96 protein-coding genes, 3 pseudogenes and 1 riboswitch (2 of these 100 only partly in view) are annotated in these 114,702 nt (G+C 72.4%); of the genes and pseudogenes, 34 read left to right on the top strand and 65 right to left on the bottom strand.

Translation table 11 applies throughout. From position 1 onward, the window contains the following. The 5 genes from ACFSL4_RS20450 to ACFSL4_RS20430 all read right to left on the bottom strand — a co-directional run. A protein-coding gene (locus ACFSL4_RS20450; RefSeq protein ID WP_381084691.1) for an APC family permease crosses the window boundary here: on the bottom strand, positions 1-1,400 show its 5' portion. 100 nt of this gene lie to the left of the window's left edge; the window shows 1,400 of its 1,500 coding nt (coding positions 1-1,400); the start codon lies at positions 1,398-1,400; its stop codon lies off the left edge, out of view. A 193-nt stretch (positions 1,401-1,593) separates the two neighbouring features. Next, positions 1,594-2,850, bottom strand: a complete 1,257-nt coding sequence (locus ACFSL4_RS20445; protein WP_381084688.1) for an NAD(P)/FAD-dependent oxidoreductase — start codon at positions 2,848-2,850, stop codon at positions 1,594-1,596. Between the two features lie 173 nt (positions 2,851-3,023). Then, positions 3,024-5,723: an undecylprodigiosin ligase RedH gene (gene redH, locus ACFSL4_RS20440; protein ID WP_381084685.1), complete on the bottom strand. Its 2,700-nt coding sequence runs from the start codon at positions 5,721-5,723 to the stop codon at positions 3,024-3,026. Positions 5,724-6,029: 306 nt separating this feature from the next. Further along, positions 6,030-6,641: a hypothetical protein gene (locus ACFSL4_RS20435; RefSeq protein ID WP_381084682.1), complete on the bottom strand. Its 612-nt coding sequence runs from the start codon at positions 6,639-6,641 to the stop codon at positions 6,030-6,032. After that, positions 6,638-7,294 carry a TetR/AcrR family transcriptional regulator gene (locus ACFSL4_RS20430; protein ID WP_381084679.1) on the bottom strand — a complete coding sequence of 219 codons (657 nt, stop codon included), beginning with the start codon at positions 7,292-7,294 and terminating at the stop codon, positions 6,638-6,640. The genes ACFSL4_RS20435 and ACFSL4_RS20430 overlap by 4 nt, the downstream gene beginning before the upstream one ends. A 241-nt stretch (positions 7,295-7,535) precedes the next feature. Between ACFSL4_RS20430 and ACFSL4_RS20425 the strand changes: the two genes are divergently transcribed. Beyond that, positions 7,536-9,791: an MMPL family transporter gene (locus ACFSL4_RS20425; RefSeq protein ID WP_381084677.1), complete on the top strand. Its 2,256-nt coding sequence runs from the start codon at positions 7,536-7,538 to the stop codon at positions 9,789-9,791. Between the two features lie 221 nt (positions 9,792-10,012). On the opposite strand, the pseudogene ACFSL4_RS20420 reads toward ACFSL4_RS20425, so the two are convergent. From ACFSL4_RS20420 to ACFSL4_RS20350, 15 genes and pseudogenes are all read right to left on the bottom strand, one after another. After that, a pseudogene (locus ACFSL4_RS20420) lies at positions 10,013-10,178 on the bottom strand (methionine adenosyltransferase); the annotation flags it as partial. A gap of 58 nt (positions 10,179-10,236) precedes the next feature. After that, positions 10,237-11,424 carry a RedV protein gene (locus ACFSL4_RS20415; protein WP_381084674.1) on the bottom strand — a complete coding sequence of 396 codons (1,188 nt, stop codon included), beginning with the start codon at positions 11,422-11,424 and terminating at the stop codon, positions 10,237-10,239. Further along, entirely contained in the window at positions 11,421-12,206 is a 786-nt protein-coding gene (locus ACFSL4_RS20410; RefSeq protein ID WP_381084672.1) for a 4'-phosphopantetheinyl transferase family protein, read from the bottom strand. Before ACFSL4_RS20410 ends, ACFSL4_RS20415 begins: the two co-directional genes overlap by 4 nt. Positions 12,207-12,255: 49 nt before the next feature. Continuing rightward, positions 12,256-13,341: an SAM-dependent methyltransferase gene (locus ACFSL4_RS20405; RefSeq protein WP_381084669.1), complete on the bottom strand. Its 1,086-nt coding sequence runs from the start codon at positions 13,339-13,341 to the stop codon at positions 12,256-12,258. Continuing rightward, positions 13,338-14,153: a thioesterase II family protein gene (locus ACFSL4_RS20400; protein WP_381084666.1), complete on the bottom strand. Its 816-nt coding sequence runs from the start codon at positions 14,151-14,153 to the stop codon at positions 13,338-13,340. Before ACFSL4_RS20400 ends, ACFSL4_RS20405 begins: the two co-directional genes overlap by 4 nt. A 357-nt stretch (positions 14,154-14,510) precedes the next feature. Next, positions 14,511-16,154 (bottom strand): amino acid adenylation domain-containing protein, encoded by a 1,644-nt coding sequence (locus ACFSL4_RS20395; protein WP_381084663.1) that lies wholly within the window; start codon positions 16,152-16,154, stop codon positions 14,511-14,513. A 14-nt stretch (positions 16,155-16,168) separates the two neighbouring features. After that, entirely contained in the window at positions 16,169-17,749 is a 1,581-nt protein-coding gene (locus tag ACFSL4_RS20390) for an aminotransferase class I/II-fold pyridoxal phosphate-dependent enzyme (protein WP_381084660.1), read from the bottom strand. Next, positions 17,746-18,009 (bottom strand): acyl carrier protein, encoded by a 264-nt coding sequence (locus tag ACFSL4_RS20385; protein ID WP_381084658.1) that lies wholly within the window; start codon positions 18,007-18,009, stop codon positions 17,746-17,748. Before ACFSL4_RS20385 ends, ACFSL4_RS20390 begins: the two co-directional genes overlap by 4 nt. 422 nt (positions 18,010-18,431) lie before the next feature. After that, positions 18,432-19,667 (bottom strand): beta-ketoacyl-[acyl-carrier-protein] synthase family protein, encoded by a 1,236-nt coding sequence (locus ACFSL4_RS20380; protein ID WP_381084655.1) that lies wholly within the window; start codon positions 19,665-19,667, stop codon positions 18,432-18,434. Next, positions 19,667-19,903, bottom strand: coding sequence for an acyl carrier protein (locus ACFSL4_RS20375; RefSeq protein WP_381084652.1), 237 nt, complete (start codon positions 19,901-19,903; stop codon positions 19,667-19,669). The genes ACFSL4_RS20380 and ACFSL4_RS20375 overlap by 1 nt, the downstream gene beginning before the upstream one ends. A 166-nt stretch (positions 19,904-20,069) precedes the next feature. Continuing rightward, positions 20,070-21,098: a beta-ketoacyl-ACP synthase III gene (locus ACFSL4_RS20370; RefSeq protein ID WP_381084756.1), complete on the bottom strand. Its 1,029-nt coding sequence runs from the start codon at positions 21,096-21,098 to the stop codon at positions 20,070-20,072. Between the two features lie 226 nt (positions 21,099-21,324). Next, the gene (locus tag ACFSL4_RS20365) at positions 21,325-21,795 is read right to left on the bottom strand and encodes a type II toxin-antitoxin system RatA family toxin (RefSeq protein WP_381084649.1); all 471 of its coding nucleotides are present in this window, start codon (positions 21,793-21,795) and stop codon (positions 21,325-21,327) included. Continuing rightward, positions 21,788-23,092, bottom strand: coding sequence for an aspartate aminotransferase family protein (locus ACFSL4_RS20360; protein ID WP_381084646.1), 1,305 nt, complete (start codon positions 23,090-23,092; stop codon positions 21,788-21,790). Before ACFSL4_RS20360 ends, ACFSL4_RS20365 begins: the two co-directional genes overlap by 8 nt. 37 nt (positions 23,093-23,129) lie before the next feature. Continuing rightward, on the bottom strand, positions 23,130-24,722 hold the full coding sequence (locus ACFSL4_RS20355; RefSeq protein WP_381084643.1) for an aldehyde dehydrogenase family protein: 1,593 nt from the start codon (positions 24,720-24,722) through the stop codon (positions 23,130-23,132). A 1,050-nt stretch (positions 24,723-25,772) separates the two neighbouring features. Then, a complete protein-coding gene (locus tag ACFSL4_RS20350; RefSeq protein WP_381084641.1) occupies positions 25,773-26,537 on the bottom strand; it encodes an AfsR/SARP family transcriptional regulator in 765 nt (254 codons plus the stop codon). A gap of 493 nt (positions 26,538-27,030) precedes the next feature. Here ACFSL4_RS20350 and ACFSL4_RS20345 point away from each other — a divergent pair, with 493 nt between their 5' ends. After that, positions 27,031-27,660, top strand: a complete 630-nt coding sequence (locus ACFSL4_RS20345; RefSeq protein ID WP_381084639.1) for a response regulator transcription factor — start codon at positions 27,031-27,033, stop codon at positions 27,658-27,660. Positions 27,661-27,695: 35 nt separating this feature from the next. Here ACFSL4_RS20345 and ACFSL4_RS20340 read toward each other — a convergent pair whose 3' ends face one another. The 6 genes and pseudogenes from ACFSL4_RS20340 to ACFSL4_RS20315 all read right to left on the bottom strand — a co-directional run bounded on the left by ACFSL4_RS20340 (position 27,696) and on the right by ACFSL4_RS20315 (position 35,690). Beyond that, a complete protein-coding gene (locus tag ACFSL4_RS20340; protein ID WP_381084636.1) occupies positions 27,696-28,010 on the bottom strand; it encodes a RedY protein in 315 nt (104 codons plus the stop codon). A gap of 17 nt (positions 28,011-28,027) precedes the next feature. After that, on the bottom strand, positions 28,028-29,191 hold the full coding sequence (gene redW, locus ACFSL4_RS20335) for an L-prolyl-[peptidyl-carrier protein] dehydrogenase (protein WP_381084633.1): 1,164 nt from the start codon (positions 29,189-29,191) through the stop codon (positions 28,028-28,030). Further along, positions 29,188-32,208 carry a beta-ketoacyl [acyl carrier protein] synthase domain-containing protein gene (locus ACFSL4_RS20330; RefSeq protein ID WP_381084631.1) on the bottom strand — a complete coding sequence of 1,007 codons (3,021 nt, stop codon included), beginning with the start codon at positions 32,206-32,208 and terminating at the stop codon, positions 29,188-29,190. The genes redW and ACFSL4_RS20330 overlap by 4 nt, the downstream gene beginning before the upstream one ends. Before the next feature lie 249 nt (positions 32,209-32,457). Continuing rightward, the gene (locus tag ACFSL4_RS20325) at positions 32,458-33,267 is read right to left on the bottom strand and encodes an AfsR/SARP family transcriptional regulator (protein WP_381084628.1); all 810 of its coding nucleotides are present in this window, start codon (positions 33,265-33,267) and stop codon (positions 32,458-32,460) included. 565 nt (positions 33,268-33,832) lie between these two features. Continuing rightward, a pseudogene (locus tag ACFSL4_RS20320) lies at positions 33,833-34,468 on the bottom strand (integrase core domain-containing protein); the annotation flags it as partial. A gap of 235 nt (positions 34,469-34,703) precedes the next feature. After that, the gene (locus tag ACFSL4_RS20315; RefSeq protein WP_381084625.1) at positions 34,704-35,690 is read right to left on the bottom strand and encodes a WD40 repeat domain-containing protein; all 987 of its coding nucleotides are present in this window, start codon (positions 35,688-35,690) and stop codon (positions 34,704-34,706) included. 139 nt (positions 35,691-35,829) lie between these two features. Here ACFSL4_RS20315 and ACFSL4_RS20310 point away from each other — a divergent pair, with 139 nt between their 5' ends. The 3 genes and pseudogenes from ACFSL4_RS20310 to ACFSL4_RS20300 all read left to right on the top strand — a co-directional run bounded on the left by ACFSL4_RS20310 (position 35,830) and on the right by ACFSL4_RS20300 (position 38,126). Next, positions 35,830-36,513 carry an SGNH/GDSL hydrolase family protein gene (locus ACFSL4_RS20310; protein ID WP_381084622.1) on the top strand — a complete coding sequence of 228 codons (684 nt, stop codon included), beginning with the start codon at positions 35,830-35,832 and terminating at the stop codon, positions 36,511-36,513. Between the two features lie 114 nt (positions 36,514-36,627). Further along, positions 36,628-37,076: pseudogene (locus ACFSL4_RS20305) on the top strand (Uma2 family endonuclease). Positions 37,077-37,136: 60 nt separating this feature from the next. Then, positions 37,137-38,126, top strand: a complete 990-nt coding sequence (locus tag ACFSL4_RS20300) for an aldo/keto reductase (protein WP_381084619.1) — start codon at positions 37,137-37,139, stop codon at positions 38,124-38,126. A 135-nt stretch (positions 38,127-38,261) separates the two neighbouring features. Here ACFSL4_RS20300 and thpR read toward each other — a convergent pair whose 3' ends face one another. The 4 genes from thpR to ACFSL4_RS20280 form a co-directional block, all read right to left on the bottom strand. Continuing rightward, the gene (gene thpR, locus ACFSL4_RS20295) at positions 38,262-38,834 is read right to left on the bottom strand and encodes an RNA 2',3'-cyclic phosphodiesterase (protein ID WP_381084617.1); all 573 of its coding nucleotides are present in this window, start codon (positions 38,832-38,834) and stop codon (positions 38,262-38,264) included. A gap of 86 nt (positions 38,835-38,920) precedes the next feature. Continuing rightward, the gene (locus tag ACFSL4_RS20290; protein ID WP_381084614.1) at positions 38,921-40,372 is read right to left on the bottom strand and encodes an MFS transporter; all 1,452 of its coding nucleotides are present in this window, start codon (positions 40,370-40,372) and stop codon (positions 38,921-38,923) included. A gap of 73 nt (positions 40,373-40,445) precedes the next feature. Beyond that, entirely contained in the window at positions 40,446-40,883 is a 438-nt protein-coding gene (locus ACFSL4_RS20285) for a MarR family winged helix-turn-helix transcriptional regulator (RefSeq protein ID WP_381084611.1), read from the bottom strand. Between the two features lie 360 nt (positions 40,884-41,243). Then, positions 41,244-42,695 carry an NCS2 family permease gene (locus ACFSL4_RS20280; protein ID WP_381084608.1) on the bottom strand — a complete coding sequence of 484 codons (1,452 nt, stop codon included), beginning with the start codon at positions 42,693-42,695 and terminating at the stop codon, positions 41,244-41,246. 264 nt (positions 42,696-42,959) lie between these two features. Between ACFSL4_RS20280 and ACFSL4_RS20275 the strand changes: the two genes are divergently transcribed. After that, entirely contained in the window at positions 42,960-43,244 is a 285-nt protein-coding gene (locus tag ACFSL4_RS20275) for a DUF2530 domain-containing protein (protein WP_381084605.1), read from the top strand. A gap of 117 nt (positions 43,245-43,361) precedes the next feature. Continuing rightward, positions 43,362-45,755: a cation-translocating P-type ATPase gene (locus tag ACFSL4_RS20270; RefSeq protein ID WP_381084602.1), complete on the top strand. Its 2,394-nt coding sequence runs from the start codon at positions 43,362-43,364 to the stop codon at positions 45,753-45,755. Positions 45,756-45,824: 69 nt separating this feature from the next. Here ACFSL4_RS20270 and ACFSL4_RS20265 read toward each other — a convergent pair whose 3' ends face one another. From ACFSL4_RS20265 to ACFSL4_RS20255, 3 genes are all read right to left on the bottom strand, one after another. After that, on the bottom strand, positions 45,825-46,340 hold the full coding sequence (locus tag ACFSL4_RS20265) for a hypothetical protein (RefSeq protein ID WP_381084600.1): 516 nt from the start codon (positions 46,338-46,340) through the stop codon (positions 45,825-45,827). Between the two features lie 166 nt (positions 46,341-46,506). Then, complete coding sequence (locus ACFSL4_RS20260; RefSeq protein WP_381084598.1) at positions 46,507-49,695, bottom strand: sacsin N-terminal ATP-binding-like domain-containing protein; 3,189 nt, start codon at positions 49,693-49,695, stop codon at positions 46,507-46,509. A gap of 113 nt (positions 49,696-49,808) precedes the next feature. Further along, a complete protein-coding gene (locus ACFSL4_RS20255) occupies positions 49,809-50,735 on the bottom strand; it encodes a DUF3027 domain-containing protein (protein WP_381084596.1) in 927 nt (308 codons plus the stop codon). Between the two features lie 401 nt (positions 50,736-51,136). Here ACFSL4_RS20255 and ACFSL4_RS20250 point away from each other — a divergent pair, with 401 nt between their 5' ends. From ACFSL4_RS20250 to ACFSL4_RS20235, 4 genes are all read left to right on the top strand, one after another. Continuing rightward, positions 51,137-52,567, top strand: coding sequence for an MFS transporter (locus tag ACFSL4_RS20250; protein WP_381084594.1), 1,431 nt, complete (start codon positions 51,137-51,139; stop codon positions 52,565-52,567). A gap of 541 nt (positions 52,568-53,108) precedes the next feature. Then, positions 53,109-53,570 (top strand): DUF2771 domain-containing protein, encoded by a 462-nt coding sequence (locus ACFSL4_RS20245; RefSeq protein WP_381084592.1) that lies wholly within the window; start codon positions 53,109-53,111, stop codon positions 53,568-53,570. 32 nt (positions 53,571-53,602) lie between these two features. Next, complete coding sequence (locus ACFSL4_RS20240; protein ID WP_381084590.1) at positions 53,603-54,289, top strand: futalosine hydrolase; 687 nt, start codon at positions 53,603-53,605, stop codon at positions 54,287-54,289. Continuing rightward, positions 54,286-55,140, top strand: a complete 855-nt coding sequence (locus ACFSL4_RS20235) for a 1,4-dihydroxy-6-naphthoate synthase (RefSeq protein WP_381084588.1) — start codon at positions 54,286-54,288, stop codon at positions 55,138-55,140. The genes ACFSL4_RS20240 and ACFSL4_RS20235 overlap by 4 nt, the downstream gene beginning before the upstream one ends. A 9-nt stretch (positions 55,141-55,149) precedes the next feature. On the opposite strand, the gene ACFSL4_RS20230 is transcribed toward ACFSL4_RS20235, so the two are convergent. Beyond that, positions 55,150-55,533 (bottom strand): cold-shock protein, encoded by a 384-nt coding sequence (locus tag ACFSL4_RS20230; protein ID WP_181868159.1) that lies wholly within the window; start codon positions 55,531-55,533, stop codon positions 55,150-55,152. A 173-nt stretch (positions 55,534-55,706) separates the two neighbouring features. Here ACFSL4_RS20230 and ACFSL4_RS20225 point away from each other — a divergent pair, with 173 nt between their 5' ends. Then, positions 55,707-55,973, top strand: a complete 267-nt coding sequence (locus ACFSL4_RS20225) for a hypothetical protein (RefSeq protein ID WP_381084586.1) — start codon at positions 55,707-55,709, stop codon at positions 55,971-55,973. A 79-nt stretch (positions 55,974-56,052) separates the two neighbouring features. Here the strand turns inward: ACFSL4_RS20225 and ACFSL4_RS20220 are convergent, their stop codons facing one another. Together ACFSL4_RS20220 and ACFSL4_RS20215 are read right to left on the bottom strand one after the other, a co-directional pair. Further along, on the bottom strand, positions 56,053-56,679 hold the full coding sequence (locus tag ACFSL4_RS20220) for an HAD family hydrolase (protein ID WP_381084753.1): 627 nt from the start codon (positions 56,677-56,679) through the stop codon (positions 56,053-56,055). Positions 56,680-56,727: 48 nt separating this feature from the next. Continuing rightward, entirely contained in the window at positions 56,728-57,726 is a 999-nt protein-coding gene (locus tag ACFSL4_RS20215) for a hypothetical protein (RefSeq protein ID WP_381084584.1), read from the bottom strand. A 209-nt stretch (positions 57,727-57,935) separates the two neighbouring features. Here ACFSL4_RS20215 and ACFSL4_RS20210 point away from each other — a divergent pair, with 209 nt between their 5' ends. Continuing rightward, entirely contained in the window at positions 57,936-60,734 is a 2,799-nt protein-coding gene (locus ACFSL4_RS20210; protein WP_381084582.1) for a helicase-associated domain-containing protein, read from the top strand. 66 nt (positions 60,735-60,800) lie between these two features. After that, positions 60,801-62,444 (top strand): DNA repair helicase XPB, encoded by a 1,644-nt coding sequence (locus ACFSL4_RS20205; RefSeq protein ID WP_381084580.1) that lies wholly within the window; start codon positions 60,801-60,803, stop codon positions 62,442-62,444. 20 nt (positions 62,445-62,464) lie between these two features. Here ACFSL4_RS20205 and ACFSL4_RS20200 read toward each other — a convergent pair whose 3' ends face one another. Next, positions 62,465-62,665 (bottom strand): hypothetical protein, encoded by a 201-nt coding sequence (locus tag ACFSL4_RS20200; protein WP_381084578.1) that lies wholly within the window; start codon positions 62,663-62,665, stop codon positions 62,465-62,467. 518 nt (positions 62,666-63,183) lie between these two features. Between ACFSL4_RS20200 and ACFSL4_RS20195 the strand changes: the two genes are divergently transcribed. Next, a complete protein-coding gene (locus ACFSL4_RS20195; RefSeq protein ID WP_381084751.1) occupies positions 63,184-65,148 on the top strand; it encodes a HelD family protein in 1,965 nt (654 codons plus the stop codon). 76 nt (positions 65,149-65,224) lie between these two features. On the opposite strand, the gene ACFSL4_RS20190 is transcribed toward ACFSL4_RS20195, so the two are convergent. Continuing rightward, positions 65,225-65,932, bottom strand: a complete 708-nt coding sequence (locus ACFSL4_RS20190) for a copper homeostasis protein CutC (RefSeq protein WP_381084576.1) — start codon at positions 65,930-65,932, stop codon at positions 65,225-65,227. Positions 65,933-66,171: 239 nt separating this feature from the next. Here ACFSL4_RS20190 and ACFSL4_RS20185 point away from each other — a divergent pair, with 239 nt between their 5' ends. Beyond that, entirely contained in the window at positions 66,172-66,816 is a 645-nt protein-coding gene (locus ACFSL4_RS20185) for an HD domain-containing protein (RefSeq protein WP_381084574.1), read from the top strand. Positions 66,817-66,843: 27 nt separating this feature from the next. Next, the gene (locus tag ACFSL4_RS20180; RefSeq protein WP_381084572.1) at positions 66,844-67,953 is read left to right on the top strand and encodes a GNAT family N-acetyltransferase; all 1,110 of its coding nucleotides are present in this window, start codon (positions 66,844-66,846) and stop codon (positions 67,951-67,953) included. Positions 67,954-68,040: 87 nt separating this feature from the next. Here the strand turns inward: ACFSL4_RS20180 and ACFSL4_RS20175 are convergent, their stop codons facing one another. Beyond that, on the bottom strand, positions 68,041-68,424 hold the full coding sequence (locus ACFSL4_RS20175; RefSeq protein WP_381084570.1) for a hypothetical protein: 384 nt from the start codon (positions 68,422-68,424) through the stop codon (positions 68,041-68,043). 56 nt (positions 68,425-68,480) lie between these two features. On the opposite strand from ACFSL4_RS20175, the gene ACFSL4_RS20170 reads away from it, so the two are divergent. From ACFSL4_RS20170 to ACFSL4_RS20160, 3 genes are all read left to right on the top strand, one after another. Continuing rightward, entirely contained in the window at positions 68,481-69,416 is a 936-nt protein-coding gene (locus ACFSL4_RS20170) for a MurR/RpiR family transcriptional regulator (protein WP_381084568.1), read from the top strand. A gap of 52 nt (positions 69,417-69,468) precedes the next feature. Beyond that, positions 69,469-70,404 (top strand): N-acetylmuramic acid 6-phosphate etherase, encoded by a 936-nt coding sequence (gene murQ, locus ACFSL4_RS20165; protein WP_381084566.1) that lies wholly within the window; start codon positions 69,469-69,471, stop codon positions 70,402-70,404. 224 nt (positions 70,405-70,628) lie between these two features. Further along, entirely contained in the window at positions 70,629-72,116 is a 1,488-nt protein-coding gene (locus ACFSL4_RS20160) for a PTS transporter subunit EIIC (protein WP_381084564.1), read from the top strand. A gap of 396 nt (positions 72,117-72,512) precedes the next feature. On the opposite strand, the gene ACFSL4_RS20155 is transcribed toward ACFSL4_RS20160, so the two are convergent. From ACFSL4_RS20155 to thrC, 6 genes are all read right to left on the bottom strand, one after another. Continuing rightward, positions 72,513-74,000 (bottom strand): MFS transporter, encoded by a 1,488-nt coding sequence (locus tag ACFSL4_RS20155; RefSeq protein WP_381084562.1) that lies wholly within the window; start codon positions 73,998-74,000, stop codon positions 72,513-72,515. Between the two features lie 255 nt (positions 74,001-74,255). Continuing rightward, entirely contained in the window at positions 74,256-75,419 is a 1,164-nt protein-coding gene (locus ACFSL4_RS20150) for an NADH:flavin oxidoreductase (protein WP_381084560.1), read from the bottom strand. A 161-nt stretch (positions 75,420-75,580) separates the two neighbouring features. After that, on the bottom strand, positions 75,581-77,203 hold the full coding sequence (gene groL, locus ACFSL4_RS20145; RefSeq protein ID WP_381084558.1) for a chaperonin GroEL: 1,623 nt from the start codon (positions 77,201-77,203) through the stop codon (positions 75,581-75,583). Between the two features lie 462 nt (positions 77,204-77,665). Further along, entirely contained in the window at positions 77,666-77,869 is a 204-nt protein-coding gene (locus tag ACFSL4_RS20140) for a cold-shock protein (protein ID WP_003986833.1), read from the bottom strand. A gap of 449 nt (positions 77,870-78,318) precedes the next feature. Then, the gene (locus ACFSL4_RS20135) at positions 78,319-78,594 is read right to left on the bottom strand and encodes a MoaD/ThiS family protein (RefSeq protein ID WP_381084555.1); all 276 of its coding nucleotides are present in this window, start codon (positions 78,592-78,594) and stop codon (positions 78,319-78,321) included. A gap of 54 nt (positions 78,595-78,648) precedes the next feature. Next, positions 78,649-79,929 (bottom strand): threonine synthase, encoded by a 1,281-nt coding sequence (gene thrC / locus ACFSL4_RS20130; RefSeq protein ID WP_381084553.1) that lies wholly within the window; start codon positions 79,927-79,929, stop codon positions 78,649-78,651. 18 nt (positions 79,930-79,947) lie between these two features. Beyond that, positions 79,948-80,090, bottom strand: a riboswitch (SAM riboswitch). Between the two features lie 220 nt (positions 80,091-80,310). Here thrC and ACFSL4_RS20125 point away from each other — a divergent pair. Both ACFSL4_RS20125 and ACFSL4_RS20120 read left to right on the top strand, forming a co-directional pair. After that, complete coding sequence (locus ACFSL4_RS20125) at positions 80,311-81,282, top strand: glucosyl-3-phosphoglycerate synthase (RefSeq protein WP_381084551.1); 972 nt, start codon at positions 80,311-80,313, stop codon at positions 81,280-81,282. A gap of 124 nt (positions 81,283-81,406) precedes the next feature. Beyond that, positions 81,407-82,849: an alpha,alpha-trehalose-phosphate synthase (UDP-forming) gene (locus ACFSL4_RS20120; protein WP_381084549.1), complete on the top strand. Its 1,443-nt coding sequence runs from the start codon at positions 81,407-81,409 to the stop codon at positions 82,847-82,849. Positions 82,850-82,981: 132 nt separating this feature from the next. Here the strand turns inward: ACFSL4_RS20120 and otsB are convergent, their stop codons facing one another. Beyond that, positions 82,982-83,839 (bottom strand): trehalose-phosphatase, encoded by an 858-nt coding sequence (otsB, locus tag ACFSL4_RS20115; RefSeq protein ID WP_381084547.1) that lies wholly within the window; start codon positions 83,837-83,839, stop codon positions 82,982-82,984. 66 nt (positions 83,840-83,905) lie between these two features. Next, positions 83,906-84,133, bottom strand: coding sequence for a DUF3263 domain-containing protein (locus ACFSL4_RS20110; protein ID WP_381084545.1), 228 nt, complete (start codon positions 84,131-84,133; stop codon positions 83,906-83,908). A 129-nt stretch (positions 84,134-84,262) separates the two neighbouring features. Here ACFSL4_RS20110 and ACFSL4_RS20105 point away from each other — a divergent pair, with 129 nt between their 5' ends. From ACFSL4_RS20105 to ACFSL4_RS20095, 3 genes are all read left to right on the top strand, one after another. After that, complete coding sequence (locus ACFSL4_RS20105) at positions 84,263-85,273, top strand: ROK family protein (protein ID WP_381084543.1); 1,011 nt, start codon at positions 84,263-84,265, stop codon at positions 85,271-85,273. Further along, positions 85,273-86,415: an N-acetylglucosamine-6-phosphate deacetylase gene (nagA, locus tag ACFSL4_RS20100; RefSeq protein ID WP_381084541.1), complete on the top strand. Its 1,143-nt coding sequence runs from the start codon at positions 85,273-85,275 to the stop codon at positions 86,413-86,415. The genes ACFSL4_RS20105 and nagA overlap by 1 nt, the downstream gene beginning before the upstream one ends. A gap of 175 nt (positions 86,416-86,590) precedes the next feature. Further along, entirely contained in the window at positions 86,591-87,520 is a 930-nt protein-coding gene (locus ACFSL4_RS20095) for a 1-phosphofructokinase family hexose kinase (RefSeq protein ID WP_381084539.1), read from the top strand. Positions 87,521-87,539: 19 nt separating this feature from the next. Here ACFSL4_RS20095 and ACFSL4_RS20090 read toward each other — a convergent pair whose 3' ends face one another. Beyond that, positions 87,540-88,544 (bottom strand): carbohydrate-binding protein, encoded by a 1,005-nt coding sequence (locus tag ACFSL4_RS20090; RefSeq protein ID WP_381084537.1) that lies wholly within the window; start codon positions 88,542-88,544, stop codon positions 87,540-87,542. A gap of 118 nt (positions 88,545-88,662) precedes the next feature. Continuing rightward, positions 88,663-90,336 carry a diguanylate cyclase CdgB gene (gene cdgB / locus ACFSL4_RS20085; RefSeq protein WP_381084535.1) on the bottom strand — a complete coding sequence of 558 codons (1,674 nt, stop codon included), beginning with the start codon at positions 90,334-90,336 and terminating at the stop codon, positions 88,663-88,665. 437 nt (positions 90,337-90,773) lie between these two features. On the opposite strand from cdgB, the gene ACFSL4_RS20080 reads away from it, so the two are divergent. Beyond that, positions 90,774-91,400: a flavin reductase family protein gene (locus ACFSL4_RS20080; RefSeq protein ID WP_381084533.1), complete on the top strand. Its 627-nt coding sequence runs from the start codon at positions 90,774-90,776 to the stop codon at positions 91,398-91,400. 646 nt (positions 91,401-92,046) lie between these two features. Here the strand turns inward: ACFSL4_RS20080 and arfB are convergent. Then, positions 92,047-92,475, bottom strand: coding sequence for an alternative ribosome rescue aminoacyl-tRNA hydrolase ArfB (gene arfB / locus ACFSL4_RS20075; RefSeq protein WP_381084531.1), 429 nt, complete (start codon positions 92,473-92,475; stop codon positions 92,047-92,049). Between the two features lie 197 nt (positions 92,476-92,672). Here arfB and ACFSL4_RS20070 point away from each other — a divergent pair, with 197 nt between their 5' ends. The 4 genes from ACFSL4_RS20070 to ACFSL4_RS20055 all read left to right on the top strand — a co-directional run bounded on the left by ACFSL4_RS20070 (position 92,673) and on the right by ACFSL4_RS20055 (position 95,436). Further along, positions 92,673-93,248 carry a TerD family protein gene (locus ACFSL4_RS20070; protein ID WP_381084529.1) on the top strand — a complete coding sequence of 192 codons (576 nt, stop codon included), beginning with the start codon at positions 92,673-92,675 and terminating at the stop codon, positions 93,246-93,248. 133 nt (positions 93,249-93,381) lie between these two features. Then, positions 93,382-93,930, top strand: a complete 549-nt coding sequence (locus ACFSL4_RS20065; protein ID WP_381084527.1) for a GNAT family N-acetyltransferase — start codon at positions 93,382-93,384, stop codon at positions 93,928-93,930. Between the two features lie 12 nt (positions 93,931-93,942). Beyond that, positions 93,943-94,440: a hypothetical protein gene (locus ACFSL4_RS20060; protein WP_381084525.1), complete on the top strand. Its 498-nt coding sequence runs from the start codon at positions 93,943-93,945 to the stop codon at positions 94,438-94,440. Positions 94,441-94,761: 321 nt separating this feature from the next. Continuing rightward, positions 94,762-95,436, top strand: coding sequence for a pentapeptide repeat-containing protein (locus tag ACFSL4_RS20055; protein ID WP_381084523.1), 675 nt, complete (start codon positions 94,762-94,764; stop codon positions 95,434-95,436). Positions 95,437-95,494: 58 nt separating this feature from the next. On the opposite strand, the gene ACFSL4_RS20050 is transcribed toward ACFSL4_RS20055, so the two are convergent. Next, positions 95,495-96,301, bottom strand: a complete 807-nt coding sequence (locus ACFSL4_RS20050; RefSeq protein WP_381084521.1) for a gamma-glutamyl-gamma-aminobutyrate hydrolase family protein — start codon at positions 96,299-96,301, stop codon at positions 95,495-95,497. Between ACFSL4_RS20050 and ACFSL4_RS20045 the strand changes: the two genes are divergently transcribed. Continuing rightward, complete coding sequence (locus ACFSL4_RS20045) at positions 96,288-96,743, top strand: hypothetical protein (RefSeq protein WP_381084519.1); 456 nt, start codon at positions 96,288-96,290, stop codon at positions 96,741-96,743. The two genes, ACFSL4_RS20050 and ACFSL4_RS20045, sit on opposite strands and share 14 nt — an antisense overlap. A gap of 587 nt (positions 96,744-97,330) precedes the next feature. On the opposite strand, the gene ACFSL4_RS20040 is transcribed toward ACFSL4_RS20045, so the two are convergent. Genes ACFSL4_RS20040 through ACFSL4_RS20030 form a run of 3 tightly spaced genes read right to left on the bottom strand, consistent with a single transcriptional unit; the run spans position 97,331 to position 100,135 of the window. After that, positions 97,331-98,521: an acyl-CoA dehydrogenase family protein gene (locus tag ACFSL4_RS20040; protein WP_381084517.1), complete on the bottom strand. Its 1,191-nt coding sequence runs from the start codon at positions 98,519-98,521 to the stop codon at positions 97,331-97,333. Beyond that, on the bottom strand, positions 98,518-99,699 hold the full coding sequence (locus ACFSL4_RS20035) for a CaiB/BaiF CoA transferase family protein (RefSeq protein WP_381084515.1): 1,182 nt from the start codon (positions 99,697-99,699) through the stop codon (positions 98,518-98,520). Before ACFSL4_RS20035 ends, ACFSL4_RS20040 begins: the two co-directional genes overlap by 4 nt. 40 nt (positions 99,700-99,739) lie before the next feature. Then, positions 99,740-100,135: a hypothetical protein gene (locus ACFSL4_RS20030; RefSeq protein WP_381084513.1), complete on the bottom strand. Its 396-nt coding sequence runs from the start codon at positions 100,133-100,135 to the stop codon at positions 99,740-99,742. A gap of 341 nt (positions 100,136-100,476) precedes the next feature. Between ACFSL4_RS20030 and ACFSL4_RS20025 the strand changes: the two genes are divergently transcribed. Further along, complete coding sequence (locus ACFSL4_RS20025) at positions 100,477-101,955, top strand: PucR family transcriptional regulator ligand-binding domain-containing protein (RefSeq protein WP_381084511.1); 1,479 nt, start codon at positions 100,477-100,479, stop codon at positions 101,953-101,955. A 43-nt stretch (positions 101,956-101,998) separates the two neighbouring features. Here ACFSL4_RS20025 and ACFSL4_RS20020 read toward each other — a convergent pair whose 3' ends face one another. The 4 genes from ACFSL4_RS20020 to ACFSL4_RS20005 form a co-directional block, all read right to left on the bottom strand. Continuing rightward, the gene (locus tag ACFSL4_RS20020) at positions 101,999-102,475 is read right to left on the bottom strand and encodes a GNAT family N-acetyltransferase (RefSeq protein WP_381084509.1); all 477 of its coding nucleotides are present in this window, start codon (positions 102,473-102,475) and stop codon (positions 101,999-102,001) included. A gap of 67 nt (positions 102,476-102,542) precedes the next feature. After that, positions 102,543-105,194: a beta propeller repeat protein gene (locus ACFSL4_RS20015; RefSeq protein WP_381084507.1), complete on the bottom strand. Its 2,652-nt coding sequence runs from the start codon at positions 105,192-105,194 to the stop codon at positions 102,543-102,545. A gap of 117 nt (positions 105,195-105,311) precedes the next feature. Then, entirely contained in the window at positions 105,312-106,718 is a 1,407-nt protein-coding gene (locus tag ACFSL4_RS20010) for an NAD(P)/FAD-dependent oxidoreductase (RefSeq protein WP_381084505.1), read from the bottom strand. A gap of 9 nt (positions 106,719-106,727) precedes the next feature. Next, positions 106,728-107,354: a rhomboid-like protein gene (locus tag ACFSL4_RS20005; protein ID WP_381084503.1), complete on the bottom strand. Its 627-nt coding sequence runs from the start codon at positions 107,352-107,354 to the stop codon at positions 106,728-106,730. Positions 107,355-107,502: 148 nt separating this feature from the next. On the opposite strand from ACFSL4_RS20005, the gene ACFSL4_RS20000 reads away from it, so the two are divergent. Next, entirely contained in the window at positions 107,503-108,564 is a 1,062-nt protein-coding gene (locus ACFSL4_RS20000) for a right-handed parallel beta-helix repeat-containing protein (RefSeq protein WP_381084501.1), read from the top strand. Positions 108,565-108,610: 46 nt separating this feature from the next. Continuing rightward, the gene (locus ACFSL4_RS19995) at positions 108,611-109,639 is read left to right on the top strand and encodes a methyltransferase (RefSeq protein ID WP_381084499.1); all 1,029 of its coding nucleotides are present in this window, start codon (positions 108,611-108,613) and stop codon (positions 109,637-109,639) included. Positions 109,640-109,705: 66 nt separating this feature from the next. Here the strand turns inward: ACFSL4_RS19995 and ACFSL4_RS19990 are convergent, their stop codons facing one another. The 7 genes from ACFSL4_RS19990 to ACFSL4_RS19960 form a co-directional block, all read right to left on the bottom strand. Continuing rightward, on the bottom strand, positions 109,706-110,038 hold the full coding sequence (locus ACFSL4_RS19990) for a TcmI family type II polyketide cyclase (RefSeq protein WP_381084497.1): 333 nt from the start codon (positions 110,036-110,038) through the stop codon (positions 109,706-109,708). Positions 110,039-110,058: 20 nt separating this feature from the next. Next, a complete protein-coding gene (locus ACFSL4_RS19985; RefSeq protein ID WP_381084495.1) occupies positions 110,059-110,538 on the bottom strand; it encodes an SRPBCC family protein in 480 nt (159 codons plus the stop codon). Between the two features lie 2 nt (positions 110,539-110,540). Continuing rightward, positions 110,541-110,798 carry an acyl carrier protein gene (locus ACFSL4_RS19980; RefSeq protein ID WP_381084493.1) on the bottom strand — a complete coding sequence of 86 codons (258 nt, stop codon included), beginning with the start codon at positions 110,796-110,798 and terminating at the stop codon, positions 110,541-110,543. A gap of 154 nt (positions 110,799-110,952) precedes the next feature. Continuing rightward, positions 110,953-112,194: a ketosynthase chain-length factor gene (locus tag ACFSL4_RS19975; RefSeq protein WP_381084491.1), complete on the bottom strand. Its 1,242-nt coding sequence runs from the start codon at positions 112,192-112,194 to the stop codon at positions 110,953-110,955. Beyond that, entirely contained in the window at positions 112,191-113,459 is a 1,269-nt protein-coding gene (locus tag ACFSL4_RS19970; protein WP_381084490.1) for a beta-ketoacyl-[acyl-carrier-protein] synthase family protein, read from the bottom strand. The genes ACFSL4_RS19975 and ACFSL4_RS19970 overlap by 4 nt, the downstream gene beginning before the upstream one ends. After that, on the bottom strand, positions 113,456-113,917 hold the full coding sequence (locus ACFSL4_RS19965; protein WP_381084488.1) for a cupin domain-containing protein: 462 nt from the start codon (positions 113,915-113,917) through the stop codon (positions 113,456-113,458). The genes ACFSL4_RS19970 and ACFSL4_RS19965 overlap by 4 nt, the downstream gene beginning before the upstream one ends. 103 nt (positions 113,918-114,020) lie before the next feature. After that, positions 114,021-114,702: the 3' portion of a SchA/CurD-like domain-containing protein gene (locus ACFSL4_RS19960; protein WP_381084486.1), read on the bottom strand. 476 nt of this gene lie beyond the right edge of the window; 682 of the gene's 1,158 nt are visible here — the last part of the coding sequence; its start codon lies off the right edge, out of view; its stop codon occupies positions 114,021-114,023.

The raw sequence follows: 114,702 nt of genomic DNA, 5'->3' as shown, positions 1-114,702 counted from the left end.
GCGGTGACCGCGCGCGACCGCATCCACGCGGCCCGCCAGGCTCCGGCGGCCACGGCGACCAGGAGCAACCAGGGCAGGGCATGCACGACCGCGGAACTCGTGCCGCTGAGCGTGGTGAAGTTGCGCAGGACCAGCACCAGGGCGGCCAGCAGCCCGGCCGCGCCGAGCAGCGGCGCCACCAGCCCTGTCCACCAATGGCCGATCGCCCGGTGCCGCCGGAAGTACACGACGATCGACAGCGCGGCCGCGGCCTGCAGGGCGATGATGCCGACGGTGCCCAGGCCCAGCATGCTCGTGGCCAGGTTGAGGTAGGGGTGCAGGCCGGCGGCGGCGAAGGCGGCGACCACCACCGCGTCGAGGAGCACCTGCAGCAGGCTGGCCGCGGAGGGCGCCGCCGTCCTGCGATGCGGCGTGCCGAGTGCGACGGGCAGCACGCGGTCGCGGCCCAGAGCGTACATGTAGCGGCTGCACGCGTTGTGCACGGACAGGGTCGACGCGAACAGGCTGGTGCACATCGCGACTTCCATCACCTTGGTGACCCACTGGGCGACGTACTGGGTGTTCAGGCTGAAAAAGAGGCTGCCCAGTTCGGTACCCGACCGCTCCCGCAGGTGGTCCGGCCCGATGCCACCGACCGCGATCCAGCTGGTGAGGCCGTAGAAGACGGCGATGAGCACCACCGAGGCGTACACCGCGCGCGGCACCGAGCGTTTCGGGTCCCGCGCCTCCTCACCGTACAGGGCGGCGGACTCGAAACCGAGGAAGGAGATGAAGGCGAACATCAGGGTGACGCCGAGCGCGCCGTGGGTGGCGGTGTGCGGGGAGAACGACGTGGCAGGGAAGGCACTCGCGCCCTTGTGGGCGGTGATGGCGACGTCGAGCACGGCCAGGACGGCCATCTCGGCGCCCAGCAGCAGGGCGAGCATCCGCGCGGACAGGTCGATCTGCCGGCGGCCCAGGAGCGCGACGAGCAGCAGGACGACGGCGGCCAGCAGGGGCCAGGGCACCGTGATGTGTGCCAGGTCCTGCAGAGCAAGCCGAGTGAAGTACGCGCAGGCGCCGATGAGCCCGCAGGTGAACGCGTTGTAGGCCAGGGCCGCGACGAAGGCGCCGCAGACTGCCGGGACGCGGCCCAGGCCGTGCCGGAGGTAGGCGTAGAAACCGCCGGTGCTGACGATGTGGCGACCCATCGCCGCGTATCCGGCGGCAAAGCACAGCAGGACGACACCGGCCAGCGCGTACGCGGCGGGGACGCCGGAGCCGGTGCCGAGGGCGAACGCCAACGGGACCGTGCCGACGACGGCGGCCATGGGCGCGACCGCGGCGACCACGAGAAAGACGATCTTCGCCGTGGTCAGGGTGGGTGCGGGGCCGGGGGCCGGCCCGGGTCTGTCCTTCATGGTCTGCTCCGTGGGAGGCTGCAGGGGTCCCCGGGCCGGGCGGCGCGCGCCTGACCGGTCGCGGGATCGGATGGCACACGGGTTGGCGGGGGCGGGCGCGGGGGACACCCGCCCCTGCCGGGGTGACCGGAGCGCCGGCCGGGCATCGACGTCGGCGCTCCGGGGCGAGGGCGGCGGGGCGGCAGGTGAGCCGTCAGGAGGTGGCGGCCGCCGACCTGCTGCGGGCCGAGTCCGGCGCGGACTCGTCGTACTCCATGACTGTCAGGCCGCCGGCCAGGCCGGAGATGAGGCGGATGAAGTCCGCGCGCTGCTCCAGTTCCTTGACCGGGTCGATCAGGTCCTGCGCGCGGCTCCAGTACTCGGTGCGCTGCCTGCGCGCGTCGTAGAAGTAGCGGACGAAGGAGATCACGGTGTCGAAGAAGTCCCGGTAGCTCTTCTCGAACTGGGCCATGAGGGTGTCCTCGCGGTCCGGTTCGCGCAGCATCGCGTCAATGGCCCGGGCGGCGGCCGAGGCGCTCTTCATGGCGAGCATCACGCCGGTGGAGAACAGCGGGTCGACGAACGCGGCCGCGTCGCCGACGACGAGGTAGCCGGGGCCGCTGAACCGGTCGGCGGTGCACGACCAGTCCTTGATGACGCGGTAGTCCGCGATCCGCTCGGCGCCCTTCAGCAGCCGCTTGGCCTCTGCGGAGACCGCGAGTTTCTGCGTGAAGTACTCCTCGGGGCTCAGCCCGGACGCGGTGTACATGTCGTTCGGGCCGACGAAGCCGACGCTGCGGGTGCCGTCGTGGAAGGGGATGACCCACACCCAGCCGTCCTCGTGGTACTCGGTGAGGATGTTGCCGCGGTTGGGGCCGATGAGCTGCGTGCCGCCCTGGTAGTACGTCCAGACAGCGATGTTGCGCAGGTCCTCGTGCCAGTCGAGGTTGCCGGCCTGACGGGAGACGACACGGCCCTGCCCGGAGGCGTCGATGACGTACGGGGCGCGGGCCTCGACCTTGCTGCCGCGCTTGCCGATCGCGTACTGGACGCCGACGCAGCGGCCGTCCTCGAAGATCGCCTCGGAGACGTGCGCCTCCTCCATGACCAGGGCGCCGAGTTCGCGGGCGTGCTGCAGCAGGACGTTGTCGAACTCGGCCCGCTTGACCTCGAAGGCGTAGTCCCAGGGGCCCGCCTCGCCGAAGTGGATGGTCCACGGCTCGCGTTCGGCGCCCCAGCGCAGGGTGGTGCCGTACTTGCGCAGGAACGGGCCGCTCTCGATCTTCGCGCGGGCGCCCAGTTCCTCCAGGACCGGCATCACACCGGGCACCAGGGACTCTCCGACGTGGTAGCGGGGAAACTTCTCCCGCTCCAGCACCAGGACCCGCCGGCCGGACCGGGCCAGCAGGCCGGCGGCCGTCGCGCCAGCGGGGCCGCCGCCGATCACGATGACGTCGTATTCGTTGGTCACACTTGTCTCCTATCGGGACGCCAGGACGTGGCGTGGATGCGTGCGGCGGGTTCGGGCGGCCGGCGTCGTACGACTGGCGAGGGGCGGGGCGGCTGACCGCGGGGCTGCGGTACGCCGGCGCCGTCCGCACCGGCTGCGAGGCCGTGCGGCGCGCCGGCGCCCGTTCCGGACGGTCAGGCGGAGGTCTCGAGGATCTCGACGACTCCGGTGTCGCCGTCCACGCGGATCAGGTCACCGGTGACGATCCGCTGGGTGGCGTTCTTGGTGTTGACCACCGACGGGACCCCGAACTCCCGAGCCACGATCGAGCTGTGCGAGAGCATCGAGCCGATGTCGGTGACGACGCCGCCGGCCATCGCGAACAGCGGGGTCCATGAGGCGTCGGTGTAGCGCGTCACGAGGATCTCGCCGACCTGGAACTCGTCGGCCTGCCACACCAGGTCCTCGATGATCCGCGCGCGGCCGACGATCTGGCCCGGGCTGGTGCCGAGCCCGTTCAGGCCGCTGTCGTCCGCGGTGACCTTCAGGTCGCGGGTGATGTCGTACTCACCGACGAAGGTCATGGGCGGCTCCGGAACCCGCTTGCGGTACTCGTGGACGCGCTGGGCCTCGTCGATCCGCTCGCGGCTGAACGCCTCGCGGGCGGACGCGTCGCCGCGCAGGTAGCGGCGGATGTCCTGGAACTCCAGGTAGGCGACCTCGTCGACGGAGTGCAGCAGGCCCTGCTCCTGGAGCCGGCGGCCGGTCTCATAGATGATCTTGCGCATCTGCCACAGCGACGTGGTCATCGCCATGCGGGCGACCTCGCGCAGCTCACTGCACGTGACGTAGAGGCGGATGACGCGCTCCAGCACGGCGCGCTTGGAGCGGGGCAGCCCGGACAGCAGCCGCGTGGTCTCCTCGCTGGTGTGCTTGCGGTCGACGAACTGCAGGATGCCGTCCGTGGCGACGTCGTCGGCCAAGTAGCGGCGGATCATCTGGAAGATGTACGACTGGTCGTCGGCCCAGCGCGGCCGGGTCAGTTCCATCTCCTGGCTGCCGCGGACGCCGTTGATGAGCAGGAACGGCTCCATGCTCTGATTCCAGAAGCGGCGGCCCTCCGGGTCGGCCCGCAGGACCTCGGATACCTCGGCCAGCGGGGTCTCCTCGATGATCCGGCGGGCCTGCGGCAGGCGCTTGGCGGCCTGGGCGAGCCCGTGGATCTCCTGCGCGGACATCACGGTCCGCAGTCCCGACATATCCATCTTCAGCCGGTTCTGCAGGTTGGTGCCGTCCTCGCCAAGCCACTTGGCGCACAGTTCGGTCATCAGCTCGTACGCGCCGAAGGCGTTCATGTAGTACGGCAGGTAACCGACGTGCATCTCGTGGTAGTTGACGATGTACCGCTCCAGTTCGAAGCCGAGTTCGCGCAGGGTGAGCCGGGTCACGTCGAGATCCCGGGTGCGCTCGAACTCGCGCAGCCGCGCGTCGGTCATCACCTCCGCACGCCGTTTCATGGTGCGCAGTTCGCGGATGGTGGTGCGGATCCAGAAGAGCGCGGAGCGCAAGGACTGCAGGCCGCCGGGGTAGTCGCCGAACGGGTTGACGTAGCCGGTGGTGTCGGCGTCCTCGCTGACGAAGCGGTTGGTGAAGTCGTCCTGGTTCTTGGTGGGCGGGTTCTGCGCGAGCAGGTGCGCGGTGTAGGAGACGTTGAGGTAGACGTGGCCCTGCAGGTAGCCCATGTACCGGGTCCAGTCGCCCAGGTCGCGGACACCGCACGCCTGCATGCAGGCTCCGTGGGTGAACTCCTGGTGGTGGCGGGCGAAACTCAAACCGAGCGGGGTCATCAGGCCGACGAAGATCTCGCCGATATCCATGCGCGACCACAGGGTGCCCTGCCGGACATCATCGGGCTGCTCGGTGGTGTAGGGGCTCGCCGGCGCGGTGCCCGTGGGATTGGTGGTGATCGGCCGGGTCTGCAGCAGGTACAGCTCGCCGTCCCGGATGGCCCATTCGATGTCCTGCTCGGATTCGTAGTGCTTGCGCACTCGCAGTGCGGTGTCGGCCAGTTCGCGCAACTGGTCGCTGGTCAGGCTCGGGAGGTTGCGCAGATCCGTGGGGACCTTGACCAGGTCGACGCGGCCCGGTCCGGCGGCCTGGTATCGAGTGACCTTGAAGTTGACGAGTTGTTCGACCACGTCCAGTGTCGAGGCGTCCACGACGAAGAAGTCGCTGGTGACACGACCGGACACCAGGCCCTCGCCGAGTCCGTAGCAGGACTCGACGACCAGCCGGTTGGGCCGGCCGCCGACCGGGTCGACGGTGAACAGCACGCCGCTGACGTCGGGCTGCACCATCTCCTGGACCACCACGGCCATCAACCCGGGCAGCGCGGTGTCCCCCTCACCGCCGTCCCGGTAGTAGCCGGCCCGGTCCGACCACAGCGACGCCCAGCAGGCGCGTACGGCCTCCAGCACGGCTTGCTCACCAGTCAGGTTCAGCAGGGTGTCGTGCTGGCCGGCAAACGACTGCGCGGCCGAGTCCTCGCTGCTCGCCGACGACCGGACCGCGACACAGGGGCTGCCCAGGTCGCGGTAGGCGCCGCGGATCGCCTCGGCGATCGCGTCGGGTACGGGGGTGGACGTGATGAGTTCGCGGACGATGCGGCGCTCGGCGCCGGCGATCCTGGCCGACAGGCCCGTCTCCTCCAGGAAGCGGCGGAACAGGTCGGTCGTCACGCAGAACGCCGGCGGCACGGGGAGGCCCGCGTCGATCATCTCGCCGAGCCGCAAGGCCTTGCCGCCGAGCAGGTCGGCCTGTCCGGCGCTCGTCTCGCCGAGCCGCACGATAGCGTCGCGGTGCGGCATTTCGGCTGTCGGGGACTGCGATTCCAAGGTGGTCCTCCTGACCCCTGATGCCCGGTTGGACGGCAGACCGTGCGTCTCGAACGCGTCCGGCGCACGGCACAGGCGGCGCCGGCCGGGGAGCCCGACGGCGAGTACACGACCGAGTCTCACGAGGCGGGCTGACCGACCGCTGACCGCTGGCTGGTCGGACGCTGAAAGCCCGCTGACACAGCGATCAGGAGACGTGAACGCCGCAGAGCGCCGGGTGCGGAACGCGGGAGGACCAGCGGCGTGGCGGTGTCGGGCGGTGCGGGGCGCCGGGCCGCCCGCGCGGATGCGGGAGCGGGCGGTGTCTCATGCGGAGATCAGCGCGCGGTCCGGCACCCCGTGCGCGAGGACCAGCTTGAGCAGCATGATCGCGGGGAACCAGGACATGCCCTGCGGGGAGTGCGTCATCGGGGCAATCATCACCCCGCAGGCCACCACGGTCAGCGCCACCGGGAGCTGTATCCGCGGGGACAGGTACTCCACGCAGGCCACCCCGCCCAGGCACCACAGGTACCACAGCGGCCCCCACCACCAGGGCGAGCCGGTGAAGACCAGGGCAACCACGATCGGATGGATGTGCCCGGCGGCGAAGCCCACAGGGTGGTGCAGGAAGCGCCGTACCCAGCCCACGCTGAAGGTCAGCGGGGAGTGGTAGAAGCGCTTGACCGGGTCGAGGCCGTTGGCGACGACACCGCCCACCACGTCCCAGACCAGCAACAACCCGAACAGCCACTGCCCCCAGCCCCAGTCTCGGCTCCGGTTGGCGACCGCGAATGCGGTGCACCCGACGACCGAGGCGGTGTAGACCAATACCTTCTCGGCGGTGGTGGCACCACTGCCGAACAGCCAGCTCGGCTTCTCGTCGGCCTTGCCGGCGCAGGCATCGCGGCGGTCCCGGGCGTCCTCGTGGGCGCTCACGACGGATTCCCGTCGGGTCGCGGTCCGTCGCCACCGTCGGCGGCCGTCTCGCCGTCCGGAGCGGCGGCCGAGCCGGACAGGTGGGCGGTGAAGCCTGCGAGTGCGGCCACCGCTTCGTCCGTGTTGAGCTCGGGGTCGAGCATGCGGTGCATCAGCAGCCCGTCGAAGAGCGCCATGAGCAGGGTCGCCGTGCCGGGAGACGCGCCGGGCGCGTGCTCGGCGAGCCAGTGCCCCAGCTCGCCACGGGCCTGAGCGAGACTCTGGCGCAGCACGTCGCCGAGGGCCGGTTCACGGACGGCTCCCGCGATCAGCTCGACGGTCAGCCGGGCGGTGGTGCCGTCCGTGGGCTGTGCCAGGACCTCGGGCAGCATGGCCACCACGTCCTCCAGGCACTCGGCAGCCATGAGGCGCTCCGTGGGCGGGCCGAAGATCAGTTCCCCGACCCGGGCAGCGATGGCCCCCTTCAGGTTCTGGATGCTGCCCCAGTAGTAGTGGATGAGTCCCAGGTTGGCCCCGGCACGCTCCGCGACGGACCGGGTGGTGACCGCCGGCCAGCCTCCTTCGGCAAGAAGTTCGAGCCCGGCGTCGATGAACTGCTGCCGCCTCTGGTTTCCCCGTAGCGAAGGGCTTGGTCGATCGTCTAAGTTAGTCATACGACCAAGTTAGCCCGGCGCCGCGCGAAAGTCATCCCGACATGACGAACCCGCGGTCACGCCACGAATTCCCGCGTGCCCGCGGGCGACCACGTCGGAACGGCAACCCGCGGCCTCATGTGTCATGCCCGGACACCCGCCGCCGACGCGACGGGCCAGAGTCCGGGGCCCGACGGTCGTGTCCGATCCGTTTCCCGGGGAGGCCCACACGCTGCCCCGGACTGCCGCACTGGGGGTTCCCATGCTCTCCCGTCTGGCGTCGCTCGCGTTCAACCGGCGACGTCTTGTCCTCGTCCTCTCCGTGGTGGCCCTCGCGCTCCTGACCGCCATCGCCGCTCCGGTGACCAAGTCGCTCTCCCCGGGCGGCTTCGACGACCCGCACTCGCAGTCGTCGGCCGCTGACGCCGCCTTACGCGACCAGTTCCACACCGGCGACCCGAACTTCATCCTCCTCGCCACTCCCCCTGGATCGGTCGACGACCCACAGGCCGTCTCCGCCGGAAAGGAACTGACCCGCAAACTGGCGGCCGAGAAGGGCGTCGCCTCGGTCACCTCCTACTGGTCCGACGAGCGCCCCAAGGCCCTGCGCGCCCAGGACGGCAAATCGGCGCTGATCACCGCCTGGCTCACCGGCGGCGACGACACCGCGGCCGAGACCGCCAAGCGGATCGTCCCCGACCTCACCGGCACCCAGGGCATCCTGCACGTCAGGTCCGGCGGCCTGCTGGAAGCGAACCGGCAGGCGTCGGCGACGCTGGAGAAGGACCTCGACACCTCCGAGGGCATCGTCGTGCCGATCACCCTCATCCTGCTGATCCTGGTCTTCGGCTCGGGCATGGCCGCGCTGCTGCCGCTCGCCGTGGCCGGCGTGTCCATCATGGGCTCCCTGGCCCTGCTGGAGGTGATCGCGCAGTTCACCCCCGTGTCGATCTTCGCCACCGACCTCACGACCGCGCTCGGTCTCGGCTTGGCCATCGACTACTCGCTGTTCATCGTCAGCCGTTACCGCGAGGAACGCGCAGCCGGGCACGAGAATTCCGCGGCCCTGCGGATCGCCATGGTCACCTCCGGCCGCACCGTGCTGTTCTCCTCGATGACGGTGCTGCTCTCGCTGTGCTCGCTGCTGGTCTTCCGGCTGTACTACCTGCGCTCGTTCGCCTACGCCGGCATGGGCGTGGTGATCTTCGCCCTCCTGGGCGCCCTGGTGGTCCTGCCGATGCTGCTCGCACTGCTCGGTGACCGGATCGACAAGTTCAGCCTGTCGCGCAGGTTCCGCCGCCGCGCCGGAGACTCCGCCGCCCCGGTGGAGCACACCTTCTGGCACCGGCTGGCCAGCGGTGTGATGCGCCGCCCCTGGCCGGTGCTGATCGTCGTGGTGGCGGCCCTGGCCGTGCTGGTGGCACCGTTCTTCCATGGCTCCTACGGCCTGCCGGACGACCGCGCGATGTCGAAGAAGGCCGACGCGGCGGTGGTCGGTCAGACCATCCGCACGCAGTACCCCTCGCTTGCCGGACAGGACCTGAGCGTCGTGCTGCAGGGCCGCACGCCGAGCACGCAGGACCTGGGGGCGTACGCGCAGAAGCTGTCCAAGGTCACGGGAATCGACGCGGTGAACACCTCGACGGGCACCTACCAGGACGGCCGCCGAGTAGCCGACGGCACGCCGGCGGGGCAGCAGGAGTTCACCGGCAAGGACGGGGCATGGCTGGCGCTGAGCACCCGCACCGAGGCGTACTCCTCCCAGGGCAGGACGATGGTGTCCGACGTCCGTGCGGTGACGCCCCCGCCGGGTACCGACCGCAAGGTCACCGGCCTGGCAGCGCAGTTCAGCGACACCCTGCACAGCCTGTACGGGTCTTTGCCGTGGGCGATCGGCATCATCGCGGTGCTGACGTTCGTGCTGCTGTTCCTGTTCACCGGCAGTTTGGTGATGCCGATCCAGGCGATGGTGCTCAATCTGCTGAGCCTCACGCCGACTTTCGGCGCGATGGTCTTCATCTTCCAGGACGGCCACCTCAAGTGGCTCGTCGGCGACTTCACCGTCACCGGGCAGACCGACGTCACCACGCCGATCCTGATGTTCTGCATCATCTTCGGCCTGTCGATGGACTACGAGGTCTTCCTGCTGTCCCGGATCCGCGAGGAATACGACCGCACCCGTGACAACACCGACGCGGTGGCCGTGGGCCTGGGCAGCACCGGACGGCTGATCAGCGCCGCCGCCGGGCTCATGGCGCTGTTCTTCCTCGCCCTGGTCGGCGCGAGCTTCGTGCCGGTGAAGATCCTCGGTCTGGGCACGGCGCTGGCGATCCTGATGGACGCGCTGGTCATCCGCGGTCTGCTGGCCCCGGCTCTCATGCGGATCATCGGTGACACCAACTGGTGGGCGCCCGGGCCGCTGCGGCGGGTCTACCGGAAGGTCGGACTGCACCACGGGGAGGAGCCCGCCGCGCCGACTCCCGGCGGACCGGTGCCAGTCGGCCCCAACGCGGGCTGAGACGCCGCCGGACCGCCGCCGTGCTGCCACCCGGCATCGGGTGGGCCTTCGGCGGGAACCGTCCTCCCTGTCATGCCACCGGAGCGGGACCCCGATCGGGGTCCCGCTCCGGTGGCATGACCTTCGAGACGGGCCGGGCAGCCGCAACGCGGCGGCGACGCACGCCGACGCCGGTGGGGTCGGCGGCGGCCTCGGCTGAAACCGCCGGCACGAGCCGGTCCGGCACTCCCGACCACCGTGTCCGACCGCACGGCCCTGTCCCCGTCGTGCTCGACCGTCACCTGCGTCTTGCCGTCCGGCCGCAGGTAGGGGATCGTCCCGCCACACGTCGCTCAACCGCCGCGACACCCGGTGCGCCAACGTCATGGGAAGCGGCGTCGACTCCGGCAGACAGGAGGGACGGGGCAAGGAAGCAGCAGGGGTGCGGGAGCCCGGGGACGGCCCGTCACAGCTCACGCAAGGTGCTGGCGACCGGGCGCCGAGGCGACGGCGGGAAGGCGGTAGCCGGGTGGCCGAGCCGGCTGACGAAGAACACGCGCCCCGGAAGCCCGAACACGTCCTCCACCACGTGGCGCGGGCCGTCGTGCTCGATCACCACGCTCACCGGGTGCAGCGCCAGACCGTACCGGGTGGCGCGCAGCCAGTAGTCGGCGAGCCGCGCGCCGCCGCGCACCATCTCCGCCCGGTCCGGGGCCGGGGTGTCCCAGGCCAGGACCGAGATGGCCGCCGACCGGCGCACCACAGCGGCCAATCGGTCTGCCAGCACCCGGTGGTAGCCGCCGAAGCGCAAGATCCGCAGCGTCGCCGGGGCCAGCGCGCACCGCAGCAGCAGTTGCCGCACGGCGGACATCCGCCCGAACAGCTGCGGAAGCGTGAAGCCTGTGCCCAGTTCGGCGGCCTCGGTGTCGTCGCGCCTGATGTAGCTGTACGTTTCCCGCCACGCGGGGCCGTGACTGAAGTCCAGTCCGGCGTACCGCGACACCAACCGCGCGAAGCGCCGCAGGTCCGGCCCCGTCAGATGGCGCACGTCGATGTCCGCGGTGGGCACCGCACCGGCGACGGGACGTTCCAGGCCGGCCAGCATGTCGGAGGCCACCGCGCGCGGCGTGTAGGGCGCCCGGTTCGTGCGCCGGGCCCGCGCCACGGCCCGCAGCCCGTCGAGGGTGCCGTCGGGCCGCCCGGTGCGCCGCAACTCGACCAGGGCCAGCAGCATCCAGCCCGCCGGCCACCCCGCGCCGAGAACCTCCCGCCCGGTGGCGGCGGGCAGGTCGAGCCGGTGGACGCTCCATCCCAGGCTGTCCAGCGCCCGCAGCAGCGTCTGCCAGTAGGCACCGCAGCTGACGAACATCTCCACCTCGTGGGCGGGCAGCGCACCGAGGGATCGGTCGCCGTCCAGGCCCAGCGCCAGATACTCGCTGCCCGCGTCGTCGCCGCCCGGGGCGGAACCGAAGTGGCGGGCCGCGGCGCGGCACGCGGCGCCGGAGGTGAGCCGGGCCAGCCCCCACGGCTGGCAGTTGTGCGACGAGGGGCTGAGGGCCGCGATCGCGGTCGCCTCGTCCAAGGCGGCGGGGAACCCGGCGTGGTCCGGTACCGCCCCGTCCACCGTGCGGTCGGACTTCTGCTGTGCGTTCATCTCCACACCACCGCCATCGTGTAACCGTCGATCACCTGGGCCAAGGAGTGCCGTGGCGGGGGGGCCGCGGACACGGCGCAGTGGTCGCGCAGTACGGCTCCTGCCCGCCAGCCGAAGCGGCCTCCGGGATGCCAGCCGGTCAGTTCGACCTGGCGCACACCGCCCAGCCGCAACCCCACGCCGTAGTACTTGAGCACGGCCTCCCGGCACGCCCAGCGCAGGGCCGGCGGCATGGTGCCGAGTCGGCGCCCCGCCGCGTCGCCGCGTCGGGCGGCGGGCACGGCCAGCAGGTCGTTGAGATACGGGGACAACTCCCTGACGGGTTCGAGGTCGATGCCGAGCGGATGCGGCCCGCACGCGGCGACGGCGAAGTCGCCTGCGTGGCTGATCCCGATCTCGAACGGCTGGTCCAGGTAGGGCTTCCCGGCACGCGGGCCGTCGGCGACCCGCCGGACGCGGACATCGGGAACCGGTGTGGCCTCAAGGCCCAGGCGCCTTTCGTGCGCACCGACCGCATAGGCGACGGCCAGCCGGCCGGCCAGCCACTCCACGCGCCGTTTGCGGATCCGCAGCCCGGCCCGGAACCGCTGGTCGTCAGCGGCCAGGTGGCGCCGGGCGAGCGCGGCCTGACCGGCGTCGCCCAGGCCGGCCAGCCAGGCGATGGACACCGCGGCGACGGTCAGACCGTCCCCCAGGTGCCGGACGGTCCACGGGCGGGCGGGGTCGAGGAACGCCGACCGGTTGCGCGCAGGAATCCAGGCGGCAGCGGGGTTCGCAGCCATGTCCGGGCAGTTCCGTACCGGATGCGGGTCCGGGCCTCCCCGGCGGCCCTCAACTCGCACGGCCGTTGACACCGGTGAAGGCGATGAACTGCTCGCCGGGCACGACCCGGAAAGACCGCGCTTCGCTGAAACCGGCCTGCGCCATCTGCTCGACCAGCGCGTTCTCCTCGGGTAGCGGGCCGCCGAAGTCGGCGTACGTCAGCCATAGGTTGAGCGCCTCCAGGCTGGCGCTGCCGCCCTGGCAGGAGGAGGTGATGAGCAAACGGCCGCCGGGGGCCACCAGGGACCGCACCGCTCGCAGCGCCTCGACCCGCTCGGCGACGGGGAAGTAGTAGATGTTCTGGTGCATGGTGACCAGGTCGAACGTCTCGTCGAAGCCGATCTTCAGGGCGTCCCCGGCCCGGGTCTCCACCCGCTCGGACAAGCCCCAGTCGGCGAGGTTGCGGGCGGCGAGCGCAGCAACCTCCGGCTGCAAGTCCACGGCGACGCCGGTCAGTTGCGGGTTGCGCCGAGCCGCGTGGCGGACGTACAGGCCGCTGCCACAGCCGATCTCCAGCAGCCGCACCTGGCCCTGCCTGGTCAGTACCCGGTCGACGGCGGCCTCGACGAACGGCTTGACGATCATCGACGAGCGCGCGATGACGGTCCCGTCCTGGTCGCCGAGGCTGTAGCGGCGTCGGCCTCGCAGCATGTCCGGCGCGTCCCGCAGCACGGTGAAGTGGAACCGTGTCACCTCCTCAAGGGCTCCCACGACGGCGTCGTTGCCCGGGTCGGCGAGTGCCTTGGCATGGCGGGAGCGCAGCGCGTACTTCTCCTGACGGCAGCTCAGGTCACCAAGCTTGACGCCAATGTCGAGCCACACCCGCAACCGATCGGCCTCGTCCTCCAGGCCCAGCCGGCGCGCGAGCGAGGCCAGATCGGCGGGCTGCGCCGCCAGTTCGCGCAGCAGCCCGCTGCTGGCGGCGCCGGTGAGGAACGCCGAGCGGTTGACGGGCGCAACGAATGCGCGGGACAGGGACATCAGTGCGCGGATCTGCCGACTGCGCAGCGCGGTGAGCAGGGTGCGGAACGGTCCGGGCGACGAGGGCGCCGCCGGCGCCCCGGCCGGGGCGGGCCGCTGGGTGGCTGATGTCATGAGGCGTTCCTCCGGAAGGCAGGGGTTCCGCGAAGCCGTGCGCACAGGGAGCGCACGTGGCGCAGCAGGGGAGTCCGGGACTCCCCGTTGATGAAGAAGTGGTCGCCGGGCAGGTGGAGTCGGGTGAACTCCCCCACGGTGTACCGGTCCCACGCGTCGACCTGTTCCTCGGTGGCGATGGGGTCGTCGGTTCCGGACACGGCGGTCACCGGACAGCTCAGGGGTGTACGCGGCCGCCACCGGTACAGCTCGCAGCATCGCAGGTCGGCGCGCAGCGCCGGCAGCCGCCGCTGCACGTGCACGCTGGTGCCGTCGTACGGCCCGAGGCCGCCGAGTTCGCGCAGCACCCGCAGCAGGTCCTCGTCGTCACGGGTGTGGTCGGTCCGGTCGCTGTACAAGGACGGTGCCCTGCTCCCGGAGACAACCAGGTGGAGCGGCTCTGGCAGGCCGCGGTCACGCAGCACGCAGGCGACCTCGTAGGCGAGCAGCGCGCCCATGCTGTGCCCGAAGAACACGCAGTCGCCTGTCAGTCCGTGGTCAGCCAGCGCCGTCGCCAAGTCGTCTGCGAGCGGTGCCAGTTCGGTGTACGGGGCTTCGTTCAGGCGCAGTCCGCGACCGGGCAGCAGCACCGACACCACGTGTGCCGTGCCGTCGAGCAGGGCGGGCCAGTCGTGGAAGGTCGACGGTGTGCCGCCGGCGTAGGAGAAGCAGACCAGCCGGGGCCGGTCCGCGGTACCGGCGGACGTGCCGGGGAACCACGCGGCGGGCGGCCGGGGCGGGCGCCGGACCGGATCGGGCGGGGTGACGGGCACGTCGAGGTCATCCTCTCGTTGGCCGGGGCGGGGCCCGGGTGCGGGGTGGCGGAATTGGGCGGGTGCGACGGGCCGGCGGGCCGGGCGGGGCGGGACGTGCGCCGGGACTGCGGCACTGTGCCCGGCCCTGGCGAAGTCCTGCCCGGTCACCGCGCCAGGGCCTGTCTGGAGTTGTGATCTGGATGAGGGAGCGGGGCGTGGTGCGTGCGATCGCAAGGCGCCGGAACGTCCTCGACGGGGTCCCCCCCCCGCTCGAGCGAAGTCGAGAGTGGGGGGAGGAGCTGCCAGGGCATTCCGGCAACGCGGCGAACGTGCGTGCCACGCCTCGCGAGCCCGGATCACCACTCCAGACAGGCCCTAGGCGCGGTCCTCCCGTTCGGCCAGCCGCCGGTAGTCGGTCTTACCGTTGGCGTTGCGCGGCAGCTCCGGCACGCAGGTCATCGTCTGCGGGACCATGTAGTGCGGTACGTGGCCCGCGCAGTGCCGTTTGAGGGCCACCGTGTTCGGCCGCTTTGCCCCGGGTCGCAGCGTGTAGAAGAGCACCAGGCGGGCCTTGGAGCCCTCCCCGGCCACCAGCGCCGCCGTGTCGGCCAGGTCGGGGTGGCGCAGGGCGGCTGCCTCGACCTCGCCGAGTTCGACCCGGTAGCCGTTGATCTTCACCATCCGGTCCTTGCGTCCGCGGTAGACCAGGCCGGCCTCCTCGACGGCGACCAGGTCCCCGGTCGGGTGACGGCCCGCGCGGTGTTGTTCGGCCATCGGCTCAAACTCCCGCCGCCAGTACCCGGGCGTCACGCAGTCGCCCTCGACGACCAGTTCGCCGCGGGCGCCCGGGCCGGTGAGCTCCGTCCCGTCCTCGTCGACCACCTTCAGCCGGGCGCCGGTGATCGGGCCGCCTATCGGGAGGGGCCCGTCGTCGGCCAGGTCCTGCGGGCGCACCCGGTGATAGGTGCAGACGTTGGTCTCGGTCGGACCGTAGAGGTTGTACAGCGTCGTCTGCTCGGGCAGCCGCTCCGTGAGCAGGCGCAGGTGCGGTACAGGGAACGGCTCCCCGGCGAACAGCACATAGCGCAGCGACCGGCACACCTCGTCGGTCAGCACCCCGGCGCGTGTCAGCAGGGTCAGGATCGACGGCACCGAGTACCAGACGGTGACGCCGTGCTCGTGGATCCCTTCGGCCAGGGCTGTCACGTCCCGCGCCTGCGCATCCTCCACGATCCACACCGCGGCGCCCACCGAGAACGCGGTGAACAGGTCGAAGGTGCTCAGGTCGAAGTTGAACGACGCATGGTTGGCGAACACGTCGTCCGGGCCGACGTCGAGTTCGCCGCGGACCCAGCCGATGAAGTTGGCCAGGTTGCGGTGCGAGATCTTCACGCCCTTCGGCACGCCTGTGGAGCCGGAGGTGTAGAGGATCGCCGCGAGGGCGCCGTCGTCGGCGCCCTCGTCGACGCCGTCACCTGCGGTGCCGGATGCGGCGGACGGAGCGCCGGAAGCGGTGAATTCGGCGAGGGTGCGGACCGGTGTTCCCGCTGGGCGGCGGGCGTCGGCCGGGACTTCCCCGACCACCACCACGCCCTTCAGGGAAGCCGGCAGGGCGGTCCCGGCGAGCGCGGGCAGGTGCCGGACGTCGGTGAACAGCACCAGTGGCTCGGCATCCCCGACGATGGTAGCGACCCGGCCGACGGGCTGGCCGCCGTCGAGCGGCACATAGGCGCAGCGGGCCCGCAGAGCACCCAGCACGGCCTCGACGTAGTGGTGCTGCTTGTCCATCCAGACCGCAACGCGGTCGCCCGGCCGGGCGCCGAGGGCGGCCAGGCCGGCTGCAATCGCGTCGGCCCGGTCCGACAGTTCGCCATAGGTCATCGGGACGGAACCGACCAGTGCCAGGCGGCTGGCCTGCGCGGCCGATGGCCTCGGCAGTCCGATCAACGGGCCGGGCCCGTCCTCCCGGGGCACGGGTGGCGCCGGCGCGGTGCCGACTGCGTGCACGGACGTCGCCATCGCTGGGCCTCCCGTCATGCCGGCACCGCTGCGTCCGGCGCCGGGATGACGCCGGTCTCGCGGCCCGCCTCGATGAAGATCCCCGCGGCCTCCTGGAGGTCCTCGGGGGTGTGCTCGCTGGTGACGCTGACGCGCAGCCGGGCGTCGCCGAGCGAAACCCCGGGGAAGACCACGGTCTGGCAGAAGAGTCCCCGGCGGCGCACCGCACGGCCCATCTCCATGGCCTTGCGGTCGTCGCCGACCACGATGGGCAGGATGGCGCTCTCGGTGTGCTCCAGATCGAACCCGGCGCCGGTCAGCAGGTCGCGCAGAGTGCGGATGTTCTCCCACAGGCGGGTGAGCCGCTCCGGCTCGCTCTCCATCACTTCCAGGGAGGCGATGAGGCCGGCGGCGACACCGGGCGGGATGTTGGCGGCGAAGACGTAGGAGTTGGCGTAGAAGCGGAGGTACTCGATGACCTCCTCGTCCCCGACCACGAACCCGCCCATGCCGGCCAGCGTCTTGCTCATGGTGCCCAGTTCGAGGTCGACCTGGCCCTTGAGCCCGAAGTGCTCGGCGGTGCCGGTACCGGTCGCGCCCAGGACACCGGTGGCGTGCGCGTCGTCCACCAGCACGCGCGCACCGTAGGTCCTGGCGAGCGCGACGATGTCCGGCAGGTTGCAGATGTCGCCGTGCATGCTGAACACGCCGTCGACGACGATGAGTTTGCCGAGGGTCCGGCCCTCACAGTGCTTGAGCACCCGTTCCAGGTCGGCCATGTCGTTGTGCTGGAAGATCTTCCGTACGCCGCCGGACAGCTTGCAGCCGTCCACGATGCTCATGTGGTTGAGCTTGTCGATGATCAGGGCGTCGTCGGCACGAACCAGGCCGGAGATCACGCCCAGGTTGGCGGAGTAGCCGCCGGGGAAGACCGCGCACGCGGGGCGCTTCTTGAACGCGGCGAGCCGGCGCTCCAGTTCCTTGTGCAGTTCGTTGGTGCCGCCGATGATCCGCGAACCGGTGTGGGTGGCGCCGTACGTGCGGGTGGCGTCGCAGATCGCGTCGACGACCTTCGGATGGCCCGCGAGGCCGAGGTAGTTGTTCGAGGCGAACATCAGGAAGTCGCGCTCGCGGCCCTCCGCCTCGTCGTAGATCCGCATGCGGTTGGCGGAGCGCGACCGCATCGGCATCCCGTACCAGTAGAGCCGGTCCTGCTCGCGGCGGCGCCGGTAGGCGCCGAACGCGCGGGCCTTGGCGAACAGGTCCGAGTCGCGGATCTCCAGGAAGTCCTTCATCGAGCGGCTGTCCCACTCGTCGTCGGCGGCCTGCGCCTGCGCCTCCGGCGGTTCGGGCCGCTCGCCCACGGCCGCCTCGACCGCGGCCACCAGCTCCCGGATGGTCGTCATGCCCATCGGCAGCAGGTCGTCCAGGGCGAAGTACTCGCCGAGCATGCCCAGGATCGACTCCAGGATGATGGAGTCGATGCCCAACTCCCCTTCCAGGTCGCTGTCGAGGCTGAGCTGAGCGGGGTCGTAGAGGGTACGGGCCGCGACGATGCGCAGCACCTCGTCCTGCACGGTCGCGCCGGCGCTCCGGGCTGCGGCGTCCGCGGTCATCGGACACCGCCTTCCGATGCGCGCAGGCGCTCGACGAGGGCCGCGATCGAGTTCACCGTGGCAAAGTTCTCCGGCGAGACCTCGGGCAGCGGAACGGCGATACGGAATTCGCTCTGCAGGAAGTGCACCAGGTCGAAAATTCCTGCAGAGTCGACAATGTTGAGCTCCATGAGCGGTGTTCTGCTGTCGAGGCCCTCAGCGTCGCCGTCCAGCATGATGTCGACGATATGTTGGGTGATCGATTTCTCTATGGTGGTCATGCCCCTCCTTGACTCGGAATTCCTAGGAATTGCGGCACGGCGGGCGATAAGCGGGAAAGGGCGCGAGGGCGTTTCCCGGCCGTTTTTCCGGGACGTTGCTGGCGTCGCGGATTCGTCCCGGGGGATATCTCGGTCTTCCGAGTGGCTGTCCGTCGTGCTCTAGGGGGTGTTTCGAAAGTCCTGTGCGGTGCCCGCGGTGTCCGGTGCGTGCTCTCGGCGTGCCGGACGAAAGCCCTCGTACTGGACGTACTTCGGGTTTCGGCCGGTGCGGCGAGAGTGCGTGCCGGGCGCCGTGGGTGCTGTGCGGGACTTTCGAAACACCCCCTAGCAGTCACCCTCGCAGCCGCTCCTGACAGACCGCTGAGACGGGGCTGTCAGGGCACTGGTCTCCACCCGGGGACGCCGCGCGGGCGGGTGCGGCGTCACGCGCGGGTGAGGAGCAGGACCGCGTTGTGCCCGCCGAAACCGAACGAGGTACTCACGGCGGCCTCGATCTCGGTCTCGCGCGCGGCCTTGGCCACCACGTCGAGGTCGATCTCCGGGTCCTGCGCCTCCAGGTTGGCGGTCGGGGGCACCACCGCGTACTGCAGTGCCAGCGCGGTGACCGCTGCCTCGACGGCACCGGCCGCGCCGATGGTGTGGCCCAGCGCACCCTTGACAGACGTCACGCACGGGCGGTCGCCGAGGACGCGCCGGATCAGCCGCGCCTCCATGGCGTCGTTCAGCGCGGTGGAGGTGCCGTGCGCGTTGACGTGGTCGACGTCCTCCGGGGCCAGACCGGCGTCCGCGAGCGCCTCACGCAGGGCGAGTTCCGCGCCGGCGCCGTTCGGCTCGGGCGCCGTGGCGTGGTGAGCGTCGGCGGACGCCCCGTAGCCGCTGACGTGTGCGTGGACGAAGGCGCCGCGGCGGCGCGCCCGCGCGGCGCTCTCCAGCACCAGGACGGTCGCGCCCTCGCCGAGGACGAAACCGTCCCGGTCCGCGTCGAAGGGGCGGGAGGATGCCTCGATCTCGTCGGAACGGCCGGACAGCGCACCCATCTGGTTGAACCCGGCGCTGATCAGGGGGGTGAGAGGGGCCTCGGTGCCGCCGGTGAGCACCACGTCGCAGCGGCCGGACCGCAGCAGTTCCCGTGCGGTGCCGATCGCGGTGGTGCCGGACGCGCAGGCAGTGGCGGTGACGAGGTTGGGGCCACGGGCGCCGTACTCCATCGCCACGTAGCCGGCGGCCATGTTGAGCACGTGCATCGGGACGAGCATCGGGGAGACCTTCTCGGGCCCGCGGTCGCGCAGCACATTGTGCTGCCGCTCCAGGGTCGCCGCGCCGCCGAAGCCGCACCCCAGCACGACGCCCACCCTGGTGCCGTCCCACGCGGCGGGGTCCAGACCGCTATCGGCGACCGCCTCCGCCGCCGCGACCAGGGCGAGCTGGCTGGCCCGGTCGAGCCGCCACGCCTTGCGCCGGCCCAGCAGCGCACCGGCGTCGAAGGCCGGCACCGCACAGCCGAAGTCGACTGGCAGCCCCTTGAGTTCCGGCAACCGCCGCGCCGCGGTGGCCTCGCCCTGCCGGACGAGGTCCCAGGTGGGCTGCGTGCCGACGCCTCCGGCGGTCACCATGCCGATGCCCGTGATCGCGGCTTGGAAACGGTGCGTGAAGGGCATCAGGCCGCCACCAGTTTGGTCTCGATCACCTTGGCCACCTGCGCAATGGTGTCCTCGGGGTTGACCTCGTCGTCGCCGATCTGCACACCGAACTCGTCCTGGGCGGCGAGGGTGAGCTCGACCAGTGCCAGCGAGTCGAACTCCAGTTGGCTGAAGGTGTGGTCGGGCTCCACTTCGCTGTCCTGGATGCCGAAGCCGCTCAGCAGGCTGGTGAAACGCTCGTACACGTCGCTCATTGATTCGCTCCTCGTGAGTCGTCCGGGTGGGCGGCAGCCGCCGTACGGGGCGGCGCGGCTGCGGGTCGTGCGGTGCGGGCGGGGCCTGGCGGGCCGGGTCGCACCGGAGTGCGGCAGAGAGGGCGTCTGGTGCCGGGGGCACCTGCGGGGACGCGGCGCTGAACCATCATGCGGGGCTCACGTCCGGCCAGGTCAGAGCGATCGCGCCCCAGGTGAGGCCGCCGCCGAAAGCGGTGAGCACCACGCGGTGGCCGGGGCGCAGCACCTCGCCGGCGGCGTCGGCGAGAGCCAGCGGGATGGAGGCGGCCGCCGTGTTGCCGACCCGGTCCAGGTGCACGTGGCAGCGTTCCCGGGGCATACCGATCCGGTCGGCGACGGCCTGCAGGATCCGCAGGTTGGCCTGGTGGGCGACGAGCACGTCCACCTCCTCGACCGGCCAGCCCGAGCGTTCGGCGACCTGCCGAGAACACTCCGACATGCGCTCCACCGCCTGCCGGAAGACCTGCTTGCCCTGCATGCGGAAGTACGGGTCGGCGCGGTCCCCCGTCGCGGCCCGGAACGGGTCACGGGACCCGCCGGACGGGACGCTGATCAGGTCACTGCCGCTGCCGTCGCTGGCCAGTACGGCGGGCCCGATCGCACCGGGCTCGTCCGGAGTTCCGGCGCGCACCACCACGGCGCCCGCACCGTCGCCGAAGATGGCCAAGGTCGAGCGGTCACCCGGGTCGAGAATGGCCGAGTAGGTCTCGGCGCCGATCACCAGAACGCTCCGGGCCGCCCCCGACGCCAGCAAGCTGCGGGCGGTGACCAGCGCATACAGGAAGCCGCTGCACACCGCCCCGACGTCGAAGGCCGGGACCGTACCGAGTCCCAGCCGCCAGGCGACCGCGGGGGCGGTGGCCGGGCAGATCCGGTCGGGGGTCGTCGTCGCCACGATGACCGCGTCCACCGCGTCCTCGCCGTCCCTGCCCGCGGACTTCAGCGCCCGCCGCCCGGCCTCGACCGCCAGGTCGGAGGTCGCGGTGCCCGGTTCGGCGCGGTGCCGCCGCAGGATGCCGGTGCGGCTGCGGATCCACGTGTCCGAGGTGTCCAGTACGCGGCCGAGGTCGTCATTGGTGATCACCTGCGGGGGCAGGAATCCGCCGAGTCCGCACACCACAGCCGCCGGTGTCCGGTGTCGCTGGTCCGGCGCCATCTCCCACTTCCCTTCTCCTGGGGACACGGGCGGGCGCTCCCGCCCGCGGTCCGTGCCGCCGGCGACTTTGGTGACGTCGACGACTCTGTTGCCCAATTCCGGGATTTCTCCGCCGCGCGGATCACGACCTGCGGCGATGCGGCGGTTGGTTGCGGCCTTCCCGGCCGGTCTCTGTCGCTGAGCCGCATTGAGCGGCAGAGTCGCCGCCCCGGTCCCTGGCCTGCCGTCAGCCCGCCAGGGCTGCGAGGGCGAGGGTGAGTCTGTCGTCGCCGACGACCGCCGCGCCCGGGAACAGACCCAGGACGACCAGGGCGATGGCCTCCTTGATGACGCGTTCGGCGACCGGATCGAGGATGCCGACCAGGCTGGGGATGCCGAAGTCGAACGTGGCGTCGAAGTCCACGCGGCTTCCGCCCCCATCGCCGGGGGTGATGCGCCAGGCGCCGTGGAAGTCGTCGAAGTCGCCGTCGTCCTGCACGAAGGTGATGGTCAGCGCCTCGCGGTCGAAGGTATCGTCCTCGGTCCAGCGCAGGATCCCGTTGCGGAAGTACACCTCCCAGTCACTGGAGTCCTCCCGGGCGGTGACCGCCCGCACGTCGGGGGCGAGCGACGGGTAGTCGGCGAACCGGCGCACCGCGTCGAACACCGCATCGGGCGCCGCGTCGGGCAGGTCCAGCGTCACGTGCACGTTACGCATGGGCGGTACCACCTCCGCACATCGGGATGTACTGTGCCGCCTGCAGACGGCAGGCGCGGTCGAAGCGCTCGCACAGGTACTCCACATCCGTCGGCGTGAGCACGGCCGGCGGGGTGAAGCGCAGCACCATGTGCGAGTTGAGGGCGTGGTTGGCGATGACGCCCTGCTCGATGAGTTCCACCAGCAGTTCGCCGGCCAGGCCTGGCTCGGTGAACTCGATGCCGATCAGCAGGCCGCGTCCGCGCACCTCGCGGACCAGCGGCCCCAGGTGCTCGCGGGCGATCCGGCCGACCTCGGTGAGGATCGTCTCGCCCAGCGCCTCCGCCCGGGTCACCAGGTTGTCCTCCTCCAGCGCGGCCAGCGCGCCGCGCACCGCGGCCATCGCCAGCGGCGAGCCGGAGAACGTCGAGGTGTGCAGGTAGGGGTCCTTGTCGAAGACGGAGAACACCGAGCGCTTGGCGATCACCGCCGACACGGGCAGCACGCCACCGCCCAGGCCCTTGCCCGACAGCAGGATGTCGGGGACCACGCCTGCCTGGTCGGCGCCCCACCAGCTGCCCAGCCGGCCGAGACCGGTCTGGATCTCGTCCAGCACGAACAGCGCGTCGTAGGTGTCGCACAGCCGGCGGACGTCGCGCAGGTAGCCGTCGGGCGGGACGACCACGCCCGCTTCGCCCTGTACGGGCTCCAGGATCACGCAGCCCCGCCCCGGCATGGTACGCAGGAGATCCTCCAGCGCACCGGCGTCGCCGTACGGGACGTGGTCGACGCCGGGCAGCAGCGGCCGGAAAGGGTCCTGGAAGACGTCCTTGCCGGTGAGGCTGAGGGCTCCCATGGTCTTGCCGTGGTAGCCGTTCGTGGCCGCCACCAGGCGGTCCTTGCCCTGGGTCCGGGCGAGTTTGATGGCCGCCTCGACCACCTCGGCACCGCCGTTGGCCCAGTGCACGCGGTCCAGTCCGGCCGGGACCCGGGCGATCAGCTCATCGGCGGCCAGCGCGGCCTGCGGCTCCAGGAACAGGCGGATGGCGACGGGATGCCGGCCGAGTTGCTCGGTGACGTGCCGCACCACGGTGGGATGCCGGGCTCCCATCAGGAACACCCCGTAGCCACCGCAGTTGAGGAAGGTCTTGCCGTCCGCGCCGGTGAGCCAGGCTCCTTCGGACGCGACCTCGACGTGGCGGCCGAACAGCTCGCCGAGGGTCGCCCGCCCTTTGTTCATGCGGGTCCGGTAGAGCCTGATCAGCTCGTCCGGGTCGTGCGCCCGGGCGTCCTCCGCCCGGATCGTGGTGGATGTCATGGTGTCCTCCCCGTCGGCCGCGGCCGGCAGTAGGCGGTCAGCGACCGCGGGTGTCGAGGGCCTTCCAGGCGCCGAAGACGGCGTCGCGGGGCCGGGAGCCGGTACTCACGCTCACTCCCTGGATGTGCGAGGTGCGCAGCATGAAGTAGTTGGCCTCGCCGAACACGCCACCGGTCAGGCCGGTGCCGCCGTGGGTGGGCAGGCAGGCGAGGAAGCCGATGTGCGAGTCGTTGACCTTCAGCAGGCCGCCGCCGCGGATGCGGGCGGTGAAACGCCGGACGACCGCCGGGTCCTCGGCCCACAGGGAGTTGCGCAGGCCGTACTCGTTGGACTCCACGAAGGCGATGAACTGCTCCAGCAGGTCGTCGTCGGACGCGGGCTCCGCCACGATGACCGGCAGCAGCGGGAAGAAGGTCTCGTGGGCGACGGCGTCGATCTCGCGGGCGCCGGCGAGGCCTTCGACGAGCAGCACGGTCGGTTCCAGGAAGATCCCGTGCGGGTGCCGGGTGCCGTCCATCTGCATCGCGTGGCCGCCGTGCAGGAGGCGGGCGCCCTTGGCGAGGGCGTCGTCGAGGCAGGTGAAGAACTTCTCGTTGCGCAGGACAGGGGTCAGCAGCACCCCCGGGTCGCTGGGCCGACCCGGCCGTACGGTGGCGATCTCGCGGGCCAGGTGCTCCAGCAGACCGGGCGCCGCCTCGGGGTGGACCAGCACCTGGTTCGGGACCATACACAGCTGGCCCGAGCCGTAGAAGCCCTCGATCAACGCCTCGGCGGCCAGCTCGGTGTCGGCGTCCTTCCACACGGTGACGACGTCGTTGCCGGCCAGTTCGAGGATCGGCTTCTTGCCGGCCCCGACGCAGCGCTGTTCGAACGCGACACCGTTCTCGCTGCTGCCGAAGTAGACGATGTCGTCGACGAGCGGGTTGTCCAGCCAGGCGTTGAGCATCGGGGCCGGGTCGCCGCAGACGGCGCCCAGCACCCCGGGCGGCGCGCCGAGTTCGTCGAGCACCGGGGCCACGATGTCCTGCAGGACATACATCACGCCCAGCGGGCCGCTGCGCGGCGCCCGCACGACCAGCGCGTTGCCGGCCATGATCGCCGCCACCCCCATGAACGCGCTGGCCAACGGGGCGTTCTGCGGGGGGTTGAGGCAGACCACGCCATCGGCCTGGCGGCGCACCTGCAGGCGTCGCTCACGGCGTTCGAACTCCCGCAGCATCTGGGTGCGGTAGAAGGCGACGGACTCCGGATCGAAGACTTCCAGCATTCCGGAGACCTGCCACTGCGCGAGCGGCAGCGGGTTGCCTTCGGCGACCAGGATGTCGACCACGTCCTGGGCATGGTCGGCGAGGCGGGCGTGCAGCCGCTCGGCGAACGTGTCGAGGCGGACGTGCAGGGGGACGGCGCTCCATGCGGGCACAGCCTCGGCGGCGACCTTGACGGCGAGTTCCACGGTCTCGGGATCGGCCTTGGCGACCCTGCCGATCACGACACCCGCGACATCGTCGGGTGACACCTTTCCGCGTTCCAGATTGCGTTTCAGGCGCAGGCTGGCGAAGACGTCGTCGAGCAGTGCGTCGGCGCTCAGTGAATAAACCCACTCCCCGCTTTCCAGCAGCTTCCCGCCCACGTAGGAACGGTACGTGAGCAGGTCTCCGGTTCCGGCGCCGCCATGGGGACCGTGCGGTACTTGCACAAGAGAGGACTGCTTCCCGCCCACGTTTCGCTCCCACCTTTTCGCATTTCAGGTTTCATGGGCCAATTTCCTTCCCCCGATGTTCCCAAGCGCCCCTGAAAGCGCGCTGAAATCCCAATGACGATGCCATGCCGCTGCGTGCCGACGCAGGCGCGCAACGTCGCTCGGCCAGGGCCCTGTCTGGAGTGCGGCACCAAAGCGTTGATCGGCGCGGTCTCCGGCTCCTTCGCGGTGGGCGAGCGGGCCCTGGCCTGGCGCCTGCCGGTGCACCTGCACACCGGGATGCGGCCGATGGCCGACCGGGGCTTCCCCTCCTTCGGCCCCTGGCGGGCCGCTGCGGACACCGGTACCCAACTCCTGTGGCGGGCCTCGGACTCCTTCGCCCTGCCGGTGGACCGGGTACTGCGGGACGGCACCTACCCCCACCTCAACGGTGCGCGCGGGAAACGGACCACGGGTGCGGGTCGTCGAGTACACGGTGGTGACCGCGACCCCGGATGCCGACGGCGTCAGCAAGGAGACATCCGATCCGCTCCGTCTGGATCACCGTGCTGCCCGGCCCGGGCTCGGTACCCGTGCGGGAGCCGGTGGAACTGCATACGGCGCGCTGGACCAGCGAAACGATCTTCAAGCACAACGATCCTGCAGATCAACACATCTGCCCGAACCTCTCCACGGCATCGGCAGATGGCACCAGCCGCCCAGTCAAGCAACGTTGACGCATGTGTGGGGCATGACAAGAACGGGATCGGGGCATGAGCAGGGCACCCCACCGGGCGCCGCAGTCGCCGGGACGCAACACCCGGGCCGGCGCGACGGCAGGTGACAACACGGCGGATCGGCGCTACGTTAAGCCGCGTGAGTGAATTAGTCGATCGACTAATACGAGCCTGCGGTGCGGGCCGGGAATGCTCGACGTCGGCTCCGCCGTCGCAGACGGCCGAGCCGACGTCATGGGGTGCCGCACGCGGCGTCAGGGGCGAGTCAGCCGAGCAGGCTCGGCTCCTGCCGCAGGATCTCGGCGAGCCGGGCACGCATCCCGGGCCCTGGCTCCAGGCCGAGGTCGTCGTCCAGCCGGCGGCGCACCTGGTGGTAGACACCGATCGCGTCGGCCTGCCTGCCGGAGCGGTAGAGCGCCAGCATCAGCTGCTCGCCGAACCGCTCGCGCAGCGGGTACTGCGTGAGCAGCTGTTCCAGCTCCGGCACGACGTGCTGGTGCAGGCCCAGTTCGAGCTTGGCCTCGACGAGCAACTCACGGGCGACGGCCTTCATCGCCTCCAGGCGCACCGCGGCCGTGCTGCACGTCACGCCGGACCCGACATCCGACAATGCCATGCCGTGCCACATGCGCAGCGCCGACTCCAGCAGGGCGATGCCTCCCCGCGGGTCGTCGTGGACCGTGGCCCCCACGCACTCCACAAGGCGCGTGAAGCGGATCGAGTCCACGTTCTCGGGGTCGATCTCCAGCCGGTATCCGGCACTCGATGTCTGGACGAGTTCCTGGGCGGACGGATCCCCGGTCTGCTGCACCAGCGTGCGGCGCAGCCGGGCGATGTGCCCATGCAGCGTGTTCGCCGCGGTGCGCGGTGGGGTTTCCCCCCATAGTTCGTCGAACAGAGTGGCGCCCGACACCACTTCTCCGGCGCTGAGGGCCAGCGTCGCGATGAGGGCTCTGAGTTTCTCTCCGGGAATGTTGACGCGCTGCTGGCCGTAACGAATGCGCAGCGGGCCCAGCACTTCAATGAACATACGCCCTCGCAGCTCGAACGCTCGTTGCGTTGCCTGTCCGGTCAGATGACGGGTCCGCGCCGCTCCCCGCACGTGCCGTGGGTGTTCAGCGGTCCGCCCACAGCAGGGCCAGTCTCCCCGGACGGGCTGACCGATCGCTGACAAGTGACTGACCACCGTCACGACGGCCGGTACTACGACCGTCGAGAAAGCGAACAGCCGATCAACGAAAGCGAATAAAGGGCAAGACGCAGCAATAATCCCTGATTATATGACGGACTTGCCGTCAAGGGATTCGATTCGACGTCAAGCAGAAAAGTGAACGGGGGAGCTGTACGCCATCAGGTGCTACGGCGACGAGGAGGACGCGATGCCGCACGGATCATCGAGTGTTGTATGCAGGAGCCTGACCGGGCCCGCCGAAACAAGCGGTACGACCAGTTCCAGCGCAGGCGCCGGCAGGGGCGATCGCAGCCACGGCAAAGGTGTACTCGTCTGCTGCAAGAACTCCATCATGTCGATGGGGGTACAGGCTTTGCTGGAACGCCAGGAAGGCATCCGCGTACGTGTGGAGTCCTCCACCGCCCAGGCGCTGTCCCTGGCGCGGCGCGAGCCCCAGGCAGCCGTGATCGTCATATCCCCGACCCTGACCGTCGACAACAAGGAGGAACTCGCCCAATTCGCGGCCGTGTCGAAGGTGGTGTTCCTGGCCAAGGGGGAGAACACCCATCGCTCCCTGGAGGCCCTCGCCCTGGGCGTGCGCGCCGTACTCTCAGTGGAGAGCTCCGCGGAGCACCTGCTACAGGTCCTGCAGACGGTGATTGCGATGGACGCCATCATCATGCCGTTCGCGGCCCGCGACGGCCTGGACCAGATCGCCGCCGCCCGCGGATCGTCCGCCCTGGCAGTGCGAACCTCCGAGACCCTGACCCTCCGGGAGAAGGAGGTCACCCTCTTGCTTACCCAAGGATACACCAACACCGAGATAGCCAGGAAGCTGTCGATCACGCCGACGACCGTCCGGTCTCACGTCCACCATCTGCTGAAGAAGCTCGGTGCGGCCAGCCGGGCCCAGGCCATCGCGCTCGCCTACGAGACCGGCCTGATCGGCACCATCGAGAGGCAACTCGTGCGCACCCAATAACCGGCCCCACCGCCCGGCGGCCCACCGAGCTCCCGTCAGGCCCGGTAACCGTCCCCCACACGCTCTCCGGCGAGCGTGTCCAGGACCGCCGCCATCTGTTCGAAGGCCGCGACCAGTCGGGCGAACGCCGGGGTCTCCATGTCCCTGGCGAACGCCTTATGGTCGGTGACTTCGATGATCTCAGCGTAGTGCGCCGGCTCATCGTCCCGGGTGCTGATCCGGAACACGTGGAAGCCCCGCACGCTGGGCAGTTCGGGGCAGGTGGCGTAGTCGACCTCGCGGACCCAGCGTTCGAAGTCCTCCGGGTCGGTCCCCGGGTGCAGTCGGATGGTGTGAACGATGGTCTCCATGCTTCCGCGTCCTCCCGTCAGGCGCGCCGGACCGGGCGGCGGCGCGCCCCCAGGCCGAGCGCGCGGGCGATGTTGTTGCGCTGGATCTCGTTGGTGCCGGAGAAGATGCGCGACGGCAGCGCGTCCCGCAGCAACGTCTCCGCCGGGCCGTCCACGACACCCAGGCCGCCGTGCAACTGCACCGCGTCCAGGCCCGTCTGCACCGCGGCCTCGCTCACCGCGAGCTTGGCCAGCGCGGGGGCCACCTCGTCGCGGTCACCGCGGTCCAGCCCCCAGGCGGCCCTGAATAGCATCAGGCGCGCCGACTCCAGCCGCAGCGTCATGTCGACGATTCGGTGGGACACCGCCTGGAACGACCCGACGGCCGCACCGAACTGCTCGCGCTCGTTGACGTACGCCACCGTTCCGTCGATCACCCGCCGCATCGCCCCCAGGTAGACGGCGAACAGGCAGGTCCGCTCCCAGGCCATCGACGACGAGAACACCGAGGCGCCGGCCCCCGGCCGCCCGAGCACCTGCTCCTCGGTGACCACGCACCCGTCGAAGTGCACGTCGGCGGTGGGCGAGCCGCGCAGCCCCACCTTCGGGTACGGCGGGCCGACGCTCAGCCCGGCGGTCCCGGCCTCCACCACGAACGTGGTCAGTCCGAAGTAACCGGCGTCGGGGTCGGTGCACGCCTGCACCACGAAGATGTCCGCCGCGGGAGCGTTGGTGACAAAGCACTTCTCACCGTCGAGGACGTACCCGTTGCCGTGCCGCACCGCCCGGGTCTGCAGGCTCAACGCGTCCGATCCTGCCTCGGGTTCGGTGATGGCGTGCGCCGCGACCAGGTCGCCGGAGCACAGGCCCGGCAGCCAGCGGTGACGCTGCTCCTCGGTGCCGAAGTCGGCGATCGGCATGACAGCCGCGAAAAGGTGCGCCGCGAGCGAGAAGGCGAACCCGGTGTCGGCGCAGCCCTCGCCGAGCGCCTCCATCATGGCGGCCGCCGCCACGGCTCCCAGGCCGCTTCCGCCGTACTCGCCGGGGATGGTGGCGCCGGCCAGGCCCTGCTTGCCGGCCAGCTGCCAGCGTCGGCGGAAGTCCGCAGCATCCCACTCGCACGGCCCCGACAGGTCGCGGCGGGCAAAGTTCACGACCATGTCCCGCATCTGCGCGGTGTCGGTGTCGTATTCGAAGTTCATCGCGCTTCCTTCGCTTCCAGGGATACGTCCGCCGCCCGGGCCCCTTCCCGGTGTTCCTCGAGCAGCAGGTGGTAGTTGATGCCGCCGGTGCCGAAGGAGCTGACTCCGGCACGGCGAGGCCGACCCGCCTCCTCCGGCCACGGCGCAGCCTCGGTGGCCACGTGTGCCGGCACAGCGGCCAGGTCCAGCGCGGGGTTCGGGTCGCGCAGGTTGGCGTTGGGCGGGATGGTCCCGGTGCGCAGCGCGTAGAGCGCGCGCAGCAGCCCCGCCGCACCCGCAGCCGCGAATGTGTGCCCGAAGAACGACTTCGCGGAGCCGATCTCCAGCGGGCGTTGCCGTCCCGAGCCGGAGTACGTGCGGGCCGCCGCGGCGATCTCCACGCGATCCCCGACCCGCGTACCGGTGCCGTGGGCCTCCAGGTAGCCGACCTCGGCCGGGCCGAAGTCCACCTGGCCGAAGGCCTGGCGGATCGCTCGTGCCTGGCCCTCGGTGTCCGGCGCGATCAGCGACTTGGCGTCGTTGGATGCGCCCACGCCCCGCAGCACGCAGGCGATCCGATCCCCGTCGCGCAGCGCGTCGTCGTACCGCTTGAGGAGGAACAGCGCGCAGCCGTCGCCCGCGGTGAAGCCGTCGGCGGCCGCGTCGAACGGGGTGATCCGGTTGCGCGACAGCAGGCCGAGTGCGGAGCACAGCACCATGTCCCGTTCCGTACAAGGGAGTTCAACCCCACCGGCGATGGCATAGCCGACCGTGCCGGACCGCAGCTGTTGCACGGCCAGATCGATCGCCGCGAGCGACGACGCGCACGCCGCCTCGACCGCGACCGGAACCGCGTCCAGACCGAACTCGTCCGCGATGACCGCCGCCGTGCCGCTGGCCAGGGAGCCGTCGAAGAACCCGGGCGCCAGCACATCCTCCGGGTCCCGGTAGGTCCGCCGCAGGCAGGCCAGCAGCTCGCGCAGTTCCTCGGCCGGCAGCCCGGACAGCGCTTCCAGACCCGCCGCGTCCGCCTCGATCGCGTCGAGGCTGAGCAGGGCCGCCGCCTCGCGCTCCCGGGTCAGGCCCAGGTTGCTGCCGATCGCCACCAGCCCCGGTCCGGTGAGCGCGGCCCGCACGCCGGACCTGGTCAGCGTCTCCGCGGCCACCGCCAGGCCGACCCGCTGCGCGGCGTCCATCTGCGCGAACCGCTCCGGCATCACGCGGGTGCCCGGCGGCGGTGCCGACGGCACGCGCACCGGCGCCCCCACCTCGGTGTAGCTGTGCATCACGCTCAACTCGCCCGGGCAGTAGTACGCCTCGCGGTCGAACAGCGCCGCGGGGAGCGGCGCTATGCGGTCATGGCCGGAGAGCATCGTCCGCCAGAAAGCGTCCGCCCCCGGGGAATCGGCGAACATCCCGCCGTAGCCGATGACCGCGATCGGTTCGGCAGGGCCGACCCGCGGCGCCCGTCGCGGCGCCTGCGGCCGAGACCCGGCGGCGGGCTCCCCTGGCGGTTCCCGGCGCACCGGAACGCCGCCGGCCGGCCCGGGGTACTCCTCGACGACCACGTGGCCGAGCACCCCGGTCACCGACGAGCCGAGGACCGCCGCGCGCCGCGGCGCACCGTCCGGTGCGGCCGGCCACGGCTGTGCGGTCCGCAGGATCCGGAACGGCGTCCCTGTCAGGTCCAGGGCCCGCGCCTTCTCCCGTGACCACTGCGGGGGCAGTGTCCGGTGATGGAGCGCGAGCGCGACTTTGGAGACGGCCGCCAGGCCGGAGTTGGCGAATGTGTGACCCAGGCGGTCCTTGACGCTGCCGATCGCCAGCGGCCCGCGCACGCCGTCGCACACCCCGGCCAGCGCCTCGATCTCGGCCTCCGTCTCACGCGCGATCCCCGACCCCGCGCACTCCACGTACTGCACGGCCCCAGCGGGTACGGACGCCGAGCGGTACGAGCGTGCCGCCAGGTCGCGACGCCCCTCCGCGTCGAACGGGTAGCGCAGGGCGCCCCCCGCCGCGCTGTGGGCCAGCGAGCAGTCGCGGATCACGGCGTAGATCCGGTCGCCGTCGGCCTCGGCCTCGGGCAGCGTCTTCAGCAGCAGCGCGCCGACTCCCGCGGCGAGCGTGAACCCGTCCCCGTCCGCCTCGAAGGGATGCGTGCCCGCGGCGATCAGGCCCTTCGCGGCCAGCGCCCGGGTCAGCAGGTCGCCCTCGGGCCGCTGCCCGGTGACGACGAGCGCACTGCGCGATTCGCCCGACCGCAGGCAGGCGAGTGCGTGGGCCAGTGCCGTGAACGACGTCGCGTCCGCCGACTCGACCGCCAGCGTCCGCCCGCGAAGCTTGAACGCGGACGCGATGCGCGCCGGGATGGTGCTCGCCATCTCCCCGACGCGGTCGTGCGCCGACGCGCCGAACCGCTCGCGGACGCGGCCGCGCAGCTCCCTCGCGGCGAGGTCCGCCGGGCCGCTGCCGCCGTGCGAAACCGACACCGCGCGCTGGAGGCGGTGCGCATAGCGGCCACCCTCCACCCGGGCCGCGTTGGCGTGCTGACGGTCGAGGCCGTAGCAGGTACCGACCACGACGTCGGCGTGCTCACCGGGCAGCGGCCGGTCCGCGTAGCCGGCGTCGGCCAGGCACTGCCCGGCCGCCTCCAGCATCAGGACCTGCATGCGCGCCAGCGAGGCCGCCTGGGCCGGCGGTATGCCGAAGCGGGCGACGTCGACCCGCACGTCGTCGAGCACGGCCGACGATCCGGCCGAGCCGGGCACCGGCACCGGTTGCCCGCAGCGGTTGCCCGCAGCGGCGGCGGGCGGCGCGGTGGTGTCGGGACCAGCCGGGGGGCACGCGCACGACAGCTCGGTCTGCGTCAGCAGGCGCCACAGGGCCTCAGGGCCGGATATGCCGGGATAGAGGGCGCCGATCCCCACGATGGCGATCGGATCCGCGGGCGGCCGCGGTCCGCCCGGCGGACCGGACGGGGGCTCTTCCCCGGGCTCCGGCGCTGGGTTGCTCGGCCCGGTTCGGGACGCAGCGTGCATGGTGTGACGCTCCAGTCTGTCGTGTGCCGGTGGGTGCGGATGTGCGGGGTGCGGAAGCGCGGTCGGGTGTCCTCGCCCGCTTGGTGACACCAGCGCCTGGGCAGGGGCGTTCAGGAAACCGTGCCGCGCAGCCCGCCGAGCGGCGACGGACACGCCCGGCACGGGCCGCTGCCGAGGTCGGGCCGGGGTGTCGCGGGCGGCTGTCACCGATGGCGACGCGAGGGGTCCGGGGCGGGTGCGCCCACGTGGTCAGTACCGGGTCCCCGCGGGCTCCCCGGGTCCGGGCCGCACCGCGCTGGACAAGGTGAGCGCCGGGTCGTGGCTGAGGATCTCGGCGTGGCGCCGCTGCAACGACAGCCCGGGCTGGACTCCGAGTTCCTCCACCAGGTGGCGACGGGTGACGCGGAACAGCTCCAGCGCGTCGCCCTGCCGTCCCGAGCGGTAGAGGGCGAGCATCAGCAGGTCGCAGAAGGTCTCCCGCAGCGGATGCTGGGCGACCAGTTGCTGAAGCTCGGCGATGGCGTGCGATTCGTCGCCCAGCAGCATGCGGGCCCGCACCAGGCCCTCCCACACCGTCAGGCGGCGCTCCTCCAACAGGGCCGCGGCTCCGCGGCAGCGGAATCCGTCACGGGCGTTGAGCAGAGCAGGGCCACGCCACAGGGCCAGGCTCTCCTGGAAGAGGGTGAGCGCGCGCTCCGGGTCCCGCGACAACGCCTCAGAACCCTGAGTGGCCAGTTCGAGGAACCGGTTGCTGTCCACCGAGGACGGCTGCACGTCCAGGACGTAGCCGCCCCACACCGCGCGCACCAGAGATGCCGGGCCTGACTGCCCGACAGCGGTGTCCAGGACCTTGCGCAGCCGCGTGGCGTGGGCCTGCAGCGCGTTGCGGGTATTGCCGAGCGATTGCTCCGACCACAGTTCGTCGGCCAGCTCCTCATAGGAGACAGCACGCCCGGCCTCCAGGGCGAGCGCTGCCAGCATGTTGCGGACCTTGTTCGCCATGCCATAGCGTCGCCCGTCGGCGTTCACCGTGACCGGTCCGAGTAGAGCGATGAACACGAACTTCCTCCGTTGCAGGCAGCCCTCACCGGTGAATCACTGTGCGAAAGCTGATGACCATATTCCGCGCGCCGAACTTTCCGGATCCCCAGGATGCAGATCCGTCCCGCGTGATGGGACGTGATTCGCAGGCGTCGGCCCGGCTGCGTGAAATCCTGATGACCGAAGGCAACGACCCGACGACCCGCCTGGTCCAGGAGTCGCGGTGGATACCTATGCTGCTGTTCCCCCGTCAACCATCATCGTCGGCATATGTTGAACGTCTCAACTCCTTCCCCGGGCCATAGCTTCGCACGGGTAATGCCCCCCGACCATCCGCCAACGTATGCATTCCATCCTCAACGAAACACGCCGGAGAACGTCATTTCGGCTCAGCGGTCCGTCAACACCGCTCAACGCGCGTCAACACCACTGTCCTCGGGCCTTCGACCTTGGTGGGGGTGCGGCGGTGACGGGCGGGCCTGCCGGTCACGCTGTGTGCGGAAGTCGGGGTGCGGGTGGGCCTGACGCCGGTAGCCCGCAGGCCTTCGTGATCATGGTTGTTGTCCAGGAACGTGTCTCCTGGTCAAGACTCGTATTGCCCCGAGAGGTCAGGAACGCGGCTGGCGGGTGGTTGGCCCTTCAGCGCGGTGTGTCCGCGGTGGTGATTGCAGGTGTGCAGCCATTGCGGGAACGCATCGCGCCGTTCCTGTTCAAAGCGGTAGGGGCGGGCATAGGCCCATTCGTCGAGCAGGGTGCGGTTGAAGCGTTCGACCTTGCCGTTGGTCTGGGGCCGGTAGGGGCGGGTTCGCTTGTGGGCGATCTTGGCCGCTGCCGGCAGGTCTCGCCGGTCGCGGGAGCGGTAGCAGGAGCCGTTGTCGGTCAGTAGCCGCTCGACGGTGATCCCGGCCTGGGCGAAGAACGCCTGGGCCCGGGTCCAGAAGCCGGTAGCGGTCTCCTTCTTCTCGTCCGTGTGGATCTCGTTGCAGGCGAGGCGGGAGTGGTCGTCGACGGCGGTGTGCGGGTAGCTGTAGCCGGCGTTCGAGCGGGTCTTGCGGCCGGCTTGGCGGCCGGCTTGGCGGCCGAGGACCTTGTGGCCGCCGCCGTCGGGGATGTTGCCGAGCTTCTCGATGCCCGCATGCACCAGCTCGCCCGGCCGGTCGCGTTCGTAGCGGCGTATGGCCCGGCCGGTGGCCCGGTCCAGGTGCGTGAGCCGGGCCAGGCCGGTCCACCTCACCTGTCCACAACCTCCCGAGACAGAACGCCTAGGGGGTGTTTCGGAAGTCCTGTGCGGTGCCCGCGGTGTCCGGTGCGTGCTCTCGGCGTGCTGGACGAAAGCCCTCGTACTGGACGTACTCGGGGTTTCGGCCGGTGCGGCGAGTGGGGGTGCCCCCTGCTCGAAGAGCCTGGGGGAGCGTGCCGGGCGCCGTGGGTGCTGTGCGGGACTTTCGAACCCCCTAGCGCGGACCGCGGCGCAGCAGTCGCTTGACGCCGAGGACGAGGGCCAGGCCGACGGCGAGGGCCAGGCCGCCGACCTTGTAGTCGGCGTTCAGAGCGGTGCCGCCCCCGCCCCCGGTCCGCGTGCCCCCCTGTCCGGAAGGCGAGGCGGAACCGCCGCCTTCCGTGCGGCCGGGCACACTCCCGGACTGCACCGGGCTGTCCTTGCCCTCGCTGCCGTACATCAGCCTCGACCCGTCGGCGGTGTAGGTGACCGACTCGCCCTGGCCCTGCAGGGGCACGTCGAGCCGGGCCCGCCGCTTGATCCTCCCGCCGTTCCAGTCGTACGCGATGCCGCCGAAGTAGCCGCGTACGGCGAGTTGCCCGCCGTCGGGCGAGAAGGCGGCGTCGGTGGCCCACAGGTCGACGGCGGCGATGGGCCGGAAGACGTTCGTCCCGGTGGCCGACAGCTTCGCCGGGCCCTCGTACAGGTGCCCGCCGTCCTCCTTCTTGTCGATGATGTACACGCGCCCGGTGGTGGGATGCACCACGAGGGACTCGGCGTCCCGGGGGCCGTCGGAGTACTTGACGACGTACTGGGTGGCCCGGACCGTCCGGCTCTTGAGCACCTTCGGCTCGGGCAGCTTGTAGATCCACACGTACGGCCAGCTGCCGCCGAGGTTGTCGCCGATGTCGCCCAGGTAGATCTGGTTCCCGGGGCCGATGGAGACGGCCTCGACGTCGCGGGGCCTGCCGATGCCGCTGAGGGTGAGGGTGGCGACGGTCTTGCCGGTGCGGCCGTCCACGGCGTACAGGTACGGGCCGTCGCCGCTGTCGTTGTGCGTCCAGTAGATGCCCGGGTGGAGGCGCGAGGCGGCGAGTCCGCTGGACTCGGTGATCCGCGGGTCCGTGATGGTGAAGCCGCCGTCGTCGGCGGACGCGGGCGCCGGCGTGGCCAGCGCACCGATGAGAAGGGCCCCGGAGAGGAACGCGAGCGATCGGCGCATGCCCCCAAGAGTGCCATCCGGCACGGCGGTTCACGGTGCCTGCCGCGCGTGCCGGGCCTCGGCCCGAGGCCGTGCGGGCGTGTCGATCCTCACACCGTCCCGCCCCATACGTCCCACGGTGATCGTCCATGATGAGCGGATGCTCAGGTTCATGCCCGTAGGCGACTCCATGACGATCGGAAGCGCGGGCGAACACACATGGCGCTACCGGCTGTGGCAACACCTCTGCACGACGTACGGGGGCCCGTTCCGGATCGTGGGCCCGCGCGAGACGCTGTACGACAAGGCGACGGACGAGCCGACGTCGTACGCGTACGCCGAGCCGGACTTCCCCCGCGCTCATCTGGCGGGATGGGGCGAGGGCTGGCTGCACATGGCGCCGCTGATCGCCGAGGCCGTACGGGAGTCGCGGGCGGACGTGCTGCTCGTGTCGCTGGGCCTGATCGACCTGGGCTTCTACACGAACGCCGAGCAGACGACGGAGAACGTGCGCGGCTTCGTGGCCCAGGCCCGGACCGCGAACCCGCGCGTCCGCATGGTCCTGCTCCCGGTGATCCCGAACGTCCGCGCGGAGGAGGACGCCTCGTTCGCCGCCCAGGTCACACACTTCAACGAACTCCTGGAGAAGACGGTGGCGGACCTCGACGAGGCCCGCTCCGCGCTCCTGCTCGCGTCGCCCCCGCCGGCGTACGACATCCACAGGGACACCTACGACGGCACGCACCCGAACGCGAGCGGGGAGCACAAGATCGCGGGGGCGTTCGCCGAGGCGATGCACCAGGGATGGGGACTCGGACAGCCGTACGCGGCCAGAACGGGCTGACCGGATTCGGGCGCGCCCAGGTCACTGTGCGTATCGTTGTACCGCGCGGCCGTACTCGTGCGGAGGGCGGCCGGGAGGAGCGCCACGACGACCGTCCTTGACGACAGGATCGCGATGGCCGAGAGCGACAACACGCGCCAACTCGACGAGATGTTCGAGCGGCTCGAGAAGATGCCCGTCCCCGAGGGATACACAGTCGAGATCGTCGAGGGGGCCGTCTGCATGTCGCCGCAGCGGGACACCCACTGGAAGGTCACCTTCAGCATCGTCGAGCAGTTGCGGACGACGTACCCCTGAAGCGCCTGAAGTCCGACGTGCGCATCGACTACCCGGGGCACCTCAACGGATTCGCAACCGCCGTGACGCTGATGGCCGAGGGCGCTGCCAAGACGGAGGACGGCCACTGGCCCCACGAGGACGTCGAGTTCGTCGCCGAGGTGATCTCCAAGAGCACCGCCGCCAACGACTGCGGCCCGAAGAAGACCGCCTTCGGAGAGGACCTGGACCTCACCGGCACCATGGTCGGCCTCACCCTCGCCACCGCCGGGTTCCCCCGCGGCTGAGCCGTCCTGCGTCCGAACTCCCTTGCCTAGAGGGCACTCCACACCGTTGGGTAGGCGGACATGAAGTACACGCAGCTCGGACGCACAGGACTCAAGGTCAGCCGGCTCGTCCTCGGCACGATGAACTTCGGACCGCAGACCGAGGAAGCCGACAGCCACGCGATCATGGACGCGGCCCTCGACGCGGGCATCAACTTCTTCGACACCGCCAACGTGTACGGCTGGGGCGAGAACAAGGGCCGCACCGAGAAGATCATCGGAAACTGGTTCGCCAAGGGCGGCGAGCGGCGCGACAAGGTCGTACTCGCCACCAAGGTGTACGGCAACATGGGCCCCGACGGCGACGCCTGGCCCAACCACGACAAGCTCTCCGCCCTCAACATCCGCCGTGCGGTCGACGCCAGCCTCAAGCGGCTGCAGACCGACCGCATCGACCTGTACCAGTTCCACCACATCGACCGGAGCACTCCGTTCGACGAGATCTGGCAGGCCATGGACGTACTGGTGCAGCAGGGGAAGATCCTCTACGCCGGCTCCAGCAACTTCCCGGGGTACAAAATCGCCCAGGCCAACGAGGCCGCCGCCCGGCGGGGCTCGTACGGGCTCGTCAGCGAGCAGTGCCTCTACAACCTCTTCGAGCGCCGTGCCGAGATGGAGGTCCTCCCGGCCGCGCAGGACTACGGCCTGGGTGTCATCCCGTGGTCGCCGCTGCACGGCGGCCTGCTGGGCGGTGTCATCAGGAAGCAGGCCGAGGGCGGGCGCCGGGCGGGCGGCCGGACCGCGGACGCGCTCACCAACCCCACCGTGCGCGGGCAGATCCAGGCGTACGAGGACCTGCTCGACAAGCACGGGCTCGAACCCGGCGAGGCCGCCCTCGCCTGGCTGCTGACCCGCCCCGGCGTCACCGGTCCCATCGTCGGCCCGCGCACGGCCGGCCAGCTCGACTCGGCACTGCGGGCCGTCGACCTGGAGCTCACGGAGGAGGTCCTCGCGCGCCTGGAGGAGATCTTCCCGGGCACCGGGCCCTCTCCCGAGGCGTTCGCCTGGTAGGACACCGTCCCCGTGCGGCGGCGGTCTACTTTCCGGCCGCCGCCGCCAGCGCCACCACCGCGAACATCAGCACAAGCACACCGGCCATGATCCGGTTACGGGTCTTCGGGTCCACGCATCGAGCGTAACCGGACCTCAGGGCGCCCCGGTGCCCAGCCCCCACCGCTCCACCGTCTCGTAGCGCGGCTGCTCGCCCGGTGTCCCCGACCGCGGCAGCAGGCTGCGGACGAGGGCGAGCTCGCCCACCGTCCACTCGTGCCCCGCGAACGCGTGCAGCGCCGTGACATACGGCCGCAGATCCGCGTGCCCCCGGCTGCGGGCCAGCGTCAGATGCGGACGGTAGCCGCGGTGCTCGCCCATCTCCACACCCGCCCGGCGCGCCGCGGATTCCGCGCGGTCCGCGAGCAGCCGCATCGTCCGCAGGTCCCCCGAGGCGCCCACCCATAGCGTCCGGCCCCCGAAGTGCCCGCCCCCGCCCAGGGACAGCGCGAACGGCGGGGTGCGCCGGACCACCCGCCCCAGCCGCTCCGACAGGTCCGGTACGACGTCCTCGGCCACCTCCCCGTAGAACGCGAGCGTGAAGTGCCAGGCCGGGCGCTCGGTCCAGCGCAGCCCCCGCGCCCCCGGCAGTCCCTCCAACCCTCGGACGACCGAGGTGAGTTCCCGGATCGCGTCCGGGGGCGGCAGCACCGCGGCGAACAGCCTCATGACCTCACCCTTCCAGGGAACGGATCACGCCGCACGGCGGCCGCGCCGCTGGGGGCACCGCGCCCCGGAGGCGCCCCCCTCGGCGGTCAGGCGGACGCCGTCTCCGCCCCCTCGCGGGGCACGAACCGCACCCGCGGATGCCCGTGGTGCCAGCCCACGGCCAGACGCAGCCCACCGGCCCGCGCGAGGACCAGGCCGACGGTCGCGGCCGCCGCGAGGGAGACCACACCGCCCACGACGAAGCCGGCCCGGGCACCGTACACGTCCGTGATCCAGCCGACGACGGGCGCCCCCAGCGGCGTACCGCCCATGAAGACCATCATGAACAGGGCCATGACGCGGCCGCGCATCGCCGGGTCCGTGCCCATCTGGACGGCCGTGTTCGCCGTGACGTTCACCGTCAGGCCGAAGATCCCAATCGGGACCATCAGCAGCGCGAACAGCCACAGTGAGGGCGCCCCGGCCGCCACCACCTCCAGCGTGCCGAACGCGGCCGCCGCCGCGATCAGCACGCGCAGCCGGGCGGTGCCGCGGCGGGCGGCGAGCAGCGCCCCGGTCAGCGAGCCGACCGCCATCAGCGTGTTGAAGAGGCTGTAGGCGCCGGCGCCCGCGTGGAAGACATGGTCCGCGTACGCCGACAGCCAGACCGGGAAGTTGAAGCCGAAGGTGCCGATGAACCCGACCAGCACGATCGGCCAGATCAGCTCCGGCTGCCCGGCGACATGGCGCAGTCCCTCGCGGAGCTGTCCCCTGCCGCGGGGGGCGCGTTCCACACTGTGCAGCTCGCGGGCGCGCATCAGCAGCAGGCCGGCGATGGGGGCGAGGAAGGACAGGCCGTTGAGCAGGAAGGCCCAGCCGGTGCCCACGCCGGTGATCAGGATGCCCGCCACGGCGGGCCCGATCAGGCGGGCGGACTGGAAGTTCGCCGAGTTCAGGCTGACCGCGTTCTGCAGCTGCCGGGGGCCGACCATCTCGGCGACGAAGGTCTGACGGGCCGGGTTGTCGACGACCGTGGCGAGTCCGACGGCGAAGGCCGCGAGGTAGACGTGCCAGACCTGGACGTGGCCGGAGAGGGTCAGGAAGGCGAGGACGAGGCCCGTCGCCCCCATCGCCGACTGCGTGACCAGCAGGGCCGGACGCTTGGGGAGGCGGTCCACGAGGACGCCCCCGTACAGGCCGAAGAGCAGCATCGGCAGGAACTGCAGCGCCGTGGTGACACCGACGGCCGTGGAGGAGCCGGTCAGGCTCAGCACCAGCCAGTCCTGCGCGATGCGCTGCATCCAGGTGCCGGTGTTGGAGACGACCTGGCCTATGAAGAAGAGCCGGTAGTTGCGGATGCGCAGGGAGGCGAACATCGAGGAGGTGCGGCGCCCGCCCCGTTCGACGGGTTCGACGGGTTCGGCGGGCTCCGGGCTCTCGGTGGCCGTGGCGGTGCGGGGGACCGCGGGGGTCCGGTCGGCCAGGGGGGTTTCGGCGGTGGACGGGGAGTCGTGGGTGGCTGGTGCGGGGGCGGAAGCTGCTCCGGTTCCCGTACTCAAAGGGGTTCGCCTCCTTGCGATGACGGCTTCGTACGCACGCGGGTGGGGCCGCGTCTGTCACGGTGCGCCCCGGTCACAGGTGCGCGAGTTTCTCCAGCACGGGGGCGGCGGCGCGCAGTGTCGCCCACTCGTCCTCGTCCAGGCCCTCGACGAGCCCGGCCAGCCATGCGTTCCGCTTGCGACGGCTCTCCTCGAGCATCGCCTCGGCCCGCTCGGTCTGGGTGACCACCTTCTGGCGCCGGTCCTCGGGGTGCGGTTCGAGGCTGACCAGGCCCTTGCTCTCCAGCAGCGCCACGATGCGGGTCATCGAGGGCGGCTGGACGTGCTCCTTGCGGGCGAGCTCCCCCGGTGTGGCGGAGCCACACCGGGCCAGGGTGCCGAGCACCGACATCTCGGTCGGGCTCAGCGACTCGTCGACCCGCTGGTGCTTGAGCCGGCGCGACAGGCGCATCACGGAAGAGCGGAGGGCGTTCACGGCGGCAGCGTCGTCGCCATGGTTCAGATCAGCCATGCTCTTTAGGATAACTCATTACTTTCTCTAAAGACCAACCGCCGGGCTCCCCCGCACGGCATACCGCACCCGTACGGGTGATCCGGTGGCGGAACGTGACGCACCGGCCGGCGGGGTCCCGCGACCCCCGTACGCACGGGGACCAGCGTGCCCGGCGTGCGGATGGACAGGGAAGCCGCCCGAACGGCTCCGGCGGCACGCCGCGAAAAGGGGAACGAGCGTCCAGGACCATGTCGTCCGGACGCTCGTTCGGGATGACTCCGACGAGCGGTTCCAGGCCGCCGTCGAGGAGACGGAGAGGTTCTACGGGGTCACCCGGGTCCGGCGCCCCCTTCCGCCGGGGTGGCACGCCCCGCCGGATCAGGTCAGGCCCAGCGCCGGCATCAGGTAGTAGAACGCGAAGACCGCCGACACCACGTACATCGGGACCGGCACCTCCCGGCCCCGCCCGGCGGCCAGGCGCAGGATCACGAAGGTGATGAAGCCCATGCCGATGCCGTTCGTGATCGAGTAGGTGAACGGCATCATCAGCATCGTCACGAAGGCCGGGATCGCGATCGTGTGGTCCGCCCAGTCGATCTCCTTGACGGAGTTGGACAGGATCAGGAAGCCGACCGCGACCAGGGCGGGGGTGGCGGCCTGGGACGGGACCATCGTGGCGACCGGCGTGAGGAAGAGGGCCGCCGTGAAGAGGGCGCCGGTGACGACGTTCGCGAAGCCCGTGCGGGCACCCTCGCCGACGCCCGCCGTGGACTCCACGAAGCAGGTGGTGGCCGAGGAGGAACTGGCGCCGCCCGCCGCCACGGCGATGCCGTCGACGAACAGGACCTTGTTGATGCCGGGCATGGTGCCCTCGGCGTCGGTCAGCCGGGCCTCGTCGCTGATGCCCATGATCGTGCCCATCGCGTCGAAGAAGCACGACAACAGGACGGTGAAGACGAAGAGGATCCCGGTCAGCACACCGACCTTGTCGAAGCCGCCGAACAGGCTGACCTTGCCGATCAGGCCGAAGTCGGGGCCGGCGACCGGGTTGCCGGGCCACTTCGGGGTGGTCAGGCCCCAGGAGGGGATCTTCGCGACGGTGTTCAGGACCAGTCCGAGGACCGTCATCGCGACGATCGAGATCAGGATCGCGCCCGGCACCTTGCGGACGATCAGCGCGAAGGTGAGCAGCGTGCCGAGGACGAAGACCAGCACCGGCCAGCCGGTCAGATGGCCGTCGGCGCCGAGCTGGAGCGGGACCGTGGTCCGGGCGACGTCGGGGATACGGGTGACGAAGCCGGAGTCGACCAGACCGATCAGCATGATGAACAGGCCGATGCCGATCGAGATGCCCTTGCGCAGGCCCAGCGGGACGGCGTTCATCACGCGCTCGCGCAGACCGGTGGCGACCAGCAGCATCACCGCGAAGCCGGCGAGGACCACCATGCCCATCGCGTCCGGCCACGACATGCGCGGGGCGAGCTGCAGGGCGACGACCGTGTTCACGCCGAGACCGGCGGCGAGGGCGATCGGGACGTTGCCGACCACGCCCATGAGCAGGGTGGTGAAGGCGGCGGTCACGGCGGTCGCGGTGACCAGCTGACCGTGGTCGAGGTGATGCCCGTACATGTCCTTCGCGCTGCCGAGGATGATCGGGTTCAGCACGATGATGTAGGCCATCGCGAAGAAGGTGGCGAAACCGCCGCGGATCTCACGCGACAGCGTGCTGCCGCGCTCGGAGATCCTGAAGTAGCGGTCGAGGGGGCCGGAGGCGGGCCGGGTGCCCGGCTGCTGGGGGGCGGTGGCCTTGGCGGGGGCCGAGGTGGGCATGCGGGACCTCAAGGGTGCGGGGAGATCTGTGCGGGGGTTCGGGCAAACGTGATCGAGTCCCGCCGTCGCCCGATCACCGGCAGGCTCCCCCTGCGCAGTGTTGGTGTTTCGTACGAACGTAAGCGGCCAGACTCGACTTGTTTCAGTATGAACAGATGACTCGCAAATCACTATCTCCGCGCGTAGACATTCGTCTCCACCTTGATATGAAAGGTCTCGCGGGGGCGCCACCACCCCAGTGGGAGCCCCTCGTAAGCTGTGCCCATGGCGAAGTGGACCCCCAGGCACGAGGCGCCGGAGCCCCTTGAGGGCCCCGTGGTCGCCACCATCACCGGCGGCACGATCCTCTGGTTCGTCCTCTTCCTGGTCCAGCTCCCGTTCTACGGCTGGTTCGCCGGCCACGGGCACACCTGGTGGCTGTGGACCTGCCTGGCCGGCGCCGGGCTCGGCTGCATCGGCATCTGGTACGTGCGCAGGCGCGACGCGGCGATCAAACGCGACGCGGCCGTCGGACGCGCCGCCGGTGGAAAGGTCCCCTCCGCCGAGTAGCCGGCACGACAGGACCGCCGCCCGCGTACTACCGCCGCACGAGCCCCGTCCTCCCCTGGTCGGATCTTTGGGACACTCGGCGGGTGCGGGCGTGCGTCCGCACGTACCGTCGGATGCATGACCCACATCGACGCGGGCGCCGGGCTCGATCCCGTGCATCCCGCCGCGCCGCCCGGGCAGACACGGGGACTGACCGCAGCCGAGGTGGCCGAGCGGGTCGCCCGCGGTGACGTCAACGACGTTCCCGTCCGCAGCAGTCGCACCCTGGGCGAGATCGTCCGCGCGAACGTCTTCACCCGCTTCAACGCGATCATCGGTGTGCTCTGGCTGATCATGCTGTTCGTGGCGCCGTTCCAGGACAGCCTGTTCGGGTATGTGATCATCGCCAACACCGGTATCGGAATCATCCAGGAGTGGCGCGCCAAGAAGACCCTGGACTCGCTCGCGGTGATCGGCGAGGCACGGCCGACGGTGCGCAGGGACGGGGTCGCCGTCGGGGTCGGCACGTCGGAGATCGTGCTGGACGACGTCATCGAGGTAGGACCGGGCGACAAGGTCGTGGTCGACGGGATCTGTGTCGAGGCGGACGGGCTCGAGATCGACGAGTCGCTGCTGACCGGCGAGGCCGACCCCGTCGCCAAACGGCCCGGCGCCCCCGTCATGTCCGGCAGCTTCGTCGTCGCGGGGGGCGGCGCCTTCAAGGCAACCAAGGTGGGCCGCGAAGCCTACGCCGCCCAGCTCGCCGAGGAGGCGACCCGCTTCACGCTCGTCCACTCCGAGCTGCGCACCGGCATCTCCACGATCCTCAAGTACGTGACGTGGATGATGGTCCCGACCGCGGTGGGTCTGGTCATCAGCCAGCTGTGGGCCAAGCAGCACGGCTTCAAGGACTCCGTCGCCCGCACCGTCGGCGGCATCGTGCCCATGGTCCCGGAGGGACTCGTGCTGCTGACGTCCGTGGCCTTCGCCATCGGCGTCATCCGGCTGGGGCGCAAGCAGGTCCTCGTCCAGGAACTGCCCGCCATCGAGGGACTCGCCCGCGTCGACACCGTCTGCCTGGACAAGACGGGCACGCTCACCGAGGGGGGTATGGACGTCACCGAACTGCGGCCGCTCCAGGGCGCCGACGGGACACGCATACGGAAGGTGCTGGGCGCGCTCGGCGAGTCGGACCCCCACCCCAACGCCTCCCTCCAGGCGATCATCGACGCCTACCCGGACGACGGGGACTGGCGCTGCATCGAGTCACTGCCCTTCTCCTCCGCGCGCAAGTACAGCGGCGCGTCCTTCAGCGAGGGCGACGGCGAGTCCAGCACATGGCTCCTGGGCGCCCCGGACGTCCTGCTCAACCCCGACGACCCCGCCCTGACCGAGACCGAGCGGCTCAACGAACAGGGACTGCGGGTGCTGCTCCTGGCCCGCGCCACCCGAGACCTGGACGACGCCCAGGTCAAGGACGGCGCCCGGCCCGCCGCCCTGGTCGTCCTGGAACAGCGGCTGCGCCCGGACGCCGCCGACACCCTGCGCTACTTCGCCGAGCAGAACGTCCACGCCAAGGTGATCTCCGGCGACAACGCGGTGTCCGTGGGCGCGGTGGCCGCGAAGCTCGGCATCGTCGGCGACGTCATGGACGCCCGCCGCCTTCCCCCGAACCAGGCCGAGATGGCGAAGTCGCTGGACAAGGGCACCGTGTTCGGGCGGGTCACGCCCCAGCAGAAGCGGGACATGGTGGGCGCGCTGCAGTCGGGCGGGCACACCGTGGCGATGACGGGCGACGGCGTCAACGACGTGCTCGCGCTCAAGGACGCCGACATCGGCGTCTCGATGGGTTCGGGCTCGGAGGCGACCCGGGCCGTGGCCCAGATCGTGCTGCTCGACAACAGCTTCGCGACGCTGCCGTCGGTGGTCGGCGAGGGCCGGCGGGTGATCGGCAACATCACCCGGGTCGCCACGCTGTTCCTGGTGAAGACGGTGTACTCGGTCCTGCTGGCCGTGCTGGTGGCGTGCTGGCAGGTGGAGTACCCCTTCCTGCCCAGGCATCTGACGCTGCTGTCCACCCTGACGATCGGCGTCCCGGCCTTCTTCCTGGCGCTGGCCCCCAACACGGAACGCGCGCAACCCCACTTCGTCCGGCGGGTGATGCGGTACTCCGTCCCCGGCGGGGTGGTGGCCGCGCTCGCCACCTTCGCCACGTACCTGATCGCCCGCCACTCCTACACGGGACCGGACGCCCTGGACGCGGAGACCAGCGCCGCCACGCTCGCCCTCTTCCTGATCACCCTCTGGGTGCTGGCGATCATCGCGCGCCCCTACACCTGGTGGCGGATCGCCCTGGTGGCCTCGATGGGCTCGGCGTTCCTGCTGGTCCTGCTCGTCCCCTCGCTGCAGCACTTCTTCGCGCTGAAGCTGGTCGGGGTGACGGTCCCGTGGATCGCGGTGGGCATCGCGGTGGCGGCGTCGGTCGTCCTGGAGTTCCTGTGGACCTGGGTCGACCGCCGTTTCCCCGCTTGACGCGAAGACGCGAAGACGCCAAGACGCAGTGCCTGGCCGGCACCGCGTCGGTCGCCTCCTTCTGCGGGGTTACCGCACGTCGACGTAGTCGCCCGTGGCGTTCACCGCCGGGGTCGTCGTGGTGCCCGCGAAGCTGAAGCGCCAGTAGCCGTCGTACTTCGCGGTGGTGGTGGCCTTCACGTTGCCGTACTTGTCCGAGCACACCGTCTTGGCGTAGGAGCCCTTGTAGAGGAACGGGCCGTTCTCGAAGTCGGCCGCGGTGACGTCCACGTCCGCGCCGTGCGTCAGGCGGTACGAGACCGGGACGGCGACGTGGTTGGTGGTGCCCACCTTGTGCGCCTTGCCGGTCTTGACGGTGGAGACGCTTACGTCCAGCGCGTAGGGCTGGCCGTCGGCGGCGGTGGCGGTGGCGGCCGTGGTGACGCCGAACGCCGTCCTGCCGGAGGCGGCGTGGGCCGTCTGGAGGACCTTCGCGGCGCCCGCGCCGAACGACGGCGCGGGGTCCGCGGCCTGGGCGGCCGGGACTGCGAGGGCGGTGAGGGCCAAGGCGCCGGTCACGACGGCGACAGAGGCACGAATGCGCATGTGTTTCCCCACGTTCGCAGGGGCACCCGGGGTGGCTCTGCGGCTTCCGGGGTGCCCGGCCTTGTCGGTGGAGTCCGCTGACTCCACCGACAAGGCCGGCGGCGAATGTGAACAGTTGCAGGGCGGTGTGGAGTTCTTTCGAAGGCGGGTTTGCGGCGCCCGGGGCTCAGTCGAACCAGCGGTCCCGGGCCAACTCCTCGGTGCGGGAAGGGTCTTCCAGCAGTGCGGCGACCTCGAAGCGGCGCGGCCACTGGCCCGCCGCCCAGGCCAGTCCCGCCGCGACGCCCTCCAGAGTGGCGGCGTGCAGGACGCCGTCCGACGTGAGGCGCCAGTCGATCTCCACGCCGTCGACGACGAGTTCCTCGTGTTCCACATACCACTCGGGGGTGGCGGGCCCGAGCAGGATCCGGACCGGCTCCGGTACGTCGTGCTCGGCGCCCTCGGAGGTCACCTCCCCCGTCACCGACTCGCTCAGCCGCCGCACCTGGAACAGTTCGGCGAGGTCGGCGGCCCGCGCGGGACACACCGGCAGCAGCGGAAGGCCCTCCGTGAAGGGCAGCAGGTCCGGCGAGTCGACGACCACGGCGCCGGCGGCGTCCACCACGGTCACCCGGCCGTCGACGACCGCGCGCAGTTCGTCCGGCAGGGTCACCTGTTCCGGGTCCAGCTCGGCCAGTGCTCCGTACAGGGCGTGGAGCTGAGCCGCCGAGACCTGCCGCTCCGGGTCGGCTAGCCGGTCCAGCAGCTCCGCGGCGCCGCCGGGCTCGTCGAGCAGGGCGGCCACGGACGTCCGCACCCCGAGGGCGTGCAGCACCTGCTCGTCGTCGAAGCCGGTGGCGTCGGCCTCGTCGTACAGGCCGTGCAGCAGCGGATCGCCGCCCGCGGCCCGCAGGCCTGCGGGCCGCCGGCCGTCGAGCACGGGATGGCCCCGCAGCCACCAGGCGGTGTAGGGCCGTACGACCTCGTGGGTGCCGTCCGGCAGCAGGATCCGCACGGGCTGGGTGAGCGCGTCCCGCAGCGGCGGCTGCGACAGGAGGGCGAGGGCACCCGGCCAGCGGTCGTCGTCGACGAGGTCCAGGTCGCGCACGGCGACGATCTCGGTCGCCACCGGTGGCACCGGTGTGTCGGGCAGCCGGTCGAGGACGTCCTCGCACCACACGTCGACGGCGTCGAGCAGCCCGGCGTCGTCGGGCTCGGCGAAGTCCGAGTCGCGCGGCTCCAGTTCGTCCGGGTCGAGGACGACGTCGGTGGCCCGCACCAGGGCGAAGTTCGCGAGTACACCGCAGGCGGCGAGCGGCTGTTCACCCCAGCGCTCGGCCAGGTCGCCGTCGACGAAGGCGAGTTCGCCCTCACGCATGACGCTCGCGAAGGGGGATGCGGGAAGGACGAGTTCACCGGCGGGCGCGAGTTCGCCGTCCTCGTCGGGCAGCGCGAGGGCGCCGAGCCACGGCTCGTCACCCGGTTCGAGCCCCGCCTCGCGGACGAGGGCGAGCACGGTGTCCGCCAGTTCCTCGGCGTCCAGGCCCTCCTGGTCCCAGCCGGGGCCCTCGTCCTCCAGCGAGGCGGCGACGGCGGCCCGCACCTGCGGGGTGGTCAGGACGGCGCGCGGGGTGGCCGGCAGGGCGCCGAGCTTCTCCAGGAGGGGGTGGGCGCCGTCGGCATGGGCGACCTTGAGCCCCAGCCGGGCCAGCGCCTCGGAGGTCACCGGCGGCCCGTCGAGGACCGGCAGCAGAACCTGCCGGGGCCCGATGGCCGTGCGCCCTCCCCCCGTGCCGAAAGCCTGGGAGGTGCCCCCAGCCAGCGGCACCGGCAGCCCGGACAGCCGGTCGGGATCGACCCCGGCCAGGCTGTCGTAGAGCCGCCACCACCAGCCGGGCTCCTTCTCCAGCCCTGCCAGCCGGTCGATCGCCTCCGTCAGCGGAACCCGGGCGACGCCCAGCGTCCTCAGTTCGGCGCGGCGTTCGAGGCCCGCCGGCAGCAGGCTGGGCAGCACCTCGGCGAGGACGCGCACGGTCTCCGCGCCGGCCCCCTCGACGATCTCCGCCTCCCTCGGGCGCAGCACCTCCGGCAGGCTCGCGTCGTCGCCGGCGTCGACCGCGGGCGGCAGGAAGGCGGTGCGCTGCAGCCGGTCGAGGACGGCCCGGCGCAGCGCGCCGTCCAGCTCGCCCCTGCCCAGCGGGCCGGGCACCAGGTCGATGATGCCGGGTGTCACCGGGCGCCAGGCGGCGAGGAGTTCGGCGTACGCGTCGGCCGCGCGCTCCACCAGGAAGCCGGTGAGCGGACCGGGGGCGATGCGGCGGCGGCTGGTGTCCAGCGGGAACGAGGCGATCAGCAGGGCGGGCACGCCGAGTTCCTCGTCGCTGGGGGTGGGGGCGTGCACGACCGGTGCGGTGCGCGGCCGGACCGGTGTGCCGTCGGCGTCGACGGGCACGGCCCAGGTGACGGACCAGTGGGGGCGCAGCCGCTCCTCGACCGGGCGGTCGGCGAGCAGGTCCGGGGTGAGGGGCCCGTGGTGGGAGACGGTGCGCCAGCGGGTGGTGCCGACGGGGGTCCCCCCGCTCGAGCGAAGCCGAGAGTGGGGGACAGAGTCCTCGACAACGGTGTCGGGGCCGTCGGTGCGGCGGCGCAGGGTGCGCGGCGGCTCCTCCCCGATCTCGACGACGACCTCCTCCAGGCCGGGCAGGGCCAGCAGCAGGGCGTCGTCGACGGCGCCCAGCAGCCGCTCGGCGAGGTCCCCGGCGGCGGCGTCGCGCAGCGGGAGGATGACGACGGTGTCGTACGGGTCCGGGGCGGTGCCCTCGGCGGCGAACGGCAACCGCAGCAGCGGTACGTGCCCGTCGCGGCGGCGGATCTCGTCGCCGAGGCCGGGGCTGTGCAGGGCGGTCTCGGCGGCAAGTTCTCGGGCCTCGGCCAGCGACCAGCGGACACCGCCGTGCCGGCCCACCACGGCGGGCTCGTCGCTGACGGCGAGGACGGCCGCGAAGCCGACACCGAAGCGTCCGACGGCGTGGGTGTGCTCGTGGGTGTCGCGCTTGGCGGAGGCCCGCAGGGTCGACAGCGACTCGACGCCCGCCGCGTCGAGCGGGGCGCCGGTGTTGGCGGCGACGAGCACGCCGTCGCGCAGGGTGAGCCGGAGCCGGCCAGGCACCTTCGCCCGGGCGGCCGCGTCGGCGGCGTTCTGCGCGAGCTCGACGACCAGCCGGTCGCGGTACCCGCCGAGGACGAGGTCCTCCTCGGCGTTGGCGTCCTCCCGGAACCGGGCCGGGCTGGTGGCCCAGGCGTCCAGCACGCCGCGCCGCAGCCGCGCCGTCCCGAACGGATCGCCCTCGGCCGCCGGCCGCACGAACTTGCTCACGGTTCACTCTCCCTCTCAGCGCTGCGGGACGAAGGTACCGTGCGCCGGGACGGCCACAGCGTGGGGAAGGCTCCGCCGGGAACCTCGATGACGAGCCGCCGCTACCACGCTCCCTACGAGTGACCCAGCTCCGCCGTCGCCTCGTCCGCCACCGGCGGCACCGAACCGGAGTCCGGGGAGGGCCGCAGCGGGAACGGCTCCACCCTCGTCTCGTCGATCACCGGCGGGGCGGGCCGCGGTGTCTTCGGCATCACCGCCGCCTCCGAGTGGCCGCCGCAGCCGTAGGCCAGGGAGACCATGCGGCCGTCCGCGGGAGAGAACTCGTTGGCGCACACCCCGAACGCCTGACCGAGGGAGCCCCCGATCGGCATCAGGAAGCCGCAGCTGACGCAGGACGCGGGCGCCGCCTGCGCCATCGGCGTCTTCGCCCCGTAGGCGTCCTCCCAGCGGTCGGCGGCCACATGCAGCCCGTAGCGGGACAGAACCCGGGCGCGGCGCATGCCCAGTTCCTCCGCCACCGCCGCGATCGAGCCGCGCGACGGCGCGAGCGGCAGGCTCGCCGGCACCCCGGCGGTCACCTCCGCGTCCTCCGCCTCGACGAGCTCCGCCATCTCGCCCGACACGGCGGCGTTCGGCGGCGGCTCCTCCTCGCCCGAGAAACCCAGCTCCAGGCGCAGATCCTCGGCGTCCGTCGGCAGCAGGTCGCCCGGTCCCATGTCCCCGGGGCGCAGCCGCTCGCTCCACGGCACCCACTCCGGCGCGAGCAGCGCGTCCGGGCCGGGCACGAGCACCGTCTCGTCGAGCGTGACCACCTTCGCCCGGGACGCCCGGGCGACGGTCACCGCCCAGCGCCAGCCCCGGTAGCCCAGCTCCTTGCACTCGAAGAAGTGCGTGACAACGCGGTCGCCCTCCGACACCATCCCGGCGTGCTCGCCGACGATGCCGGGCGCGGCCGCCTCCTCGGCGGCGGCGCGGGCGAGGTCGACGGCCTCGGCGCACAGGCGGTCGGGGGTGCGGCTTCGCGTTGTCGCTGCGCTCACAGGTATCGCTTCTCTCCTACGCCGTCACGGGTGCGCCCTGCTCGGCGGGGATGCGGACGGAGCGGACCGGGGGGCCGCGTCGACGTCCGCGCCCGATCGCGCTCGGGCACACCTACACATCCATTCTGCGGGATGGCTGTGAGGCGCGCGGCCGAGAACAACCGCCACGGCGCGCTACGCACGCTACCTTCTCCGGGCCCCGGGGCCCACACCGAGGCACTGGCTGCCCCGGATACCGGCGCGGCACCGCGGCGCCGGGCCGGTGTCGCGCGCGTACCCGGCCCGTCAGACGCCGTTGGCCGGTTCCGCGCCTTCCCCCGTCGGCCCCCCGTACGACACCACTCGGCCCCGTACGCGCGGTAACCGCACTGTCCCCGCCGTTCTCGGGGCACTATGGCGGGGTGGCAACCGCGAGGTCGCCCCATGGGACCGCCGGGATCGGCCGGGCCAAGGGGCGCAGCCGAAGTGGCGGCGGTCCGGGCCGGCTGGGCGGGTCCGTCCGCGCGGTCGGCCGTGCCCTGCGACTGCCCGTCACCGGTACGGCCCGCGGGATCCGCAGGGCCACGCACGCGCACGGCGCCGGCGAGTCCGGCCTCGGCAAGCTGATCGAACTGCACGCCGTGAACGGCGCCGGCGATGTGATGATCACCGTGGCCCTCGCCTCCACCGTCTTCTTCTCCGTGCCGACCGCCGAGGCCCGCGGCCGCGTTGCGCTCTACCTCGCGATCACCATGGCGCCGTTCGCGCTCCTCGCGCCGGTGATCGGCCCGCTCCTCGACCGCCTGCCGCACGGCCGCCGTGCCGCGATGGCCGGCGCCATGCTGGCCCGGGCCCTGCTCGCCCTGCTGCTGTCCGGCGCGGTCGCCACCGGCGGTCTGGAGCTGTATCCGGCCGCGCTCGGCGTCCTGGTCGCGTCCAAGGCGTACGGCGTCGTCCGCAGCGCCGTGGTGCCACGGCTCCTGCCGCCCCGCTTCTCGCTCGTGAAGGCCAACTCCCGGGTCACCCTCGGCGGGCTGCTCGCCACCGGGGTGGCCGCCCCCATCGGCGCCGGCCTGCACGCGATCGGGCCGAGCTGGCCGCTGTACGGCGCGTTCGTGCTCTTCGCCGTGGGCACGTTCCTGTCCTTCTCGCTGCCGCCGAAGGTCGACTCCGCCCGGGGCGAGGACACCGCGCTGCTCGCCTCGGACGCCGAGCACCTGCACGGTCCGCACCGCAGGACGGCCCTGCGGCGGCCCGGGCTGCGGACGGTCGGCCCCGCCGTGACGCACGCGCTGGCCGCCAACGCCGCGCTGCGCGGCCTGTCCGGTTTCCTGATCTTCTTCCTCGCCTTCCTGCTGCGGGAGCATCCGCTGGCGGGCGGGAGCGCGGCGGTCTCGCTGGGCATCGTGGGCGTCGCGGCGGGCGCGGGCAACGCGCTGGGCACGGCCGTCGGGGCCTGGCTGAGATCGCGCGCCCCCGAGGTGATCATCGTGACGGTCGTGGCGATCGTGCTGGGGGCGGCGATCACCGCCGCGGCCTTCTACGGTTTCTTCCTGGTGACGTGCCTGGCCGGGATCGCCGGGTTCGCGCAGGCGCTCGCCAAGCTGTCGCTGGACGCGCTGATCCAGCGGGACGTTCCGGAGCCGGTGCGGACCTCGGCGTTCGCACGGTCCGAGACGCTGCTGCAGATGGCGTGGGTGCTGGGCGGTGCGATCGGCATCGCCCTGCCTCTGAACGGGGTGCTGGGCCTGGCGGTGGGTGCCGCGATCGTGGCCTCGGGCTGGCTCACGACCATACGGGGCCTCCTGGCCTCGGCCCGCCGAGGCGGCGCACCCCACCCCCGGGTGGCCTGACCCGCCTCGGCGGCTGCCCGGCCCCTGTGACGTGCCGGCGCGCGGAACACCGGTGCCCAAACCGGCTGCGAACGGCCGGCGGCGGCCATAGACGGCCAGACCGCCCGCAAGCCACGGGACGCCGGCCACACGCGACCCCACCGGCCACGGAACGCCCAACCCGGCCACGAGCCACCGAACCCGGCCGCGGACGGCCCAGACCCATCACGGCACGCCGGACCCGGCCATCAGCAACCAGCACCGGCCCCACGCGACCCCACCGGCCACGAGCCACCAGGCCCCAGCCACAGACAGCCAGACCGCCCGCAAGCCACCGGACCCCGGCCACACGCGACCCCACCGGCCACGGAACGCCCAACCCGGCCACGAGCCACCGAACCCGGCCGCGGGTGATTCGGTCGGCGGCGAGCGGCCGGCCCGGGCATGGGGCGGCCGGCCGCGGGTGAGCCGGCCGCCCGCGCGGCACCTGATCGCACGAGTGCGCGGCACGTCGTGCACCCCACGTGGGGGGCCGGCTGAGGGTGCCCGATAGCCTTCGGCCATGACCGCACTGCGTTCCCGACGCGCCGTAGCCGCCCTCGGCGCCGTTTCCGCCGGACTTCTGCTGTTGTCCGCCTGTGAGAAGCCGACGCCGCTGGCGACCATCACGGTCGGCAGGAACTCGGTGAGCTCCGAGACCGACTGCTACAACGACGGCAAGAGGGTGCCGACCCCGCAGCTGGCGAAGTGCCTGAAGTCGAAGGACATCAAGTCGATCAAGGTCGATCCCGATGAGACGGTCCGCTTCGGCGTGGACCCGGAGATCGCGGACAAGGGCTGGACGATCCTGATGAACGGCCAGCCCCTGACCGACGCCAGCAAGAAGACCTACCGCACGATCCCGGGCAGCGTGTTCTTCAACGCGCAGTACGGGGCGAGCGGCAACTCCACCCTCGTGTCCGTCAAGGCGGGCGAGAACACGGTGACGGGCCTGTGGACCTTCAAGCTGGAGAAGGAGTCCTGACCACGCGGTCGCAAGCCCGGGGACGGATCCTGGTGGCCACCGCGGTGCCCGTGGAACGGGACGCGGTGGCCAGGGCGTTCACGACCCCGGCCACCGAGGTCCGCCTCCCCGGGGCGGTCGTGCACCGCACCGGCGCCCTCGATCTCGTCGCCGCCGGCGTGGGGCCCGCCCTCGCCGCCGCCTCCACCGCCTCCGTGCTCACCGCCGCCGCCCTCACGGGCGCCCCCTACCGCCTGGTCGTCTCCACGGGCATCGCGGGCGGCTTCGCGCCGGACGCGCCCGTCGGCGCGCTCGTCGTCGCCGACGACATCGTGGCCGCCGATCTCGGCGCCGAGACCGCGGAGGGTTTCCTGCCCGTCACCGAACTCGGTTTCGGGACCGTCAACCACGAGCCGCCCGCACCACTCGTACGGGAGATCGTCGCGGCGACCGGTGGACTCACCGGGGCCGTTCTCACCGTCTCCACCGTGACCGGCAGCGCCGAACGCGCCGCCGCGTTGCGCGCCCGGCATCCGCGCGCGCTCGCCGAGGCCATGGAGGGGTTCGGGGTCGCCGAGGCGGCCGCCGCGCACGGGGTCCCGGTCGTGGAGGTCCGTGCCGTCTCCAACCCCGTCGGCCCGCGCGACCGCGCCGCCTGGCGGATCGGGGACGCCCTCGCCACGCTCACCGAGGGCTTCGGGAAGCTCGCACCCCTGCTGGAGAGTTGGAAACAGACATGACCGCATCCGGTGAGCCCCTGCAGATCGCCTACTCTCCCTGCCCCAACGACACCTTCGTCTTCGACGCCTGGGCCCACGGCCGCATCCCGGGCGCGCCCGCGCTGGATGTCACCTTCGCCGACATCGACGTCACCAACGGCATGGCCGAGCGCGGCGAGTCCGACATCCTGAAGGTGTCGTACGCCGTCCTGCCCTACGTCCTCGACGAGTACGCACTGCTGCCGTGCGGCGGCGCGCTGGGCCGGGGCTGCGGCCCGCTGGTGCTCACCCGGGAGCCGGAGACCTCGCTGACCGGCCGGACGGTCGCCGTGCCGAGCGAGAAGTCGACGGCGTACCTGCTCTTCCGCCTCTGGGCCGCGGACACGGTGCCCGGCAGTGTCGGCGAGGTCGTCGTCATGCCGTTCCACGAGATCATGCCGGCCGTGCGGGACGGGAAGGTCGACGCGGGGCTCGTCATCCACGAGGCGCGGTTCACCTACCGCAACTACGGGCTGCACAAACTCGCCGACATGGGCGAGCACTGGGAGGGGACCACCGGCCTGCCGATTCCGCTGGGCGCGATCATCGCCAGGCGGTCGCTGGGCGCGGACACGCTGAAGTTGCTCGCCGAGTCCACCCGCGCCTCCGTACGGGCGGCCTGGGACGACCCCGGGGCGTCGCGCCCGTACGTCATGGAGCACGCGCAGGAGATGGACCCGGCGGTGGCGGACCAGCACATCGGGCTGTACGTCAACGAGTTCACGGCCGAGCTGGGCGAGGACGGCTACGCGGCGGTCCGTGGGCTGCTCACGCGCGCGGCAGCCGAGGGGCTGCTGCCGCCCCTCGGTCCGGACGCGCTCGTCTTCCCCTGACGACCGGGGTCAGACGTCCAGCTGGTCGGCGACCGCTCGCAGCAGGCCGGCGATCTTCTTGCCGGACGCCTTGTCGGGGTAGCGGCCCTTCTCCAGCATCGGAGTGATGTTCTCCAGGAGGGTCGTCAGGTCCTGGACGATGGATGCCAGTTCGTCCGGCTTCCTGCGCTGCGCGGCCGCGACCGAGGGTGTCGGCTCCAGGAGGGTGACCGACAGCGCCTGGTCGCCGCGCTGGCCGGCGACGACCCCGAACTCCACGCGCTGTCCCGGCTTGAGCGAGTCGACTCCGGCGGGGAGAACCGAGGAATGGACGAAGACGTCGCCGCCGTCGTCGCGGGAGAGAAAGCCGAAGCCCTTCTCGCTGTTGAACCACTTGACCTTGCCGGTAGGCACGTCCGTCCTCGTCCTCGTACTCGTCGGAAACTGCGTCTGCAAAGCGCCCGGGAAACCGCCCGGACAGAACTACAGCGGGCCGCGTGGACCCGCCGGTACCAAGGCTAATGGTCCGGGGGCCGGTGACAAGACGTCGCCGAGTTGTTCCTCGCGCTGGGAACTACCCTGGTCCGGTGCGTGACAAAACCCAAGCGAATTCCCCCGCGGCCGGCGACTGGCTGATCCGTGCCGGTGCGATCGTCTTCTTTGTCGGAGCGGCCGCCACTTTGGTCACCGTGGCCCCGCTGCTGCTCGGGACGAAGCCTTTCCCGTCGTACATGTTCGGGCTGAGCATGCTCATGGGGCTTGGCTTCCTGATGGCCGGGGCGGGGCTGCTCCAGTCGATCGCGGAGGGCCGCAGGCGGGCGCGCGCGCCCCGCTCACCGCAGACCCGCGCATAGCCGCCCGCCCCGGAGGCGTTGGCCTGTTCCCGACGGCGCCGGGGCGCCGCCCGCGGCGGCGTGCGCCCCGCCCTGGTTCTCACCGGGGGGCGTACGCCGTCAGCCAGGCGGGGAACTCGGTGAGGTCGCCGAGGACGATGTCCGCGCCCGCGGCCCGCAGTTCGCCGGCGTCGCAGGGGCCGGTGGCGACGGCGACGGAGTACGCCTCCGCGCTGCGTGCGCCGCGGACGTCACCGGTGTGGTCGCCGACGTACACCGCGGCGCCGTGCTCCCGCAGCGCCTCCGCCTTGCGCTCGGCCCACAGGTCGCCGATCACCGCGTCCGGTTCGATGCCCAGGTGTTCCAGGTGCAGCTTGGCGTTGGGCTCGTACTTCGCGGTCACGACGATCGCCCGCCCACCGGCCGCCCGCACCGCCGCGATCGCCTCCCGGGCGCCGGCCATGGCGGGCGTCGCGGCGATCGCGATGGTGGGGTACATCTCACGGTAGAGATCGGCCATCGCGTCGATCTCGCCCACCGGAAACCAGTGGACCAGTTCCTCGACCAACGGCGGCCCGAGCCGCGTGATGGCCAGGTCGGCGTCGATGTAGGTCCCCGTACGCGCGGAAAGCGCCTGGTAGCAGGCGTGGATACCGGGCCGGGAGTCGATCAGGGTCATGTCGAGGTCGAAGCCGACGGTGAGGGCGTGAGAGGTCATATGGGCCATTGTCCCCGTGGGGCGGGCGCCGGAGTCATCGTGGGGCAAAGGCCGGAATCATCGCCCGCGCCGCGAGCGCCACACCAGGTACAGGGCCGAGGCGAGGGCGGCGCCCCGGACCACCCACGGCCAGGTCTGGGTGATGGCGTCGTTCATATGGCCCTCGGCGATGGGTGCGCCCCAGCGGCCCTCCGTACGGCCCCAGAGCCAGACGATGCCCCCGGCCGCGACCACGCCGGGCAGGCCCATGACCGCCCACTTGGACTCGGCGGGACTCAGCCGGCGGGACGCCCACGCGATGAGCCAGCCGAGGCCGAGCGCGATCCAGCTGCCGAGGACGGCGCCGGCGACGAGGAGCCCCGCGGCCAGGAGCAGCAGCGGGTTGCCCCAACCGGTGAGGCGGGGCAGCCGGCGGCGCCGCGCGACGGTGGTCTCGTCGGCGGCCGCAGCGGCCTTTGCGGCCGGCTCCGGCTCCTCGCCGCCGGCCTTCGGCCTCGGCTTCGCCGTGCCGCCCGGCGGCGGCTTCAGCAGCTCGGGGATCTCCACACCCCCGACGAACCCCGGTACGGCGTCACCGAGCCCGAACCCTCCCCCGGGTCCCCCGCCCTCGACGCGCCACCAGTCGGGCCGGGTGGCGCTGTCGCCCAGCTCGTGCGCACCGGCCAGGTGGGGCGGGGAGGCGGCGTTCCCCGATGCGGCGGCCGGGCCGGGCTCGGCGACGCGGGGGCGGGGCACCACGCGCCGCAGGCCCTTGGGGCGGTCGTCCGGCTCGTCGGCACGCTGGAGGGGCACGGCGGCGGGGCGGCTCCCGGGGGCGGCGCCGCCGGCATCGGTGGCCGCGGCGGCGACCCGCTCGTCGGGGGTGCCGAGGCGGGACAGGATGCGGCGCACGGCGGCCGGACTGTCGACCGGGGACTTCGCCCGGCGCCGGTCGATCTCACCGCGCAGCTCGGACACGAGCCGCATGCGCGCGGCCGACGGCAGCTGCCGTTGCTGGGCCAGGTCCCCGACCCGGCTCAGATAGTCGAAGACCAGCTGGTCGCTCTCGATCCCCACGAAGTCCCCTCCGGGACGGGCACATTGGACACCCTGTGCGACGACGGTACCGCCTGCGGCTCCGCCGGAGCACCGCGACCACGCCGTGCCGCCCGGTCGCCGGCGCCGCCACGGGGCCCCTCGCCACCGGGGCCGCCGCGCCGCCCCGTACGGCATCGTGCCGACGCCGCGGGGGCTGCCCCTGCCGGGCACCCGCTACGGTTGAGCGGGTGACCCCCGAGGAGCGCTCGCGCAAGGACCCCCCGGCCACCGGCAGCGGCACCACCGCCCCCCGCTCGCTGGCCGAGTCCCTGCGCGCCCGGGACGACGCCTCCCTGGCCGTCCTCCTGCGCGCCCGTCCGGATCTCGTCGCCCCGGTACCCACCGACCTCACCCAGCTCGCGACCCGCGCCGCCACCCGTGCGAGCGTCGTCCGCGCGCTGGAACGCCTCGACACGTTCGCCCTGCAGACCGCGGAGGCGCTGGCGGTGGCCGCGGACCCGGCGTCGTACGACGAGCTCCTCGGTCTGATGGCCGGCGACGGCGGACACCGGGCCGGCACCTCGGCCGACGCCGTGCCGGGCACCTCGGCCGACGCCGTGATCGGCACCATGGCCGACACCGCGGCCGACACCGCAACCGACACCGCGGCCGGCACCACGGCCGGCACCTCCGCCGACACCGCCGGGCCCGTGGTCGCCGAGGCGCTCCCCCGCGCCCTGGCCACCCTCCGCGAGCAGGCCCTCGTCTGGGGCTCCGACGACCGCCTCCGGCTGGTCCGCACGGCCCGGGAACTGCTCTCCCCCTCCCCCCAGCGCCCCTCGCCCACCGGCCTCGGCCCCACCGTGGCGGAGGCCGCCGCCGCCATGTCACCCGGCCGCATCCAGGAGATCCTCACCGCCGCCGAGCTGCCGACCACCCATGACAGGGTGTCCGCCGTGACCTTGCTCACGGGCCTGTTCACCGACCGCGCCCGGATGGCCGCGCTCCTCGACACGGCACCCGCCGACTCCCTGGAGGTCCTGTCCCGGCTGGTGTGGGGCCCGCCGTACGGCCAGGTCACCGCAACCCCCGCGCCCCGGCTGCGCTGGCTCCTCGACCGGGGCCTGCTGCTGCCCACCGCCCCCGGCACGGTCGTCCTCCCCCGTGAGGTGGCCCTGCACCTGCGCGGGGGCCGCGCCCACCGCCGTCCCGAGCCGCTGCCGCCCGCCGTGGAGGCCGCCGCCACCCACCGTCCCCAGGTGGTGGACGCGACGGCGGCCGGGCAGGCGTACACCGCGCTCGCGACCGTCGAGGAGCTGCTGAAGGACTGGGACGAGGGCGGACCGCCGGTGCTGCGCGCGGGCGGCCTGAGCGTGCGCGATCTGAAGCGGGCGGCGGTGGCGCTCGACGTGTCCGAGCCCGTGGCCGCCTTCTGGGTCGAACTCGCCTACGCCGCCGGCCTGCTGGCGTCGGACGGCGAGGCCGACGAGCGGTACGCGGCGACCCCTGCGTACGACGAGTGGCGGGAGCTTCCCGCCGCCGAGCGCTGGAGCCGCCTGGCCACGGCGTGGCTCACGGCGACCCGCACCCCGGGCCTGGTCGGCGGCCGGGACGCGAAGGACCGCACGCTCTCCGCGCTCGGCCCCGGTCTGGACCGCTCGGCCGCGCCGGAGGTCCGCCACCGCGTCCTGACCCTGCTCGCCGGGCTGCCCGAGGGCACCGCCCCGGCCCCCGAGTCGGTGCCGGCCCGCCTGCGCTGGGAGCGTCCCCTGAGGGGGGCGCAGCCGACGGCGGACGACCTGCGCACCCGCCTGGCCCGGTGGACGCTGTCCGAGGCGGAGCTGCTGGGCGTCACGGGCCGCGGCGCCCTGTCGGCGCACGGCCGGGCCCTGCTCGGCGAGCACCCGGACCATCCGCCGGCCCCCGCCCAGCCCGTCTCCGGACCGCCGGCCCCCACCCAGCCGGCCTCCGGACCGCCGACCCCCGGTGCCACCCCCACGCGCCCCGGCGCCACCCCCACGGGCCCCGGCGACAAGCTCCCCGTCCACCGGCAGTACCACCGCCCGGTCCTGCGCGAGCCGCTCACCGCGCCCGAGCGGGCGGCGGCCGCCGCCCGTGCCGCGCGGCTGCTGGCCCCGCTGCTCCCCGAACCGCTGGACCACGTCCTGCTCCAGGCGGACCTGACGGCGGTGGCGCCCGGCCCGCTGCAGCGGCCGCTGGCGGACATGCTGGGTGTGCTCGCGGACGTCGAGTCGAAGGGCGGCGCGACCGTCTACCGCTTCACGCCCGCCACCGTGCGCCGCGCCCTGGACGCGGGCCGTACCGCGTCCGACCTGCACGCGTTCCTCGCCACCCACTCCCGCACCCCGGTCCCGCAGCCGCTCACGTACCTGATCGACGACGTGGCCCGCAGACACGGCCATCTGCGCGTGGGGGCGGCCTCGGCGTACGTGCGCTGCGACGACGACGCCCTGCTGAACGAGATCGTCGCGGACAAGCGCGCGGCCGCCCTGCGGCTGCGGCGCCTGGCCCCGACGGTGCTGGCCGCCAAGGCCGACCCGGCGACGCTCCTGGACGGCCTGCGTGCGATGGGCTTCGCCCCGGCCGCGGAGTCGGCGGAGGGGGATGTCCTGATCACCCGCGCCCACGCCCACCGCACCCCGCCCCGCACCCCGCCGGAGCCGGTCCCGGACGGCCCCCCGGTCCCCGACGCCACACTCCTGACGGCGGCGCTCCGCGCCATCCGTGCCGGCGACCTGGCCTCCACGGCTCCCCGCAAACCCGCCGGCGCCCCCACCGCGGGCGGCGAGCTGCCGCGCACCACGTCCGCCGAGACCCTCGCCACCATGCAGGCCGCCGTCCTGACCGGCGAATCCCTCTGGATCGGCTACGTCAACGCCGAGGGCGCCGCCACCCAGCGCCTGATCGCCCCCGTCCGGGTGGAGGGCGGCTTCGTCACCGCGTACGACCACACGGCGGACGAGGTCCGCACGTACCCGCTGCACAGGGTCACGGGGGTGGCCGAGCTCGCGGACGACCAGCTGTGATCGTTCCCGTATGAGGCACACTGGACGTTTGGCCGCCCGGATCGGCCGTACGGAAAGGGTGTCCGCGTGAATGGTCCGCTCATCGTCCAGTCCGACAAGACTCTGCTCCTGGAAGTCGATCACGAGCAGGCCGACGACTGCCGTCGGGCCATCGCGCCGTTCGCCGAACTGGAACGGGCGCCCGAGCACATCCACACCTACCGGGTGACCCCGCTCGGCCTGTGGAACGCGCGAGCGGCGGGGCACGACGCCGAGCAGGTCGTGGACGCGCTCGTGCAGTACAGCCGCTACCCGGTGCCGCACGCGCTGCTCGTCGACATCGCCGAGACCATGGACCGGTACGGACGGCTGACCCTCACCAAGCACCCGGCCCACGGACTGGTGCTGTCGAGCACCGACCGGCCCGTCCTCGAAGAGGTGCTGCGCTCCAAGCGGATCACACCGCTGGTCGGGGCGCGGATCGACCAGGACACCGTCGCCGTGCATCCGTCGGAGCGCGGGCAGATCAAGCAGGTGCTGCTCAAGCTGGGCTGGCCCGCCGAGGACCTCGCCGGGTACGTGGACGGCGAGGCGCACCCCATCGAGCTGCGCGAGGACGGGTGGGCCCTGCGGGCCTACCAGAAGCAGGCCGTGGAGAACTTCTGGCACGGCGGCAGCGGCGTCGTCGTCCTGCCCTGCGGGGCCGGCAAGACCCTCGTCGGCGCCGGATCCATGGCCCAGGCCAAGGCCACCACCCTGATCCTCGTCACGAACACCGTCTCCGCCCGGCAGTGGAAGCACGAGCTGGTGCGGCGGACCTCCCTGACCGAGGACGAGATCGGCGAGTACTCCGGTACGCGCAAGGAGATCCGGCCCGTCACCATCGCCACGTACCAGGTGCTCACCACCAAGCGGAAGGGTGTCTACCCGCACCTGGAACTGTTCGACTCCCGCGACTGGGGCCTCATCGTCTACGACGAGGTGCACCTGCTGCCCGCGCCCGTCTTCAAGTTCACGGCGGACCTGCAGGCGCGCCGGCGGCTCGGCCTGACCGCCACCCTCGTGCGGGAGGACGGGCGCGAGTCGGACGTGTTCTCCCTCATCGGGCCCAAGCGGTTCGACGCGCCCTGGAAGGAGATCGAGGCCCAGGGGTACATCGCGCCCGCCGACTGCGTGGAGGTGCGGGTGAACCTCACCGAGTCCGAGCGGCTCGCGTACGCCACCGCCGAGGCCGAGGAGAAGTACCGGTTCTGTGCCACCACGGACACCAAGCGGAAGGTGACCGAGGCCCTGGTGCGGCGCTTCGCCGGGCAGCAGATCCTCGTCATCGGGCAGTACATCGACCAGCTGGACGAGCTGGGTGAGCACCTGGGCGCGCCCGTCATCAAGGGCGAGACCTCCAACGCCCAGCGCGAGAAACTCTTCGACGCCTTCCGCGAGGGCGAGATCAGCGTGCTCGTCGTCTCCAAGGTGGCGAACTTCTCCATCGACCTGCCGGAGGCGACGGTCGCCATCCAGGTGTCGGGGACGTTCGGTTCGCGCCAGGAGGAGGCGCAGCGGCTGGGACGGGTGCTGCGGCCCAAGGCAGACGGCCATCAGGCCCACTTCTACTCGGTCGTGGCGCGCGACACCATCGACCAGGACTTCGCGGCGCACCGCCAGCGCTTCCTGGCGGAGCAGGGGTACGCCTACCGGATCGTGGACGCGGACGAGCTGCTGGCCGGGAACTGAGGAGAGGCCGGAGGCCGGGGTCAGTCGAGCTGCCGGCGGCGGACGCCGGCCTCCTCGCCGTACTCGCCGAGGAGGACGACGTCGACCGCGGCGCCCACGAACACCTTGAGGGCGTGCAGGACGTCGCCGAGGCGGTGGCGGTGGTGGCCGCTGTCGATGGCGGTCGCGCCGGGCGGCGGACCGTGCCGTGAGGGGACCGGGGAGAAGGCTGCTGCACTCATGTGTCCATGGTGGAACCGGGCACCCCGAATGGCGTCGGACCAAGGGTGTAACCTGCGCCGCCGTCCCGTACCCCTGCGGTCCGTCCCGCGTAGTACTCCAGAGGGAGCGCGTCCCCTAGGGCGAGCGGGGTGAGACCCCCGAGGCACCGCGGTCCGCGCGCCGGACAGGCAGGCGGGCGCGCCGGAAAACCGTTGGCCCGCTCATCCGGCCGTCACCTACAATCCCCTCTCTTGCCCGCCTCCCTTCACGGAGAGCCGCTGTCCGGACGGAAACCGGACGGCAGAACCGCCACCTGTCACCGCACCGGCCGGCCGGTGCGCCCTCGCGCGCCGGCCGGCCCGCTGCCACGCCCCGGAGGCACCTTTCCGTGTCCATCCCGTCAGCCCCGTCCGCCCCCGACCCAGCCCCCGGCCCTGTTCCTGATCCCACCCCGGATCCCGTCTCCGGCCCCTCCGGCACCGGCCCCCTCGCCCGCGAGCGCTCCCACCTCGCCGCTTCCCGGGCCGCGCTGCGCGCCATGCGCGAGGACGTGGAGAACCTCGACATCCGCGACGTCACCGCGAACTGGGTCAACGCCGAGGTCCTCGCCCGCCAGATCGACGAGCGCATCAAGGCCCTCGCCGACCTCAGCCACACCCCGCTGTTCTTCGGCCGCCTCGACTACCTCCACGCACCCGGCGCCGACCGGGCCGAGGGCGCCGGAGGAGAGAGGTTCTACATCGGCCGCCGGCACGTCCACGACGCCGACGGCGATCCGATGGTGATCGACTGGCGCGCGCCCGTCTCGCAGCCGTTCTACCGGGCCTCGAAGAAGGACCCGATGGACATCGCACTGCGCCGCCGCTTCGGCTACACCGGCGGCGACCTGACCGCGTACGAGGACGAACACCTCTCCGACCCCGCCGAGGCCGCCACCACCAGCAGGCTGCTCCAGCAGGAGATCGAGCGGCCGCGTGTCGGCCCGATGCGCGACATCGTGGCCACCATCCAGCCCGAGCAGGACGAGATCGTGCGCAGCGGACTGTCCGGCACGGTCTGCGTCCAGGGAGGCCCGGGAACGGGGAAGACCGCCGTCGGCCTGCACCGCGTCGCCTATCTCCTCTACGCCCACCGCGAGCGGCTCGCCCGCACCGGCACCCTGGTCATCGGGCCGAACCGGTCCTTCCTGCACTACATCGAGCAGGTGCTGCCCGCGCTCGGCGAGCTGGAGGTCCGGCAGTCGACGGTCGACGACCTCGTCGCGCACGTCGAGGTGCGCGGGACGGACGCCGCGGCCGCCGCGGTCGTCAAGGGCGACGCGCGCATGGCGGAGGTGCTGCGCAGGGCCGTCCGCGCGCAGGTGACGATGCCCGCCGAGCCCGTCGTGGTGGTGCGCGGCTCCCGGCGCTGGCGGGTGCCCGCGTACGAACTCGAGGAGATCGTCCGGGAGTTGCTGGAGCGGGACATGCGCTACGGCGCCGCCCGGGAGGCCCTGCCGCAGCGGATCGCGCACGCCGTGCTGGTCCAGATGGAGCGGGCCGGGGAGGCGCCGGACGACCGCGTGCAGGACGCCGTCGCCCGCAACCCGGCCGTGAAGGCGGCGGTCAAGGCGATCTGGCCGCCCGTGGACCCCGCCAGGCTCGTCCTGCGGTTGCTCACCGACGCCGGCTTCCTGGCCGCGCACGCGGACGGGATCCTCGACGCGGACGAGCAGAAGGAGATCCTCTGGGCGAAGCCGGTGCGGTCCGTGAAGTCCGCGAGGTGGTCGCCGGCGGACGCCGTGCTGATCGACGAGGCCGCCGACCTCGTCCAGCGCACCCACTCGCTCGGGCATGTCGTGCTGGACGAGGCGCAGGACCTCTCTCCGATGCAGTACCGGGCCGTCGGCCGGCGCTGCACGACCGGTTCGGCGACCGTGCTCGGCGATCTCGCGCAGGGCACCACGCCCTGGGCGACGCGCAGTTGGCAGGATGCGCTCGCCCACCTCGGGAAGTCCGGGGCGGCTGTCGAGGAACTGACGGCCGGTTTCCGGGTGCCCACGGAGGTGATCACGTACGCCTCCCGGCTGCTGCCGCACATCGCGCCGGACCTGACGCCGGTGGCGTCGGTGCGCGAGAACCCGGGCTTCTTCGACGTGCGCGCGGTCACCGGCACCGCCCAGGTGGTGGCGGCCTGCGCGGAGTTGCTGCGCCACGAGGGCTCGACCGGTCTGATCGCCGCCGACGCCCGCGTCACCGCACTCGCCGAGGCGCTCACCGCGGCGGGCATCGGCTACCTGGGCCCCGGCGAGGAGACGACGCACGAGACCCGGCTGACGCTGGTCCCGGCCTCGCTCGCCAAGGGCCTGGAGTACGACTACGTGGTCCTGGACGAGCCGCAGGCCGTCGTCGACGGCGAACCGGACGAGCGCACCGGGCTGCGCCGTCTGTACGTGGCCCTGACCCGGGCGGTCTCGGGCCTGATCGTGACGCACGCGGCACCGCTGCCGCCCCAGCTCGGGTGACGGCACGGCCCCCGGCACGGGGGCGCCGGAGGCCGGGGCGTAGGGCTCGTGCCGGGGCCGGCCGCTCTGCCTGGCGTCAGACCGAGTGCGGCGGCCGCCCGTCGACGGCCCTGCGCCACTCCCGCACCGCCTCCGCCGAGACCGGTGCGCTCCAGCCTCCCGGGCGGGCCGCGCCGCCGATGTGGAAGGCGTCGACGCCCGCCGCGAGCAGCCGCGGGACATGGTCGAGGCGCAGGCCGCCGCCGACCAGCAGCCGCTGGGTGTGGCCCGGCTCGCCGCGCCTGGCCGCCTCGGCGAGGAGCGTGGGCATGCCGTCGTCCACGCCGGCCGGGGAGCCCGCCGTGAGATAGGCGTCCAGGCCCGGCAGTCCGGCGAGTTGCTTGCGCAGCCGGGCGCGGTCGGCGGAGTGGTCGATCGCACGGTGGAAGGTCCAGCGGCACCCGTCCAGCTCCGCGGCCAGCCGCTCCAGCGCGTCGAGGTCGGGCCCGCCGTCCCGGCCGAGGAACCCGAGCACGAACTCGTCGGCACCGGCGGCGCGCAGCCCGTGCGCGGCGCACAGCAGCGGCTCGACGTCACCGGCCGCGAAGCCGTCCCGGAGACGGAGCATCACGCGCAGCGCGATGTCGACGGCGGCGCGGATCCCGGCGAAGGTGCGCAGCGGCGGGGTGAGCCCGTCGGCGGCCATGTCGGTGACCAGCTCTAGGCGGTCCGCGCCTCCGGCCTGGGCGGCGACCGCGTCCTCGACCTCGAGGGCGATCACCTCCAGGACTGCACGCGTGCTCATAGGACCCCTTCCGTCGTGTTCCCTGGAGCGGCTATAGGTCTAGTCCAATCTCAGGGTACGACGGCGGAGGTGGTCAGCCGAAGTTGTTCGGCTCCTCCTCCCCCGCTCCGGCCAGTTCACAGCGCGCCCCCGCCAGCGGGCGGCCGGGCAGATCCGGGTCCCGTACGTCGTCGTGCAGGTCTGCGGTCGTCATGGGACCGCGCTGAAGACCCCGGCCGCACCCGCGGGAGAATGGGTGCATGGCCGATCTCGACGCGTTGCGCGCCCGCTGGGCAAGCGCCCTGCAAGGAGCCCGGGGACCGGGCGGTGGCCCCGACCCGGCCCCGTACGCCGACAATCTGCTCGCGCGCTGGCAGGAGCCGCAGCGCCACTACCACACGCTCACGCACCTCACGGCGGTCCTCGACCACGTCGACGCGCTGCAGGCGTACGCCGACGACCCGGACGTGGTCCGCCTGGCCGCCTGGTTCCACGACGCCGTCTACCTCCCGGACCGCTTGGAGAACGAGGAGCGCTCCGCCCGGCTCGCCGAACGCGCCCTGCCCGAGGCCGGCGTCTCCCGCGCCAGGACGGCCGAGGCCGCCCGCCTGGTCCGGCTCACCGTCGGCCACGACCCGGCGGCCGACGACCGCAACGGCCAGGTCCTGTGCGACGCCGACCTCGCGATCCTCGCCGCGCCCCCGTCCGCCTACGCCGCCTACGCCGCCGGCGTCCGCGAGGAGTACGGCTTCGTCCCCAACGATGCCTTCCACGAGGGGCGTTCCGCGGTGCTGCGCCAACTGCTCGCCCTGCCAAGGCTGTTCCACACACCGCAGGGGCAGGCCGAGTGGGAGGCCACGGCCCGGTACAACATCGCCTCCGAGCTGGAAATGCTGTCGAACTGAGGACCGGACACGCCTACCCTGCACCACATGCGGACCATGGGCGGGGAACGGGTGACGGAGGCCGTCGCGGGAGCCGTGGCGGCGCTGCGGGCGGGTGTGGATCGGGACTGGGGTGTCAGGGCGGGGCGTGTGGAGTGGAGCTGCCGCCGCACCGCCGAGCACGTGGCGAGCGATCTCATCGCCTACGCCGGCCAGTTGGCGGGGCGCGCCCAGGACGACTACGTGCCCTTCGAGATCACGCTTGAGGACGGCACCGGCACCGTGGGCGCACTGCAGGTGATCGAGACGACGGGGGCGATGCTCGCCGCCGCCGTCGCCACCACGCCCCACGAGGTGCGCGCCTTCCACCCGTACCCCTTCCGCAGCGCGAACCGTGAGGGGTTCGCCGCGATGGGCGTCGCCGAGGTGCTCCTGCACACCCACGACATCGCCGAGGGCCTGGGCCTGGCGTACGAGCCGCCGGCCGAGCTGTGCGAGGACGTCCTGACCCGGCTCTTCCCTCACGTGCGGCCCGGCCCCGAACCCTGGCCCACGCTCCTGTGGGCCACGGGCCGCGGCGACCTGCCCGGGCGCGCCCCCGTCACCGAGTGGCGCTGGCACAACAACCTGGTGATCCCCGCCGGGCGCGTCACCCTCCAAGGCCTCACGCCCGCGGCCGCCGCCGATCTCAGGGCCGGCGGCACCGGCGGCTTCGAGTGGATCGACGGCGGTCCCTTCGACACCACGCGCGATGCCGCCGGGATCGTCCTCAAGGCGTACGAGACGGGGGTGCACCGGCCCGAGTGGGGCGTGTTCGTACTCGTACGGTCCGAGGACGGCCGCGCCGTAGGGAGCATGGGGTTCCACGGCACCCCGGACGACGAAGGGCGCGCGGAGGTCGGATACGACCTGGTGGAGGCCGCTCGCGGTCACGGCTACGCGACCGAAGCACTGCGCGCGCTGGCGGCCTGGGCACTGGCCAGGGACGACGTCGAGCGGCTGCTGGCGGTCACCGACCGCGACAACACCCTGTCGCAGGGCGTGCTGGAGCGGGCGGGATTCACACGGGCGGAATTCACACAGGCGGAATTCACACGGGCGGGCGAGAACGCGGGGACGTACAAGGGGGAGACCCACGCATACATACGGCAGCGCTGACCCCGCTCTCGCGCCCCGCGGCCCGCGCAGACCGGAGGCGCGCGGCAGCCGCACCACCTCGCGGCCCCGGAGGGCCGACGCAGATCGTCACGAGGACGTCATACCGCCGGTCGCCCTCCCCAGCGACCCGACGGCCGCGACCTTCACGCCCACCTTGTGACACACCCAGTGCGGGTCCGGGCCCAGCTCGGGCTCCACGTCAAGCGCATGCGGGTCGCCGGAAGGGCAGACAGGACACAGCGGCCAGCGTCCGTAGCGCTCCAGCAGGGCGTCCTGGACGTCCTGGGCGACCAGCCCGGCCACATAGACCGCGCCCTCCGGCCACTGCTCGACCCACCAGCGCCGCTGCACGACGGAGTCCTCGACCAGCGAGACGACGTCGGCCTCGGCGACCTCGCCCGCGATCAGATCGGCGAGCACCAGGGCGCGGGCCGAGTGCAGCGCCTGTTCGAGCGGACTGATGGGCTCCATGCACCCATTGTGCGCACTCTTGACCATACGTCCGAACGGAAAATATCTTTCATCATGTGACCCAGGATGTGAAGGAAACTTTCGCGAGGCCGACGGGGCCCACCGCGCCTCCCGCGCCCGCCGCGCTCGCCGCCAAGGTGCGCACCCTCGCACCCTCCATGACCCGGTCCATGCAGCGCGTCGCCGAGGCCGTGGCCGGCGACCCGGCCGGATGCGCGGCCCTCACCGTCACCGGGCTGGCCGAGCTGACCGGGACCAGCGAGGCCACCGTCGTCCGCACGGCCCGTCTCCTCGGCTACCCCGGCTACCGGGACCTGCGTCTCGCCCTCGCGGGCCTCGCCGCCCAGCAGCAGTCGGGCCGCGCCCCGTCCGTCACCGCCGACATCGCCGTCGACGACCCGATCGCGGACGTCGTCGCCAAGCTCGCCTACGACGAGCAGCAGACCCTCGCCGACACGGCGGCCGGACTGGACACCGTGCAGCTCGGCGCCGCCGTCTCCGCACTCGCCGCCGCCCGCCGCACCGACGTGTACGGCATCGGGGCATCCGGGCTCGTCGCCCAGGATCTCGTGCAGAAGTTGCTGCGCATAGGGCTCATAGCCCACGCGCCCGGCGACCCGCACCTCGCCGTGACCAACGCCGTTCAGCTGCGCGCCAAGGACGTGGCCATAGCGATCACACACTCCGGCTCCACCGGCGACGTCATCGAACCGCTGCGCGTCGCCTTCGAGCACGGCGCGACCACCGTCGCGATCACCGGCCGCCCGGACGGGCCCGTCACCCAGTACGCCGACCACGTGCTCACCACCTCCACGGCACGCGAGAGCGAGCTGCGACCGGCCGCCATGTCCTCCCGCACGAGCCAGCTCCTCGTCGTGGACTGCCTGTTCATCGGCGTGGCCCAGCGGACCTACGAGACCGCCGCGCCCGCCCTGTCCGCCTCGTACGAGGCCCTGGCGCACCGCCACCGCCCGCGCGGAACACGGCGCTAGCCCCTCCCGTCCTCCACCCCGAGCAGTGCCGCACCGAAGAAAGCCGCCTTCGATGACCTCCACGTCCGACCCCCGCGACCTCCGCGCCCAGTTGGAGACGCTGACCACCGAGGCGTTCCGCCCGGAACTGTCCGACATCGACCGGCTCCCCACACTGGAGATCGCCCGGCTCATGAACGGCGAGGACGCGACCGTGCCGGCTGCGGTCGCCGCACGGCTCCCGCAGATCGCGGCCGCCATCGACGCCGTCGCGGAACGGATGGCCCGGGGCGGCCGGCTCGTCTACGCCGGCGCGGGCACCGCCGGGCGGCTCGGTGTCCTCGACGCGTCCGAGTGCCCCCCGACCTTCAGCACCGACCCCTCCCGGGTCGTGGGCCTGATCGCGGGCGGCCCCGACGCGATGGTCACATCGGTCGAGGGCGCGGAGGACTCCGGAGAACTGGCGGCGCGGGACCTCGACGCCCTGGACCTGACGGCCCACGACACGGTGGTCGGCGTCTCCGCCTCGGGCCGCACACCGTACGCGGTCGGCGCGGTGGAGCACGCCCGGGCGCACGGCGCCCTCACGGTCGGCCTGTCCTGCAACGCGGACAGCGCCCTGGCGGCGGCCGCCGACCACGGCATCGAGATCGTCGTCGGCCCCGAACTGCTGACCGGATCCACCCGGCTGAAGGCGGGCACCGCGCAGAAGCTGGTCCTCAACATGCTCTCGACGATCACGATGATCCGCCTGGGCAAGACGTACGGGAACCTGATGGTCGACGTCCGTGCCTCCAACGACAAGCTGCGCGCCCGCTCCCACCGCATCGTCGCCCTGGCCACGGGCGCGACGGACGGGGAGATCGAGGACGCCCTCGCGGCCACGGACGGCGAGGTCAAGAACGCGATCCTGACGATCCTGGCGGGCGTGGACGGCCCGTCGGCGGCACTGCTGCTCGCGGAGAGCCGGGGGCGCCTGCGCGTGGCGCTGGAGCAGGCGGGGGACTGAGGGCCGGAGGCGGTGACAGCCGGGGCACGCCCGCGAACGGGTGACTGACGCCGGGGATCGACGACCGCCCGACGGCTGACCGGCGGGCCGCAGGCGGCGGGCGGCGAGCGGCGGGCGGCGGGCGACGACGGCCCGCTGACCGGTGGACCTCCTTCCGGAGGAGACCGACCGCGGCCTGCGCGCGGCTCCCACGACGGCGGCCCACCGGGCCGCACGCTCGTCAGGTGACCGGTACCCCACACGCTGCCACCGCCGCCGCGCTCCTCCCCCTGGTCGGCGGCCCCGCGAACGTCACCGCCGTCGCCCACTGCATGACCCGCCTCCGGCTGGGCCTGGCCGACCGCTCCCTGGTGGACGAGCACGGCCTGCGGGCGGTGCCCGCCGTACTGGGAGTCGTGGACGACGACACGTACCAGATCGTGCTCGGGCCCGGGACGGCCGCACGGGTCGCCGCCGAGTTCGAGACGCTCCTGCGCCCCAGGGCGGCCGAACTGGCCGCCCGCGGCGCCGAGCTGAGGGAGGCGCGGCGACGGAGCAACGCCACCCCGGGCAGACTGCTGCTGCGCCGCGTGGCGAACGTCTTCGTCCCGCTGATCCCGGCCCTCGTCGGCTGCGGCGTCATCGCGGGCGCGGCCGGCCTGCTGCAGAACCTGCGCCTGCTGCCGTCCCTCACCCCTGCGCTCGCCGCCCTCTCCTCCGGCTTCATGGCCCTGATCGCGGTCTTCGTGGGCCACAACACGGCGAAGGAGTTCGGCGGCACCCCGGTGCTGGGCGGCTCGGTGGCGGCGGTCGTGGTGTACCCGGGCGTCGCGAAGGTCACGGTGTTCGGGGAGCCGCTGTCCCCCGGCCAGGGCGGGGTCCTGGGCGCCCTGGCGGCGGCGCTCCTGGCGACGTACATCGAGAAGTGGTGCCGCACCTGGGTGCCGGGAACCCTGGACGTCCTGGTGACGCCCACGCTGACGGTCCTCGTCCCCGGCCTGCTGACGCTGTACGTCCTGATGTACGCGGCAGGTGCGGCCGCCACCGCGATCGGTGCGGCGGCCACCTGGCTGCTGTCCACGACGGGCGCGTTCGCGGGCCTGGTCCTGGGCGGCCTCTTCCTGCCCCTGGTGATGCTCGGGCTGCACCAGGCCCTGATCCCCCTCCACACCACCCTCATCGAGCAACAGGGCTCCACGGTGCTGCTGCCCGTCCTGGCGATGGCGGGCGCGGGCCAGGTGGGCGCCGCCCTGGCGGTCTACGTCCGCCTCCGCCACGACACCTCGATCCGCACGACGATCAGATCCGCACTCCCGGCGGGTCTGCTGGGCGTCGGCGAACCACTGATCTACGGTGTCTCCCTCCCGCTCGGCCGCCCGTTCCTGACGGCCTGCGCGGGCGGCGCGGCGGGCGGCGCGTTCGTCGGCTGCTTCGCGATGCTCGGCGACAAGGTCGGGGCAACGGCGATCGGGCCGTCGGGCTGGGCCCTGTTCCCACTGCTGACGGGCACGGGCGGCCTGCCCCTGACGGCGGCGATCTACGCGGGCGGCCTGCTGACGGGCTACCTGGTGGGCTTCGCAGCGACGTACTTCTTCGGCTTCGGAGGGGGAACGGCGCCGGGGGCGGCCTTGGCGGCGGCAACCAAAACGGCCCCGGGAGCGGGGCCGGGAGCGGGAACCGCGGCCGAGGTGGCCACGGCTCCCGTCTCCGATTCCTCACCCGGGAGGCGATGAGCGGCCGCTCACCAGGGGCGGCGGTCCCGGTTCATCCGCCGCACCCGTTGCCGCAGCACCTCACGCGGCGGCGCGGGCCCCACCGGCTCCGGCTCCGATCCGGGCCGTCCCGTGCCATGGAACGGGACGGGGCCCCACGCCTGGGGGAGCTGCCGTCGCGGCGACCGGCTCGCGGCCACAGCGGGCCTGCGGCCGTTCCACCACCCGGGGTACTGTGTCCGCGCCGTCGTCCGAGCCGTTCGCGCCTCGCCCGGAAGTCACCCGCTCGTCGCGGGGACGCAACGCCTTCGACGCAACGCCTTCGACGCAACGGATACGACCGCTGATCAGTTCGTCTGCCCCGCCGGTCGGCTCCTGCGCCCCGCCAGCCCTCCCGCACCCGGCGGTACGGAGGTTCTACGCCCTGGCCCCGGACACCTCCGCGGCCTGCCCGCCGGGGCCGCCGGAGGCGGGTGCCGGCTCCGTGTCGGCCGGGCGGCGGCGCGGGATGAAGGCGGCGACGGCGAAGCCGAGGAGAGAGGCGACGACCCCGGTGATCAGGACGGTGCGGAAGGCGTCCTCGGAGGGCAGGGTGACGGGGCCGAGGGACATGGTCATATGGGCCAGGACGACACCGGCGACGGCGCTGGCGACGGACGTTCCGATGGACCGCATCAGGGTGTTGAGACTGTTGGCGGCGCCCGTCTCGGACGCAGGCACGGCGCCCATGATGAGCGCGGGCATGGAGCCGTAGGTGAAGCCGATGCCGGCGCCGATGACGCAGGAGACCAGCACGAAGTGCCACACCTGGTCCATGAGGGCGATGTTCAGGGCGTAGCCGGAGGCGACGATCAGGGCGCCGATCATCAGGGTCACCTTGGGGCCCCTGGCCCGTGACACGAGCGCGGACACCGGGGCCAGGGCCATCATCACCAGGCCGGACGGCGCCATGGCCAGGCCGGCGGTGAGCATCGACTTGCCCAGGCCGTAGCCGGTCTGCTCGGGCATCTGCAGGACCTGCGGGATGACCAGGGACATCGCGAACATGGCGAAGCCGATCGCCACCGAGGCGAGGTTGGTGACGAGCACCTGGCGGCGGGCGGTGGTGCGCAGGTCCACCAGGGGCTCGTTGACGCGCAGTTCGTAGAAGCCCCACGCCGAGAGGACCACGACGGCCGCCGCGAACAGGCCGAGGGTGGTGTCGCTTGCCCAGCCCCAGTCGGCGCCCTTGGAGATCGCCAGCAGCAGGCAGATCAGTCCGGCCGCCATGCCGACGGCGCCGGGCAGGTCGAAGCGCCCTCCGGTGCGCACCGAGGACTCGGGCACGAGGACGAGGACGAGGACGGCGGCCACTACGCCGAGTACGGCGGAGGTCCAGAACAGCACGTGCCAGTCGAAGGTGTCGGCGATGGCCGCGGCAGTGGGCAGGCCGAGGGCGCCGCCGACGCCGAGGGAGGCGCTGATCATCGCGGTGGCGGAGCCGAGCCGTTCGGCGGGCAGCTCGTCGCGCAGGATGGCGATGCCGAGCGGAATGACACCGGAGGACAGGCCCTGCAGCGCCCGTCCGACGATCATCGGGGTCAGGGAGTCGCTGAGGGCGGCCGTGACCGATCCAGCCACCAGCATGCACATGCTGAACAGGAGCATGCGGCGCTTGCCGTACATGTCACCGAGCCGGCCCATCACGGGGGTGGCGACGGCGGCGGCGAGCAGGGTCGCGGTGATGGCCCAGGCGGTGTCCGACGGCGCGGCGTGGAGCAGTTGCGGCAGCTCGGTGACAATCGGGATGACCAGGGTCTGCATCAGCGAGACGACGATTCCGGCGAAGGCCAGCACCGCCACCACGGTGTTCGGGCGCGGCGGGGCTTCCCCGGTCGTGGCGGGCGGGGAAGGGGCGTCGGACATGGCAGGGGTCCTCCGTCGGACAGCAGATGTACTTGACTCAAGCAACCTAATCGTATTGATTGACTTAAGCAAGCGAAAATCCGGCGGAATTCAGGGGCGCCCTCCCCACCCCGACAGGCCGACGCCCGCCGCCCCGCCGGGGGTGGCACCCTGCCCGCGGGTCCAGGCAGGGCGCCGCCCCGGCGATCGGCGATCAGGGATCAGGAATCGGGGATCGGGGATCGGGGATCGGGGATCAGGAATCGGGGCGAAGGTTCAGTTCAGCGTCTTCAGCGACGCCGCGTCGTACGGCTTCAGTTCGTCGAAGCGGCCCTCGAGGACCTTCTGGGCCCACTCGGGGTCCTGGAGCAGGGCGCGGCCGACGGCGACCATGTCGAACTCCCCCGCCTCCAGGCGGTCCAGCAGGCCGTCGATGCCCTTGAGCGGCGCGCCCTCGCCGCGGAACGCGTGCAGGAAGTCGCCGTCCAGGCCCACCGAGCCGACCGTGATGACCGGCTTGCCCGTGAGCTTCTTGGCCCAGCCCGCCAGGTTGAGATCGGAGCCGTCGAACTCCGGGAGCCAGTGGCGGCGCGTGGAGGCGTGGAAGACGTCCACTCCGGCTGCGGAGAGCGGGGTGAGGATCGCCTCCAGCTCCTCGGGGGTGTCGGCGATCCGGACGTCGTAGACCTCCTGCTTCCACTGCGAGAAGCGGAAGATCACCGGGAAGGACGGCGAGACCGCCGCGCGTACGGCCGCCACGATCTCGGTCGCGAACCTCGTACGGGCCACGACGTCGCCGCCGTACCCGTCCGTGCGGCGGTTCGTGCCCGCCCACAGGAACTGGTCGATCAGATAGCCGTGCGCGCCGTGCAGTTCCACGCCGTCGAAGCCGATCCGCTCCGCCGCGGCGGCCGCGTCGGCGAAGGCCGCGATCACGTCGTCCACGTCCTGCGGCGTCATGGCCCTGCCCGTGCCCTCGGTGCCGTCGAGACGGAGGCCGGACGGACCGACGGCCGGCGCGTCGGGGACGGGCGGGGCGCCGGCCTTGCGTGTCATGCCGACATGCCACAGCTGCGGCACGATCGTGCCGCCGGCGGTGTGCACGGCCTCGGCGACCTTCGCCCAGCCGGCCAGTTGCTCCTCGCCGTGGAACCGCGGGACGCGGTCGCTCTGACCGGCCGACCCGTGGTTCACGTAGGTGCCCTCGGTGACGATCAGGCCCACGCCGGCGGCCGCGCGGCGCGCGTAGTACGCGGCCACGTCCTCGCCCGGAACGCCGCCCGGCGAGAACTGACGGGTCATGGGCGCCATCACGATGCGGTTGGGGACGGTCAGGCCGTTGAGCGCGATGGGCTGCGAGAGGATCTCGGCCGCGCGGGACGGGGAGGCGGAGACGGACACGGGAAGCTCCTTGCCGAGGTGCGGATGCGCCGGGCGCATGCATACGCATGCTCATGCGCTCCAACCGCTCCGCGGACCACGGCATTCCGTATCAGTGCCGCACTTCGGTGTGATCCCGGATACGGCCGAGGGCGGCACCCCCTGTTTCCGGGGAGTGCCGCCCTCGGTGGAACGGACCGGGTCCGAGCCTGGTTTCAGGCTCAGAAGTCCATGTCACCGCCCGGCATGCCGCCGCCGGCGGGCGCGGCGGCCTTCTCCGGCTTGTCGGCGATGACGGCCTCGGTGGTGAGGAACAGCGCAGCGATGGAGGCGGCGTTCTGCAGCGCGGAACGGGTCACCTTCGCCGGGTCGATGATGCCTTCCTTGACCAGGTCGACGTACTCGCCGGTCGCGGCGTTCAGGCCGTGGCCCGGGGTCAGGTTGCGCACCTTCTCCACCACGACGCCGCCCTCCAGGCCGGCGTTGACGGCGATCTGCTTCAGCGGGGCCTCGAGCGCCAGCTTGACGGCGGCGGCACCGGTGGCCTCGTCGCCCTCCAGCTCCAGCTTCTCGAAGACCTGGGAGGCCTGCAGCAGGGCCACGCCACCACCGGCGACGATGCCCTCCTCGACGGCCGCCTTCGCGTTGCGGACGGCGTCCTCGATGCGGTGCTTGCGCTCCTTGAGCTCCACCTCGGTGGCGGCACCGGCCTTGATGACGGCCACGCCGCCGGCCAGCTTCGCCAGGCGCTCCTGCAGCTTCTCGCGGTCGTAGTCGGAGTCGCTGTTCTCGATCTCGGCGCGGATCTGGTTCACGCGGCCCGCGACCTGCTCGGCCGAGCCGGCGCCGTCGACGATGGTGGTCTCGTCCTTGGTGATGACGACCTTGCGGGCGCGGCCCAGGAGGTCCAGGGTCGCGTTCTCCAGCTTGAGGCCGACCTCCTCGGAGATGACCTCGCCGCCCGTGAGGATGGCGATGTCGCCGAGCATGGCCTTGCGGCGGTCGCCGAAGCCCGGGGCCTTGACGGCGACGGACTTGAAGGTGCCGCGGATCTTGTTGACGACCAGGGTCGACAGGGCCTCGCCCTCGACGTCCTCGGCGATGATCAGCAGCGGCTTGCCCGACTGCATGACCTTCTCCAGGAGCGGGAGCAGGTCCTTGACCGCGGAGATCTTGGAGTTGGCGATCAGGATGTACGGGTCGTCGAGGACGGCCTCCATACGCTCCATGTCGGTGGCGAAGTACGCCGAGATGTAGCCCTTGTCGAAGCGCATACCCTCGGTGAGCTCCAGCTCCAGACCGAAGGTCTGCGACTCCTCGACGGTGATGACGCCTTCCTTGCCGACCTTGTCCATGGCCTCGGCGATCAGCTCGCCGATCTGGGTGTCGGCGGCGGAGATGGAGGCCGTGGAGGCGATCTGCTCCTTGGTCTCGACGTCCTTCGCCTGCTCCAGCAGTGCGGCGGAGACGGCCTCGACGGCCTTCTCGATACCGCGCTTGAGGGCCATCGGGTTGGCGCCGGCGGCCACGTTGCGCAGGCCCTCGCGGACCAGCGCCTGGGCGAGCACCGTCGCGGTGGTCGTACCGTCACCGGCGACGTCGTCCGTCTTCTTGGCGACTTCCTTGACCAGCTCGGCGCCGATCTTCTCGTACGGGTCCTCGAGCTCGATCTCCTTGGCGATGGAGACACCGTCGTTGGTGATCGTGGGGGCGCCCCACTTCTTCTCGAGGACGACGTTGCGGCCCTTGGGGCCGAGGGTCACCTTGACGGCGTCCGCGAGCTGGTTCATGCCGCGCTCGAGGCCGCGCCGCGCCTCCTCGTCGAACGCGATGATCTTGGCCATGTGAAGTGGTCCTCCCAGGACTGGGGGTGATTACTTCGGACCGCGCCCGCGCCCGCGACGGACGGCCCCGGCCGGTGGTTCCTTGCCCCATCCGGTCCGTGGCCTCACCGACCCGGTCCTTCATTGTCACTCTCACCTTCAGAGTGCTAACGCCAATGATTAGCACTCGACCCCCCCGAGTGCAAGGCGCGCCCGCGAAGCAGGCTCGATGAGAGGTGGCGGCCGGGAGACCGGTGGGCGCAAGGCACGCCCGCGAAGCAGGCTCGTCGGGGGGTGGTGGCGGGGCGTCAGGGCGCAGGCGTCAGGCCCGTCCCGTGAGGGGACGGGTCAGGTGGTGGCACGAGCGGCAAAGGCTCGCGCGATTCCGGATGGCATTCGGGGCCACCTGGACCGAGGGGCCCGTATCCCGGGTGGGATACGGGCCCCTCGACACGTCGATCAGTTCAGTCGTCGGCGCGTACTTCAGCCGGCCACGCGGACCATGTCGGCCTGCGGACCCTTCTGCCCCTGCGAGATCTCGAACTCGACCCGCTGGCCCTCTTCCAGGGTGCGGTAGCCGTCCATCTGGATGGCGCTGTAGTGGACGAATACATCCGCACCACCGTCGACCGCGATGAAGCCGTACCCCTTCTCCGCGTTGAACCACTTGACGGTGCCCTGAGCCATGCCTAACTCCCCTATTACTGGCCCTTGCACAGATCCACACTTCGCGGATCCGGGTCAGACCTCACCCCCCAACGGTTGGGGGCGTGCGCCGGAACGCGTCGACCGCGGCTGAATGTATCTGTCCAACTGCCGTCTGCAACAGGTCAATCGGACGAGAATTCCGGGCATGGCCGGTCGGGAATGTACGAAGAATTCGCCCGACTTCAGGGCAAGTCGGGCCCGGCAAAAGGAGCGAATGGCGCAAAAGCGCTGCACACTTTGGCTACTTCTTGCCGGATGCACGGCAGGAACTCATGGGCCCCGGTGGGGAAACCGGGAGCGTGTTCCCCAACTGTACCCTGCTCAACCATGGAGAATTGCCCCCTCCGTTTCTCCCGCGGAGAGGGCAATTCGATGAACTCTCGGCGTTCACCCTTACCGAGGGTAACGAACACTCCGCCGAGTGACCGTCAGCCGCCCGCGACCGCCGGGATGATGGAGACGCCCGCACCGTCCGGCGTCGCCGTCTCCAGGCCCTGCTCGAAGCGGACGTCGTCGTCGTTCACGTACACGTTGACGAAGCGGCGCAGCTTGCCCTGGTCGTCCAGGACACGGGCCGCGATGCCGGTGTGGTTCTTCTCCAGGTCGGCGATGACCTCGGCGAGGTTCGCGCCCTCGGCGGGCACCTCGGCCCGGCCGCCGGTGTAGGTGCGCAGGATGGTGGGGATGCGGACGGTGACGCTCATGGGGTTCGACCTCCGGTCGGAGTACGGCTGGCAGGGGATGGGGCGGGCAGGAGGTCAGGCGAGGCCGGCCTCGCGGAACGAGTCGAGGGTGGGGCGGATGGTCGCGGTCAGACCCGTGCCGGCCACCGCGTCGAGGGTCTTGAGGCCGTCACCCGTGTTGAGGACGACCGTGGACTTCGCCGGGTCGAGGACGCCGTTCTCGACGAGCTTGCGCGTGACGCCGACGGTCACGCCGCCGGCGGTCTCCGCGAAGATGCCCTCGGTGCGGGCGAGCAGCTTGATCGCGTCGACGATCTGCTCGTCGTTCACGTCCTCCACCGCGCCGCCCGTGCGGCGCGCGATGTCGAGGACGTACGGGCCGTCCGCCGGGTTGCCGATCGCCAGCGACTTGGCGATGGTGTCCGGCTTCTGCGGCCGGACGACGTCGTGGCCCGACTTGAAGGCGACCGACACCGGCGAGCAGCCCTCGGCCTGCGCGCCGAAGATCTTGTACGGCCGGTCCTCGACGAGCCCGAGCCTGATCAGCTCCTGCAGGCCCTTGTCGATCTTCGTGAGCTGCGAGCCGGAGGCGATCGGGACCACGATCTGGTCCGGCAGCCGCCAGCCCAGCTGCTCGGCGATCTCGTACGCCAGGGTCTTCGACCCCTCCGCGTAGTACGGCCGGAGGTTGACGTTGACGAAGCCCCAGCCCTCTCCGGCCGGGTCGCCGATCAGCTCGGAGCAGAAGCGGTTCACGTCGTCGTAGTTGCCCTCGATGCCGACGAGGTCGCCGCCGTACACCGCGGCCATGACGATCTTGCCCTGCTCCAGGTCGTGCGGGATGAAGACGCAGGAACGCAGTCCGGCACGGGCCGCCGCGGCGCCGACCGCGCCCGCGAGGTTGCCGGTGGAGGAGCAGGAGAGGGTGGTGAAGCCGAAGACCCGCGCCGCCTCCAGCGCCTGGGCGACCACCCGGTCCTTGAAGGAGTGCGTCGGGTTGCCGGAGTCGTCCTTCACATAGAGCCCACCGGTCACGCCCAGCTCGCGCGCCAGGTTGTCGGCCTTGACCAGCTTGGTCCAGCCCGGGTTGAGGTTCGGCTTCTCGGCGACGTCCGCCGGAACCGGCAGCAGCGGCGCGTAGCGCCAGATGTTCGCGGGGCCCGCCTCGATCCGCTTCCGCAGCTCCTCGGTGTCATAGTCCGAGAAGTCGTAGGCGATCTCCAGCGGGCCGAAACACTCCTCGCAGGCGAAGACCGGGCCGAGCGGCACGCGGTGGCCGCACTCACGGCAGGACAGGGCCGCGGCGGGACCGAGATTCACGGAGTTCGTGGTGTTTGCAACTGTCTGCGCAGCCATGTGAGGCGAGGCCCTTTCTCCTCATCTTCCTCACGACGCATCTCGCCGTGAGACGGATTTGGCACCTTCCCTAGCCGGGAGCCTCGCTGTGATGACGAGTGCCGGCTGGAGGGTTGCCGGGGCTTCATCGGGCCGTGTCCCTCTGCCCCTCTGGATGAGCTGTATGCGGTTGTTTCACTGGTATCGGCAGCGGCGGCCCCGACATGCGATGGTCACCGGCGTTGTTCAAGACTGTAACCGAAGGCCAGCAGAGTTGAGATAGTCGTCCGAACCGCGAGACGGATCACACCCCGAGACCCATTCGGAGATCCGCTGATCGCCTTTGACGACCGCTGTCCATCGAACGTACCGTCGTCCGCCGAACGTGAGGAGCCGCAGACTGTGCTGGAAGAAGTCGAGCGCTGGCTGAGCACCCGCTCCTGGTCCGTGACCGACCGTCCGCTCCACCAGATCCTGGCCGCGAAACGCGCCTCGGGCTCCACGGTCAGTGTGGTGCTGCCCGCACTCAACGAGGAGGAGACGGTCGGTGAGATCGTCTCCGTCATCCGCCACGACCTCATGCAGCAGGCTCCGCTCGTCGACGAGATCGTCGTCGTCGACTCCGGCTCCACGGACCGCACCTCCGAGGTCGCCGCGGCGGCCGGGGCGAGGGTGGTGCACCGCGACGCCATCCTGCCGCGTATCCCGGCGGTGCCCGGCAAGGGGGAGGTGCTGTGGCGCTCCCTCCTCGTGACCGGCGGGGACATCGTCTGCTTCATCGACGCGGACCTGAAGGAGTTCTCGTCGGACTTCGTCTCCGGGATCGTGGGCCCGCTGCTCACCGAGCCGGGCGTGGACCTCGTGAAGGCGATGTACGACCGGCCGCTGACGCTGGCCGGCGAGGGCCCCTCCGGCACGGCCGCCGCGGGCCAGGGCGGGCGCGTCACGGAGCTGATGGCGCGCCCGCTGCTGAACATGCACTGGCCGCAGCTGGCCGGTTTCGTCCAGCCGCTCGGCGGCGAGTACGCGGCCCGCCGCTCACTGCTGGAGCGACTCCCGTTCCCGGTCGGCTACGGGGTGGAGCTGGGCATGCTGGTCGACGCCCTGCACCTGGTGGGCCTGGACGCGCTGGCCCAGGTCGACGTGGGCGTGCGCATCCACCGCCACCAGGACGGCCAGGCGCTGGGCCGCATGGCCGCCGCGATCTACCGCACCGCGCAGCTGCGGCTGGCCCGCGGCCATCTGATCCGCCCCTCCCTCACCCAGTTCGAGCGGGGCGCGGACGGCTTCGAGCCGCGTACGTACCGCGTGGACACGGAGGAGCGGCCGCCGATGGCCGAGGTCGAGGAGTACGCGGAGCGCAGGGCCGCCTGACCACGTCCCTTCGGGGGCGCGGGCCGGCGCCGCGGCCCGGCGCCGGTTTCGGCCGTTGTATACGGTTCCGCATACGGCCGAGCCGTACGTTTGAGCGTTTTCGGGTCGGGCTAGGTTTCGAGGCATGGCTTCCACGCATGTGGCTTCGCATCACGCTCGTGTCCTCGTCGCGTCCAACCGCGGCCCGGTCTCCTACGCGCTGGACGAGACCGGAACGCTCACGGCCCGGCGCGGCGGGGGCGGGCTGGTGTCGGGCCTGTCGGCGATCGGCCCGGAGGCGGACGCGGTGTGGGTGTGCGCGGCGCTGAACGACGGGGACCGCGAGGCCGTACGCCGCACGGGTGGCGCACTCGATCCGTCGGACACGGGCGGGCAGCGGGTGCGGATGCTCGACATCGCCCCGCAGGTGCACGCGGACGCTTACAACGGCGTCGCGAACTCAGTGCTGTGGTTCGTGCACCACATGCTGTACCAGACCCCGCTGGAACCGGTCTTCGACGCGGACTTCCGGCGGCGCTGGGCGTCGTACGAAGCGTACAACCGCGCGTTCGCCGAGGCGCTGGCCCAGGAGGCGGCCCAGGAGGCGGCGGTCCTCATCCAGGACTACCACCTCAGCCTGGCCCCCCGGATGCTGCGCGAACTGCGTCCCGACCTCAGGATCGGCCACTTCTCGCACACGCCGTGGGCGCCGCCGGACTACTTCCGGCTGCTGCCCGACGACATCGCGGCGCAGGTCCTCGGCGGGATCCTGGGCGCGGACCGGGCGGCGTTCCTCACCCGGCGGTGGGCGGACGCGTTCACGGACTGCTGCCACGCGGTCCTCGGCCCCGGCATCCCCTCGGGCACCCGCATCGGCGTCCACGGGCTGGGCGCGGACGGGGACTTCCTGCGCAGGCGGGCGCACGAGCCGGACGTGGACGACCGGATGCGCACGCTGCGGGAGCAGATCGGCACGGCGCCCGACGGCAGCGCCCGCAAGGCGATCGTGCGGGTGGACCGCACGGAGCTGTCGAAGAACATCGTGCGGGGGCTGCTGGCCTACGAGGAGCTGCTCCAGTCGCGTCCCGAGTGGCGCGAGCGGGTCGTCCACGTCGCCTTCGCCTACCCCTCCCGCCAGGACCTGGCCGTCTACCGGGAGTACACGGCGGAGGTCCAGCGGGTCGCCCAGGAGATCAACTCGCGTTACGGGACGCCCGGCTGGACCCCGGTGGAACTGCATGTGAAGGACGACTTCGCGCGCTCGCTGGCCGCGTACCGGCTGGCGGACGTGGCCCTGGTGAACCCGATCCGGGACGGCATGAACCTGGTCGCCAAGGAGGTCCCGGTGGTCTCCGACGAGGGTTGTGCGCTGGTGCTGTCGCGGGAGGCGGGTGCGTACGAGGAGCTGGCCGAGGACGCGGTGACGGTGAACCCGTACGACATCCGGGGCACGGCGGTGGCGCTGCACGAGGCCCTGTCGATGCCGGCGGACGAGCGCGCCGAGCGGACGAAGCGGCTGGCCGCGCAGGCCACGGCGCTCCCCCCGGCCCGGTGGTTCCTGGACCAGCTGGCCGCGCTGGACGAGTGAGAGGGGCCGCTTCCGTCCACCTGGTGGACCGCAGCGGTCCCGCCCCCGGACGGGGGCCGGGCCGCTGCGGCCCACCGGGGCGCTCGGCTCGTGGAACAGGGTCCGTAGCTCGTGACCGGGGCCCTTGGCTCGTCACCGGGGCGCTTCGGCCAGTCGGTGGGCCAGGGACCTCAGGAGCCGTACGACTCCCGCCGGGCCGTCGACCACCAGGTCCGCGCGTGTGGCCAGTTCCGTGACCTCGTCACTGCCGCTGCAGACCAGCAGGCCGTGGACGCCGTCGGAGCGGAGTTTGTCGACGGCGGCGAAGGCGGGGAGGTCCCCGAGGTCGTCACCCGCGTACAGGACGGCCTCGGCGCCCGTCGCGCGGGCCCACTCCAGCAGCGCCTTGCCCTTGTCCATGCCCGGCGGGCGCAGCTCCAGGACGAGCCGTCCCGGTTCCACGACCAGGCCGTGGCGGGTGGCGAGGTCGGCGAGGGGTTCGCGCAGGGCCTCGAAGGCTGCCTGCGGGTCCTCGGCGCGGCGGGTGTGGACGGCGACGGCGAACCCCTTCTCCTCGACATGCGCGCCGCTCCCGGCGCCGGAGCCGGCGAGGACGCCGGGGAGTTCGGCGCGCACCGCGGCGATACCCGGGTGCGGGGCGGGGGCGGTGACGGTGCCGGTGCGGGCGTCCCAGCGTTCGGCGCCGTAGTGGCCGAGGACGACGAGGCGTTCGAGCCCGGGAACCCCGGCGAAACCGCCGTAGCGGACGGCGACATCGGCGGGGCGGCCGGTGACGATCGCGACGGAGGCGACCCGGGGGGCGACGGCGGCGAGGGCGGGGACCGCGTCGGGGTGGGCGCGGGCCTGGTCGGGGTCGGGGACGATCGGGGCGAGCGTCCCGTCGAAGTCGAAGGCGAGGACGGCCCGGCCGGGCCGGGCGAGGATGGCGTCGAGACCGTCACGTCCGGCCGGTGTGGTGGGGATCGGCAAGGAGTCCGTGTGGCTGCCCATGACACGACCCTATCCGCGGGGGGCCGGGCTCACGCATGGCCCGGGGCGCGCCCCGGTCGCGGTCCGTCAGCGCTCGGCGCGGCGGGAGTCACGGACGCGGCGGAGGCGGTTGACGGTGACCGGGTCGTGGGCGAGGGCACGGGGGTCGTCGAGGAGGGCGTTGAGCAGCTGGTAGTAGCGGATCGGGGCGAGTCCCAGCTGCTCGCGCACTGCACGCTCCTTGGCGCCCGCCCCGGGGAAGCTGCGCCCCTCCAGGGCGAGGATGGCCTTTTCGCGGGCGGTGAGGTCGTCCATGGGGGAACGGTATCCGGCGCCTCGGCCGGCCGACGAGTCCGCGGTGTCGGCCTCGAACGGCACCGGTAGCAGACCCCACCCCGCGAGTGGACTAGACCTCTTCAGGGTTCAGGCGCCACACTGTCCTTCGTGAGACATGTCATCGCCCTCGACGTGGGCGGCACCGGGATGAAGGCCGCCCTGGTCGGGGCCGGGGACACGGCGCCGTCCGGGCCTTTTGGCAGCGGCTCGGATCAGCGGCCGCCACGGCAGGCACCCGGCCTGCCCGTGCTGCACCGGGCGCGCCGGGCGACCGGGCGCGAGCGCGGGCCCGACGCCGTGGTGGAGTCGATCCTCTCCTTCGCCGCCGAGCTGCGGGCCCACGGCGAGCAGCATCTCGGCGAACCCGCGTCCGCGGTCGGCGTCGCCGTCCCCGGCATCGTCGACGCCGACCGCGGCATCGCCCGCTACTCGGCCAACCTCGGCTGGCGCGACGTGCCCCTGCGCGACCTGCTCGGCCGCCGGCTCGGCGGCGTTCCCGTCGCGCTCGGGCACGATGTGCGCACCGGCGGGCTCGCCGAGGGCCGGATCGGCGCGGGCAGGGGAGCGGACCGTTTCCTGTTCGTGCCCCTCGGTACCGGCATCGCGGGCGCCATCGGCGTGGGCGGCCGGGTGGAGGCCGGCGCCCACGGCTTCGCAGGGGAGATCGGCCATATTGTCGTACGGCCCAACGGGACCCCCTGCCCGTGCGGCCAGCGCGGCTGCCTGGAGCGTTACGCGTCAGCCGCCGCTGTCAGCGAGGCGTGGGCCCAGGCATGCGGGGACCCGGGGGCGGACGCCGCGGCCTGCGCGAAGGCCGTCGCGTCCGGTGACCCGAACGCCGTCCGTGTCTGGCGGGAGGCCGTGGACGCGCTCGCCGACGGGCTGGTCACCGCGATCACCCTGCTGGACCCCGGCACGCTCATCATCGGCGGCGGGCTGGCCGAGGCGGGGGAAGTCCTGTTCGCACCGCTGCGGGACGCCGTCCGGCGGCGGGTCACCTTCCAGCAGCTCCCCTCGATCGTCCCCGCGGCGCTGGGGGACTCCGCCGGATGCCTGGGCGCTGGGCTCCTCGCCTGGGATCTCCTACACACCACTGACCGTTCGGAGGTAACCGCCTGATGGCCCCTAGCAAGGTTCTCGCCGGTGCCCGGGTGGTACTTCCCACCGGGACCGCGACCGACGGCCGCGTCATCGTCGACGGCACGCGGATCGCGGGCACGGCCCCGCGGGACGCGGAGATCATCGACGTACGCGGGCACTGGCTGGTCCCCGGCTTCGTCGACATGCACAACCACGGGGGCGGCGGCGCCTCCTTCCACGGCACAGCCGAGGAGGTCCTGACGGCCGTCCGCACCCACCGGCTGCACGGCACCACCACCCTCGTCGCCTCGACCGTCACCGCCGACCTGGACTTCCTCTCCCGGCAGGCCGGGCTGCTGTCGGAGCTCGCCGAGCAGGGTGACATCGCCGGCGTCCACTTCGAGGGACCGTTCATCTCGCCCTGCCGCAAGGGCGCGCACTCCGAGGCGCTGCTGCGCGACCCGGACCCGGCGGAGGTCCGCAAGCTGATCGACGCCGCACGCGGCCGGGCGAAGATGGTCACCCTCGCCACCGAACTGCCCGGCGGCATCGAGTCCGTGCGGCTGCTCGCCGAGCACGGCGTGATCGCGGCGATCGGGCACACGGACGCGACGTACGAGCAGACCGCGGCGGCGATCGATGCGGGCGCCACCGTCGCGACCCATCTCTTCAACGCGATGCCGCAGCTCGGCCACCGCGCGCCGGGCCCCGTCGCCGCGCTTCTGGAGGACGAGCGGATCACGGTCGAGCTGATCGACGACGGCACCCATCTGCACCCGGCCTCCCTCCGGCTGGCGTTCCGTCACGCGGGCGCGGGGCGGGTGGCGTTCATCACGGACGCGATGGACGCGGCCGGCTTCGGCGACGGGCGGTATGTGCTCGGCCCGCTGGAGGTGGAGGTCAGCGAGGGGGTGGCGCGGCTGGTGGAGGGCGGATCCATCGCGGGATCGACGCTCACCCTGGACCGCGCGTTCCAGCGGGCGGTCACGGTCGACGGGCTGCCGGTGGAGGACGTCGTCGCGGCCATCTCGGCCAACCCGGCCAGGCTGCTGGGCCTCTACGACCGCGTGGGCTCCCTGGAGCCCGGCAAGGACGCCGACCTGGTGCTGCTGGACGCCGGTTTCCGCCTCAAGGGCGTGATGCGCCGCGGCGCCTGGGTGGTCGATCCCCAACTGGGATGATTCATCCACTTGTTGGCGTACGGCGGTCGACCCGGGGGCTGGGCCGACCGCCACCTCATTTGACATGATCGAGCCGCCGCACACACCGTCGGCCGAAGCATTCCGGGACGGGGCGTACGCGACCGGCGCAGGTCGCACGGAAGGCGCCGCGACGACTTCGAGGGAGGCCCTCCAGGTGATCCTGACGGTCACACTGAACACCGCTCTCGACATCACCTACCACGTACGCGCACTGCGGCCGCACACCTCGCACCGGGTGACCGATGTGACCGAACGGCCCGGCGGCAAGGGCCTGAACGTGGCCCGGGTGCTCGCCGCCCTCGGCCACGCGGTGACCGCCGCGGGCTTCGCGGGCGGTGCGACGGGCCGCTCCCTGCGGGACCAGCTCGCCGGCACGCCCGGCGTCCGGGACGCGCTCGTCACGGTCGGCGGCGCCACCCGGCGCACCATCGCGGTGGTCGACGAGACGACGGGTGACACCACCCAGCTCAACGAGCCGGGTCCGGCGATCGCTCCCGCCGAGTGGTCGGCGTTCCTCGCGAAGTACGAGGACCTGGTGCGCTCCGCCTCCGCGGTGGCCCTGTGCGGCAGCCTGCCGCCGGGGGTGCCGGTGGGCGCGTACGCCCAGCTGGTGCGGACCGCTCGGGCCGCGGGCGTACCCGTCCTGCTGGACACGAGCGGCGAGCCGCTGCGCCGCGGGGTGGCCGCGCGCCCTGACATCGTCAAGCCGAACACCGACGAGCTGGCCGAACTCACCGGCTCCCACGAGCCGTTGCAGGCCACCCGGGACGCCCGCCGGCGCGGGGCGCACACGGTGGTCGCGTCGCTGGGCGCGGAGGGCCTGCTCGCCGTGGACGCGGAAGGCCGCTGGCGGGCCGTCCCGCCGCGCCGGGTCCAGGGCAATCCGACGGGCGCGGGCGACTCGGCGGTCGCGGGTCTGCTGTCGGGCCTGGTGGAGCGGCTGCCGTGGCCGGGGCGTCTGGCCCGGGCGGTCGCCCTGTCCGCGGCGACCGTCCTGGCGCCCGTGGCGGGAGAGTTCGACCGCCGGACCTATGAGGAGCTGGTGGACCAGGTGACAGTGACCGGCGGGGCGACGGCCGCGTAGCCACGCGGGCCCCGGTCCTTCAGTTGCTCCAGCCCTTCGTCAGCCAGAACTGGTCGAGGTAGGCGTTGCACTGGTTCCCCTGCTCGCAGGAGACCCTGATGGTGTTGGTGCCCTTGTTGAGCTGGATGTAGTTGTACGTCTTCGTCCAGCCCTTCTCCCAGGCGCCCTGGGGCGCCTGCGCCCAGTTCTTCAGGGACATGGGGGTGGTCTGGGGCGTGCCGTTGACCGTGAGGGTGGCCGTGGCGTCGACGCCGGGCACGCCATAGCCGGTGTGCAGCGTGTACTTGCCGGTCGAGGGCACGTCCACGCTCCAGTTCACGGCTGCCCCGACGTTGTTGAAGCCCGCGATGTAGACACCGCCGTCGGCCTTGGCGCCCTTGACGTCGGAGGCGGTGGTGGCGGTGCCCTCCAGGCGCAGCGCCTTCGCGTCGATGGTCGGAAGCTTGGTGTCGTCCGTCGACTGCTGGGTGGAGGAGCCGCTCGGGGACGTGCTCTGGCCGGTCGAGGGGCTGGAGCCCGCCTGGCTGCCGGACTTCCCGTCGTTCCCGTCGTCTCCCAGCATGGCGATGCCGATGCCGATCACGACCGCGGCGACCACCGCGATCGCGCCGATCAGCAGGCCCTTGGTGTTGGGGCCCCGGCCTCGCCCGCCGCCCCCGCCGACCGGCGCCTGCCAGGGTGGGGGTGCCCCCTGTCCGAGTGAGGCCGAGGACCTGGGGGAGGGCGCGCCGCCCGGCACGGTCTCGGGGGCGGCGTAGTGCGCATTGGGCTGCCCGTAGGCGCCCTGGCCGTGTGCCCCCTGCTGCGGCACCTGGCCGTAGGCGGCCGTCTGGGCCTGCGGCTGCGGCTGCGGCTGCGGCTGGCCGTACTGGCGTTCACCGACGGCGCGCACTCTGTTGACGGAGCCCGGGTAGCCGTAGCCGCCGGCGGGCGGCTGGGCGCCGTTGGCCTGACCGTCGGCGTAGAGGTAGCCGAACGGGTCGTCGTCCTCGGGCGTGCTCGCGCCGTTGTTGCCGGGCGTCATCCCTAGGTACTCCTCAGCAGGGTGCGGGTCATATGTGTACGTGGCTGAGTCGCGAGCCTACCTGCTTCCGGCGGCCCGGACGGGTGTTCTTCCCATCACCCTTGCGCTGACCTGGGGCTTACCCGGCGCGCCGATGCTGTTTGGGACGAGACCGTTTCTCTACGTACATCCGCTCGTCAGCCGATTTCAACACTTCGTCCGCCGTCATGCCGCAGTGGGCCCAGCCGATGCCGAAGCTGGCGCCGACCCGCATGGCGCGGCCGTCGACCCGGATCGGCTGGATGATCTCGTTGCGCAGGCGCACCGCGAGGTCCTGGGCGTCGGCCTTGCCGAGCCCGTCGGCGAGCACGACGAACTCGTCACCGCCGAGCCGGGCGACGGTGTCCCCGTCGCGCACGCCGCGGGTGAGCCGCCGGGCGACCTCGATGAGGACGGCGTCGCCCGCGTTGTGCCCGAACCGGTCGTTGATCGACTTGAAGCCGTCGAGGTCGCAGAAGAGCACCGCGAGCCCCTTGGTGCCGTCGTCGATGCCGCTCTCGGGCGCGACCGTGTGCACATGGTGGTCGAAGGCGTCGTACGGTCCCGGCCCGGCGTGGAAGTCGAAGGCGTGCCCGGCGCCGAACACCGCCGGATGGCCCGCCGCGTGCCCGTTGTAGGCGGCGTCGAGGGAGTCGGCGGCGCCCGGCGGCAGGGAGTGGGGGCGCTGGCAGAGGCGGGCGGACAGCCGGGAGCGCAGTTCGGCGGAGTTGGGCAGTCCGGTGAGCGAGTCGTGGGAGGCCCGGTGGGCGAGCTGCAGCTCGCGGCGCTTGCGCTCCTCGATGTCCTCGACGTGGGTGAGCAGGAAGCGGGGTCCGTCGGCCGCGTCGGCGACCACGGAGTTGCGCAGGGACACCCAGACGTACGTGCCGTCCCGGCGCCCGAGCCTCAGCTCCGCCCGCCCGCCCTCGGCGGAGGTCCGCAGCAGTGTGCCGATGTCCTCGGGGTGGACGAGATCGGAGAACGAGTAGCGGCGCATGGCGGAGGCCGGTCGGCCCAGCAGGCGGCACAGCGCGTCGTTGGTCCGCAGGATGCGCCCGTGCTGGTCGCCGCCCATCTCGGCGATGGCCATGCCGGAGGGGGCGTACTCGAAGGCCTGCCGGAAGGACTCCTCGCTGGCGCGCAGGGCCTGCTGCTCCCGCTCCAGCCGGACGAGCGCCCGCTGCATGTTGGCCCTCAGCCGGGCGTTGCTGATGGCGATGGCGGCCTGGAAGGCGTACATCTGCAGGGCCTCGCGCCCCCACGCGCCGGGCCGCCGTCCGTTGCGCGGGCGGTCCACGGAGATGACCCCGATCAGCTCGCCGCCGGCGCCGCCCTGCACGGCGGGCGTGTACATGGGGGCGAAGAGGCGGTCGGAGGGGTGCCACTCGTCCTCGAAGCGGGGCTCGGGGCCGTCGGTGTACCACTGCGGCACATCGTCGTCGTCGAGGACCCAGCCCTCGGTGTGGGGTATGAACCGCAGGTCGCCCCACGCCTCGCCCATGGTGAGCCGGCGCTCCCAGGCGGTGCGGGAGCCGACCCGGCCGGTGATCAGCGCCTCGGCGGCGGAGTTTCCGGCGAACGCGGCGACGACGAGGTCGCCGTCCGGGCGTACGAGGTTGACGGCGGCCAGCTCGTACCCGAGGCCGTTGACGATGCCGTCCGCGACGGTCTGCAGCGTGTCAGCCAGGCTGCGTGCGGTGTTCATGTCCGCCATCACCTGATGCAGCTGCCGCAGAGTCGTGAGGCGGACATACGGCTCCGACTCGGTCTCCATTCGCCCTCCCCTCGAGGTCTCGCAGCAACTCCAGGGACGCGTCGCCGTACTACGGTTTCCGCCGGTTTTCCTCGGTACGCTACGGGCGCACTCCGGAGACAGCGTCGTGCAGCGTCCCCGCCACTGAATCACAGCGCGCTGCCCACTAGGTACACAGGGTCAACAAAATACGGCCCCTGTGACTCAAGTCACAGCGAAACATGAACAATTGAGTAGGGATTCCGCGTTTCCCCGGTGCCTTTACCGAAGGCAATTAGGAAGTTGTGCAGACGCCGTGATCATACGCGCCAAGTAACGGGCGGATGAACCGAGTTGGTTTCCACGGACCCTACCGCGAGGCCCGGACCGGCACGCCGCGGGGTCCGCCGCTGGTCCTAGGTCACGGTTCGGACCCGGGGCCGATGTGGACGCCCGCGGGCGCCCACTAGCGTTCTGGCGTGCTCAAGACTCCCCCTGCCCCGTCCGTGCCCGCCACCCCTCCCGCCTCCGGGCATGCTGAGGGGGTGAGCAACGACGAGTTCCGCGCCGCCATGTCCCGGCTGGCCGCCGGTGTGGTCCTGGTGACCGCGCACGAGCCGGCCCTGGACCAGGAAGGCCCGCCCGTCACCCGCCACCGCCCTGGCGGAGGCGCTTCGCGCCGCGACATCACTCAAGGTGAGGACGTCGGCATGACGGCGACCGCCTTCTTGTCGGTGTCCCTGGACCCGCCCCTGGTCCTGGTCAGCCTGCGCGAGGGCGCCCGCATGGACGACCTGCTCGCCGAGCAGCCCCTGTGGGCCGTATCCGTGCTCGCGGAGAGCCAGCGGCACATCGCGGGCCGCTTCGCCATGAGGGGCCGCGTCAGCGACCGGCTCCTGTTCGAGGACATCCCCTACGTCCACGGCGAAGTCAGCGGCGCCCCCCTGGTCCGCGGCGCCCTGGCCACCCTGGAGTGCCGCACGGAACAACGTGTGCCCGCCGGCGACCACACCCTGGTCATCGGCCGCGTCCTGACGGCCCACCTGCCCAGCGCCGACGGCGGCCCCCTGCTGTACTTCCGGGGCCGCTACCGCCACCTGGGCTGAGCGCCGGCCCCGCGCGCCCCGGGGGGCGCGGGGCCGTCCCACCCATGCGGCTCCGGAGCACGGGCGCAGACGGAGTCGACGCGCTGCTCGTCGTGCCGGAGACGCCGCCCCCGCGGAGCGGCTCGCGTTCGCGCCGCACGACTGTTCGCGGTGCCGTTCGAGGGGGTCGCGGCCGTCCCGGTCCGCACGCCGGCCGCGGACCGCGGGCCCTGCCCGGCGCCGGGTCCAGGGCCGTCCGCCCGCGCCCGGTGCGGACCTCGCGGTCCTCGGCCCGGACGTGGTGGCCACGGCGAGCGAGCCCAGCATGCGGTGGCGACGGCGCGCAGACGGACGCGGTGGCTCTCCAACCGCTCGGCGAGGAATTCGGTTTCCGCGCGCGGCCCGCGCCGCCGCCGCAGCCTTTCGCCGTTCCCTTTGCCCCGCGGCGTTTCCCCCGTCGCGGGGCCCCTCGTATCCCCCGGTATCCCCGTCGTATCCCCCGTCGTATGCCGCGCCGTATGCCGCGCCGTATCCGCGGTCTTATGCCGCGCCGTTCCCTGCCGGGAATTCGCTCTCGCCCGTCCGCGCATCTCATCGGCGCCGTCCGTCAGGGGCTGACGGACGGCGCCGAAGAGATGTGACGGGAGAACTCACGGGCCCGCGCCGGCTAGTGCCAGTCGCGCCCCGAGCGCCCCCGCTTGGTCTCCGAGCGCTGCTTCTTCTCCCTCAGCCGGCGCTCATTGATCCCGCGGGGGATGCGGGTCGCCCTGCGGGGCTTGGGCGGCGGCGCCGTCGCTTCGGCGAGCAGGGAGGCGAGGCGCACTGCGGCGGCCTCGCGGTTGCGCCATTGCGAACGGTGCTCGGAGGCGCGGACGGTGACGACGCCGTCGACGAGCCTGCCGGCGAGCCGCTGCAGGGCCCGCTCCTTCCACACCGGTGGAAGTGCCTGCGTCCTGGCCAGGTCGAAGCGCAACTCGACCTGGGTGTCACTGGTGTTGACGTGCTGCCCGCCGGGCCCCGACGACCGCGAGAAACGCCACATGAGCTCGGCCTCGGGGAGCGAGACGGAGCCGCGGACGAGGTAGGGACCGGACATGCCTCCATGGTCGCGCGCTGTCCGGTTCACGTCACCCCGTTTTCGGGTGGCCCCAGGCCATTTGGGTAAAGAAAGTAAAGAGATCCGGAACCGCGGGGACCCCCCTCGACGTTGGTAGGGGTAGCTGTAGCTTCGTGCCCGCACGAAGCCCGTAAGTACCGCACCGCGCACGCGGACGAGGGAAGGGACTCCCAACAATGGCTGTAAGCCTGTCCAAGGGCGGCAACGTCTCGCTCACCAAGGAGGCGCCGGGCCTGACCGCCGTCACCGTGGGCCTCGGCTGGGACGTCCGCACCACCACCGGCACGGACTTCGACCTCGACGCGTCCGCGATCGCGGTCACCGCCCAGGGCAAGGTCTACTCGGACCAGCACTTCGTCTTCTTCAACAACAAGCAGACCCCGGACAACACGATCGTCCACACCGGTGACAACCGCACGGGCGAGGGCGCGGGCGACGACGAGGCGATCAACGTCAACCTGGCCGGCCTCCCGGCCGACATCGACAAGGTCGTCTTCCCCGTCTCCATCTATGACGCCGAGTCCCGCTCGCAGAACTTCGGCCAGGTGCGCAACGCGTACATCCGCATCGTCAACCAGGCCGGCGGCCAGGAGATCGCGCGCTACGACCTGTCGGAGGACGCCGCCACGGAGACGGCCATGATCTTCGGCGAGCTGTACCGCAACGGCGCGGAGTGGAAGTTCCGTGCCGTCGGCCAGGGTTACGCCTCGGGCCTGGCCGGCATCGCCCAGGACTTCGGCGTCGGCGTCTGAGCGCCCGGCGACGCCCGCACGTCCGTACGGCAGCGGGTCCGTGCGTCGTGACACCCCCGGCAGCGGTGCGCATGGCCGGGGGTGTCCGCGTATTCCCGGGCCGCGGAGCCCGTCCCACGCTACGTTGCCCCCTGTGATCCTCCACCCCCTCCCCCGCGTTCCCGGCCTCACCGTCCCGGCCCCGCTGCTGGCCGAGCTCACTTCCCTCCACGCCTCCAACCGCGACTACCACTTTCTCAGCGGCGACTTCCCGGCCCCGGACGGCATCCGGCCCGAGCAGGTGGCGGACGCGCTGGCCGAAGAGACTGCGAACCCGGACGTCGAGGTGCTGCCGGCCCGCAGCGACGGGAAGCTCGTCGGGGTCGCCATCACCCTCGCCCGCCATCCCGACCCGGCCGACCCGGACCCGTGGATCGGGCTGCTGATGGTGGACGCGGGCGTGCAGGGGCAGGGCCACGGCCGCCGGCTGGCGTCACTCGTCGAGGACCGCCTGCGTGCCGCCGGCCACACCGCCGTACGCCTCGCCGTCCTCGACGGCAACCCGGGCGGCCTCGCCTTCTGGACCGCGCTCGGTTACTCGGCCCTCGGACGGCGCAAGGACCTCCAGCGGGGGCGGCCCTGCACGGTGCTGCGCAAAGTGCTGGCAAAGCGGCCCGCGAGCGGGGGGCCGGCGGGGGCGTGACACCATCGCCCCGTGCTCGACATCGGCTACGCCCTCTCCCTCCGCTTCCCCGACCCCCCGCAGACCGACTACCGCCGCGCGGACGTCCACGCCCTGCGGCACGACCTGTTCTGCGGTGACGTCTATCTGGCCGACACCGAGGCGGACCGGGAGCTGTCCACAGCCTGGGGATGGGTGCCGGTGCTCGACTTCGCGTGGGCGCTGTGCGACATCGTCGAGCGACTCGACCGCGACCCCCTCGGCAGCCGCGCCGCCCGCCCGCTCCACGCCGAACTGGACTTCACCGAGTCCACCGACCGCCTGCTCTTCGAGCGCCGCTTCGGCTGGGTGGAGATCGCGGCGCAGTGGCTGCCGGCCGAACCGCCGCTGATCTTCTCGCACTCCGAACTGCGCCGCGAGGCACGCGACTTCCTGCACGATCTGATCGCCGACCTCACGGACCTCCACGAGGACCTCGCGGAGAACCCCGCGATCTGGACCCTCCAGGCCCGCTTCCCCCGCGTCGGCTGACCGGCTGCGCACGGCCTGGTCACCACGCTCCGCCGGCGGCGGGGTCCGGCGTCGCCGGGTGCGGCATCACGGCTCCGGCACCACCTTCCCACGGTGCGCCGGCTCTCCAGGGCCCGGTGGGCCGCGGCCGCCTCCGCCGGCGGGAAGCGCTGGACGGCCGGCGTGAGGCGGCCGGCCGCGGCCTCGGCGAGGGCGCGCAGCGGACGTGGTCAGGGGGCCGCCCTTCGACCTCCGGCAAGGTTGAGGTCAAGGCCGCACGACGGAGTCGGAGGGGATCGGGCGGATCGGGCCGCTGTCAGTGGCGGGGTGCAGCATGGGGGCATGGTGCGCGGAAGACAGGTAGTGAAGCAGGCGCGGCGGCCGGAGGTACGGCTGCCGGAGCTGGTCGCTTTCGAGGACGGGGGGCTGGTGCCCGACGGGGACTACGACGGGCTGGAGTTCCGGAACGTGGACTTCGCCGGGCAGGACGGCGGGGGCGCCCGGTTCATGGACTGCGCGCTGACGGGCTGTGCGCTGGACGAGACCCGGCTGCACCGCGCCCGGATGCTGGACTCGGTCCTCACGGGCATACGGGGCGTGGGCACGGACCTGGCCGAGGCGACCCTGCGCGATGTGGACCTGGTGGACGCCCGGCTCGGCGGGGTGCGGCTGCACGGGGCCGTGCTGGAAAGGGTGCTGGTGCGCGGCGGCAAGATCGACTATCTGAATCTGCGCGGGGCGCGCCTCACCGACGTCGTCTTCGAGGGCTGTGTCCTGGTCGAGCCGGACTTCGGGGGCGCCCGGCTGGAGCGGGTCGAGTTCACGGACTGCGTCCTGAAGGGGGCCGACCTCACGGGGGCGGCCCTGCGGGACGTGGACCTGCGCCGCGCGGCGGAGCTGGACCTGGCCCGCGGTGTGGACCGCCTGTCCGGCGCGGTGGTCAGCCACGCCCAGCTCCTGGACCTGGCGCCCGTACTGGCGGCGGAGCTGGGGCTGCGGGTGGCGGAGGCCGACTGACGCGATGGGCGGTGCGGTCCCGGGCCGCCCGGCGGCGACGGGCATCGGCCCCCGGACGTCAACGCGGCCCGGTGCAGGCGGTGACGAAGCCGGAGAACAGCCGACGGCGGTGGACGGCGCAGCCGTCGGGGTCCTCGGGGTGCCACTGGACGCCGACCACCCACCGTGCGGGATGCTCCACCGCCTCGACCACCCCGTCGTCGGCGCGTGCCGCGACGACCAGACCGTCGCCGACCCGGTCGACGGCCTGGTGGTGGCCGGAGCGCACGGTCGGCCGGAGCTCCCCGGCGAGGTCCGCCACCTGGGTGCCGGGGGTGATGGTCACCTTCTCGTCGAGGAACATCGGCTGCCCCGGGCCTCCGTGGTGCAGCCGGTGGTCCGCCAGGTCCGGTATCAGGGTGCCGCCGTGGGCGATGTCGATCAGCTGGCTGCCGCGGCAGACGCCCAGCACCGGCCGGGCCGCGGCACACGCCAGCAGGGCGGTCAGGGTGGCCGCGGCCCGCTTGGCGGTGTCGCCCGGAACGGACCAGTGCTCCACGCGGCGGGGTGTGGTGTCGAAGAGCGGGTTGGGGAAGCGGGCGACGTCGCCCACCGCGACCAGGCAGTGGGTTCCGGCGGCCAGCAGCGCGTTGCCGCAGAGGACCCCGTCGCTGAGGTCCAGGCCGGGATTGCCGCGCAGCCACTCGGTGTTGGGCACGGAGCCCACGGCCTCGACGACGGCGTCGGCGCCGAGGGTGGTCCCGTCGTCGAGGTCGACGCCGCGGACGTGGTCCCGGCCGAGGACCGCGGCCACCGACCGGCCGGTGCGGAAGGTGATCCCGGCCGCCTTGTGCCCGCTGCTCGCCGCGGTCGTGCCCACCGTCATCGTGATCGGCTCCAAGGCGTCCACCGACGCCCTCACCAAGGTGATCAGCTTCGCCGCCGTCGGCGTCCACATCGGCTTCCAGATGGTGGTGCTCGCCGCGCTGCGCGCCCGGCTCAAGGGCTGGCAGCCCAGCGGGAAGTACCGGCTCGGCCGCTGGGGACTGCCGGTGAACGTCGCGGCACTGGTGTACGGGGTGATCGCCATCGTCAACATGTGCTGGCCGCGCACCCCGGGCACCCCGTGGTACGACAACTGGATCGTGCCGCCGTCCGCCGTGGTCGTCGTCGGCACCGGCCTGGTCTGCATGGCGGTGCACCGTTCCTACGGGCGCAGCGACGCACCGTACGACGACGCGATCCCCCAAGACGCGCCCGTCCCCACCGCCGCGGTACCCGGGGCGGACGCCGGCCCCGGCACGGACCGCACGCCGGTCGACGCCTGAGCACACGGCGGGACCCGGCGCAAAAAGCGCCGCCGGCCGCCCGGCAACCGGCAGGACGCCGGCCGGCGGGACCACGAACGGGTCCCGTCGGCCGGCGTCGTCGCCCGGGGCGGACGCCACCGTCGGGGCGGGCGGGGCCCTGGGTCCGCAGGACGCGGGGGCGCAAGTGCCCTGCGGGACCCGCAAGCGCCGTAGAGCCCGGGCCCGTGCGGGGCTTGCGTCATGGGACTGCCCGCGCCGCGGCACCGGATCGACGAGGGCCGAACCGGCGTGCGAGGCGGCCGGCGGGGCGGTGGCTGCTTCCCGCCGTGGCGGGTGGCGTGCGGCGGCGGCCGGAAGAACCCTCAGGGCGGTGCCCACGGGCCCCCGGTCGCACCGGCCGGGCCGACAACGGCCGTCCCACCGCGCCGCACGCAGCCTCGCTCGGCAGCGTCCCGCCAGGGCCGGCGGCCGGTCGCACCGGCGCCCGGCCGCCGTGCGGCCGCGACGGTGGACGCCCGCCGCATCGGACACCGCATCGGCCCGGCCGCACACGTCGGCCCGGCCGGGCGAGTGGCCGGCCGGGCGAGTGATCGCGGCCGGGTGGGTCAGCGGAAGGCCGCCTGACCGGTGAGGGCCTGGCCGATGACCAGGGTGTGCATCTCGGGTGTGCCCTCGTACGTCAGGACCGACTCCAGGTTGTTCATGTGCCGGATCACCGGGTACTCCAGGGAGATCCCGTTGGCACCGAGGATCGTCCGCGCCGTGCGGCAGATCTCCAGCGCCTTGGTGACGTTGTTGAGCTTGCCCAGGCTCACCTGCTCGGGGCGCAGCCCGACGGTGTCCTTGCGGCGGCCCAGGTGCAGCGCGAGCAGGGTGCCGTTGGTGAGTTCCACCGCCATCTGGGCCAGCTTCGCCTGCGTCAGCTGGAAGCCGCCGATGGGCCGGCCGAACTGGGACCGCTCCCCGGCATAGGCGAGCGCGGCACGGAAGGCGCTGCGGGCCGCGCCCATCGAGCCCCACAGGATCCCGTACCGCGCCTCGTTGAGGCAGGACAGCGGGCCGCGTAGGCCCCGCACCTCCGGCAGGGCGGCCGACGCGGGCAGGCGCACCGACTCCAGGACGAGTTCGCTGGTGACCGAGGCCCGCAGGGACATCTTGTGCTTGATGGCGCGGGCGGTGAAGCCCGGGGTGTCGGTGGGGACCACGAAGCCCCGCACACCCTCGTCGGTCCCCGCCCAGACGACCGCGACCTGGGCCACGGAACCGTTGGTGATCCACATCTTGGTGCCGTCGAGCACCCAGTCGCCGCCGTCCCTGCGGGCGCGGGTGCGCATCGAGCCGGGGTCGGAACCGTGGTCGGGTTCGGTCAGGCCGAAGCAGCCGATGGCGTCGCCCGAGGCCATCCGCGGCAGCCACTCCCGCTTCTGCTCCTCGCTGCCGTGCCGCCGGATCGCGTACATCGCCAGTGAGCCCTGGACGCTGACCAGGGAACGGATGCCGGAGTCGCTGGCCTCCAGCTCCAGGCACGCCAGGCCGTAGTCGACGGCGCTCATCCCCGGGCAGCCGTAGCCCTCCAGGTGCATGCCGAGCAGCCCCAGCGTGCCCAGTTCCCTGGCGAGTTCACGGATCGCCGGCAGGTCGCCGGACTCGAACCACTCCGCGATGTACGGGTCGACGGCGCGGTCGCACACCTGGCGGACGGCCGCCCGGACCGCCTTCTCCTCGGGGCTGAGCAGGTCGTCGATGCCGGCCAGATCCAGCGGATCGGCCTTGGGGGCGGGGGTCTTCGTGCTCATCGGGGCACCTCTCGTGAGGGATGGGGCAGGGCAGGGCACTGCGGGTCGGCCAGCCAGGCGCGGACGCGTTCGCCGTCCGCGCCCAGGCCCGGCGGTGGCGCGGCCGGGCAGACCATGGCGGTGGAGTAGGCCGCGGGGTGCCGCGGCGCGGCCGTACCGCCGCCGGCCGGCGCTGTGGTGGGGTCCAGGCCCAGCCGCTCGGCCAGCGCGAAGCCGTCGGCGACGGTGCCGACCCGGCCCGCCGGCACCGCCGCGGCGGTCAGGCGTTCCTGCCACACGGCGCAGTCCTCCGCGGCCAGTGGCTCCTCCAGCGCGGCGACCAGCTCCTCGCGGTGGGCGACCCTGGCCGCGTTGGTGGCGAACCGCTCGTCCGCCGCCAGGCCGGGCGCGCCGAGCACCGCAGCCATCCGCGCGAACTGGCCGTCGTTGCCGCAGGCCACGGCGAGCAGCCCGTCACGGCAGCGCAGCGTCTCGTACGGGGCGATCGACGGGTGGCGGTTTCCCATCCGGCCGGGCGGGCGGCCCGTCTCCAGGAACGACTGGGCCTGGTTGACCAGGGCGCCCAGCAGGCTGGACAGCAGATTGACCTCCACCCGGCAGCCGCGCCCGGTGCGGGCGCGGCCCGCCAGCGCGGCAAGGACGCCGACGGTGGCGTCCTTGCCGGTGAGCACGTCCACGAGGGCGACACCCGCCTTGGTGGGCTCGCCGTCGGCGTCGCCGGTGATGCTCATCAGACCGCCGACCGCCTGCACCACGAAGTCGTAGCCGAGCAGGTCGGCGCCCGCTCCGGCGCCGAATCCGGTGACCGAGCAGTAGACGAGCCCGGGATTGCCGGCCGACACCTGGTCGTAGCCGAGGCCGTGCCGGTCGAGGGCGCCCGGTTTGAAGTTCTCCACCAGCACGTCGGCGCGCCGGGCGAGTTCCCGGGCCAGGGCCAGGTCGCCGCTGTCGGACAGGTCGAGGGCGACGCTGAGCTTGGAGCGGTTGACGCTCTCGAAGTACGTGGTGGAGCCGGCCGACCACGGTGGGCCCCAGGACCGGGTGTCGTCCCCGGTGCCGGCACGCTCCACCTTGACGACGGTGGCGCCGAGATCGGCCAGGGTCATCGTGCACAGCGGGCCGGCCAGCACCCGGCTGAAGTCGGCGACGAGGATCCCCTCCAGGGGCCCGCCGCTCATCGCGCACCCCCTCCGGGGTTCGTTCCGGTGCTCGCGGTGCTCATCGCGGGGCTCCTTCCAGGAGACCGCCGACCCGGCGCGGCAGCCGCCACGGGTTGGTGCCGCGCAACGGTCCGGGAAGCGCGGTCCGCGGCACGTCCTGGAACGCCACCGGCCGGGTGAAGCGGTCCAGGGCCGCGGCGCCCGCGCCGACGGCGTCCGGGCGGCCCGTCGCCGACCGGGGACCGCCGTGCCGCTGCGCCCACGAGGTCGCCACGCCCGTCGGCCGGCCGTCGGCCACGCCCCGGCCCGCCTGCCCGGAGAGCAGGTCCACCGGCCACGGCGGATCGGGGTCCGCGGGTTTGGCCGGGGCCATCGCCGCCGCCGGGCTCGGCTGCAGCCGCCCCAGCGGGTCCCGCAACCGCGCCGGGCCGTCGTACTCCACCGCCGGCGCCACCGGGCCGAAGCGCTCCGCGGGCAGCGGCGAGCCGGGACGCCGGGCCCCGGCGGGGGGCGACGACGTCCCCGGTGCGGCGGCGGGCGGCGTCCGCCCGGCGCTGCCCGGGCCGGGCGACGGCGGTGGTGGGGTACGGAGCGCGGTGGCCGGGAGAGCGCGTGAGAAGGGGGGTGTCGGGAGTCACGGGGGTCCTTCCGAAGGCCGGAGACCGGGGGTGCGTGGGCCGCATCGTAGGCAGCGAGGGCCACCCGGGACTTTGGATGATCCGACCGGTTCCACGGATATCTCGTGCAGAATGCACGAAGTCGTTCCCTTCGGGGAGGAAGGCGGGGAGGAAGAGCGTGCCCACCCTCGACGTCCTGGTGCGTGCCCTCGGCGACGACCTGGCCCCGGTTCCCCCGTCCGTCGCCGTGCCCCGCCGCGAGGTGACCGGTGTCCATGTCAGCGAGCTGACCGACCCCACCCCGTACCTCTCCGGCGGCGAACTCCTGCTCACCACCGGCATGGGCCTCACCGGCCAGACCGCCCAGGCCCGCGCCTACGCCGCCCGGCTGGCACGGCACGGCATCACGGGCCTCGGCCTCGGCCTGGGCCCGGTGTACGCCTCCGTGCCCGACGCCCTGACCGAAGCGTGCGCCGCGGCCGGGCTGCCGCTGCTGAGCGTGCCCGGCCCGACCCCGTTCCTGGTGGTCGCCCGCACTTACTGGTCGCTGCTGGCCGCCGCCGGCCAGGAGGAACTCACCGCCGCCCTCGGCGCCCACCGCGACCTGGTCAGGGCCGCGGCCGGGCCGACCCCGGTGACGGCCGTCGTCCGCATCCTGGCCGCCGCGGTCGAGGGCTGGGCCGCCCGGCTCGGACCGGCGGGCGAGGTGCTGGAGGTCTGGCCGCGCCGCCGCCGCGCCCACGCTCGTCAGATCGCCGCGGAAGTCGCCCGGCTGCGCGTCGCGGGCCCTCATTCCTCGGCGACCTTCCCCCTCGGCGACGAGGACGTGGTGCTGCACCCGCTGGCCGGGCACGGACGGCTCAGCGGGTTCGTGGCCACCGGCTGCCCCCGCCCCATGCGGCCGGCCGACCGGCAGCTGGTGCTGACCGCCTGCGCGCTGCTGGCGCTGCAGAGCGAGCAGCAGCGCCGCGGGGTCGCCGCGTCCCGGGCCTCCCGCGCCTGCGTGGCGCGGCTGCTGCTGGCCGGTCACGTCGACGCGGCCCGCTCGCTCGCCGCGGACCTGGGCCTGGGCGTGCCTCCGCGACGGGTGCGCCTCCTGTGCCTGGCCGGGCCGGCCGGCGCCGCCGACGACGTCCTGGACGCACTGGAGGCGGCCGTCGCCTCGCCCCCTCGGGAGCTGATCGCCCTGCCGGAGGCCGGGGAGGTGTGGGCGCTGCTCGACCCGGCGGACGTGCCCGCCGTCCTGGACGCGGCCCGCGGCCTCACCACCGGGCAGCCCCTGGGGGCGAGGGCGCTGCTGGGCGCGGAGACCGGCCTGCCCGGCCTGCGCCACCAGCCGGCCGCGCTGCGCCGCGCCCTCGCGGCGCAGCCCCCGGGCACCGTGCGGGACATGGGCGCGGACGGGGCGCGGGCGCTCGCCGCCGCGCCCTCGCTGGAGCCCTTGCTCTCCTACCGCCGTGCGGATCTCGTGCCCGCCGTGGCCGCCTATCTGCGCCACCGCGGCCAGTGGGAACGGGCCGCCGCCGATCTCGGCGTGCACCGCAACACCCTGCGCCACCGGATCGGCACGGCGGCCCGGCTGCTCGGCGCCGACCTCGACGACCCGGACGTCGCCAGCCGCACCTGGCTGGCGATGCGTGAGCGCGGTCTGGCGTGACGCCCGGTCGCGGCAGGCCCGGCCGCCCGGTGGAGCGGGCCGGCTACTTCTGAGCCCCCAGCCGCGCCAGCGCCCCGTCCGTCAGCCGGTACACGGTCCACTCGTCCTGCGGGCGGGCGCCCAGCCTCTCGTAGAAGCCGATCGCCGGGCGGTTCCAGTCCAGCACCGACCACTCCAGGCGCTCGTAGCCGCGTGCGACGCAGATGCGGGCCAGTTCGGTGAGCAGCGCCTTGCCGTGGCCGGCGCCGCGGGCCTGCGGGCGGACGTACAGGTCCTCCAGGTAGATGCCGTGCACGCCCCGCCAGGTGGAGAAGTTCAAGAACCACAGCGCGAAGCCGACGACCTCGCCGCCGTCGTCCTCCGCGACGTGCGCGAACGCCGCCGGGCGGTCGCCGAACAGTGCCTCCATGAGCTGCTCCCGGGTCGCGCGCGCTTCGTCGGCCGCCTTCTCGTACTCAGCGAGTTCGCGGATCAGGGCGTGGACGAGGGGGACGTCGGCGGGGGTCGCGGTGCGAATCATGGGCGCAGTGTCACACAGGAGGGGCGGGGCCTGAGCCCCGCCCCTCATCTCATGCGGCGCCGGCCGCTCAGTGCAGACGGCGTGGGTCGATCGCCCAGATCCCGCGCCCGTGCGTCGCCGCGTACAGCCGGCCGTCGGGGCCGGTGCGCAGCTGGAGGACCGCCGTCGTCGGCAGGTTCTCCCCCGCCACCTTCCAGCTCGCCGATCCCGCCCCGCGGACCAGGACGCCGAGGTCAGTGCCGAGCACGACGGTGCCGTTCTTCAGCAGCGCCACGGAGTTCGCGGGCACGTCCGGCAGGTTCCCGGAGACGTCCTTCCAGGTCGCGCCGCCGTCCCGGGTCTCGAAGAGGTGGCCGAAGCCCGCGCCCGGGCCCTCCGTCCACTTGCGCGAGAAGCCGTTGACGGCGAGCAGCACGTGGTCGGAGTCCGCAGGGTCGATCGCCAGGCCGGAGAGGTAGCGGTTGGGGACGGTCCCGTCGACGGGCAGGTCCAGCTGGTGCCAGCCGGTGCCGTCCGCGTTGCCGACCGCGATGCCCCGGGTGAAGCCCTGGTTGTTGCAGGGCCCGCACCAGGCGGCGTACACCCTGCCGCCGGAAGAGGCGACGGCGGTCGCGGTGTGGCCCGCGCCGAGGTCGTAGGCCCCGGACCACTCGCTTCCGCTGCGGATGGCCCACCCCTTGGTGTTGATCCACACGTGCCGGCCGCCCGCGACCCAGGTGTTCGGGTCCTTGATGTCGGCGTTCAGCGGTGCGATGAAGCGGGCCTCACCGGTGGCGTTGTCGGGCGGCGCCACCGAGTAGCTGGTCACCTTCGACGGGTCGTCGATCCAGCCGCCGTCGTTGACCGCGCAGTTCTGCGTGACCGACACCGCCAGGTAGACGTACTCCGCGGCGACGTTGCACCCGTTGGCCGGGTCGACGATCGTGTCGCCGCCGTCGCCGCCGAAGTTGGAGCCCATCACCCGGTCGCCGGGACGGAGGATCGACTGCCCGTTGTCCTGCAGACCGCCGCTGACCGCGACGCCGCGCGCCGCCCGGTCGATGCCGACGCCGACCGAGTAGTACTGCAGGGCGTCCATCGTGCCGTCGTTCAGGGACGTCCAGTCCGTGGCGTGGCCGTCGGCGTTCGCGGAGCCGTCCACCGGCCGCCGGAACACGCCGCCGTCGTCGCCGACCACGACGTACGGCTTGCCGTTGCTGCTGCCGATCGCCACCGAGTGCTGGTCGGGGTGCGTGGTGGCCGGGCAGTCGCCGCTCTGCTTGGCGGGGTCGATGGACCAGCAGGGGAAGCCGAAGTTCCAGTAGGGGCCGGGGACGGTCCAGTTCTTGCCGCCGTCCTTGGTCTCGAAGACCTCCTCCAGGCCCGCGTACACATGGTCGGGGTTCTTCGGGTCGACGGTGAGGAACTGGTCGTACCACGCCTGGACGCCGGGCTGGTAGCCGTCACCGGTCAGCGCCGAACCGGAGTCGCGCAGCTGCGTGTAGTCGGCGATCCTCGTCCACGGGCCGGTCGGGGAACCGGACTTGGAGACGAAGATGCCCGCGAGCCCGCTGTCCGGGTTGGACGCCATCATCGCGGGCGACTGGTCGATGGCGTAGTAGCGCGAGCCGTCCGCGCTGCGCGCGAAGGTCACGTTGCCCACGTTGTCGCTGTCGCTGGGCAGGTCCCCGAGCCCGGTCAGCCGCTCCCAGCCGTGTGAGCCCTTGGTGTAGAAACCGTTGTAGGTGTCGCCGCTGCGCCAGCCGACCGCGAGCACGACCTTGTGCGGATCCCTGGGGTCGATCGCGATGTCGCTGGTGATGTTCTTGTAGGGGGCCGACGGGTCGCCCGCCTTCGCGCCGCCCGGCAGATAGTCGGGGTTGGGGGCGAACTGAAGCTTCCACGGGCCCTTCAGGGTCTTCGTGGAGTGGCTCCACACGCCGCGCGTGGTCGCGGCCCACACCGTGTCGCCGCCGAACCGGAGCGCGTTGATGGACGTCGACTCCAGCTCGTCGCCGCCGACCCTGTCGCGCTCGGAGAACCGGCCGTGGCGCGGGTCCTTGAGGACGTAGACGCCGGTGCCGAGGAAGGCGGTCGCGCTGGTGTTGGCCTCGCCGGTCGCGTACCACAGCCGGCCGCGCGGATCGAGCTGCAGATCGCCCGTGGACAGGGCGGGCAGGTGGTCGGAGATGTTCGTCCAGTGCCCGCCCCCGGTGCGGGACCGGAAGACACCGCCGTTGGCCGCGCCCGCGTACACATAGCCGTGGTCGTCGGCCGCGAGACCGGTCACGCGCCCGGTGACCCTGCCGGAGCCGCCGCTGGAGTTGGAGTTGATGTCCCGGTAGCGCGGATCGTCGGAGTCGTACGGCAGCCGGGTCACGTCCCGCCATCTGCCGCCGGTGTGCGGGAGCGCGGTGAGCGCGTCGTAGGCGGCGCCGTAGGCGCCCGGCGCCACGATCCCCGGCGAGGTCCGGGCCTCCGCGTACTGGTCCGCCTGTTCGGCGATGTTCCCCGACTCGTCCTCGTCGCCCCCGGGGTCACCGGGGTCCGCCGTCTCCGCGAAAGCGGACAGGCCCTTCTGCTGGTTCAGCTGGGCCTGTTCCCGAAGTGCGCGCACACCGAAGGGATCCACCCCGGTGCCGGACGCCGCCTGGGCCTGCGTCACCGTCAGGCCCAGTGCGGCGGATGCGGCGAACAGCGCCGCCCACGCCCGTCTTCTGCGAAAACCGTCGACTGCCATGAAAGAAGTGCCCTCCCCAGGGGATGCAGTGGCGTACATGACACAAGCTGCCCCACAGCTTTGGGGAGACAGGAGGTGCGGGAGAAGCGGTAAACGGCAATCAGCGGGTAAAGGTTGTCAGTGGCGGCCGGCCACCCGGTCCGCGAACCGCGCCAGTCTCGACGACTCGGCGCTGTGCGCGGTCAGTTCGCGCCGGTCCGCCGTCCGGTAGGTGGCGTACATCCCGTGCACGCCCAGCCAACGCATCGGCTCCGGCTCCCACTTGCGCACCCGGTGGTTCACCCACGGCAGCGCGGTCAGGTCACTCGCGCCCGCCTGGCCGGAGTCCTGCCGCACCAGATCGCGCAGCGTGCGCGCGGCGAGGTTCGTGGTGGCGACGCCCGAGCCGACGTAACCGCCCGCCCAGCCGAGCCCCGTCGACCGGTCCAGGGTCACCGTGGCGCACCAGTCGCGCGGCACCCCGAGCACGCCCGACCAGGCGTGGGTCACCCGCACCCCGGCCAGCGACGGGAAGAAGCGGACCAGGATCTCGTGCAGCGCCTCGACGGTGGCGGGCTGTGTGCGGCCGTCGTTGTCCGTGCGGGAGCCGAAGCGGTACGGGACGCCGCGGCCGCCGAGCGCGATCCGGCCGTCGGCGGTGCGCTGCGCGTACATGTACGCGTGCGCCATGTCGCCCAGCGTCTCGCGCCCCTCCCAGCCGATCTCCGCCCACTGCGCGCCGGTCAGCGGCTCGGTCGCGATCATCGAGGAGTTCATGGGCAGCCAGGTGCGCCGCTGGCCCTTCAGCGACGCCGTGAACCCCTCGGTGCAGCGCAGCACGTACGGGGCGCGGACCGTCCCGTACGGCGTCACCGCGTGCTTCGGGCGGATCTCGGTGACCGGCGTCCCCTCGTGGATGGTCACGCCGAGCGCCTCGACGGCCGCCGCGAGGCCCTTGACCAGCTTGACCGGGTGCAGCCGCGCCCCGTGCGGGGTCCAGGACGAGCCGACCGCGCCCCTGACCCGGATCCGCCCGGCGGTCTCCCGGGCGCCGTACAGTTCGCGGTCCTTCTCGCCGTACGACAGCTCGTGCTCGTGGAACGCCTTGAGGCGGGCCAGTTGCGCGGGCGTGTACGCCACCTCCAGGACGCCGCCGGCGTGCACGTCCGCGTCGATGCCCTCCTCCTCGGTGACCCGCACCACCTCGGCGACCGTCTCGTTCATCGCCCGCTGCAGCCGGACGGCGGACTCGTGGCCGTGCAGCCTCGCGTACCGGTCGCGGCCCGCGATGCCGTTGTAGAGCCAGCCGCCGTTGCGCCCGGAGGCGCCGTAACCGCAGAACTTCTGCTCCAGCACGGTGATGCGCAGGAACGGCTCCGCCTTCTTCAGGTAGTACGCCGTCCACAGACCGGTGTAGCCGCCGCCGACGATCACGACGTCGGCGGACGCGTCGCCGGCTAGGGGCTCGCGCGGGGCGGGAAGGCCGTCGTCCGCGTACCAGAAGGAGATGCCGCCGTTGGCGACGCTGCTGACTGCGCTACTCATGCGCGGACGTTAACCGCTGGTGGAGGGCGCTGTCTCCTTCGGATTCCGTGTTTTTCCGCGGCCCCGGGTCAGGGGACGGCAGGCGAGACCGACCAGCACGGCGGAGAAATGCCCGACATCGGTGAAGGTGGGGGCGGCGGTCAGCGGCAGGGTGTACACCGGCAGCACCACCGCCAGATACGCGGGCCGCCAGGGCGCCGCGATCCGGTACGTGAGCACCGCGACCACCCCGGCCAGGGCGTAGCTCACCCCGATGTCCAGGGCGTTGACCGCCGAGTAGGGGGCCGCCCCGTCGCGGATCGCCCACAGCAGCGCGCCCTCGCCGGCGAGCGTGGCCAGCACGTGCGCGGCGACGCACACGGCCAGCCAGCGCGCGGTGCCCAGCCAGCGCTCCGCCTGCGCGTGGAAGACCGTGTACAGCCCGGCGTACGGCAGCCAGTGCCCGCCGTCCGTCCACAGGGCGCTGGCCACGAAGGCGTGCACCGGACGGGAGGACAGCTCGCGGAGGTTGGTGGACCGGTGCCGCAGGAAGGTCTGCTCGAACTGCGGCGACATGTGGTGCAGGGCGACGGTCGTCACGAACAGGATGAGCAGCCAGACGTAGGTGCCCGGGGCGCTGCGGACGTACGCCGTCACGGCCCCGAGCACGCGTCCTGTCCGCCCGGCCCGGTTCACACCCGCCAGTATCGCCGCGGAGGCGATCGGGACGCCTGCGGAGCCGGGCAGCGGGACACGCCACCGAATGGCCGATCCGGTTTCCGACGGCTCATCCGGTCATAGCGTAATGAACGTGACGAATCACCACATCGCCTCACTCGTATGCGCCGCAGTGCTCGCCGGTACGGGGCTCGGCGCCGCACCCCCCGCCACCGCCCCCACGACCCGGCTGCTGCACCCCGGGGACTCGATCCAGGAGGCGGTGGAGGCCGCCGAGCCGGGCGACACGATCCTCCTGTCCCCCGGCACCTACCGTGAGAGCGTCCGGGTGACCACCTCGCGGCTGACCCTGCGCGGCGCGGGCCCGGGCACCGTGATCGCCCCCGCCGCTGCGGCCGCCGACGCCTGCGCCCGGGCCGGCAACGGGATCTGTGTGGAGGGAACGGACGACCACCCGGTCCACGACACCACCATCAGCGCGCTGACCGTGTCCGGCTTCGCCAAGAACGGCCTGTGGGCCTCACGGACCGACCGGCTGACCGTCCGCGGGGTGACCGCCGAGAAGAACCGCCAGTGGGGCATCGCGCTGGAGCGGGCCACCCACGGGGCGATCGTGGACAACACCGTCCGCGAGAACGGCGACGCGGGGGTCATGCTCGTCAACACGCTCGACACCGAGACGGGGGCCACGGACACCGGCGGAACGGTCATCGCGCGCAACCGGCTGCAGGGCAACCGGGTCGGCGCCTCCGTCAGACGCGTCAGGAACGTCACCGTGGCGCACAACGACATCAGCGGCAACTGCGTGGGGATGTTCGTCGTCGGCGACGAGAACACGCCGCCCACAGGGGCCGTGACCGTGAGCGGCAACCTCGTCCGCGACAACAACCGGTTCTGCCCGAAGACCGCCCGGCTCCCCTTCCGTCAGGGCTCCGGCATCGTCCTGACCGGCGTGGTGGACACCCTGGTCACCCGGAACGTGGTCAGCGGCAACACGGGCACCTCGCCCTTCTCGGGCGGCGTCGTGCTCTTCAAGAGCATGGTCGGCGTCCCCAACGACCGGAACCGCATCAGCCACAACACGCTGCGGGGCAACGGCCCGGCGGACCTCGTCGACCGGGACACCGGCAAGGCCAACGCCTTCCACGGCAACACCTGCCAGGCGTCCCGGCCGGCGGGACTGTGCTGACCGCCCGGCCGCACCCCCCTGTGGACCCAGAGAGGAAGGTCGGCACATGACGACCGCAACCCCCGCCCCACCACCGTCCATGCGGCTCAGGGAACTCGCGTTCGGGGCCGCGTGCGCCGCCGCCCTCCGCGCCGCCGCCAGGCTGGGTGTCGCCGACGCGCTGGCGGACCGGCCCATGAGCGTGGAGGACCTCGCGGCCGCGGTGAAGACCGAGCCGGGGCCGCTGCGGCGGCTGCTGCGGGCCCTGTCCTGCTACGACGTCTTCACGGAGAACCAGGACGGGACGTTCGCGCACACCGAGATGTCCCGGCTGCTGCGCGAGGACGATCCGCACAGCCTGCGCGCCATCTCCCTGTGGTGCACCGAGCCCTGGACCTGGGACGCGTGGCCGAGGCTGGACGAGGCGGTGCGCACCGGACGCAACGTGGTCCAGGACCTGTACGGCAAGGAGTTCTTCGACTACCTCAACGAGGACGCCCCGGAGTCGGCCGACGTCTTCAACCGCGCCATGACGACCTCCAGCAAGCAGTCCGCGCGGGAGGTCGCGGAACTCCTCGACCTGTCGGGCAGTTCGTCGGTCGCGGACATCGGCGGCGGCCAGGGGCATGTGGTGGCGCGTCTGCTGGAGAAGTACCCGTCGATGCGGGGCGCCCTGCTCGATCTGCCGCGCGTGGTGGAGAACGCCGATCCGCGGCTGCGCGAGGGAGGCGCGCTCGCCGAGCGGGTGCGGATCGTGCCCGGCGACTGCCGCGTCGCCGTCCCGGTGCGGGCCGATGTGTACATCATCAAGAACATCCTGGAATGGGACGACGACAGCACCGCCCGCACGCTGCGCAACGTCGTCGAGGCAGGCGGGCCCGGAGCGCGGGTCGTGGCGATCGAGAACCTCGTCGACGACACCCCCTCCATGCGGTTCAGCACCGCGATGGACCTGCTGCTGCTCCTCAACGTCGGCGGCGCGAAGCACACCACCCAGAGCATGGTCGACCGGCTGACGGGCGCGGGCCTGGTCATCGACTCGATCCGCCCCGTCAACCCCTATCTGCACGCGTTCGACTGCACCGTCCCCGGATGACCCCGGCACACGGGTCGCCGGGCCCGCGCCGTACGCGGACCCGGCGACCCGTGGCCGTGGGGGCGTTCAGGCGCCGCCGTCCCGCTCCCACCGGTAGAAGCAGTGCGCCATCGCGTCCTTCGGAGAGCGCCAGGTCGCGGGGTCGTACGCACTGACGTACGCCGACAGCCGCTCGCTGATGTCCCTGAAGGCGGGGTGGTCGGCCACCTTGGCGACGGCCGGGCCGGGCTCCCGCTCGGACTCGATGAGGTGCAGGTACACCTCGCCGAACTGGAAGAGGCTGCGCCGGGCGACCCCGACGAGGTGCGGCAGTTCTCCCCGGTCCGACTCCTCGAACACCTTGGCGATGTCCGGGGCGGACCCCGGAGCCATGCGGGCGACGATCAGTGCCTGGTGCATCCGCCTGTCCTCCGTCCGGCTCAGTCGCTCAGCGCCGGCGCGGGCCGGTGCTCGGCGGCGACCTTCTCGACACGGTCCCGGATCAGGGCCATCTGGACCTTGGAGTTCCGGTTGATGTTGTCCGTCATCCAGTCGTCGTCGACCGGCGCGTCCGGCTTCATCTCGAAGTCCTGCGTCCACACCATCCGGGTGCCGTCGGCGACCTCCTCGTACCGCCACAGGATGTTCATGTACGCGAAGGGCCCCGGCTCGACACGGCGGGCCTTGACGGTCAGCGTGCGGCGGTCCGTCTCCCGCTCCGAGACCCAGCTCCAGACGGTGCCGTTCTCGTCGGGGTGCATGGTCAGCCGGAACGTCGTCCGGTTCCCGTCGCGGGACAGGACCTCGACGGCCGCGTACTCGCTGAACAGGTGCGGCCAGTTCTCCAGGTCGTTGGTCATGTCCCAGACGAGGTCCACCGGCGCGGCGATGGTGACGGCGTTCTCCGTGTGTCCGGCCATGTTCAGGCTCCTGCCATAAGGGTGCTGTTGATGAGGTCGAGGAACTGCCGGGGCGTCCTGCAGCGCTCCGCGTCGGGAGGCATCGGCGTGCCGTGCCGGTTCTCCAGTTCGCCCACGATGCCGAGCAGGCCGAGCGAGTCGATACCGAGGACGTCGAAGCCCGAGTCGTACTGCTGCTCCAGCTCCTGCGGGGAGACGGTGACTCCGGCGGCCTTCTTCATGAGCTCGGCCAGTTCATTCACGGTGATTTGGGCACTCATACCGTTCCTCTCCTTTGCTCCGGTTCGCTATGAGTCGTCGCTTTCTTCGGTCGTGCGCCTGCGGGGTGCCGCAGCCGGTGCCGAGAGGACGACCGTGCTCGCCCCTTCGGGCCGCCGCGCGGCCGTCCTCTCGGCACCGGCGCACCCCTCCGGCTCACTCGGTGGCGCCGCGCCGCAGCACGAGCGCCGTGTTCGACCCCATGAGTCCCCGGCTGAGGACCAGCGCCGTGCGCACCTCTGCGGCACGGGCGCGGACGGTCACCAGGTCGAGGTCATGGCAGATGTCGACGACGTTGGGGGTGGGCGGGATCAGGCCGTGTTCCATGGCGAGCACCGCCGCCGCGGCGTCCAGCACGGGCGCCGCGCAGTAGGCCCGGCCGATGCCGGTCTTGGGCGCCGTCACCGGCACGCGCCTGCCGTGCGCGCCCAGGGTGTCGGCTATCGCCAGCGCCTCGGCACGGTCCGCCTCGGGTATGCCGAGGGCGTCGGCGAAGACGACGTCGACCTGCTCGGGGGCGCAGCCGGCCTCGTCCAGGGCCCCGCGGATGGCCTGGGCGAGCCCCTCCCGCGACAGCTCCCAGCGGGAGGCGCCGGTGAACGTCGCCGCGTGCCCGGCCAGGGTGGCCCGCACGGGAGCGCCCCGGTCACGGGCCGAGGCCTCCTCCTCCACGACGATCATGGCGCCGCCCTCGGCGGGCACGAACCCGCAGGCACCGGCGGTGAACGGGCGGTAGGCCCGCGCCGGGTCGTCCAGGGTGCTGAGCTCCTCGTAGCCGAGCTGGCAGACCATCGAGTACGGGGCCAGCGGCGCCTCGGTCGAACCCGCCACAATCACATCGGTGCCGCGCTCCACGGCCCGCGCGGCATGGGCGAGGGCGTCCAGGCCGCCGGCCTCGTCGGCGGCGACCACCGAGCAGGGGCCCTTGAACCCGCGGCGGATGGAGATCTGGCCGGTGCTGGCGGCGTAGAACCAGGCGATGGACTGGTACGGGCCGACGAAGCGGCTGCCCCGCCCCCACAGCTGCTGCAGCTCCCGCTGCCCGAACTCGCCGCCGCCGGATCCGGCCGCGGTGACCACGCCCGCGGAGAACGGCGCGCCGTCGACATCGGCCTGGCCGAACCGGGCGTCCTCCAGGGCGCGGTCGGCGGCGGCCATGGCGAAGTGGGAGAACCGGTCGGTCTGGACGAGGAAGCGTTCCTCGATCACCGACGGGTCGAAGGCACGGACCTCTCCGCCCACCCGTAGCGGCAGGTGGTCGCAGCCCTCGCGGGTGATCCGGTCCAGGACGCTGACGCCCTCCTGCGTGGACTTCCAGAAGGTGTCGGTGCTCGTTCCGTTGGGCGCGACCACACCGATTCCGGTGACGGCCGCGCGCCGGGTTCGCGGTGCGCTCATCGTGTCCTCTCCCTCGGCCGGGTCAGGATCACCGCGGACTGGAAGCCGCCGAACCCGCTGCCCACGGAGAGCACGCTGTCCAGCCTCCGCTCACGGGCGACGCGCGGGACGTAGTCCAGGTCGCACTCGGGGTCCGGGGTCTCGTAGTTCGCGGTGGGCGGTACGGCCTGGTGGACCAGGGCCAGCACGCAGGCCACGACCTCGATCGCCCCGATCGCCCCGAGGGAGTGGCCCACCATGGACTTGATGGAACTCATGGGGGTGGCGTACGCGTGCGGGCCCAGGGCCCGCTTCACCGCGGCCGTCTCGTGCCGGTCGTTCTGCCGGGTGCCCGAGCCGTGCGCGTTGACGTAGTCGATCGCCGAGCCGTCGAGGCGGGCGTGGTCCAGCGCGTCCTCGATCGCCCGGGCCATCTCCAGTCCCTCACTGGTCAGACCGGTCATGTGGTAGGCGTTGCCGAAGGTGGCGTAGCCGCTGATCTCGCAGTACACGTGGGCGCCGCGGGCGCGGGCGTGCTCCAGCTCCTCCAGGACCAGCACCGCCCCGCCCTCGCCCATGACGAACCCGTCGCGGTGGGCGTCGAAGGGGCGGGAGGCGTGCGCGGGGTCGTCGTTGTTCGGGGACGTGGCCTTGATCGCGTCGAAGCAGGCCATGGTGATCGGTGAGATCGGCGAGTCCGACGCGCCGGTCACACAGATGTCGGCCCTGCCCTCCTCGACGGTGTGGAAGGCGTACCCGACCGCGTCCAGGCCCGAGGTGCAGCCGGTGGAGACGGTCTGCACCGGCCCGCGGGCCCCGAAGCGCTCCGCCACCATCGACGCGAGCGTGCTCGGCGAGAACGCGCGGTGCAGTTGGGGGCCCGCCTCGCGGTGGTCCACGTCCCAGCGCTGCCCGCCGTGGCTGACCAGGACGTAGTCGTGCTCCAGACGGGTGGTGCCGCCGACCGCCGTCCCCAGGCAGACCCCCACCCGCCACGGGTTCTCCCCGGCCAGGTCGAGGCCGGCGTCCCGTACCGCCTCCTGACCGGCGACCAGGGCGAACTGGATGTAGCGGTCGGCACGTTCGATCTGCTCCGGGTCCAGTCCGCAGGCCACCGGGTCGAAGTCGCACTCGGCGGCGATCCGCGAACGGAGGCCGGCCGGGTCGAAGAAGGTGATGCCTCGCGTCGCGGTACGGCCGTTGGCGAGCAGATCCCAGAACGCCGGGACGCCGATCCCGCCCGGTGCCACGACGCCTATGCCGGTGACCGCCACGCGCCGGGTCATGAACGGACCTGACCTCGGTCGGCCGGCCGGGCACCGCCCGTCCCGGCGCCCTCCGCGGCGACGGCGACGGTGTCCGTCTCCTCCGTGTCGACATGACCCAGCTGCGGGCGCGGGGCGAGCGGGCCCAGATGGAAGACGATACGGGCCTCCACGTCACCGACGTTGCGGAAGCGGTGCCGCATATAGGCCGGGATCATCAGCCCCTGCTCGGGCTGCAGCGGTGCGGGTTCGCCGTCCAGATCCACCTCGAGGCGGCCGCAGACGACGTACACGAACTCCTCGGAGTACGGGTGGTAGTGCTCGCCGATGCGCTCTCCGGGCTGCACGATGGCCACGCCCATGAAACCGCTGGTGGAGCCGACCGTGGCGGGGGTGAGCATGGCGCGCAGATCACCGCCGCGCCTGCGGTTGGGGTCGATCTCGCTGAGGTCCACGATTCTGGGACGGGGTTTGATCACGTCGTTCCTCCGATAGGGCTTGCGTCGACATGGGCTGGGGTCGGCCGCCGCGCCGCCGCGGCCCGCCGACGCGGGTCAGGGCCGCGGCCCGCCGGCGCGCGGGTCAGGCCTCGGGCGACCGGCGGTCGGTGATGAGATCCATGCGGGCGAGCGCAAGGAAGCGGGCGAGGTCGCCGTGCTTGAGCGCGGAACCGTCCGCACCGACGGCGCGGCCGTCCAGGAGGGTCGTCAGCTCCGCCACCTGCCCGGGGTCCGGCAGGCCGAGGGACAGGGCGGGGTCGGCCTCAAGCCCGCCGCGGATGTCGATCAGGCGCACCACGATCTCGTCGCGCTGGAAGATCGTGCTGCTGCACACCGGGCTGTGCGGGTCGTCCGCCGCCGCCTCGTCCCGCTGGGCGAGCAGCCGGGCCAGCCGCGTGCCGCAGCCCGGCCGGGCCGGATAGCACAGCGCGTGCCGCTCCGCCTCCGGGCACTCCTGGTCCGCCGTCACATGGTGCACGGCCGGGACCGCCGCCCGCGTGAAGAAGACCCGCGCTGACTCCGGGTCGGCAAGGTCCCGCTCCTGCTCCAGATACGGGTTGATGGCCTCCTCGACGGCCCGCACCTCGGGCTGCCGGGAGACGTGGCGCAGCGCGGCGAGCAGGTCGCCGCGCACCTCGATGGCCCGCACGACCCGGTTGCCGTGCATGAACAGGGAGGTGCGGCACAGCCGTGTGGTGTCGTCGACCTCCGCCTCGGGCGAGGCGTAGTCCGAGAGGATCCTGGCGACCGTCGGTTCGCTGCCC

Origin of the sequence: Streptomyces caeni (assembly GCF_042678285.1) — a bacterium.
Taxonomy (GTDB): domain Bacteria; phylum Actinomycetota; class Actinomycetes; order Streptomycetales; family Streptomycetaceae; genus Streptomyces; species Streptomyces caeni.
The sequence above is the reverse complement of the archived record's forward strand: the minus strand, read 5'-3'. Positions and strand labels throughout refer to the sequence as shown.

Bases quoted from the DNA above. Each gene is read 5' to 3' on its own strand.
- ACFSL4_RS20430 (WP_381084679.1), bottom strand. From the start codon at position 7,294: ATGACTAACTTAGACGATCGACCAAGCCCTTCGCTACGGGGAAACCAG.
- ACFSL4_RS20425 (WP_381084677.1), top strand. From the start codon at position 7,536: ATGCTCTCCCGTCTGGCGTCGCTCGCGTTCAACCGGCGACGTCTTGTC.
- ACFSL4_RS20415 (WP_381084674.1), bottom strand. From the start codon at position 11,424: ATGAACGCACAGCAGAAGTCCGACCGCACGGTGGACGGGGCGGTACCG.
- ACFSL4_RS20410 (WP_381084672.1), bottom strand. From the start codon at position 12,206: ATGGCTGCGAACCCCGCTGCCGCCTGGATTCCTGCGCGCAACCGGTCG.
- ACFSL4_RS20405 (WP_381084669.1), bottom strand. From the start codon at position 13,341: ATGACATCAGCCACCCAGCGGCCCGCCCCGGCCGGGGCGCCGGCGGCG.
- ACFSL4_RS20395 (WP_381084663.1), bottom strand. From the start codon at position 16,154: ATGGCGACGTCCGTGCACGCAGTCGGCACCGCGCCGGCGCCACCCGTG.
- ACFSL4_RS20390 (WP_381084660.1), bottom strand. From the start codon at position 17,749: ATGACCGCGGACGCCGCAGCCCGGAGCGCCGGCGCGACCGTGCAGGAC.
- ACFSL4_RS20385 (WP_381084658.1), bottom strand. From the start codon at position 18,009: ATGACCACCATAGAGAAATCGATCACCCAACATATCGTCGACATCATG.
- ACFSL4_RS20380 (WP_381084655.1), bottom strand. From the start codon at position 19,667: ATGCCCTTCACGCACCGTTTCCAAGCCGCGATCACGGGCATCGGCATG.
- ACFSL4_RS20375 (WP_381084652.1), bottom strand. From the start codon at position 19,903: ATGAGCGACGTGTACGAGCGTTTCACCAGCCTGCTGAGCGGCTTCGGC.
- ACFSL4_RS20370 (WP_381084756.1), bottom strand. From the start codon at position 21,098: ATGGCGCCGGACCAGCGACACCGGACACCGGCGGCTGTGGTGTGCGGA.
- ACFSL4_RS20365 (WP_381084649.1), bottom strand. From the start codon at position 21,795: ATGCGTAACGTGCACGTGACGCTGGACCTGCCCGACGCGGCGCCCGAT.
- ACFSL4_RS20360 (WP_381084646.1), bottom strand. From the start codon at position 23,092: ATGACATCCACCACGATCCGGGCGGAGGACGCCCGGGCGCACGACCCG.
- ACFSL4_RS20350 (WP_381084641.1), bottom strand. From the start codon at position 26,537: ATGTTCATTGAAGTGCTGGGCCCGCTGCGCATTCGTTACGGCCAGCAG.
- ACFSL4_RS20345 (WP_381084639.1), top strand. From the start codon at position 27,031: ATGTCGATGGGGGTACAGGCTTTGCTGGAACGCCAGGAAGGCATCCGC.
- ACFSL4_RS20340 (WP_381084636.1), bottom strand. From the start codon at position 28,010: ATGGAGACCATCGTTCACACCATCCGACTGCACCCGGGGACCGACCCG.
- redW (WP_381084633.1), bottom strand. From the start codon at position 29,191: ATGAACTTCGAATACGACACCGACACCGCGCAGATGCGGGACATGGTC.
- ACFSL4_RS20330 (WP_381084631.1), bottom strand. From the start codon at position 32,208: ATGCACGCTGCGTCCCGAACCGGGCCGAGCAACCCAGCGCCGGAGCCC.
- ACFSL4_RS20315 (WP_381084625.1), bottom strand. From the start codon at position 35,690: ATGCGCCGATCGCTCGCGTTCCTCTCCGGGGCCCTTCTCATCGGTGCG.
- ACFSL4_RS20310 (WP_381084622.1), top strand. From the start codon at position 35,830: ATGCTCAGGTTCATGCCCGTAGGCGACTCCATGACGATCGGAAGCGCG.
- ACFSL4_RS20300 (WP_381084619.1), top strand. From the start codon at position 37,137: ATGAAGTACACGCAGCTCGGACGCACAGGACTCAAGGTCAGCCGGCTC.
- thpR (WP_381084617.1), bottom strand. From the start codon at position 38,834: ATGAGGCTGTTCGCCGCGGTGCTGCCGCCCCCGGACGCGATCCGGGAA.
- ACFSL4_RS20285 (WP_381084611.1), bottom strand. From the start codon at position 40,883: ATGGCTGATCTGAACCATGGCGACGACGCTGCCGCCGTGAACGCCCTC.
- ACFSL4_RS20280 (WP_381084608.1), bottom strand. From the start codon at position 42,695: ATGCCCACCTCGGCCCCCGCCAAGGCCACCGCCCCCCAGCAGCCGGGC.
- ACFSL4_RS20275 (WP_381084605.1), top strand. From the start codon at position 42,960: ATGGCGAAGTGGACCCCCAGGCACGAGGCGCCGGAGCCCCTTGAGGGC.
- ACFSL4_RS20270 (WP_381084602.1), top strand. From the start codon at position 43,362: ATGACCCACATCGACGCGGGCGCCGGGCTCGATCCCGTGCATCCCGCC.
- ACFSL4_RS20265 (WP_381084600.1), bottom strand. From the start codon at position 46,340: ATGCGCATTCGTGCCTCTGTCGCCGTCGTGACCGGCGCCTTGGCCCTC.
- ACFSL4_RS20245 (WP_381084592.1), top strand. From the start codon at position 53,109: ATGACCGCACTGCGTTCCCGACGCGCCGTAGCCGCCCTCGGCGCCGTT.
- ACFSL4_RS20235 (WP_381084588.1), top strand. From the start codon at position 54,286: ATGACCGCATCCGGTGAGCCCCTGCAGATCGCCTACTCTCCCTGCCCC.
- ACFSL4_RS20220 (WP_381084753.1), bottom strand. From the start codon at position 56,679: ATGGCCCATATGACCTCTCACGCCCTCACCGTCGGCTTCGACCTCGAC.
- ACFSL4_RS20200 (WP_381084578.1), bottom strand. From the start codon at position 62,665: ATGAGTGCAGCAGCCTTCTCCCCGGTCCCCTCACGGCACGGTCCGCCG.
- ACFSL4_RS20195 (WP_381084751.1), top strand. From the start codon at position 63,184: ATGCGCGAGGACGTGGAGAACCTCGACATCCGCGACGTCACCGCGAAC.
- ACFSL4_RS20190 (WP_381084576.1), bottom strand. From the start codon at position 65,932: ATGAGCACGCGTGCAGTCCTGGAGGTGATCGCCCTCGAGGTCGAGGAC.
- ACFSL4_RS20185 (WP_381084574.1), top strand. From the start codon at position 66,172: ATGGCCGATCTCGACGCGTTGCGCGCCCGCTGGGCAAGCGCCCTGCAA.
- ACFSL4_RS20180 (WP_381084572.1), top strand. From the start codon at position 66,844: ATGCGGACCATGGGCGGGGAACGGGTGACGGAGGCCGTCGCGGGAGCC.
- ACFSL4_RS20175 (WP_381084570.1), bottom strand. From the start codon at position 68,424: ATGGAGCCCATCAGTCCGCTCGAACAGGCGCTGCACTCGGCCCGCGCC.
- murQ (WP_381084566.1), top strand. From the start codon at position 69,469: ATGACCTCCACGTCCGACCCCCGCGACCTCCGCGCCCAGTTGGAGACG.
- ACFSL4_RS20155 (WP_381084562.1), bottom strand. From the start codon at position 74,000: ATGTCCGACGCCCCTTCCCCGCCCGCCACGACCGGGGAAGCCCCGCCG.
- ACFSL4_RS20150 (WP_381084560.1), bottom strand. From the start codon at position 75,419: ATGCGCCCGGCGCATCCGCACCTCGGCAAGGAGCTTCCCGTGTCCGTC.
- groL (WP_381084558.1), bottom strand. From the start codon at position 77,203: ATGGCCAAGATCATCGCGTTCGACGAGGAGGCGCGGCGCGGCCTCGAG.
- ACFSL4_RS20140 (WP_003986833.1), bottom strand. From the start codon at position 77,869: ATGGCTCAGGGCACCGTCAAGTGGTTCAACGCGGAGAAGGGGTACGGC.
- ACFSL4_RS20135 (WP_381084555.1), bottom strand. From the start codon at position 78,594: ATGAGCGTCACCGTCCGCATCCCCACCATCCTGCGCACCTACACCGGC.
- thrC (WP_381084553.1), bottom strand. From the start codon at position 79,929: ATGGCTGCGCAGACAGTTGCAAACACCACGAACTCCGTGAATCTCGGT.
- ACFSL4_RS20120 (WP_381084549.1), top strand. From the start codon at position 81,407: ATGGCTTCCACGCATGTGGCTTCGCATCACGCTCGTGTCCTCGTCGCG.
- otsB (WP_381084547.1), bottom strand. From the start codon at position 83,839: ATGGGCAGCCACACGGACTCCTTGCCGATCCCCACCACACCGGCCGGA.
- ACFSL4_RS20110 (WP_381084545.1), bottom strand. From the start codon at position 84,133: ATGGACGACCTCACCGCCCGCGAAAAGGCCATCCTCGCCCTGGAGGGG.
- nagA (WP_381084541.1), top strand. From the start codon at position 85,273: ATGGCCCCTAGCAAGGTTCTCGCCGGTGCCCGGGTGGTACTTCCCACC.
- ACFSL4_RS20090 (WP_381084537.1), bottom strand. From the start codon at position 88,544: ATGACGCCCGGCAACAACGGCGCGAGCACGCCCGAGGACGACGACCCG.
- cdgB (WP_381084535.1), bottom strand. From the start codon at position 90,336: ATGGAGACCGAGTCGGAGCCGTATGTCCGCCTCACGACTCTGCGGCAG.
- arfB (WP_381084531.1), bottom strand. From the start codon at position 92,475: ATGTCCGGTCCCTACCTCGTCCGCGGCTCCGTCTCGCTCCCCGAGGCC.
- ACFSL4_RS20070 (WP_381084529.1), top strand. From the start codon at position 92,673: ATGGCTGTAAGCCTGTCCAAGGGCGGCAACGTCTCGCTCACCAAGGAG.
- ACFSL4_RS20055 (WP_381084523.1), top strand. From the start codon at position 94,762: ATGGTGCGCGGAAGACAGGTAGTGAAGCAGGCGCGGCGGCCGGAGGTA.
- ACFSL4_RS20050 (WP_381084521.1), bottom strand. From the start codon at position 96,301: ATGACGGTGGGCACGACCGCGGCGAGCAGCGGGCACAAGGCGGCCGGG.
- ACFSL4_RS20040 (WP_381084517.1), bottom strand. From the start codon at position 98,521: ATGAGCACGAAGACCCCCGCCCCCAAGGCCGATCCGCTGGATCTGGCC.
- ACFSL4_RS20035 (WP_381084515.1), bottom strand. From the start codon at position 99,699: ATGAGCGGCGGGCCCCTGGAGGGGATCCTCGTCGCCGACTTCAGCCGG.
- ACFSL4_RS20020 (WP_381084509.1), bottom strand. From the start codon at position 102,475: ATGATTCGCACCGCGACCCCCGCCGACGTCCCCCTCGTCCACGCCCTG.
- ACFSL4_RS20015 (WP_381084507.1), bottom strand. From the start codon at position 105,194: ATGGCAGTCGACGGTTTTCGCAGAAGACGGGCGTGGGCGGCGCTGTTC.
- ACFSL4_RS20010 (WP_381084505.1), bottom strand. From the start codon at position 106,718: ATGAGTAGCGCAGTCAGCAGCGTCGCCAACGGCGGCATCTCCTTCTGG.
- ACFSL4_RS20000 (WP_381084501.1), top strand. From the start codon at position 107,503: ATGAACGTGACGAATCACCACATCGCCTCACTCGTATGCGCCGCAGTG.
- ACFSL4_RS19995 (WP_381084499.1), top strand. From the start codon at position 108,611: ATGACGACCGCAACCCCCGCCCCACCACCGTCCATGCGGCTCAGGGAA.
- ACFSL4_RS19990 (WP_381084497.1), bottom strand. From the start codon at position 110,038: ATGCACCAGGCACTGATCGTCGCCCGCATGGCTCCGGGGTCCGCCCCG.
- ACFSL4_RS19985 (WP_381084495.1), bottom strand. From the start codon at position 110,538: ATGGCCGGACACACGGAGAACGCCGTCACCATCGCCGCGCCGGTGGAC.
- ACFSL4_RS19980 (WP_381084493.1), bottom strand. From the start codon at position 110,798: ATGAGTGCCCAAATCACCGTGAATGAACTGGCCGAGCTCATGAAGAAG.
- ACFSL4_RS19975 (WP_381084491.1), bottom strand. From the start codon at position 112,194: ATGAGCGCACCGCGAACCCGGCGCGCGGCCGTCACCGGAATCGGTGTG.
- ACFSL4_RS19970 (WP_381084490.1), bottom strand. From the start codon at position 113,459: ATGACCCGGCGCGTGGCGGTCACCGGCATAGGCGTCGTGGCACCGGGC.